Here is a 112736-nt window from a genome sequence, read left to right as displayed (position 1 = left end):
TGTGCTGGCCCAGCGCCCAGGCGGAGCGCGGCGGCCCGGCCCAGACCAGGCGTGGATCGAATTCCCTGGCCGCGGCGCTGAAGCGCGCCGACCAGCCCGCCGTGCCGCCGGGCACGACCTGACCCTGCAGGTTCAGCTGCGAGGCGCCGGAGCGCAGCTCGGCCCGCTCCAGATGCAAGACCTGACCCTCGTGGCGGGCCGAAAGCTGCAGCGCCAGCGGGCGGGCGGTCTTGCCGTCCGGCATGAAGCGGCCGTCCAGCCGGGTCTCGAGCTGCAGCGCCAGCGCGCCGCCCGCGGCCGGCCGGCCGACTAGGTCCAGGCCGCCGCCCAGCTCCAGCTTCGGCAGGCGCTCATCCAGCGCCGCGCTGCGCAGCGCGGCCAGCCGGGCCTGCAGCTTCAGGCCGTTGCCGGAGGCGCTGAGGCGCCCGCCCGGTTCGCGCACGCTGCCCAGCAGCAGTTCCAGGCGCTGCACCTGCAGCTCGGCCAGGCCCTTGGGATCGGCCAGTCCGGCCAGGCGGTCCGGGCGCAGCTGCAGGTCCAGGTCCAGGCGCTGCAGCGGCAGGCGCTGCTGGTCCCAGCGGCCGGCGCGGGCATTGGCGAGCTCGGCCTGCAGCCGCGCGGGGCGGTCCCAGGCGCTGCCGTCCAGCTTTGCGCTGCCGCTCAGCGCGGTGGCGGGCAGGCTGGCGACCAGGGCCTGCAGATCGAAGTTCTCGGTCGTCAGGCGCGCCTGCGCCAGCGGCCAGGGCGCGAAGGGCGCCAGGCCGGCGTCCAGCTTCAGGCGCTGGCCGGCGCGCTCCGGCGCCGCCGGCAGGCTGGCCTCGGCCAGCAGGCGCGGCCCGGCCAGCGGGCCGTCCAGCCTGGCCTCGGCCGACCAGCCGCGCAGCTCGGGCAGGGCGGCGTCGGTCGCCGCGTCCTGGGTCAGCTGCAGCTTCGCCGCGACGCGCATCTCGCCGCGGGTCTGCAGCGTCGCCTGACCGGCGAGGTTCAGGCGCTCCCAGGCCAGCCGGCGCAGCTCGACCCGGTGGCGCGCGCCGCCGTCCTCGCCCAGCCAGACGCCGCCCTGCAGGCCGCGCAGCGGCGTCGCGCTCAGCGGCTTGGCGATCAGTTCGCCGACGGCCAGGCTGGGCAGCTCGAGCGCCAGCGGCAGGGTCAGGTCTTGCGGCGGGCCGGAGGCCGGCTGGTCGCTGCTGCTCCAGTCGAGCAGGGCCTTGTCGACCGCCAGCTCCTTGACGCGCAGCCGGCCCCACAGGGCCGGCGACGAGTCCCAGGCCAGGCTCAGGCCCTGCCAGCGCAGGCCCTGCAGCTCCAGGCTGAAGCCCTCGGCGCGAAAGCTCAGGCGGCGCGCCGAGAATCCGCCCAGCAGATTGCCGCTCGGCGCCTCCAGGCTCAGGCCCGGGATGCGCTCCAGCGCCCAGATGCTGCCGGACTCGGTGCTACTGCCCCAGTAGAGGCCCAGCACGCCCAGCGCCGCCAGTGCTGGCAGGGCCAGGCTGCCGGCCAGCCAGCGGCGCAGCCGGCGCCGGCGTGGCGATGCGGGCTTCTGCTCGGGTGGTGCCTTGTCCGTCACAGCACGATCCCCACACTGAAGTGGAGGCGCCATTTGCCGGTCTCCTGGCCGCGCGCCAGGTCCAGGCGCAGCGGGCCGATCGGGCTGCGCCAGCGCGCGCCGAAGCCCCAGCCGATCGCGGGCTTCAGGCCGCCCCAGCGGTCGGCGGCCTGGCCGGCGTCGATGAAGGCGGCGCCCCAGAAGGCGGGCAGCTTGGCGCTGATCGGTCGGGCCAGCTCAAGGCTGCCGGTGAACAGGGTGCGGCCGCCGGCATCGCCGGGCGGGCCCAGGTCGCGCGGACCGTAGCCGCGCACCGATTCGTCGCCGCCGGCGCGGAACAGCAGCCGGTCCGGCACCCGCACCGCATCGCGCACGATCAGCTGGGCCAGCTCCAGCCGCGCGCTGGCGAACCATTTGTTGTCGGCCAGCGGCTTGTACCAGCCCAGCTTCATGCGCACGCGGCCGAACAGGCCGTTCTCGTCGCTGCTGCTGCTGGCGCGGCCCAGGCCCAGCTCGAGGATGGCGGTGCGGCCGTCGGTGGGCAGCAGCAGGCTGTCGACGCGGCGCCAGATGCGATTCGTGTTGATCGAGACGGCGCCGGCGGTCAGGCGGGTGTTGTCGCTGAAGCGCTCGTGCGAGCGCAGCAGCTCAACGAAGTCCAGGCGCTCGTCGCGCGCGGTCTCGCGCAGCCGGCCCAGGCGGCCGATCAGGCTGGTGATATCGACGCCGTTGCGCAAGTCCTGCTCCACGCCCAGCGAACCGAGGTTCTGGTGCATGTCGGTCTGCGGATGCGAGGTCAGCTCCAGCGAGGCGCTGCGCAGTTCGCGGCTGATGTTGAGCTTGCTGAGGCTGCGCAGCTCCAGGCCGAAGGGGCGGCGGTGCAGGTATTCCAGCGTGACGCGCTGGCCCTTGTCGGTGTCGTAGCCGATGCCGGTGGTAGCCTGCTGCAGCGGCGCCTCGCGCACCACGACGCGCACCGGCGCGGCCTCGGCCTGGTCGGCCTCGGGCTGGATGTCGACGGTGGCGCCGTCGAACAGCTGGGTCTTCAGGATGCGCTCCTGGAAGTCCAGCAGCGCGCGTTCGGTGAAGGGCTGGCCCGGCGTCAGGCCGCTGACGCGGCGGATGCTTTCCTCGTCATGGTGCTTCAGTCCCTCGATCTGCAGCTCGCCCAGGCGGAACAGCGGGCCGCTGTCCAGCAGCAGCTCCAGCTCGGCCTGGTTGCTCTCGGCCTGCACGCGCGCGGCGGTCAGGCTCCAGCGTGCCAGCGGGTAGCCGCCGGCGCGTGCGCGGGCCAGGGTCTCGGTCTTGGCGGCCGACCAGTCGGCCTGGCGAAAGGGCTTGCCGGGCTGCAGGGCGAAGCCATGCTGCAGCTGCAGGCGCAGCGCCTCGGCGACGCGCAGCGCGTCGGCCTGCTGCGGCTCCTGCAGCGCGCCGGTGAAGCCCAGGTCCAGGCGCGCGACCTGCGCGCGCGGGCCCGGCGTGACGCGCAGCCGCACCCGCTCGGCCTCGCCGCTGCTGCGCTCGACCTTGATCTCGGCGTTGAAGTAACCCTCGGTCTCCAGCAGCGTGCGCGCCTGCGCCGGCGCGCCGGCGGCCAGGCGGTCAAGCTCGACGCGGCTGAGCCCCTCGTTCTCGCCGACGCGCTGGAAGCGCGCCAGGTCCAGATGTTCCTGCAGCAGCGCGCGCAGTGTCTCGGGGGCCTCGATCTCCAGCTCATAGGCGACGCGCTGCTGCGGCTGCTGCGGCGCGCTCGTGCCGGTCTTGTCCTCGGCGGGCTGGCGTTCGCCGAACAGGCCGCCCAGGCTGGCGCAGCCCGACAGCAGCAGGCCGGCCAGCAGGGGGAGGAGCAGGGCCGTCGGCCGCCTCATTGGCTCAACAGGCGCATCGCCCCCTCCAGCCCCTGGAGCGAGAGCGGGAACATGCGCTGATGCATCAGCTGCTGGACCAGCGAGATGCTCTGACGGTACTGCCAGACGCCCTGCGGCTCGGGATTGATCCAGGCGTATTTCGGGAAGGCATGGGTGAGGCGCTGCAGCCATTCGGCGCCAGCCTCCTCGTTGTTGTATTCGACGCTGCCGCCGGGTTGCAGGATCTCGTAGGGGCTCATCGTCGCGTCGCCGACGAAGATCAGCTTGTAGTCCTTGTTGTACTTGCGGATCACGTCCCAGGTCGGGAACTTCTCGCTGAAGCGGCGGCGGTTGTTCTTCCACATGAAGTCGTAGACGCAGTTGTGGAAGTAATAGAACTCCAGGTGCTTGAACTCGCTCTTGACCGCGGAGAACAGCTCCTCGACGCGGTGCACATGCTCGTCCATCGTGCCGCCGACATCCATCAGCAGCAGCACCTTCACCTTGTTGTGGCGCTCCGGGATCATGCGGATGTCCAGCATGCCGGCGTTGGCCGCGGTCTTGTGGATGGTGTCGTCCAGGTCCAGCTCGAGCTCGGAGCCCTCGCGCGCGAAGCGGCGCAGGCGGCGCAGCGCGACCTTGATGTTGCGGGTGCCGAGTTCGAGGTTGTCGTCGTAGTCCTTGTAGGCGCGCTGGTCCCAGACCTTGACCGCACTCTTGTTGCGGCCCGCGCCGCCGATGCGCACGCCCTGCGGGTTGTAGCCGCTGTTGCCGAAGGGGCTGGTGCCGCCGGTGCCGATCCAGCGGTTGCCGCCCTCGTGGCGCTCCTTCTGCTCCTCCAGGCGCTGTTTCAGCGTCTGCATCAGCTCGTCCCAGCCCATCTTTTCGATCGCGGCCTTCTGCTCCGGCGTCAGCTCCAGCTCCAGATGCTGGCGCAGCCATTCCAGCGGCAGCTCCTTGGCCAGGTCGGCGGTCAAGAGCTCGACGCCCTTGAAGTAGGCGGCGAAGGCGCGGTCGAACTTGTCGAAATGGGCTTCGTCCTTGACCAGGGTGGTGCGGGCGAGGAAATAGAAGTCGTCCACCTTGGCGGCGCCATCCTCGCCGATCACGCCCAGCTTCAGGGCTTCCAGCAGGGTCAGGAACTCCTTGACCGAGACCGGCAGCTTGGCGGCGCGCAGCGTGTAGAAGAACTGGATCAGCATGGAAGAACAATGACGGGGACCGAGCCAATTATGGCGCCGGACTCCGCGGCATCCTGATGACCGATGCTCGGGCTGGCGGCGGCTGGCCCTCCGGGGCCAGCCACTACCGTGCGCAGGCGGCCTGTCAGGCCTTGCCGGCCTTGCGGCCCTTGGCCACGGGCTTGCCGGCCGGGTCGTGGCGTTTGAGCCAGTCGAAGAACTCGCCGTACCAGAGCTTGCTGTTGCGCGCCTTCAGGATCCAGTGGTTTTCGTCGGGGAACCACAGCAGGCGGGCATCGACGCCCTTGGCCTTCAGCGTGTTGTAGTAGGCCAGGCCCTGGGCATCCGGCACGCGGTAGTCGAGCGCGCCATGGATCACCAGGGTCGGCGTGGCCATGTTCTTGGCGAAGGCATGCGGGCTCTGCGAGGCGACCTTGGCCGGATCGTCCCAGTACCAGGCGCCCAGTTCCTTGGCATGCCAGGTGTAGGCGTCGTCGGCGAACATTGCCTGCCAGTCGAAGCAGCCGGCATGGCAGATATAGGCCTGGTAGCGGCCGGGTTTCAGATGGCCGTTCATCCACGCGACCATATAGCCGCCGTAGCTGCCGCCGGTGGCGAAGACGCGCTTCTTGTCGGCCCAGGGGTTTTTGAGCAGCCAGTCGGTGCCGGCCTCGACGTCCTGCAGCTCCAGCTCGCCCCAGCGCTGGGTGATCGAGTCCAGGAAGGCGTAACCGAAGCTCGAGGAGCCGTGGTAGTTGACGCAGGCCACCACATAGCCCTGCGCGGCCATGGTCTGGGCGTTCCAGCGGAAATGCCAGGCATCGCCGAAGGCGGTGTGCGGGCCGCCGTGGATCAGGTGCAGGATCGGATACTTCTTCTTCGGGTTGAAGCCGGGCGGGTAGATCAGCCACATCTGCACGTCGTCGCCGAGCGCGCCCTGGTAGGTGACGGGCTCGTCGCGGCCGAAGGCGTAGCCGGCCAGCAGGCTGTCGTTGAAGCTCTCGATGCGGCGCGCGCGGCCGCCCTCGTCGGCGCGGCCCTCGGCCTCCAGCACCGACAGGCGCGGTGGATGCTGCACGCCGTCATGCTGCACGACCAGGGTGCCGGCCGCCAGCGCGAAGCCGGTGGCATGGCCGCCCTCGAACAGCACATGGGCCTCGCAGGTCTTGACGTCGAAGCGCCAGAGATGGCGGCGGCCGCGCTCCTCGGCGCAGAACAGCACCCCCAGATCATCCTCGTCCCATTGCAGCGGGGCGGCGACCTCATGGTCCCATTGCTCCGACAGCACGGCCCAATGGCCCTGCTGGTCCAGCACCGCCAGCTGGGCCGGCATCGTGTGCTTCTTGCCCTGGTTGCTGGCCAGGAAGGCCAGGTGCGCGCCGGCATGGCTGTAGCGCGGGGCCTGGAAGTCCCAGGCCTTGTCCTGCAGCAGCACCTGGATCTTGGCGCTGCGGACCTCGATCTCGGCCAGCGCGTAGCAATGGTCCAGCTTCTTCTCGGGCTGGGGGTCGAAGGCGAACACGATGCGCTTGCCGTCGGGCGAGATGTCGAAGCAGTTCGCATCCGGCTCGGCGCGGGTCAGCTCGTAATCGCTGCCCTCGAACAGGTCGCTGACCTTGCCGGTCGCGGTGTCCAGCACATGCAGGTGCGCGACGCGGCCCATCGGGATATGGTGGTCCCAGTAGCGGTAGACGGCCTGGTCGGTGACATAGCCGCTTTCCTTGCGCTCCTTGAATTCCTTCAGCGCCTTGGCCTGCGCGGGCGCGCCCTTCAGCCCGGGCCAGACCCAGGAGATGAAGGCGATGCGGCGGCCGTCCGGGAACCATTTGAAGGCCTCGATGCCGGTGGCCACGGTGGCGGCGCGGCGAGCCTCGCCGCCGTCCGGCGCGATCAGGTAGAGCTGGGCCTCCTCGTCCTTCGCGCCCTCCTGCTCGCGGCGCGCGACGAAGGCGATCCGGTCGCCCTTGGGGCTCCATTGCGGCCCGCCGTCCTTGTCACCGGCGCTGGTTAGCGCGCGCGGCGCGCCGCCCAGGGTGGAGAGCAGCCAGAGCTGGGTCTGGCTCTTGTTTGTCTCCATCGAGTAGCGCGTCAGCGAGGCCACGGCCTGGGCGCCGTCGGGCGACAGGCTGGGCGCGCCCAGGCGCTCGATCTGCCAGAGGGCGTCGACGTCGAAGGTTTTGTTGCCGGGTTTTTTCAACGAGGTTTTGCGAGTTGCCATGAGAGATGGTTCTTGACGGTGGGCCATTCGGCGGCGGTGATGCTGTAGACGGCGGTGTCGCGCAGGGTGCCGTCGGGCATGCGCAGATGCGCGCGCAGCATGCCGTCGAGCTGCGCGCCCAGGCGCTCGATCGCGCGTCGGCTGGCCTGGTTGAAGCGGTGGGTGCGGAACTCGACCGCGATGCAGTCGAGCGCTTCGAAGGCATGCTGCAGCAGCAGCAGCTTGCACTCGGTATTGAGCGGGCTGCGCTGCACCCGTGCGGCATACCAGGTGGAACCGATCTCGACGCGGCGGTTCGCGTTGTCGATGTTCATATAGGTCGTCATGCCGGCGATCCGGCCTTCCGCGTCGAAGACGGTGAAGGGCAGCATGCTGGCCTTGTCCTGCAGGTCCAGACGGCGGCGGATCTCGGCGGCCATGCCCTCGGGTGTCGGCACCGAGGTGTACCAGAGCCGCCAGAGCTCGCCGTCGCGCACGGCGTCCTGCAGGCCGGCCTCATGCTCGGGTGCCAGCGGCTCCAGCCGCACATGCCGGCCGGTCAGGGTGAGGGGCTTGCACAGAGGAGCGTTCATCGCAGGATGATCTTGCGCGCCAGCCAGCGACCGAGGCCGCAGCCGGCGAGGATGAAGAGCAGCCCGATCAGCTGCGGCGTCTGCCACTGCGTCGAGCCGATGAAGTCGAAGCCGAGCCAGCTCCCGAGCTGCCAGCCGGCCAGCGCGCCCAGCACGAAGCCGAGCGCATCGGCCAGTCCCTGCCTGTAGGTGGGGCCGCCGCTCATCGGTTGCGGCTTTGCATGAACACCAGCTTCTCGAACAGGGTCAGGTCTTGTTCGTTCTTCAGCAGGGCGCCGACCAGCGGCGGGACCGCCACCTTGTCGTCGCCGCTGTGCAGGGCCTCGACCGGGATGTCCTCGGCCAGCAGCAGCTTCAGCCAGTCCAGCAGCTCGCTGGTCGAGGGCTTCTTCTTCAGCCCGGGCAGGTTGCGCACGTCGAAGAAGGTCTTCAGCGCGGCGGCCAGCAGCTCCTTCTTCAGGCCCGGGAAATGCACGTCGACGATCTGCTGCATCGTGGCCGCGTCGGGGAACTTGATGAAGTGGAAGAAGCAGCGGCGCAGGAAGGCGTCCGGCAGTTCCTTCTCGTTGTTGGAGGTGATGAAGACCAGCGGGCGGTGCTTGGCCTTGATCAGCTGGCGCGTCTCGTAGCAGTAGAACTCCATGCGGTCGAGCTCGCGCAACAGGTCGTTCGGGAATTCGATGTCCGCCTTGTCGATCTCGTCAATCAGCAAAGCCACCGGGGTGTCCGCCTCGAAGGCCTGCCACAGCACGCCCTTGACGATGTAGTTGTGGATGTCCCTGACCTTTTCCTCGCCGAGCTGTGAGTCGCGCAGCCGGCTCACCGCGTCGTATTCGTACAGGCCCTGCTGGGCCTTGGTGGTGCTCTTCACATGCCACTGCAGCAGCGTCAGACCCAGCGATTGCGCGACTTCCTCGGCCAGCATGGTCTTGCCGGTGCCGGGTTCGCCCTTGACCAGCAGGGGGCGCTTCAAGGTGATGGCGGCATTGACCGCCAGCATCAGATCGGCGGTGGCGACGTACTGCTCGGAGCCTTGAAACTTCATGTCTATTTTGTTGACGAAAGGTGTTGTGGAGCGGCTGCGAACCAGTATAGGGCTCGCCCCGGCGCGCAAAGGTCGGCCCATATAATGCGCGCCGGCATCTGTTTCTGACCCGTAGTACAACATTTGTTCCTGGGGACCATGAAAAAACTTCTGCTGAAGATCTCGCTAGCTCTTTCCGCCATGCCGGGTGTCCTCATGTCGGCGCAGGCCCAGGATGTGGCCGCCGGACAGAAGAAGGTCGCGATGTGCATCGGTTGCCATGGCATCCCCGGCTACCAGTCGAGCTTCCCGGAGGTGCACCGCGTGCCGATGATCTCGGGCCAGAACGCCAAGTACATCGCCGCCTCGCTGAATGCCTATGCCAAGGGCGAGCGCAAGCACCCGACGATGCGCGGCATCGCGCTGAGCCTCACCGAGCAGGACATCGCCGACATCTCGGCCTATTACGAGCAGCATGGCGGCAAGAGCGCCACCGCCGTGCCCGAGGCCGCGGTGCCCGCGTCGAGCCAGGTGACCGAGCTGCTGAACAAGGGCGCCTGCGCGTCCTGCCATGGCGCCAACTTCAACAAGCCGATCGACGGCGCCTACCCGAAGATCGCCGGCCAGCATGCCGACTATCTCTATGCGGCGCTGAAGTCCTACCAGACCGAGGGCAATGCGGTGGTCGGTCGTAGCAACGCGATCATGGCCGGCCAGGTCAAGCAGTTCAGCCATGCCGAGCTGAAGGCGATGGCGGGCTATCTGGCCGCGCTGCCCGGCGAGGTCAAGACCGTGCCCCAATCGCGCCTGCGCTGAGCGCGCTGCGCACAAAAGACGCGAAAGCCGCCTGCGGGCGGCTTTTTTGCGCCCTTTACGGTTGATCGGCCCGCGCGTGCCACCGCATACTTGCCGCAGATCGCCCAGGCAATGCAGCCGCGCCCATGCTCAAGAAAATCCAGACCCGGGACCTGAAGCTCGGCATGTACCTCCAGTCGCTGGAAGGTTCATGGCTGTCCCATCCCTTCTGGAAGACCCGCTTCGTGCTGGACGATCCGGCCGACCTGGCCGCGCTGCTGTCCTGCGGCGTGCCGGCGGTCTGGATCGACACCGCCCGGGGCGCGGATGTGGTGGCTGCTTCAGCGCCGGCCGCTCCGGCGCCTGCCGTCGCGGCCGCGCCACCGATACCGGCGCCGGAGGTGGGCCCGGCGCGCGTCGCCTTCGGCGACGAGCTGGCGCGCGCGGCGCAGCTGGTGAACCGCTCGCGCCAGGCGGTGATGCATCTGTTCGGCGAGGCGCGGCTGGGCCGCGCGATCGACGCCGAGCAATGCCTGCCGCTGGTGCATGAGGTGGCGCAGTCCGTGGCGCGCAACCCCTCGGCCCTGGTCAGCCTGGCGCGGCTCAAGACCAAGGACGACTACACCTATATGCATTCGGTGGCGGTCTGCGCACTGATGGTCGCGCTGGCGCGCCAGCTGGGCCTGGACGAGGCTGAGACGCGCGAGGCCGGCCTGGCCGGGCTGCTGCACGATGTCGGCAAGATGATGATGCCGCTGGAGGTGCTGAACAAGCCCGGCGCGCTGGATGATGCCGAGTTCGCGGTGATGCGCTCGCACCCGGTGCGCGGCTTCGAGGCGCTGAGGGAGGGTGGCCTGGTGCCACTCTCGGCGCTGGACGTCTGCCTGCATCACCACGAGAAGATGGACGGCAGCGGCTATCCCGAGCGGCTGCAGGGCGAGCAGATCTCGCTGCTGGCGCGCATGGGGGCGGTCTGCGATGTCTATGACGCGATCACCTCGAACCGGCCCTACAAGGCGGCCTGGGATCCGGCCGGCTCGATCCAGCGCATGGCGCAATGGCAGGGCCATTTCGATCCGCAGGTGTTCCAGGCCTTCGTCCGCAGCATCGGCATCTTCCCGGTCGGCACCCTGGTGAAGCTGGCCTCGGGCCGGCTGGCGGTGGTGGTAGAGCAGAACGCCAGCAGCTTGGTAACCCCGGTGGTCAGGGTGTTCTATTCCACCAAGTCCAAGCTGCCGGTGCCGGTGCAGATGCTGGACCTGGCGCTGCCCGCCAGCAATGACAAGATCGTCGGTCGCGAGTCGGCGCGGGACTGGGGTTTTACCCATCTCGATGAGGTCTGGATGCGCCACGCATAAAAAGCGGCGGCCCGGCCTGCGGCTCGGTACAAGCCCCATCAGGTGAATCCCCGCCCCCGCGGCGGGAAGCGGCTTCCTACACTCGCGCCACATTGATCAGCGCCTGCGCTGCAGGGGAGTCCCGATGATGAAGACGATGCTGCCGTCCCGTTTCTGCCTGTTTGCGATCGGCCTGATCGCCGCCGCCTGCGCCGCGCAGGCCCAGACCCTGCGCTGGGCCAGCCAGGGCGACCCGCAGACCATGGACCCGCACTCGCAGAACGAGAGCATGACCAATATGGTCAACGGCCAGGTTTACGAAGGGCTGGTCGCCCGTGACAAGCAGTTGGGGCTCGTGCCGGCGCTTGCCACTAGTTGGGAGCAGACCAGCCCGCTGACCTGGCGTTTCAAGCTGCGCCCTGGTGTCAAGTTCCATGATGGCTCGCCTTTCACCGCCGACGATGTGATCTATTCGATCGAGCGCGGTGCGCAACCCACCTCGCAGATCGGCACCTATGCCAATGCGGTTGGCAAGCCGCGCAAGATCGATGACCTGACTGTCGAGTTCCAGCTCAGCGCGCCTAACCCGATCTTCCTGCAGCATATCGCCGTGCCGCTGTGGATCATGAGCAAGAGCTGGAGCGAGAAGCACAAGGTGACCAAGCCGCTGGACTTCAAGAACAAGGAGGAAAGCCATGCCTCCTTCAACGCCAACGGCACCGGCCCCTACATGCTGGTTTCGCGCCAACCGGGTATCAAGACCACCTACAAGCGCAACCCGAACTGGTGGGGCAAGTTCGAGGGCAATGTGCAGGAGATCGTGTTCACGCCGATCAGCAACGACGCGACCCGCCTGGCCGCGCTGGTCTCGGGCGAGATCGACTTCGTGCTCGACCCGGCGCCGCGCGACGTGCCGCGCCTGCGCAACACGCAGGGCGTCAAGGTGATCGAGGGGCCGGAGAACCGGCTGGTGATGGTCGGCATGGACCAGGCGCGCGACAAGCTGCTGTACGGCAATGTGGCCGGTGACAAGAACCCGTTCAAGGACCAGCGCGTGCGCCGAGCCCTGTACCAGGCGATCGATGTCGAGACCATGCGCACCAAGCTGATGAATGGCCTGTCTGTACCCACTGGTGGTCTGACGCCCTCGCCGCTAGGCTCCTACAACGACCCGATCATTGAGCGCCGCTATCCTTTCGACGTCGCGGCCGCGCGCAAGCTGATGGCGGACGCCGGCTATGCCGATGGCTTCGAGGTGACCCTGGATTGTCCGAACAACCGCTACATCAACGACGAGGAGATCTGCCTGGCGCTGGCCACGATGTGGGCGCAGCTGAAGGTCAAGGTCAAGGTCAACGCGATGCCACGGGCGACCTTCTTCCCCAAGGTCGAGAAGCTCGACACCAGCATGTACCTGTACGGCTGGGGCGGCGCGATCACCGACGCCGAGACCATGATGACGCCGGTGCTGCGCAACCGCGCCGAGAAGGGCGTGGGCTTCTACAACTACGGCAACTTCAAGAACGACAAGTTCGATGGCCTGGCCGCGCAGAGCAGCATTGAGGCCGATCCAAACAAGCGCGAGCAGCTGATCAAGGCGGCGCTGACCGAGGTCAAGGAGCAGGTCAACATCATCCCGCTGCACCGCCAGATGATCCCCTGGGCCGCGCGCAGCAATGTCAGTGTGGTGCACCGCGCCGACAACTGGTTCGAGATCGCCTGGGTCAACATCGGCAAGTAGGCGCGCAAGCCGGCGCGGGCGGAGTAGGGCCGGCTTTCCGGCCCTGATGCGCGCTTTCGGCGCGGCGCGGCTGGCCATACTGGGCGGCATTCATCGTCCCGTACCTACGCCCATGTCGTTCCGCCCCGCGCTGCTGTTTCCCGTCCTGTCGTCCGCCCTCGTCCTGGCCGCCTGCGGCGGCGGTGGGGGCGGCGACAAGAACGACGGCGGCACGACGCCCATCGAGGTCGAGTCCACGCTCAGCGGCGTGGCCGCGGTCGGTGCGCCGTTGGGTGGTGCCGCGATCAGCGTGATCGATGCCAAGGGCCAGGCCCTGGGCAGCACGAGCGCCCATCCGGTCGAGGGCAGCTACAGCCTGAAGCTGAGCAGCAAGAGCTTCACGATGCCGCTCTTGGTGCAGGCGCGTGGCATGGACGCCGCTGGCGCCCCGCAGCTGCTGCATTCCAGCGTGCAGGGCACGGCCGCGGCCGCGATGGTGGCCCATGTGACGCCGCTGACGCAGGCCGCGGTGGCGCTGGCGCTGGGCGCCGATCCGGCGCCGCTGTTCGCCAAGGGCAGCGAGAGCGCCACGGCGCTGGCCAGCCTGAGCCAGACGGTGGTGGCCGCCGATTTCCTGAAGACCCTGATCAAGACCCAGCTGACCGACCTGAAGATCAGCGACCCGACCAAGCTGGACCTGCTGGCCGACCCCACGTTCGCGGCCAACAAGGGCAGCCACGACGTGCTGCTGGAAAGCCTGCGCGTCGGCCTGGCGAAGAACGCGCAGGGCGTCGAGCAGCTGCAACTGGCCAACAAGCTGCTGGCCAGCCAGGCCGGCGAGGTGCTGGTCGACCTGCCCACCGCCAAGACCGAACTGGCCAAGACCACTGGCGCGACCCCGGCCAACGCGATCAGCTCGACCCTGAAGGCCACCACCAGCGCCACCGGCGTGCTGCCCAATCTGGGCCAGCTCGACGAGCTGGGCGCGGCGCTGAACAAGCTGATCGCGCAGGGCGCGAACGCGGCGGCGCTGGCGGCCTCGCCGCATCTCTCGGCCTACGACAAGCACAACGGCCGCAGCGGCAGCGAGCTGGCCGCGCTGCTGGCCGGCTACGCGACCAAGAACTGGCAGTTTGGCCGCTTCCTGGTGACCGGCTGCGCCGACGAGGTGGTGACGGCCGGCAATTGCAGTCGCGTGCTGGTGTCCGCGCCGATCAGCGACAGCAGCGGCGCGCTGGTCGACCTGTTCACCGATGCGCTGAGCTTCAACAAGAGCGCCACCACCGGCACGCCCAAGTGGAGCTTCATCGGCAATGGCAAGAAGCTGGAGTTCAGTGTGCACCCCGTCGCCTGGCTGGCGCTGGAGAGCAGCGGCGCGCTCAGCAGCGGCCTGCCGGCCGGCAACCCGGGCGCCGGCGTGCAGCTGCTGCTGCAGGCGCAGAACGGCGCCGGCACCGCGCTGCTGGACAAGGCCACGGTGCAGACGCCCGGCGGCTTCAGCATCCCGCTGGCCTATTGCGCGCAGCGCTGGCTGTGCATCAGCCCGACCTCGGGCGCCAGCTCGGTCGAGCCGACCGGTGCGCTGTCCGACCAGCTGCTGCAGCCCGCCACCGTCGGCTGGCTGGGCGGTGCCGACACCCTGCGCAATGCCAAGTACCTGGCCTCCTACACCCCGAGCGGCGCCACCGCGGCCGAAAGCCGCGTGGCCTGGCTGCGCGCCGAGCTACCGGCCAGCGTGCCGCCCCAGCCGCGCTATCCGGCGCTGGACGGCATCAGCGGCAGCGCGCCGCTGACCGCGGCCGGCCTCGCCGCCGGCCTGAACCTGAACTGGAGCGCCTGGGCCAAGTCCAATCCGGACCTGCGCCTGATGCGGGTGCGGGTCGTGATCCGCAACAGCGGCGCCAGCGTGGTGCAGCGCGACTTCACGCCGGCCTATGGCGTGAGCGCCAGCACCCTGAGCCTGCCGCAAATCGGCGCCGCCGCCGGCGCCCTGGGCCAGGAGCTGTGGCTGCGCGCGCAGGATGGTGCGGGGCGTTTTTACGACACGCGCTACACAGTGCAGCGCTAGGCTGACTCGGCATTCAGAACATTTCACGCGAGCCGAGCTGCGCGGAGTTCGCTGAGCGTTGCGGGCCGGAGGTCCCGCAAGACCTCTTCTTCGCAGACCGCATCGGTACTTGCAGACCCGGCCCTGCCAGTTGGCGGGCGACCTCCGCATCGGAGTCCGGCGGCTGGCGGGGCCGGGTCTGCACTTGCCGGGCGGCGCAGTGCGAGAACGAGGCCTTGCCGAATGAATGTCGATCTAGCTTGGCCTTGCTCACGTCAACGATCGGGAAAGAGAAACTCCAGCTCCTCATCGCCCAGCGCATCGCGCGCGCCGGTCGGGCGCCAGCCCAGGTGGCGATAGAAGCCATGCGAGCGCGAGGTCGGGTCGTCCGAGCAGCCGAGGAACAGGCGCCGGTGACCCCGCTCGCGCAGGGCAATCATGACCCGCTGCAACAGTTCGCGGCCGATGCCGCGGTCTTCATGCGTGGGCAGCAGGGCCAGCACCAGCACCTCGCCGCTGGCCGCATCGCCGTAGCAATAGCCGACGATGCCGGACGCGCCGTCGCTGCAGACGAAGCCCAGGGTTTCGCCGGCCGCGACCGCGGCGCCCCAGGTCTGGGCGGTGATGCCCAGCTCGGCCAGTTGCGCGGCGCTGATCGCGTTCTCGCGCGTGCGGCCGCGGATCTCGATGCAGCGCGGGATGTCGGCCGACTGGGCGGGGCGGTACTGCAGGGTCGATGTTGTCGTCATCAGAGGTCGGCGTCGGCGTAGGTTGCCTGCACGCGCCGCGAGCGGTTCAGGTAGGCGTAGGCGAGGGTGAAGAAGAGCAGGCTCGGGAGCAGCGCGATCTCCAGGCGCGGCAGCAGCCGACCCGCGACCGGGCCTGCGGCCAGCACCTCCAGCAGGGTCAGCACGATGTCGGCCGCCAGCCCGAGCAGCAGCGCGCGCTTGGCGGTGCGCACCGCGCCGGGACGCAGGCGCCACAGTGCCAGGCCGGCATGGATGCCGTAGGCGATGGCGCCGGCCATCAGGGCCAGCGCCAGCCACAGCGCGATCCGCGAGCCAGCCGAAGCGGCCGAAGCGGCAATAGGGGCCAGCTCTTGATAGCTGTGCCACATCAGCCCGAGGCTCAGCAGCGGGCCGATCAGGACAAACATCAGGCACAGCAGCAGCAGCCAGCCGCGCACGCCGCGCGGCGCGAAGGTGGGGTTCAAGGTCTCGGTCATCTGGCGGCCCTGTGGATGGATCGATCCGGGCGATTGTGCCGGCGGCGACCGAGGGCCGGGCGCCTTCACCGACAGGCTGCAGCTCGGGCGGCATGAAACGCCGCCGGCCTGGGCCACTCAGCGTGCCAGATAGGGCTCGGCCGAGCGTTCGTTCTCGTCGATGCTCAGCTGCTTGCCCAGTGGCGGGAAGGCGCGCTGGGCGCAGCCCTCGCGCTCGCAGAGCTTGCATCCGGGGCCGATCGGCGTCGCGCTGTCCGGGCTGGCCAGGTCCAGTCCCTTGGCATAGACCAGCTGCTCGGCATGGCGCAGGTCGCAGCCCAGGCCGATCGCGAACTCGCGCGCCGGCGCGCCATAGCCGCCGGTGGGGCGCAGCTCGCAATGGGCGATCCACAGATAGCTGCGGCCGTCCGGCATGCGCGCCACCTGGGTCAGCACCCGGCCGGGCTGGGCAAAGGCCTCGTAGACATTCCACAGCGGGCAGGTGCCACCGCTGCGCGAGAAATGGAAATCGGTGGCGGACTGGCGCTTGGAGATATTGCCGGCGCGGTCCACCCGCACGAAGAAGAAGGGCAGGCCGCGCGCCTCGCGGCGCTGCAGGGTGGACAGGCGGTGGCACACCGTCTCGAAGCTGACGCCGAAGCGCTTGGCCAGGAGCGCGATGTCGTAGCGCAACTCCTGCGCCGCGGCGAGGAAGCGGCCGTAGGGCAGCAGCAGGGCGCCGGCGAAATAGCTGGCCAGGCCGATGCGGGCCAGCGACGCGGCCTCGGCGCTGAAGGGTGCCGTGCCGACCAGGCGCGCGATCTCCGCGCCGGCCTCCAGATAGGCCAGCTGTGTCGCCAGCTGGAAGGCGGCCTGGCCCGGCGTCAGCGCGTCGGACAGCAGCAGGAGGCGCTGTGCCGGCTCGAAGCGGCGCAGCCGCTCCTCGGGCAGCTGCTGGACCTGGATGCGGTGTGCGGCCAGCAGATGGGCCTCCAGCCGGCGGGTCAGGTCTTGCGCATGGTCGGCCGCGCCCAGGCGCGCCGACAGCGCCTCGGCGGCGCGGTCCAGCGTGTCGATATGGTTGTGCTGGGCATAGAAGAAGTCGCGCACCTCCTCATGCGGCCCCAGGCTGGCGGCGCTGCCCGCGTCGCCGTCGCGCTCACCCAGGCCCAGGCTGGCCAGGCGCTGCTCGGCGCCGCGGGCGCGGCCATGCAGGCGCAGCAGCAGCTGGCTCAGGGCCGGCATCTGCTGCACCAGGGTGCGCAGCTCGGCGTCCGGCACGCGAGCCTCGGGGGCGGCGGGCAGGGCGGTCTCGGCCACGATCTCGTGCAGCTGCGCGAACAGCCGCGCCTCGTCGTCCTCCGAGAAGAACTGCAGGTCCACGCCCAGCGCCGACTGCAGGCGCAGCAGCACCGCGACGCTGAGCGGCCGCTCGTTGTTCTCCAGCTGGTTCACATAGCTGGGCGAGAGCTTCAGCGCCTGGGCCAGCGCGGCCTGGGTCAGGCCGCGCTGCTCGCGCAGGGTCTTCAGCTTGACACCCAGAAAGGTCTTACGCATGGCTTCGCAAACATTGCAAATTGATGGGATCTGCTTCGCAATTCATGGCTAATTCAGTCATTGAACTTCCGGGTGTTGGCTGCAAAGATTGCGAACAGCGCGACTATCCCATGCCACGATGGACTGGATCAAGGCCCTGGCGGCCACCCCACCGAACGAACTGAGCCGGACCGAGCTGGTGCTGCCGCGCCAGGCCAACCATTACGGCACCCTGTTCGGCCCCGAGGCGCTGGCCCTGCTGGGCCGCACCGCCTATCTGGCCGCGGCGCAGTTCAGCCGTCAGGCGGTGGTGATGGCGGCGGCGCGCGGCGTCGAGTTCCTGGCGCCGGTCGGCGTCGGCGCGCTGCTGCACCTGCATGCGCGGGTGGTGCGGCTGGGCCGCAGCTCGATGACGGTGGACGTGCGGGCCGCGCTGGACGCGGCGCCCGGCACCCAGCCGCAGGAGGTGTTGCGCGCCAGCTTCGAGATGGTGGCGGTGGACGAGCAGGGGCGCCCCTGCCCGCTGCAGCCGCGCGGGGTTGGGCAAGGCCTGACCCCGGCCGCGCTGAACGATGCGGCACCCTGAATTCCAAGGAGGAGAACCCCGATGAGCGACACCCTGGCCGCCCCCGCAGGCTTCAAGCCGAAGAAGTCCGTGGCCCTGTCCGGCGTCACCGCCGGCAGCACCGCGCTGTGCACCGTCGGCCGCAGCGGCAACGACCTGCACTACCGCGGCTACGACATCCTGGACCTGGCCGAGGCCTGCGAGTTCGAGGAGGTCGCGCATCTGCTGGTGCATGGCAAGCTGCCCAACGCCGCCGAGCTGCGCGCCTACAAGGCGCGGCTGAAGGCGCTGCGCGGCCTGCCGGCCAGCGTCAAGGAGGCGCTGGAGAAGCTGCCCGCCGGCGCGCACCCGATGGACGTGATGCGCACCGGCGTCTCGGCCCTGGGCTGCGTGCTGCCGGAGAAGGACGACCACAACCTGCCCGGCGCGCGCGACATCGCCGACCGGCTGATGGCCTCGCTCGGCTCGATGCTGCTGTACTGGTACCACTGGGCCGGGCAGGGGCGGCGCATCGAGGTCGAGACCGACGACGACTCGATCGGCGCGCATTTCCTGCACCTGCTGCATGGCCGCAAGCCCGAGCCGGGCTGGGAGCGGGCGATGCACACCTCGCTGATCCTCTACGCCGAGCATGAGTTCAATGCCTCGACCTTCACCGCGCGGGTGATTGCCGGCACCGGCAGCGATATGTACTCCTCGGTAGCCGGCGCCATCGGCGCGCTGCGCGGCCCCAAGCATGGCGGCGCCAACGAGGTGGCCTTCGAGGTGCAGAAGCGCTACGACTCGCCCGAGCAGGCCGAGGCCGACATCCGCCGCCGCGTCGAAGCTAAGGAGGTGGTGATCGGCTTCGGCCACCCGGTCTACACCGTCAGCGATCCGCGCAACGAGGTGATCAAGAAGGTGGCGCGCCAGCTGTCCCGCGAGGCCGGCACGATGAAGATGTTCGACATCGCCGAGCGCCTGGAGCGGGTGATGTGGGACATCAAGAAGATGTTTCCGAATCTGGACTGGTTCAGCGCCGTCAGTTATCACATGATGGGCGTGCCGACCGCGATGTTCACCCCGCTGTTCGTCATCGCCCGCACCAGCGGCTGGGCGGCCCATGTGGTGGAGCAGCGCGAGGACAACAAGATCATCCGCCCCAGCGCCCAGTACACCGGTCCCGAGGACCGCCCCTTCGTGCCCCTGTCCGCCCGACCCTGATGCCCGCTTCCAGCCAGCCTCCCTTGAACCGCCGCCATCGCAAGCCCCTGCCGGGCACCGAGCTGGACTTCTTCGACGCCCGTGCGGCGGTCGAGGAGCTGCGCCCCGGTGCCTGGGCCGGGCTGCCCTACAGCTCGCGCCTGTTTGCCGAGAACCTGCTGCGCCGCTGCGAGCCGGCGCTGCTGGAGGACTGCCTGCTGCAGCTGATCGAGCGCCGGCGCGAGCGCGACTTCCCCTGGTATCCGGCGCGCGTGGTCTGCCACGACATCCTGGGCCAGACCGCGCTGGTCGACCTGGCCGGCCTGCGCGACGCGATCGCGGCGGCGGGCGGCGATCCGGCGCGCGTCAACCCGGTGGTGCCGGTGCAACTGATCGTCGACCATTCGCTGGCGGTCGAATGCGGCGGCTTCGAGCCGGAGGCCTTCGCGAAGAACCGCGCGATCGAGGACCGTCGCAACGAGGACCGCTTCCATTTCATCGAATGGACGCGCCAGGCCTTTCGCAATGTGGACGTGATCCCGCCGGGCAACGGCATCATGCATCAGATCAATCTGGAGCGGATGAGCCCGGTGATCCATGCCCAGCAGGGCCTGGCCTATCCCGACAGCTGCGTCGGCACCGACAGCCACACGCCGCATGTCGACGCGCTGGGTGTGATCGCGGTGGGTGTCGGCGGGCTGGAGGCCGAGAACGTGATGCTGGGCCGCGCCTCCTGGATGCGGCTGCCGGAGATCGTCGGCGTCGAGCTGCGCGGCGCGCGCCGGCCCGGCATCACCGCGACCGACATCGTGCTGGCGCTGACCGAGTTCCTGCGCCAGGCCAAGGTGGTGGGCGCCTATCTGGAGTTCTGCGGCGAGGGCGTGGCCGGCCTGACCCTGGGCGACCGCGCGACCATCTCGAACATGGCGCCCGAGTACGGCGCCACCGCGGCGCTGTTCGCCATCGACGAGCAGACCCTGGCCTATCTGCGCCTGACCGGCCGCAGCCCGGCCCAGCTGCGCCTGGTCGAGACCTATGCGAAGCAGGCCGGCCTGTGGGCCGCTCAGCTGCAAGACGCCGTGTACGAGCGCCGTCTCAGCTTCGACCTCGGCAGCATCACGCGCAACCTGGCCGGCCCCTCGAACCCGCATGCGCGGGTCGCGACCGCGGAGCTGGCGGCCAAGGGCATCGCCGCGCCCTGGGCCATGCCGCCGGCCGAGGCCGGCACGATGCCGGACGGCGCGGTGATCATCGCCGCGATCACCAGCTGCACCAACACCAGCAACCCGCGCAATGTGATCGCCGCCGGCCTGCTGGCGCGCAAGGCCAATGCGCTGGGCCTGAAGCGCAAGCCCTGGGTCAAGAGCTCGCTGGCGCCGGGCTCGAAGACGGTGGAGCTGTACCTGCGCGAGGCCGGCCTGCTGACGGAGCTGGAGCAGTTGGGCTTCGGCATCGTCGCCTTCGCCTGCACCACCTGCAACGGCATGTCCGGCGCGCTGGACCCGGCGATCCAGCGCGAGATCATCGCGCGCGATCTCTATGCCACCGCGGTGCTGTCGGGCAACCGCAACTTCGACGGCCGCATCCATCCGCAGGCGAAGCAGGCCTTCCTGGCCTCGCCGCCGCTGGTGGTGGCCTATGCGCTGGCCGGCACGATCCGCTTCGACATCGAGCGCGAGGTGCTGGGCGTGGTCGACGGCCGCGAGATCCGCCTGGCCGATCTCTGGCCCAGCGATGCGGAGATCGATGCGATCGTCGAGCGCGCGGTGCGGCCCGAGATGTTCGGCCAGGTCTACGAGCCGATGTTCGCGCTGCGGCCGGCCGGCGCCGCGGTGAGCCCGCAGTACGACTGGCGGCCGCGCTCCACCTATATCCGCCGCCCGCCCTACTGGGACCGCGAGGGCGTCGGCGCGCTGGCGGCCAGCCCGCGCGGCCTGCGCGGCCTGCGCGCGCTGGCCCTGCTGCCGGACAACATCACGACCGACCATCTGTCGCCGTCCAACGCGATCCTGGCCGACTCGGCCGCCGGCGAATACCTGGCCAAGATGGGCCTGCCGGAGGAGGACTTCAACTCCTACGCGACGCATCGCGGCGACCACCTGACCGCGCTGCGTGCCACCTTCGCGAACCCGACCCTGAAGAACGAGATGGTGCGCGATGCGCAGGGCCGGGTGCGCGCCGGCTCGCTGGCGCGGCTCGAACCCGAGGGTCGGGTCATGCGCATGTGGGAGGCGATCGAGACCTATCTGGAGCGCCGCCAGCCGCTGATCATCATTGCCGGCGCCGACTACGGCCAGGGCAGCTCGCGCGACTGGGCCGCCAAGGGCGTGCGCCTGGCCGGGGTCGAGGTGGTGGTGGCCGAGGGCTTCGAGCGCATCCACCGCAGCAACCTGATCGGCATGGGCGTGCTGCCGCTGGAGTTCCCGCCCGGCACGAACCGGCTGAGCCTGGACCTGGACGGCAGCGAGACCTACGACGTGCTCGGCGCACGCGCACCGCGCGCCGAGCTGCGCCTGCGCATCACCCGCCGCGGCGGCGAGGTCCTGGAGACGCCGCTGTGCTGCCGGCTGGATACCGCCGAGGAGCTTTCGATCTACGAGGCCGGCGGCGTGCTGCAGCGCTTCGCCCAGGACTTTCTGCTCGCCGAGAATCACGAGACTGCATGAGCCCTTCCTCCTTCTTCCCGCCCCAGATCCGCATTCCCGCGCTGTACATGCGCGGCGGCACCAGCAAGGGCCTGTTCTTCCAGCTCGACCAGCTGCCCGAGGCCGCGCGCCGGCCCGGCGCGGCGCGCGATGCGCTGCTGCTGCGCGCGCTCGGCAGCCCCGATCCCTATGGTAAGCAGATCGACGGCATGGGCGCCGCCAGCTCGTCCACCTCGAAGGCGGTGATCCTGTCGGCCTCGACCCGGCCCGGCCATGACATCGACTATCTGTTCGGCCAGGTGGCGATCGACCGGCCGCTGGTCGACTGGTCGGGCAACTGCGGCAACCTCTCGGCCGCGGTCGGCCCGGCCGCGATCGCGCTGGGCCTGGTCGATCCGGCCCGCCTGCCGGCCGGCGACGGGCTCGTGAGCCTGCGCATCTGGCAGGCCAATATCGGCAAGACCATCGTTGCGCGCGTGCCCATCGTCGCCGGCCAGGTGCAGGAGAGCGGCGGCTTCGAGCTGGACGGCGTCACCTTCCCGGCCGCCGAGGTGCAGCTGGAGTTCCTGGACCCGGCCGACGAGGGCGGGGAGGGCGGCGGCGGCGCGATGTTCCCGACCGGCCGGGTGCTCGACGAGCTGGAGGTGCCGGGCCTCGGCCGCTTCCCCGCGACCCTGATCAACGCGGGCATCCCGACCATCTTCCTGAACGCCGCCGACCTCGGCTACCTAGGCACCGAGCTGCAGGACGAGATCAATGGCGACGCCGCGGCGCTGGCCCGCTTCGAGACCCTGCGCGCCCATGGCGCGCTGCGCATGGGCCTGATCCGCGAGCTCGGCGAGGCCGCGGCGCGCCAGCACACGCCCAAAATCGCCTTCGTCGCGCCGCCGCGCGCCTACACCGCGTCCAGCGGCCGGCCGGTCGCCGCATCGGAGATCGACCTGCTGGTGCGCGCCCTGTCGATGGGCAAGCTGCACCACGCGATGATGGGCACCGCGGCGGTCGCGATCGGCACCGCCGCGGCCATCCCCGGCACCCTGGTGAGCCTGGCGGCCGGCGGCGAGGCGCGCGAGCAAGTGCGCTTCGGCCACCCCAGTGGCACCCTGCGCGTCGGCGCCCAGGCGGCCCGGGTCGACGGCCACTGGGTCGTGACCAAGGCGCTGATGAGCCGCAGCGCGCGCGTGCTGATGGAGGGCAGCATCCGCGTGCCCGCCGGCAGTTTCTGAATCATCCCCATCTTCTTTGGCAATACCGATGACATCTCCCCGCAAGACCCTGCGCGCCCTGATCGAGGCGCGCCGCGGCGTGCTGCTGCCCGGCGCCTTCAATGCCCTGTCGGCCCGAGTGGTCGAGGACCTCGGCTTCGAGGCGCTCTACATCACCGGCGCCGGTGTGACGAATATGAGCCTGGGCCTGCCGGACCAGGGCTTCATGGGCCTGAGCGACATCGCCGAGCACACCGCGCGCATCCGCGACGCGGTGCAGCTGCCGCTGCTGGTCGACGCCGACACCGGCTTCGGCAATGCGCTGAACGTGCGCCACGCGGTGCGGGTGCTGGAGCGCGCCGGCGCCGACTGCATCCAGCTGGAGGACCAGGTGGCGCCCAAGCGCTGCGGGCATTTCAACGGCAAGGAGGTGATCTCCACCGAGGAGGCGGTCGGCAAGATCAAGGCGGCGGTGGACGCAAGACTTGACCCCGAGATGCTGATCATGGCGCGCACCGATGCCTGCGCGACCCAGGGCTTCGAGGCCGCGGTGGAGCGCGCCCAGCGCTTCGCCGAGGCCGGTGCGGACCTGCTCTTCGTCGAGGCCGTCACCAGCGCCGAGCAGATCCGCGCGCTGCCGCAGCGCCTGGGCACGCCGCAGCTGATCAATATGGTGATCGGCGGCAAGACGCCGATCGTCGACGCCGGCGAGCTGGCCGGCCTGGGCTACGGCCTGGTGCTGTATGCCAATGCGGCGCTGCAGGGCGCGCTGGCCGGCATGCAGAAGGCGCTGGGCACCCTGCGCGAGCAGGGCCGCCTGGCCGAGGATCCGGCCCTGGTCGCGCCCTTCGCGGAGCGGCAGCGCCTGGTCGGCAAGCCGGGCTGGGACGAGCTGGAGCGGCGCTATCGCTGAACAGCGGCAGGATCGCTGCTGACAAGACCTGGCACGCGAGGCTCGGCTACGATGGCCGCCCTAAGCTGCAAAGGCCTCGTCAACATGCGCTTCTTCTCATCGATCTCGGCGTTCGCAGGGCTGCTGCTCGCGGCGCTCATCGGTACCGTTCACGCCGCCGCACCGCCCCCCCTGCGTACCAAGCTGACGCTGACCCATGTCGCCGCCGACAAATGGCGCGCCGACTACCTGTTCGCCGAACCCGTCACGGCGATCGACCTGGGCGCGCAGATCGGACCGTACCGCAAGATGGCGTGGCGCCCGCTGACGCCGGGCGCGACGCTGGTCGCAGACAAGGACAGGGAAAGCATCCGCAGCGCCGAGCCCCTGACCCGGCTGAGCGTCGAGATCAGCGCCTACGACGGCTTCGACGTGGGGCACTACGCGCCGATCGACCGCTTCTCCGACGGCGGGTGGGACTTCTATCTCGGTTTCCTGCATGGCGCGCTGTCGCAGGGCGGACGCAAGCGGACGATGGACGTCGCACTGCGATTGAAGGGCTTGAGCGGCGAGACGGTGATCGCGCCGATCAAACCCGGCGGCGATCTGGCGGGCTATGCCTACTTCGGGCCGCAGGAACCGGTTCGCATGGGCAATGTCGACGTCATCATCGATCCGAAGGCGCCGGCCTGGCTGCGCGAAGTGCTCGAAGAGACCACGGCGAAGGTGTCGCGGTTCTATGAGCAGGCGTTTCAACGCAAGCTGTCCGCGACCCCGCTGATCTCGGTCGCCGTGGTCGGCTTCGACGGCGGGCCGAGCAGCTTCAATATCAAAGGTGGCGTGGCCGGCGGCGGCATCGCCTATCGCCTGCAAGGGGGCGGGCTCGTCTATGACCATCCGAAGAAGCGCAGCTACTTCGCGAGCCTGGTCGCGCACGAGATGGCGCATGTGTGGCAGGTCAATCTGGCGCGCGGCGGCATCGGCGAGAACGACTCGTGGATCCACGAAGGCGGCGCCGAGGCGATCATGCTGGATGCCTTGCAGGCGACCGGCATCTTCAGCGCAGAAGCGCGCGACCAGTATGCGCAGAAGCTGCTCAAGGAATGCGAGCAACTCAAGGACGACCTGACGGTCTATCGCGGCTTCTACGCCTGTGGATTCAAGCGCTTCCACGGCTTCGCGATCGCACCGTTGCCGCTGTGGCGCGCCATGATGGACAGCAGCGAGGCCAGCGGCGAGCTCTATTCGGAGCCGATGCTGCGCGCGATTCTCGCCAGGGGCGCGCAGGGCGCTGCTCGCTAGATTTCAGCGAATATGACGAAGAAGCCATCCAGCAGTCGCTGCCCGAGCCTGAGGGCAAGGGCGCTGCCCCAGGACTGAGGGATCCACTCCCATCGAGGACGTATCGAGGGGCCACGCGTTGGTCTCCTCTACGGTGCACGACACCGCGGTGCTGGGTGCATCGCAGACGCCTTCATATATATGGAGCGAGCCCTTGGGTACTGCCTGTTGGCACGGTACGCGCACCTGCACTGAATGCACTCAGCCTTCATGCTCAATCCCTTCTGGGCGGCTGAGTACGTGTTGCTGGCCGTGCTTCGGTTTCGGTTCCAGACGAAAGGCGAAATTGCGGCCGATGCGGCGCTGCACTCGCCGCCCCGGTACTGAGAGCTTGTCAAGCAGATGAACTCGGCCCCAGAGCTTGCTTCTCTGCTCGCTGCAATGCAGAAGTTCGACAGCTACGTTTCCCGGGTGCCGGGGCACGTTAAGGAACGCTACCCGACGGCTGGCGAGACAAAGCAGACGTATGAGAAGAAGCGGCCCAACGTGAAGCTTGGAGATGGAGGAAGCCAGCAGCGTGCCAACCCACCTACTTGCGCGTCTTGCGATGCTCGAGAGCAGAGATCTCTACCTCGAGCAGAACGAGTTTTCCATCGTGTACCCAAACAAGAGGTATCACGGAGAACTGGAGGCAGGCGACATCCTCAAGGCGGGTTGACGGTCTTGATCCAGACGCGGCGTGACGGACGCCGAGGCACGACAGACCTGCGCCGCGAAACGAGGCGGACATCTAGGCGCAGATCGTCGAAGTCCAGGGGCGGTAACCCGCAGCGGGTGGCCGGCCTGAAGCGGGCGCTGCTCGCCACCGAAACTCAATGCGGCGAGGCCTCGCTCGCCCGCGAGCGGCAGGGCCGCATCGACAGGACCGAACGGGAGGTGGCCCGACGGTATGCGTCCGGCCAAGTCATCGTGACGTCCGGCACGAGGCCGCCGCGGGCGCTCAGAAGCCCTGGTTGTCGAAGCGCAGGCCGATCCAGGCCTGGCGACCCAGGTCCTGGTAGTCGCGCACCGGCTCGATGCGGCGGTCGGCGGCGTTCAGCAGCTTGGCCTCCAGGCGCCATTGCGGCAGGAAGCGCCAGCTGGCGCGCAGGTCCAGCACCGCGTAGGCGCCCAGCCTGACATTGCCGTCCGGCCGTGCGCCGACGCCGGTCAGCGAGGCGCCGGCGTTCCAGGCGCCGGCCTCGTAGTCGGCCGACAGGCTTTCCTGGTGCGCGGCGCGGCGCGTCACGCGGTCACCGGTGCGGTCATCCTTGGCGTCGAGGAAGTCCAAGGTCGCGCGCAGGTTCAAGCCGCCCCAGCGCTGGGTGGCGCTCAGGGTCGCGCCCTTCAGGGTCGCGCGGGCCAGGTTCGCGGGGCAGCCGGACTGGCCGGGCGGGCAGATCTTGCCGGTGTTGTCGGGGCTGTAGACGATCAGGTTGCGCGTGCTGTTGCGGTAGACGGTCAGGCCCGCGCTTGCATCGCCGGCGCTCCAGGCCAGGCCCAGCTCGGCGCTGCGGCCCTCCTCGGGGTGCAGGGTGGCGACGCCGTAGCCGGGGTAGTAGAGGTCGTTGAAGGTCGGCGCGCGGAAGGTCTTGCCGGCCAGCGCGCGCAGCTTCAGCTGCGGGCTCAGCGCATAGCTGGCGCCGATATTGCCGGTGTTGGTGTCGCCATAGGCCGAGTTGTCGTCGCGGCGCAGGCTGGCCTCCAGGCCGATCGCGTCGCCGGCGCCGAACTGCCCGGCGTAGCCGGCGATCACGGCCTTGTTGCGGCGCGTCGGTGCGCCCGTGATCACATTGCCGGCCACCTGCTCGCGCAGCTGCTCATAGGCCAGCACCAGCTGCTGGCCGGGGGCGAAGCGCAGCGCGTTCTGCCAGGTCAGCTGTTCGCGCTCGGTCTCGTAGCTGCTGAGCAGATTCGCGCCGCTGACCAGCTCGTCCTTGCCCTTGGCGAGCTGCAGGCTGGTGGTCCATTGTTCGGAGATGCGGCCGCGGTAGTCGAGCGCGAGCAGCCGCGCCTTCAGATGGTTGCGGAAATCCGGCGAGGCATCCTGCTTGAAGTCGGGCGGCGGGCCGTACTCGCTGCCGTCGAACTGCGCGTTCAGCTTGTTCTGGCTGGCCGAGAGGCCCAGGCGATGGCCCGCGAGCGGCGTGAAGCCCAGGCGCAGCTGGGCGCTGTCGCGCTTGAAGCCATCGCGGTCCGGGTTGAAGTTGCCGAACAGGTCGCCGCTCTGGCGGATCGCCGAGATGCCGCGGCTGCTTTCGCGCGCGACGCTGGCGGCATAGTCGAAGCCGCCCAGCATGCCGCTCGCCTCCAGATGGCCCTCGCGCGAGCGCTCGCCACCGATGGCCAGGCGTGCGCCCAGATGGGGCGTGGCGCCCGCCTCGCCGCGACGGGTGATGATGTGGATCACGCCGCCGACCGCGTCGGCGCCGTAGAGGCTGGAGGCCGGGCCGCGCAGCACCTCGATGCGCTCGATCTGTGCCAGGCTCATGTTCTCGAAGTTGGCCTGGCCCAGGGTGGCGGAGCCGACGCGCACGCCGTCGATCAGCACCACGGTGCTGCTGGTGCCGGTGCCGCGCAGGAAGTAGCCGGCGTTCTGGCCCGGGCCGCCGTTGCGTGCCAGCTGCAGGCCGGCATGGCGGCGCAGTGCCTCCTCGACCGAGCTCAGGCCGCCGTCGCGCAACGCCTCGCGGTCGATCAGCACCACGTCGGCCACGCTGGCGCTCAGCGGCTGGGCCTCGCGCGTGCCGGTCACGACGACCGGGGCCAGGTGTTGCTGCGCGCTGGCGGCGAGCGGGGCGAGGGAGAGGAAGGCGGCGACGGCGAGGGCGCGGCGCGGCATACCGGACGGGCAGGACGGATGTGGATACAACATGGTGGGAGGGGGACTGAATGGCAACTGCCGGGACTGCATGTCCGCCGCTTCCCCGCGGCCGCATGCGATATGGAGGCGCCAGGGGCGCCGCCGCTTGTTGGCCGGTATCCGGGCTGGCGGAAGTGGGACCGCTGTTCCCTTCCCAGGCGCCGCGGCACCCAGTGGGTCTCAACAGGGGCGCGGGCGTCGCGGCCGAATCCGCAGTAGCTTCACCCGCCTTCCGCTTACCGTTGCGGGGGCAGCTCAGCTTGGGCCGCTGCGCGGCCCCGCTGATTCCCGTTGAACTGCGCGGGCCGGACGGCCGTTGCGAGCACCAACGCGGGAATGATAGCGAGCGGAGCCGCTCAGCCGGGCAGGGCGTCGCCGAACAGCTCCAGCGCGTGGCCACGATGCAACGCGGCCAGCAGCGCCGCGGGTGGCACCGCCTGGGCCAGCGCCAGCGCACCGCTCGGTTGATGGCCGGCCGCGTGCAGCTGCCGGGCGGCCTCGACCACGATCGGCGCGGTCACCGCGTAGATATCCTGGCCGCGCACGCCGGCCTCGCGGATGCTGCCGTCCGTCATCCGCAGCCGCAGCACCAGTTCGAAGCGCTGGGCCGAGCGCCCGCTGGCATCGACCGCCGCGGGCGGCGGCGTGGTGCTGTCGCGGATGTCTTCCAGTGCCGAGCGGTTCAGCAGCGAGCGGATGCTGCGCGCCTGCAGATGCCGGGCCAGCGTGATGATCTCGCTGAAGGGCAGCTCGACCATGTCCATGCGGCCCAACGGCGCGGCGAAGGACCAGTCCCGCGCCTCGGTCTGCGGCAGCAGCGGCGCCAATGCGCCGTCGCGCAGCACGAGGCGCGGCACCTTGTTGCGCTCGCCGGTCACGCGGGTGCCACTGGTGGGCCACCAGCGATCGAGCCCGATCGCCACGGTGATCTCGTCGATCGCCTGCGCCGGCGCGCCGGCCGCGGCCAGGGCACTGGCCAACAGATCGGCCAGGCCGCCGTAGAAGCCCGCCGCCGGCGTCACGACCCGGCCGGCGGCGCGCGCCGCCGCGTCGAAATCGGCGAACAGGGCCTGGGCGCTGGCCTGTTCCGCGGTTACGTCGAGGTAATGGCTGCCTGCCCGCAGCGCGGCGCGCGCCACCGGCACCGCGGTGTCGAGGAAGGGGCCGGCGCAGTTGATCACCACCGCACAGCCGGCGAAGGCCCGCGCCAGGCCTTCCGGGTCGTCCAGCGCGGCGACGCGCCGCTCGACCTCGGGCGGCAGGCCCTGCTCGAGCCGCGCGGCATCGCGGCCGACCGCCACCACCGGAAGGCCCTGGCGAAGCGCCTCCCGGACGACGAAACGGCCGGTATGACCGGTGGCGCCATAGACGGCGATCGGGGCCGAGGCGGGTGGCTGGGCGGTGAAAGCGTGCTGGGTCATCGAGATCTCCTATGAATGATACAGACCTGTCTGTTCTTTAAAGATTACAGACAGGTCTGTAGCATGTCAAGCATGGTCAGCAAAACCGTTCTTCGATCGCCTTCCTCGCTTCCGTCCGCTGCATCGCCGTCTGCGGCGTCCCGCCCCGCGCCAGTGAAGCGAGCGGCGGCGGGCAAGGCCGCGGCCGAGCCGGCCGCCGAGCTGCGCGAGCGCATCCTCGACACCGCCTCCCGGCTGTTCTACGAGCGCGGCGTGCGCGCGGTCGGGGTGGATCTGGTGGTGCAGGAGGCGGTGATCGCCAAGACCAGCCTGTACCGCTACTTCCCGACCAAGGACGATCTGATCGTCGCCTTCCTGGAGCGCGAGGACCAGGAGTTCTGGGCGCTGTGGGACAGCGTGGCCGAGGCTCATGCGGAGGATCCCGCCGGCGAGCTGGCCGCCCATCTGCGCTGGATCGGCGCGCGCCTGGCCCGCGCCAACTACCGCGGCTGCCCGCAGATCAATGTCGCGGCCGAGTTCGCCGAGCAGGACCATCCGGCGCGCCGGGTGGCGCAGCGCCACATGCTGGCGCTGCGCGGCCGTCTGCAGGACATCGCCCGCCGGCTCGAGGGCGTGCGCCAGCCGGACCGTCTGGCCGCCCAGCTGGCGGTGCTGGTCAACGGCGCCTTCGTCAGCTCGGGCCTGCTCGATGCCGACGAGGCCACCGAGGTGCTGCTGGCGGCGCTGCAGTCGCTGCTGGACGGGGCGCGCGGGCGGCGGGGCTAGTCAGCGGAACATGCGCTGCACCACCTGCCCATTGCTGAGGCCGCCCTCATTGCCCAGGGTCGAGGGCGAGGCGAGGTTCCAGCAGGCCAGATGCGCCAGCGCGTTGACCATGATGGGCGTCAGGTAGAGCTGGGTAACGGTGTCGTAGAGCGGGAAATCGTCGACGCTCTCGATGTCCAGCCAGGCGCGCGTCTCGAAGGGCAGCTGCTGCCACCAGCTGGAGACGTTGTCGTTGTAGACCCACAGCAGTTCGACCGATTCCTGCGCCGGCACGTCGAACCAGCTGTTGGGCAGCACCTTCAGGACCTGGCGCACCATCAGCGCGCCGCCGGCGTTCTTGGCGGCCAGCAGCTTCTGCTGCAGCTCGGCGAAGGCGCTGGTCTCGAAGACCTGGTTGTGGCGGTACAGCCGCGCCGCGCCCTCGCCGGGCTGGTTCGGGCCATAGGGCACATAGCCGACGCCGGCCGCGAAGGGCTGCAGGCCGAACAGCGGCGGGATGTCGTCGGAGAGGATCACGTCGCGCCGGGCCGGGTCGCGGCTGATGCCCTCGTCGGTGTTGACGAATACGATCAGGCGCGGCACGCCGCGCGCCAGCATCGCGTTGACACCCAGGTTCTCCAGGCTGCCGCCATCGGCGAAGCGGTAGTTGAGCGCCGGCTGGCTGGCGCGCGCCTGCAGCGGCCAATAGGGATAGCGCGGCACCAGCCCCTTGAAGTCGGGGTACTGCTCCTCGAACAGCTGGGCGAAGGCGGCGCTGCTGCAGCCGGCGATATCGGACAGCGAGTACAGGCGCGCGGGCCGGCTGGTCGTGACCAGGCCGGGCGCGGCATCGCCCTGATAGGTGCTGCCCATCGCGAAGGATTCCAGCAGCCCGCCGCCGATCGCGCCCGGCTGCTGCTGCGCATTGGCCGGGAAGTTCGCCCGCACGCCCAGCATGAAGTTCGCCTCGAAGGGCATCAGGTCCGCATCGGTGGCGTCGCTGCTGAACAGGCTGGTGTTGAGGATGGGGAAGGGGCGCTGGCGCTGCACCGTGATGAAGTCGCTCACCTTCAGCCCCGGGTTGCGCGCCAGCGGGCCGCCGGCCGTCTTCAGATAGGCCTCGGACCAGCTGAAGCTGCGGCGGTCGAAGCCGTCGGCGCCCGGCAGCCACAGGCCGTAGGGCTTCAGCACCAGCTCGCCGATCAGGCCCTGCCAGAGATCGGAGTTCGCATAGCCGTAGGTTTCCTTGAGCTGATACAGCGTGTCGATGATGTCCAGCGGATCCAGCCGGGTCGGCACCCGGCCGAGGTTGTTCGGCGTCTGCCGCTCCAGCACCGACAGGCTCAGCGCGCGCGGATCGAGGATCACCTCGCCGAGGAAATCGTCATCCGAGATGCCGGCCGGCAGGTAGGTGAACAGGCTGTTGGCCCAGGTGCCGCCGGAGACCGAGGAGCTGGCGAACACCTGATCCAGCAGGCCCAGGTAGCGCAGCGCGCGCAGCTGCCCCATCGCGCAGGACAGGGCGCGGCTGCCGCCGCCGGAGAAGCACAGGCCGACCGAGCGCGGGCCGGCCTGCGGGGCCGGATTGGCGTCTGTGGCATCGGCGATTTGGCCCAGCGGCAGGATGCGCGCGTTGAAGGTAGGGGAAGAAGCATTCATGACCGACTCCCTGAGCAGCCGTCATGACGAGGCCGCCCCGCCGGCCGACGGCGGACCCGCGCGGGACGGGCGGGCCCGGACATGGGCGCGCCTGTCCTATGAAACGCAAACGCGCGGCCGGACCCGACATGGGGGCCGGCCGGGCGCGTCGCGCTCAGGCGCCGATGTAGTCCGCCAGATGCTGGCCGGTCAGGGTCGCGCGGGCCTGCACCAGCGCGGCCGGCGTGCCCTCGAAGACGACGCGGCCGCCGTCATGGCCGGCGCCGGGGCCGAGGTCGATGATCCAGTCGGCATGAGCCATCACCGCCTGATGGTGCTCGATCACGATCACCGACTTGCCGGCATCGACCAGCCGGTCCAGTAGGCCCAGCAGTTGCTCGACATCGGCCAGGTGCAGGCCGGTGGTCGGCTCGTCCAGCACATAGATGCCGCCCTTCTCGGCCATCTGGGTCGCGAGCTTGAGGCGCTGGCGCTCGCCGCCGGACAGGGTGGTCAGCGGCTGACCAAGGCTCAGATAGCCCAAGCCCACATCGGCCAGGCGCTCCAGGATCACATGCGCGGCCGGCGTGCGCGCCGCGCCCTGGCCGAAGAACTCGCGCGCCTGGGCCACCGGCATCGCCAGCACCTCGCTGATGTCGCGGCCGCCCAGCTTGTACTCCAGCACCGAGGCCTGGAAGCGCTTGCCCTCGCATTCCTCGCAGGGGGCCGAGACGCCGGCCATGGTCGCCAGGTCGGTGTAGATCACGCCGGCGCCGTTGCAGGCCGGGCAGGCGCCCTCGGAGTTGGCGCTGAACAGCGCCGGCTTGACGCCGTTGGCCTTGGCGAAGGCGCTGCGGATCGGGTCCAGCAGGCCGGTGTAGGTGGCCGGGTTGCTGCGCCGCGAGCCGCGGATCGCGCTCTGGTCGACCGTGACCACGCCGGGCTGCGGGCTGACCGAGCCGTGGATCAGCGAGCTCTTGCCGGAGCCGGCCACGCCGGTCACCGCGACCAGCACGCCCAGCGGGATGTCGACATCGACCTTGCGCAGATTGTGATTGCAGGCGGCGCGCACCTGCAGCGCGCCGCTGGGCTTGCGTAGCTTGGGCTTGAGGCGGGCGCGGTCGTCCAGGTGCCGGCCGGTCAGGGTGCCGCTGGCGCGCAGGCCGGCGACGCTGCCCTGGAACACCAGCTCGCCGCCGCCGGCCCCGGCGCCGGGGCCGAGGTCGACCACATGGTCGGCGATCGCGATCGTCTCCGGCTTGTGCTCGACCACCAGCACGGTGTTGCCCTTGTCGCGCAGGCGCAGCAGCAGCTCGTTCATGCGCTGGATGTCGTGCGGATGCAGGCCGATGGTCGGCTCGTCGAACACATAGGTGACATCGGTCAGCGAGGAGCCGAGGTGGCGGATCATCTTGACGCGCTGGGCCTCGCCGCCCGACAGGGTGCCGCTGGGGCGGTCCAGCGACAGATAGCCCAGGCCGATCTCGGCGAAGGCGTCCAGCGAATGCCGCAGCGCGGTCAGCAGCGGCGCGACCGCGGGCTGCTTCAGGCCGCGCACCCAGTCGGCCAGGTCGCTGATCTGCATCGCGCAGGCATCGGCGATGCTGAGCTTGCCGATCCTGCAGCCGCGCGCCGCCTCGCTGAGCCGGGTGCCCTGGCATTCGGGGCAGGTCTGGAAGGTGATCGCGCGGTCGACGAAGGCGCGGATATGCGGCTGCAGCGCGTCGACGTCCTTGGACAGCATCGACTTCTGGATCGCCGGGATCAGGCCGGTGTAGGTCAGGTTGATGCCGTCGACCTTGATCTTGGTCGCCTCCTTGTGCAAGAGGTCGTGCAGCTCGCGCTTGGTGTATTTGGCGATCGGCTTGTCGGGGTCGAAGAAACCGCAGCCGCGGAAGATGCGGCCGTACCAGCCCTCCATGCTGTAGCCGGGGATGCTCAGCGCGCCCTCGTTGAGCGACTTGGTCGCGTCGTAGAGCTGGGTCAGGTCGAAATCGCTGACCGAGCCCATGCCCTCGCAGCGCGGGCACATGCCGCCGGTGCGCGAGAAGGTCTGCTTGACCGCCTGGCCGGCGCTGGCGCCTTTCTCCACCGTGATCACGCCGGTGGCCTGCACCGAGGGCACGTTGAAGGCGAAGGCGCTGGGCGGGCCGATCTGCGGCCTGCCCAGGCGGCTGAACAGGATGCGCAGCATCGCGTTGACATCGGTGACCGTGCCGACCGTGGAGCGGGCATGGGCGCCCATGCGCTCCTGGTCGACGATGATGGCGGTCGTGATGCCCTCCAGCAGGTCCACCTCGGGCCGCGCCAGGGTCGGCATGAAACCCTGCACGAAGGCGCTGTAGGTCTCGTTGATCAGGCGCTGCGACTCGGCGGCGATGGTGTCGAACACCAGCGAGCTCTTGCCGGAGCCGGAGACGCCGGTGAACACCGTCAGCCGGCGCTTCGGGATCTCGAGGTCCAGGTCCTTCAGATTGTTCTCGCGCGCGCCGCGCACGCGGATCAGGTCGTGGCTGTCGGCCTGATGCGCTTGCGATTGCGGCGCGGCGGCGGCGCTGCTGCTCTTCTTCTTGCTGGTGCTCATGCTGCTGGGGGCTCCCTGGGGGCTGGTGGCCTCAGGCCTTCTGCTGCTGGATGCGGATCATGTTGCCGGCCGGGTCGCGCACGCCGCAGTCGCGCACGCCATAGGGTTGCTCGGTCGGCTCCTGCACGATCTCGGCATCGCTGGCCTGCAGGCGCTCGAAGGTGGCGTCCAGGTCCGGCGTGGCCAGCAGGATCATCGCGTAGCTGCCCTTGGCCATCATCTCGGCGATGCTGCGGCGCTCGTCCTCGGTCAGACCGGGCGTGGCGGCGGGCGGATACAGCACGATCGAGGTGCCGGGCTGGCCCTTGGGGCCGACCGTGATCCAGCAATTGCCGCCGTACTCCACCTGCTGGCGGACCTCGAAGTCCAGCAGGTCGCGGTAGAAGGCCAGCGCCGCGGCGGCGTCGTTGTGCGGCAGGAAGCTCGAGTGGATGCGGATGTCCATGGGGTTCTCCTTGGAGGTGGTGGGTTGGTGGCGCCAGTCTAGGAGGCCGCTTCGTCGGGCGCTTCTCGATTCCTGATCGGTCGCGTCACCTGCTTGGCGACGCAGGAGGGCAGGCCCGCCGTCTGCTGCTCTACGGCCTGGCTGCGGAAGGCGCTGGGCGACATGCCGACCAGCTCGGTGAAGCGGGTGCTGAAGGTGCCCAGCGAGGCGCAGCCGACCTCGAAGCAGACCTCGGTGACGCTCAGGTCGCCGCGCCGCAGCAGGGCCATCGCGCGTTCGATGCGCCGCGTCATCAGATAGGAATAGGGCGATTCGCCATAGGCCTGGCGGAACTGCCGGCTCAGATGCCCGGCCGACATCGCCGCGCCGCGCGCCAGCGCCTCGACGTCCAGCGGCTGCGCGTAGTCGCGGTCGATGCGGTCGCGCACGCGGCGCAGCCGGGCCAGGTCGCGCAGCTGCTGCGCCGGGGTGGTCTTGTTCGTCACCGGCCGCATCCTGCCATCAGGCCCCGGCCGGCTCAAGCGGCGGGGCGGATGCTTCAGGCGCTGTTGAAACGGTACGACACCAGCGACTCGCGGTCGCTGTCCGCCAGCAGCGGCTTGCCCGCCGGCGGGAAGGCGCGCTGCACGCAGCGCTCGCGCGGGCAGACCCGGCAGCCGGGGCCGATCGGCACCGAGGGCACCGCCTGCGCCGCGCCGCGCAGCGCCAGGCCGTCGGCATAGACCAGCTCATGCGCATGACTCAGCTCGCAGCCCAGGCCGATCGCGAAATGCTTGCGCTGCGCGCGGTAGCCGCCGCCGCCATGGCGCTCGATGGTGCGGGCGATGCCGAAGAAGCGGCTGCCGTCCGGCATCTCGGCCACCTGGCTCAGGATGCGGCCCGGCTGGGCGAAGGCCTCGTGCACATTCCACAGCGGGCAGGCGCCGCCATGGCGGGCGAAGTGGAAGGCGGTCGCGCTCTGGCGCTTGGAAATGTTGCCGGCCTGGTCGACCCGCACGAAATAGAAGGGCACGCCGCGCGCGCCGGCGCGCTGCAGGGTCGACAGGCGGTGGCAGACGGTCTCGAAGCCGACCTGGAAGCGCTGCTGCAGCAGCTCGATGTCGTAGCGGCAGCCGCGCGCGGCGGCCAGGAAGGGACCGTAGGGCAGCAGCACCGCGCCGGCGAAGTAATGCGCTAGGCCCTGGCGCGCCAGCGCGCGGGTGGCCTCGTCGGAGAAACCGGCCTCGCGCACCTCGGCGGCGATCGCCTCGGCCGCGGCCAGCAGCGCGTACTGGGTGGCGAGCTGGAAGGCCTGCTGGGCGTCGGTCAGGTGCGCCGGCAGCAGCAGGCGCCGGCGCCGCGCGTCGTAGTGGCGCAGCAGGCCCGCGCCCTCGTCGTCGGCCGCGTCGCCTCCCTCCTGCACCTCGACCGTGACGCCGCAGCGCTGCAGCAGGGCCTCGCGCAGCGGCGCCGCGCGCTGGTTCGGGCCGAGGGTCAGGTCTTGCGCCAGCGCCTCGGCCAGGCGGTCCAGGCCGTCCAGGTGGTTGTTGCGCCGGTTGAAGAAGTCGCGCACCTCCTCATGCGGCAGCGGCGCGGCGCTCCAGGCGCGTGCGCCGGCCGGGTCAGCGCCCTGCTCGCCATAGAAGCGGTCGATCAGCTGGGCATGCTCGTCCTGCAGGCGCTGATGCCGCTGGTAGAGCGCCAGATAGGCCTCGGCCAGCTCGGGCGCCTGCTCGACGATGCGCGCCAGCTGAGCCGCGGGCAGGGGCTCATGGGCCAGGGTGCGGTCGTGCAGCGCGGCGTCCAGCTCGCCGAGCAGGCGCTTGTCCTGCTCCTCGGAGAACTGCGCCACATCGCCGCCGAACACCTCGGCCAGTTTCAGCAGCACGCCGGCGGTCACCGGCCGCTGGTTGGTCTCGATCTGCGAGACATAGCTGAGCGACAGCGCCAGCCGCGCCGCCAGCTGGCTCTGGTTCCAGCCCTGCTGCTCGCGCAGGCGCCGCAGGCGCGGGCCGACGAACAGCTTGCGGCCGCCGGGCTCCGCCTTGGGATTCACAAAGTTCGCAGATTTCACCGATTGTTTGCGAAGTGATTTGCAAGTTTTCCTTTTCACATCAAGCACTTGTTGAGTGATGTGAAGCGTGTGGATAGATTCTGTGTGAAATCAAACCAGCCGTCCAGGAGACGAAAACGATGAGCCGCGATGTCCTGCCCCAGGTGCCCTTGCTGATCAATGGCGAGTTCGTGCAATCGCGCAGCAGCGAGTGGCGCGAGGTGATCAACCCGGCCACCCAGCAGCGCCTGGCGCGCGTGCCGATGGCCACGCCGGACGAGGTGGCGGCCGCGGTGGCCGCGGCCCAGGCCGCCTTCAAGACCTGGCGCAAGACGCCGATCGGCCAGCGCGCGCGCATCTTCCTGAAGTACCAGCAGCTGATCCGCGACAACCTCAAGTCGCTGGCCGCGACCCTGACCGCCGAGCAGGGCAAGACCCTGGCCGATGCCGAGGGCGATGTGTTCCGCGGGCTGGAGGTGGTCGAGCATGCGGCCAATATCGGCAGCCTGCAGATGGGCGAGCGCGCACACAACGTGGCCGGCGGGGTCGACACCTACACCCTGCTGCAGCCGCTGGGCGTCTGCGCCGGCATCACGCCCTTCAACTTCCCCGCGATGATCCCGCTGTGGATGTTCCCCATGGCGATCGCCAGCGGCAACACCTTCGTGCTGAAGCCCTCCGAGCAGGACCCGCTGGTGACGATGCGCCTGGTCGAGCTGGCGCTGGAGGCCGGCGTGCCGCCGGGCGTGCTGAACGTCGTGCATGGCGGCGAGGCGGTGGTCAACGCGATCTGCGACCACCCGGACATCAAGGCGATCTCCTTCGTCGGCTCGACCAGGGTCGGCACCCATGTCTACCAGCGCGCCAGCCTGGCCGGCAAGCGGGTTCAATGCATGATGGGCGCGAAGAACCATGCCATCGTGCTGCCCGATGCGCACAAGGAGCAGACGCTCAACGCGCTGGCCGGCGCGGCCTTCGGCGCCGCGGGCCAGCGCTGCATGGCGCTGTCGGTGGCGGTGCTGGTCGGCGCGGCGCGCGCCTGGGTGCCGGAGCTGGTCGAGCGCGCCAAGCGCCTGGCCGTCGGTGCCGGCGACTCGGCGACGACCGATGTCGGCCCGCTGATCTCCTGCGCGGCCAAGGAGCGGGTCGAGGCCCTGATCGCGCGCGGCGTGGCCGAGGGCGCCCGGCTGGAGCTGGACGGCCGCCTGCCGCCGCTGCACGGCGCCTTGAAAGACGGCAACTTCGTCGGCCCGACCATCTTCAGCGGCGTCAAACCCGGCATGGTGATCTACGAGCAGGAGGTGTTCGGCCCGGTGCTGGTGATCGTCGAGGCCGAGACCCTGGACGAGGCGATCGCGCTGATCAACGCCAATCCGAACGGCAACGGCACGGCGATCTTCACCCAGTCCGGCGCCGCGGCGCGCCGCTTCGAGGAGGAGATCGACGTCGGCCAGGTCGGCATCAATGTGCCGATCCCGGTGCCGGTGCCGCTGTTCTCCTTCACCGGCTCGCGCGCCTCCAAGCTGGGCGACCTGGGGCCCTACGGCAAGCAGGTGATCATGTTCTACACCCAGACCAAGACGATCACGGCGCGCTGGTTCGATGACGACGCGGTGACCTCCGGCGTCAATACGACGATCACGCTCAAGTAAGGCCGGGCGCGAGCGATGGACTTCGAGCTGAACGAGCAGCAGCGCGCCTTCGCCGACGCGGCACGTGCCTTTGCGCACAGCGAGCTGGCGCCGTTCGCCGCGCAATGGGACCGCGAGCAGACCTTCCCGCGCCAGGCCATCCGCGCGGCGGGCGAGCTGGGCTTTTGCGGGCTCTATGCGCCCGAGCGCATCGGCGGCCTGGCGCTGCCGCGGCTAGACGCGGCGGTGGTGTTCGAGGAGCTGGCCGCGGCCGACCCGTCGACCACCGCCTTCATCACCATCCACAACATGGCGGCCTGGATGCTGGGCACCTGGGGCAGCGACGCGGCCTGCGAGCGCTGGGGCGCCGACCTGGCCAGCGGCCGCAAGCTCGCGTCCTACTGCCTGACCGAGCCCGGCGCCGGCTCCGACGCCGGCGCGCTGAAGACGCGCGCCGAATGGGACGGCGCGCATTGGATCATCCATGGCGGCAAGGCCTTCATCTCCGGCGCCGGCGCCACCGATGTGCTGGTCCTGATGGCGCGCACCGGCGGCGCGGGGCCGGCGGGCATCTCGGCCTTCGTGGTGCCGGCCGATGCGCCGGGCATCGTCTATGGCAAGAAGGAGCACAAGATGGGCTGGAACAGCCAGCCCACGCGCACCATCGCCTTCGACGGCGTGCGCGTCGAGGCCGAGGGCCTGCTGGGCGAGGAGGGCCAGGGCTTCAAGTTCGCGATGAAGGGCCTGGACGGCGGGCGCATCAATATCGCGGCCTGCTCGGTCGGCGCGGCCCAGGGCGCGCTGGATGCGGCGCGCCGCTACCTGCATGAGCGCGAGCAGTTCGGCCGCGCGCTGGCCAATCTGCAGGCCTTGCAGTTCCGCCTGGCCGACATGGCCACCGAGCTGGTGGCCGCGCGCCAGATGGTGCGCCTGGCCGCCGCCAAGCTCGACGCCGGCCATCCCGAGGCCAGCACCTACTGCGCGATGGCCAAGCGCTTCGCGACCGACGCCGGCTTCTCGGTCTGCAACGAGGCGCTGCAGCTGCATGGCGGCTATGGCTATCTGAACGAGTTCCCGCTGGAGCGGCTGGTGCGCGACACGCGCGTGCACCAGATCCTCGAAGGCAGCAACGAAATCATGCGCGTGATCGTCTCGCGGCGCCTGCTACAGGCCGATGCGGCCGACGCGATCCGCTGAACCCATCTTTCTTCCTTCTCTCTACACCCATGAACAACTCCGACTACACCGGCCTCGCGCTGGAGCTGCGCGGCCACACCGCGATCCTGACCCTGGACAACCCGCCGGCCCATACCTGGACCGCCGACAGCCTGGCCGCGCTGGAGCGCCTGGTGGGTGAGCTGAATGCCCGGCGCGATGTCTACGCCCTGGTGATCACCGGCGGCGGCGAGAAGTTCTTCAGCGCCGGTGCCGACCTGAAGCTGTTTGCCGACGGCGACAAGGGCCGCGCCGCGACGATGGCGCGGCGCTTCGGCGCGGCCTTCGAGGCGCTGGCGGGCTTCCGCGGCCTCAGCATCGCGGCGATCAACGGCTATGCGATGGGCGGCGGGCTGGAATGTGCGCTGGCCTGCGATCTGCGCGTGGCCGAGAGCCATGCGGTGATGGCCCTGCCCGAGGCCGCCGTGGGCCTGCTGCCCTGCGCTGGCGGCACGCAATGGCTGGCCTGGACCGTCGGCGAGAGCTGGGCCAAGCGCCTGGTGCTGCTGGGCGAGCGCGTCGATGCCGAGACCGCGCTGCGCATCGGCCTGGTCGACGAACTGGCGCCCAAGGGCCAGGGCCTGGCGCGCGCGCTGCAGCTGGCCGAGCAGGTCGGCCGGCAGAGCCCCAGCAGCGTGGCCGCCTGCAAGAAGCTGATCCAGGGCGCGCGCCACGCCTCGCCGCAGCAGCAGCTGGCGGCGGAACGCGAGGCTTTCATCGCGCTGTTCGACACCGAGGATCAGCGCGAGGGCGTGCAGGCCTTTCTCGGCAAGCGCAGTCCCCAGTGGCGTAACGGCTGAGGGGGCAAGATGTCTGATGCTCCCGTTCTCTTCCGCACCCTGCTCACCGCTTCCGGTCACCGCTTCGGCCATGCGAGCCTGAACGCGCCGGCCAGCCTGAACGCGCTGACCCTGGAGATGGTCGATGCGCTGGATGCGCAGTTGCGCAGCTGGGCCGCCGATCCGCAGATCGCCGGTGTGGTGCTCGACGGCAACAGCGAAAAAGCCTTCTGCGCCGGTGGCGATGTGGTGGGCCTGTACCGTGCGATGCGCGCCGCTGGTGCGGGCCAGGTGCCGGCCGAGGCGGCCGCCTTCTTCGAGCGTGAGTACCGGCTGGACTTCCTGATCCATCGCTACCCGAAGCCGCTGCTGTGCTGGGGCCATGGCATCGTGATGGGTGGCGGCATCGGCCTGATGGCCGGCGCCTCGCACCGCGTGGTCACGCCGCGCAGCCGGCTGGCGATGCCGGAGATCACCCTGGGCCTGTACCCGGACGTCGGGGGCAGCTGGTTCCTGCCGCGCCTGCCGGGGCGCTGCGGCCTGTTCCTGGCGCTGACCGGCGCGCCGCTGAACGCGGCCGATGCGCTGTGGGCCGGCCTGGCCGACCATGCGGCGCGCGCCGAGGACCAGGGCGCGCTGCTGGAGGCGATTGCCGCGACGCGCTGGGCCGGCGCGCGCGGGGCCGATGCCGAGCGGCTGGACGAGCTGCTGCGCGCGCTGCCCGCGCCGGTGCTGCCCGAGTCGCCGCTGCGCCGGCATCGCGAGCGCATCGACGCGCTGATCGGCCCGCACCAGGGCCTGGCCACGCTGGCGCCGCGCCTGCGCGCGCTGGCGGCGGACGAGGATCCCTGGCTGGCCCAGGCCGGCCGGACCTTCCAGCAGGGCTCGCCCAGCTCGGCCGCGCTGGCGCTGGCGCTGCAGCGGCGGCTGAAGCAGGCCTCGCTGGCCGAGGTGTTCCGGCTCGAGTACCAGGCCTCGGTCGGCTGCTGCGTGCAGCCGGACTTCGCCGAGGGCGTGCGTGCGCTGCTGATCGACAAGGACAAGGCGCCGCGCTGGCAGCCGGCGGCGATCGCGGATGATGAGGAGGCGGGGGCCGAGTCCCTGGTGGACGCCTTCCTGCAGCCGCGCTTCGAGGGGCCGCATCCGCTGGCCGATCTGAACTGAAGGAGACCCGAGAACATGAGCTTGAGCATGAGCAACAACAGTCACATCGCCTTCATCGGCCTGGGCCATATGGGCGGCCCGATGGCGGCCAATCTGGTGCGCGGCGGCTTTGCCGTCAGCGCCTTTGATCTCAGCGAGGCGGCGCTGGGCAAGGCCCGCGAGGCCGGCGTGACGATCGCGCCCTCGGCCGCCGCGGCCGCGGAAGGCGCGGCGGTCGTGATCTCGATGCTGCCGGCCAGCCGGCATGTCGAGCGGCTCTATCTGGGCGGGGAGGGGGAAGCGGATGAGGGCCTGCTGGCACGGCTGGCGACCGGCGCCCTGGTGATCGACTGCAGCACCATCGCGCCGGCGGCGGCCCAGCGCGTGGCGCGGGCGGCCGCGGCGCGTGGCCTGGCGATGATCGATGCGCCGGTCTCGGGCGGCACCGCCGGCGCGGCGGCCGGCACCCTCACCTTCATCGTCGGCGGCGCGGCCGAGGCGCTGGAACGCGCGCGGCCGGTGCTGCAGGCGATGGGCAAGAACATCTTCCACATGGGCGAGGCGGGGGCCGGCCAGGTGGCCAAGCTGTGCAACAACATGGCCCTGGGCGTGATCATGGCCGTCACCGGCGAGGCCCTGGCGCTGGGCGTGGCCCATGGGCTGGACGCGCAGGCGCTGTCGCAGATGATGGCGGTCAGCACCGGCCGCAGCTGGGCCACCGAGGTCTGCAATCCCTGGCCCGGCGTGCTGCCGAACGCGCCGGCCTCGCGCGGCTACAGCGGCGGCTTCGGCAACGACCTGATGCTGAAGGACCTGGGCCTGGCGGTGGAGGCGGCGCTGGGCAGCGGCGCCGCGGTGCCGCTGGGCGAGCTGGCGCGCAATCTCTATGCGATCAACAGCCAGGCCGGGCGCGGCGCGCTGGATTTTTCCAGCGTGGTGCAGGTGATCGCGAAGCCGCCGCTAGGCTGATTCTTCAGCGTTCCAGCAGGGGGCTGCTCAGCCCCTCCGCGTGCAATGGTATGTCTGCCAGCTCGGCGAGCCAGGGCATCGCCGAGCTGCCCCACAGCTGCACCGTGGGGCGCAGCTGCGCGCGCTCGTTGATGCAGCCGAGCCGGAAGTTGAGCGTCTGCTTGGCCTCGCCCTCGGGCTCGCTGCCGTAGAGCTGGGTGCCGCATTCGGGGCAGAAGGCCTGGCTGCGCCGCCGGCCGCTGGCGGCGACTTTCACGTACTCCTTCGGCGCGAGGCGCCCGCTCAGGCGGACCTGCGCCGCGGGCACCGCCAGCACGGCCCGCAGGGGTGCGCCGGACAGGACCTGGCAGTCCGCGCAATGGCAGACCAGCACCCGCGTCGGATCGATATCCTCGGCGCTGAAGGCGATCGCGCCGCAATGGCATTGGCCGGTGATGCGCATCGGAGGAGCTCCTGGCGTGATGAGGGAGGGGCTGCGGCGGAGTATGGATGAGCCTGGTGCGCGGCGCCGCTCAGCGCGGCGCGGGATAGGGCTGGCCGAGATCCCAGCGCGACTGCCAATGCGCGAGGTACTGGCGCGCGACCTCGGGCATCTCGCGCAGGACGAGCACGTTCTCCGAGTTGCCCGTCTCGGCGGAGGGCGCGTAGTTGAAGGAGCCGGTCTGCACCGTCTGGCCGTCGACGATGAGGGTCTTGTCGTGATGCAGGTGGAAGCGGTCGTTGGTGCGCAGTTCCACGCCATGCCGGGTCACGAGGTCCATGGCCTTTTTGCTTGGCTTGTTGAGGTTGCGCTTCTTGTCGACCACGATGCGCACCTCCACGCCGCGCCGCTCGGCCTCGACCAGCGCCTGCGCGATGTCCGGCGCCTGGAAGGCATAGGCCAGCATCTGGATGCTGTGTTTGGCGTCGGCGATCGTCTCCAGCAACAGCCGGCGCGCCGAGCCCTCCGGCGAGAAACCGACCTGGACGCCGGGCTCGGCATGGGCGGGGGCGCCGAGGCCGAGCAGGGCGGCTAGCGCGATGCCTTGAAGAATCTTCGTTGCTGCCATACGGATTTGTTGCGTCGAGTCCGGTTCAATTGCCCGGGCGCGACTTGGTCTTGTAGTTGGTGTCCGGCGGCGTCCAGAACACGGCGCCGAAACTGGTCTCGTTCAGATGCGGCGGCAGGCCGCGCGCCTCCAGCTGCTCGCGCAGGCCGGCCAGGCCGGTATCGGAGCTCAGCACATAGCCCTCGTCCAGCACGTCCCCGTAGTTGGCCTCGGTGTTGCCGACCGCGATCTCGACCAGGTCGCTGCCGATCTCGCTGCCGTCCAGGGTCCAGACATGCACGTCCTGGTCGACCGCGTAGGTCTTGATGCGCCACACCGAGCCGTCCGCCGCCGCAAAGAACTGGATCGTGTCGAACTCGTCCTCGGTGGCGGCCTCTTCCATGTTCAGGGCATAGCTGCTCCGGATGGAGAGGCGAAAGAGGATCAGTTGCGTGCTGCTCATGCGGGGAGAAAGAAAAGACTCTTTGTGTGCTGATTGATGATGCCGTGATGGCGAAGGTCTGGGCGCAGGAGGGCCGCGCAAAGCGGCCCGGGGGACACGGAGCAATTGCGCATGCCCGCGTCCCGGCGCCACCCGGCTCTTTGCAGGAGCCGTCAAGACCACGCCAGGAATGTCAAAAGTCAATGAACAAAGAGCCAAGAAAAAGACTACGGGCAGGCATCGTAGCGCTTGCTTGCCTCGTCCGCCCGAGGACCGCCGCGCGCTGCTACACGTTCATGACCTTGCCCAGCTTCCAGGTCAGGAAGATGCCCCAGGCCAGCAGGCCGAGCAGCGGCATGGCCTTGAGCACGCCGGTGGAGCGGAAGCCGTCGAAGTAGGAGAAGCTCGGCTGCAGCAGGCGGGCGTAGTCCGGCGAGCGTCCTTCCAGCTCGCGGCGCAGATGCTCACGATAGGTGCAGGTCCGCGCGATCGAAAGAAAGGTCAGGATCGAGAGGCCCAGGCCGCAGATGGCCATGTAGACGGTTCCGGCCTGGCTGACGGAGGCCTGCGCGATCGCGCCCACCAGGAAGGCGGTGGCGGCGATGAAATAGGCGGTCTTCTGGTTGACGATGGCGTTCTCGCTCATCCACAGCTTCGCAATTTCCTCGGGGCTGACCCGGTGCGCGCTGGAGTTCCTGCCGTCGTCACTCATGATGGGTATGCCTTTAACGAAGAAGCCGGTTGAAGAGGCTTCCATGATCACTGCGCCCAGGCAGCGGTCAATCGTGAAAGCCCGGAGGATCACCGAGACGGGGCATTGCAGGGGGATATCTCAGTCCGTCAACTCCTGGCACTGGCTCTCCAGCGCGATGCGCACCTTGTCGACCTTGGCCGCCGGAATGGTCCAGCCGCCATAGACCGGATTGCGCTTGCCGTCCCAGCGGCAGACATCGAACACGACCTGCTCCAGCGCGCCGCTCGCCGGGCCGATGATGGTCATGTCGCCGCTCGCCAGATGCGCGGTGCGGATCTGCCCGGGGACTCCGGGCTTAATGTAGATACCCAATGCCAACTCCCTCAACTACTTGTCGTCTTCGACCGATTGCTTCTTCGTCGCTCCCGGTGAATCTGCTTTTCTTTGTCTCTTTTTTACTTGATTTCGGGGCGAGGCGCAGCCTAGCGGTAGGCGAAGACTGCGTCGAGATCAGATGGGGAAAAAGCCGGGTGGCGAGGCCTACCTGAAATGAGAGGTGCAGAAGCGCTGTGGCGTGGTAGGCGAGGCCAGAAGAGGTGCAGGAGGCGGAGCACAAGCAAGCAACGACGGGAGACCTGCTCGTTGCTATGAGGGTTTAAACAGTCGAGAGGACCCGCATCTCTTTGATAAAAAGTCTCTTCACGTGCGGGGGGGCTGTGCTCGCCCTGGAAAGAAAGCCAAGGGAGGAACAAATAAATGCGACTACTGGACACGCCAACCCTATGGTTGCTGCTGCTTCTCTTCGTCGGCATGGCCGTACTGCTTGCGCTGATGGGCAAAGGCCGGCGCCGCGCTTCGGGCCGGGTTGCCGGCAGGAAGCCGCTGACCGAGCGTGAGCAGGCGATGTACTTCCGGCTCACACAAAACCTGCCGGACCATGTCGTGCTGGCCCAGGTGGCGTTCTCATCTCTGATCAACACCAAGGACCGCCCCACCAGAGCCACGTTTGATCGCAAGGTGGCCGACTTCGTGGTCTGCACCAAGGACTTCGCCGTTGTCGCCGTCGTGGAGCTGGATGACGCGAGTCACAAGGGGCGAGCGCAGCAGGACGCAGCGAGGGATGCGCTGTTGCAGAAGGCCGGGCACCGGGTGATCCGGTTCCGCAATGTGCCTGACGGCGCGGAGGTCAGGGCGGTGGTTGCGCCGCCAACTCAACGGGCGTCCCAGGATGCAGTCGTGGCTTAGTCGTTGGGCGATGGCTCGCTATGAGCCCTTAGCAAGCTGTTGGAAAACGTCGCGAGGACGGCCGGCTACTACGCACCCGGAGTGCAAAAGCCGGAACATACCTGGGGTACGTGAGGATTACGAGCGCCGCGCAGCGACGCAGATGGTTACTGCAGTAGTTAAGGGGCAATCGCCTATGGCTGCTCCGCAGCCGGAGCAGCCTGCCTGCCCTCGGCCAAGAGCCAACATTAGGTCAAATGCCCCACAAGCTGTCGTTCGGATTGGGCCGACGATCCCTTCAGGTGGCGCGAGCGTGCGTGCGGATTGCCTGAAGTGCTGTGCTGAGCTCAGAAGAATGGACCACCACGGCGCGCCACCGGGCATGCCGGCCGCTGCAGGTATGCTGCTCTCCTGAACCGTAGGAGCGCAACGTGAAGACAATCTCAGTGTTTAACAACAAGGGGGGCGTAGGCAAGACCACCTTGACCTTTCATCTTGCACATGCGCTCGCGGAGCTAGGCCATCGTACGCTCCTAATCGACCTCGACCCCCAATGCAACCTGACCATCTACGGCATGGATCAGGACACGCTGCATGACATCTGGAAGGCGGAAGATTCCTTTGTAGCTGACTTCAAATCTGCCCAACAGAAGTTGATCGCGAACGACTTCAACACACTGATCGGCCAGACGCGTTCTATCCACTTTCTGCTTAAGCCTGTTGAGGATGGCATCGATGACCTTCCCAGTCTTCCCCCGCCTCGCAAGCTTGCGACCAACCTGGACCTGATTCCAGGCCGCCTCACTATGCATCTCTACGAGGATGCTGTCTCTCGCCGCTGGAGTGAGGTCTACCAAGGTGACCCCTTGGCGGTGAGAACGGCAACAAGGCCTCGGGAGTTGGCGATCGCCTACGCGCAGCAGTTCGGCTATGACTTCGTGATCATGGACACGTCGCCTAGCTTAGGCACTCTGAACCGTCTGGTCATCTCGACCACCGATGGCTTTTTGATCCCCTGCATGCCGGATATGTTTTCCCTTTACGGTATCCGCAACATCGGGAACGCGCTGGCGGTCTGGAAGAAGCAGTTCGACACCATTTACCACCTGCTGTCCAACGAGAAGCGGGCTCTATTCCCCGAGAACTTTGTGCGCCTGCTCGGGTTCACCATCTACAACGCCAAGCGGTACACGGGCGCATCTGAGTGGGACCTGGCCCAGGCTCACTTTAACTACGCAACGCAAATCCCCCACGCGATCGCCGAGTTCATCCCTGAGGCGGTGCGTGACCACCTTGACCAGGCAGTGTGGTCTCATCCCATCGGCAACACCGCCATCATGCATACGCACAACACCATGCCTGCTATGGCTCAGAAGTACCAGCGCCCGATGTGGAGGGTGCCTGGTGCACCACTTGAGCAGGAAGACGCTTCAACGGTCGCCGGAAATCGCGGACTCTACCAAGCTACACAAGCGCTCTACCACACCTTCGCGAAGGATCTCTTGAACCGCTTGAACTCCTTGAACTGAAGGTTGGGCTATGTCTGACCAGCACGCTGCCGACCTCGCTCTCGCCGCGTTTGAGGAACGCCGGCATGAGCTCTCGATCTTCATGAAGGGAGTTGAGGGCTGGTTCGCGAGCCACCCGAAGCTGACTGGTGGTTCCACCTCCGCTGTGCACTCGGTCAAGTCGCGGCTTAAGGACTCGGGGCACTTAAAGGAAAAAATCCTCCGTAAGCAGGCGGGCGGGGACCCCATAACAGCCGACAACCTGTTCACCCGCGTCACCGACTTGGCAGGCGTGCGGGTGCTGCATTTGTACCAGGAGCAGGCGCGGGCTATCCATGCCGCGATCATCGACAAAGTGGCGAACCAGCGTGATTGGGTATTTAACGAGCCGCCTAAGGCCTACACCTGGGATCCAGAGGCGCAGGGTTTTTTTGCCAACATGGGACTAGAGGTCCACGTAAAGGACAGCTTCTATACCAGCGTTCATTACTTGGTGCGGCCACGCGCCGAATCGCCGCACTGCTGTGAGATCCAGGTGCGCACACTCTTCGAGGAGATCTGGGGCGAGGTTGATCACACCTTGAACTATCCGAACCCAACTGACAACGTGGCATGCCGCGAGCAACTCCGCGTGCTGACGAAGGTTGTTGGCGCTGGCAGCCGCCTCGTCGACGCGATCTTCCGCACGGCAGCGAGTGATCCCACAAAGTAGTGTCCTGACGCCGATGTATCCAGGTGGTCTGCGGTGTCGCTCGCGGCAGTGTCAGGTTGGGCGATACGGCCGAGATGCACGATCTGCGAACGGCCGCTTAGTGGCCATCCGATTGTCTGCAACGGGTAGAGCCAGCCAGACGAGCTGCATCCAACGAGGGAGCGCCTTCAGCCTTAATTGATAGCCGCAGTAGTGCTCAAGACGGCAAAAAAGATGGCGGAGGCTGTGAGATTCGAACTCACGGACGGTTGCCCGTCGACAGTTTTCAAGACTGTTGGGTTAAACCACTCCCCCAAGCCTCCGGATCGGCCGGCTGTGGCTGCCGGTGCTGCATCGGTCGCTCAACCGCACGCAGGGCCCGCATTCTAGCCTCGTGCGCAGCGCCCTCGCGCCCGCTACTCGCCCGCCCCCGACGCTCGTTCGCAGTCGACCTGGATCAGCTCGCGCCGGCCGCCGTCGACGCGCATCGCGGAGAGGTGGCCGCCCCAGACGCAGCCGGTGTCCAGCGCCAGCAGGTCGCTGCGCTCCAGCAGGCCCAGGGTGGACCAATGGCCGAAGGCCACCGGGGTGCCGGCGCTGCGCCGGCCGGGCACGTCGAACCAGGGCATGTAGCCGGGCGGCGCGGCGGCCACGCCGTCCTTGGTCTTGAAGTCCATGCGGCCCTCGGCGTCGCAAAAGCGCAGCCGGGTCAGCGCGTTGACGATGCAGCGCAGGCGCGCGACGCCGGTGAGCTCGTCGCTCCATTGCTCGGGCTCGTTGCCATACATCTGCGGCAGGAACTCGGCCAGGGCCCGCGGGTCGCGCAGCAGGGTCTCGACCTCGGCGGCCAGCGCCAGGGTCTGCTCGCCGGTCCATTGCGGCAGCACGCCGGCATGCACCATCAGCCAGCCCTGGGCGAAACAGGCCAGGCGCTGCTGACACAGCCACTGCAGCAGGGCCTCGCGGTCCGGCGCGTCCAGGATCTCCTGCACCGTGTCGCCGCGGTGGGGCTTGCGTACGCCGGCGGCGGTGGCCAGCAGGTGCAGGTCATGGTTGCCCAGCAGGCAGGTGGCGGCGTCGCCCAGGCCCTGCAGGCGGCGCAGGGTGGACAAGGAGGCCGGGCCGCGGTTCACCAGGTCGCCCAGCAGGTAGAGACGGTCGCGGGAGGGAGAGAAGTCGAGGCGGGCCAGCAGACGCTCCAGTGCGTCGCAGCAGCCCTGGATGTCGCCGATCAGGTAGTGCATACCGGGATTGTGCTGTCGGATTCGTCACGGGCTTCTGCTACCCTTGCGGCCTTCTGAAAAATTGGCGTGGCCGCGGGTATACCCCGACAACCGGCACGCTCTCAATGGATACTGCGCTTGTCATCTTCCTGATTCTGCTCAACGGCTTGTTTGCCATGTCCGAGATGGCGCTGACCGCCAGCCGCAAGGCGAGGCTTCAGGTGATGGTGGAGGGAGGGGAGTCCGGGGCGCAGGCCGCGATGGACCTGCACGAGAACCCGACCAAGTTCCTGTCGACGGTGCAGATCGGCATCACCTCGATCGGCGTGCTGAACGGCATCGTCGGCGAGGCCGCCTTCTCCGGCCCGCTGGGCGCCTGGCTGGAGGCCATCTTCCACATGCCGCAGCGCGCGGCCGATCTGACGGCCACCGGCCTGGTGGTGATGATCATCACGGTGCTGACCATCATCTTCGGCGAGCTGGTGCCCAAGCGCCTGGGTCAGATCTATCCCGAGACGGTCGCGCGCCTGGTGGCGCCGCCGATGGAATTCCTCTCGCTGGTCGCGCGTCCGCTGGTCAAGCTCTTGAGCTTCTCGACCGACGCGACCCTGGGCCTGCTGGGTCTGCGCGGCAAGGTGCAGCGCGGTGTGACCGAGGAGGAGATCGCGGCCAGCCTGGAGGAGGGCCTGGACGCCGGCGTGATCGAGGAGCAGGAGCACCAGATGGTGCGCAATGTGTTCCGCCTGGACGAGCGCCAGGTCGGCTCGATGATGATCCCGCGCGCCGAGATCGCCTGGCTGGACATCGACGACGACGCCTCGCAGGTGCTGGAGATGCTGAAGGCCCATGGCTACAGTCGTTACCCGGTGTGTCGCGGCGGCCTGTCGGATGTGGTCGGCGTGATGTCGGCGCAGCAGCTGCTGCAGCGCTCGCTGGCCTGCGAGCCGCTGGTGCTGGCCGAGGGGCTGGAGGCGCCGATCTTCGTGCCCGAGACTCTGTCGGGCATGGAGTTGCTGGAACATTTCCGCGGCTCGGATGCGCAGCTGGTGTTCGTCGTCGACGAATACGGCGAGGTGCAGGGCGTGATCTCGGTGCGCGATGTGCTGGAAGCCATCGCCGGCGAGTTCTCGGCCCCGAGCGATGGCGATGCCTGGGCGGTGCAGCGCGAGGACGGAAGCTGGCTGATGGACGGCCTGATCCCGAGCCCCGAGCTGAAGGACCGCCTGGGCCTGAAGGAACTGCCCGAGGAGGATCGTGGGCGCTACAACACCCTGGCGGGCATGGTCATGCTGCTGCTGGGGCGTCTGCCGCGCACGGCCGATGTGGTGGAGTGGAACGCGTGGAGATTCGAGGTCGTGGACCTCGACGGCAAACGTGTGGACAAGGTGCTGGTCTCGCGACTGGCTGATGACGACGGAGAAGACGAGAAATGAGCAACCCCCCGATGTACGGCAGCCTGGTGCCGCTGGACCGTGAACAGCACAAGAACCTGCGCCTGCAGTCCGAGCTGCCGACCCTGGAACGCGCCGCCGAGCTGAACTCGGTGTTCCTGGCCGCCGTTGAGTTCAACGAGGCCTGCAAGGAATTCCCGATCGTGTTCGTGCGCGTCGGCGACGCACCCAAGGACGGTGCCGCGCCGGCCGTGGCCCCGCTGGCGGTGTTCGGCCTGAAGCCCGGCAGCAACCTGTTCATCAAGGACGGCAAGTGGACCGGCAACTACACGCCGGCCTATCTGCGCCGCTACCCCTTCGCGATGGCCCGCATCGACAGCGGCGACCAGATCGCCGTCTGCTTCGACGAGCAGTGGAAGGGCTTCTCGCAGACCGAAGGCACCGCGCTGTTCGGCGCCGACGGCCAGCCCAGCGAGTTCACGACCAACGCGCAGGCCTTCCTGGAGAACTTCGAGCGCGAGGCCGAGCGCACCCGCCTGGTGTGCGAGGAACTGCAGAAGCTCGAGCTGCTGCAGGACATGCGCTTCGAGGCCACCCTGCCCAACGGCGAGAAGATCGACGTCGACGGCTTCCTGGCCATCAACGAAGAGAAGCTGAGCCAGCTGCCCGACGCCAAGGTGCTGGAGCTGTTCCGCAACGGCGTCAGCTCGCTGATCGAGATGCACCGCGTCTCGATGGGCAATATGAGCCGCCTGGCCCAGGGCCACTCGGCCGCGGCCGCACCCGCCGCAGCCTGAGCGCAACACTGCGCACGCTCGCTAACCCGCATCCGCGGGTTAGCCCGCTGCCGACACGCGAGCGCCTCGCTAGCATCGATTGCACTCTGGCTTTTGGTGTTGTGATTCCGTGTTGGTGAGCGAAGTATTTTTGTCCACGCCCGAGATGCTGGCCCTGCTCGACGAGCGGGCGATGGTCCAGGCGATGATGGATTTCGAGGCGGCGCTGGCACGCGCCCAGGCGCGCGTCGGCCTGATCCCGCAGGCCGCGGCCCAAGCGATCGCCAGCCTGTGCCGTGCCGAACTCTACGATGTGCATGCGCTGGTCGCGGCCAGCGCCCGCGCCGGCAGCCCGGCGATCCCGCTGGTCAACAAGCTCACCGAGACGGTGGCGCTGTTCGACCCCGCCGCCGCCGGCTTTGTGCACTGGGGCAGCACCAGCCAGGACGTGATCGACACCGCGCAGGTGCTGCAGACGCGCCGTGCGCTGCGCCTGATCGAGGAAGACCTGCTGGCCCTGGCCGGCCAGTTGCTGGACCGCGCCGAGCGCCATGCCGAGGTGCCGCTGCTGACGCGCACCCTGATGCAGCCGGCCCTGGTCGGCAGCCTGCGCGGCCGCCTGTACAACTGGGTCGCGCCGCTGCTGCGCAGCGCCGAGGCCCTGCGCGCCCATGCCGACAGCGCGCTGCTGCTGCAGCTGGGCGGCGCGGCCGGCACCCTGGCCTCGCTGGGCGCGCAGGCCGAGGCGGTGGCGGCCGAGGTGGCCGCCGAGCTGCGCCTGCCGCTGCCCGCCACGCCCTGGCATACCCAGCGCGACCGCTGGCTGCGCCTGGGCGCCGAGCTGGGCGTGCTGACCGGCTCGCTGGGCAAGCTGGCGCGCGACTGGTCGCTGCTGGCCCAGCCCGAGGTCGGCGAGCTGATGGAGGGCGCCGCCGGCGGCTCCAGCGCGATGCCGCACAAGCGCAACCCGGTCGCTTGCATGCAGGCCCTGGCCGCGGCGAAACGCGCGCCGCAGCGCGTCGCCGCGCTGCTGGCCTGCATGGACCAGGAGCATGAGCGCGGCCTGGGCGGCTGGCAGGCCGAGCAGGCCGAATGGGCCGGCCTGCTGCTGAGCTGCCATGGCGCGGTGCGCGCGCTGAGCCAGGCCGCGGCCGCGCTGCAACTGCATCCGGCGCGCATGCTGGAGAACATCGAGCGCCAGCAGGACCTGGTGTTCGCCGAAGGCCTGGCGCTGCTGCTGGCGCGGGTCTGGGGCAAGGCGCGTGCGCACCAGGCGGTGGAGGCGCTTTCGCAGCAGGTGCTGGCCGAGGGCAAGCCGCTGCGCCTGCTGGCGCGCGGCCTGCACCAGGCCGATGCCGCGCTGCGCGAGCGCATCGAGGCGGCCGAGCTGGAAGCCGTGTTCGACCAGCGCGCCGCGGCCGCACAGGCCGACGCCAGCGTGGCGCGCGGCCTGCGCGAGGCGCGTGCCTGCTGGACCGCGCTGATGGACAATCCCGTCTCATCATGAGGCCCGAGCCGCCGGATCCCGCCGACCAGCGCAGCGACGATTTCGATCGCGGCCTGGCGAACCGGCGCGCGATGCTGGGCGAGGACTGGGTGCAGCGTTCCACCGCCGGCGCCACCGCCTTCAATGCCGAGTTCCAGGACTTCATCACCCGCTATGCCTGGCACGAGATCTGGGGCCGCCCCGGGCTGGACAAGCCGACGCGCCGCCTGCTGGTGCTGGGCATGACGATGGGCCTGGCGCGCTGGGAGGAGTTCGAGCTGCATTGCCGCGCCGCGATCCGCGGCGGCGTGCCGCTGGAGAAAATCCGTGAGACCCTGCTGCAGGGCGCGATCTACTGTGGCGTGCCGGCCGCCAACACCGCCTTCAAGATCACCGGCGAGATCCTCAAGGCCGAGGGGCTGGCGCCGCTGCCCCAGCCGCTGACGCGCCCGCAGCGCCCGCGCCCGCAGCAGACCTTCAGCCAGCCGCAGCTGGCGCTGATGCTGCAGGGCGAGGGCCAGGGCTTGCCCGTGCTGTTCAGCCATGCGCTGGGGCTGGACCTGCATCTGTGGGACGGCGTGGCCGCCGAGCTGGCGGCGGCCGGCCATCCGACCCTGCGCTACGACCAGCGCGGCCATGGCGAATCGGCGCGGCCGGCCGGGCCCTACAGCCTGGAACAGCTGGTCGACGATGCCGCGCGCCTGATCCGCGAATGGGGCCGCGGCCCGGTGCTGTTCGTCGGCCTGTCGATGGGCGGCATGGTGGGGCAAGGCCTGGCCCTGGCCCATCCCGAGCTGCTGCGCGGCCTGGTGCTGGCGCACACGACGGCCCAGTATCCCGAGGCGGCGCAGACGGCCTGGGCCCAGCGCATCGCCGCGGTCGAGGCCGGCGGCATGGCCGCGGTGGCGCCCATGGTGACCGAGCGCTATCTGCATGCCGAGTTCCGCGCCGGCGAGCCGGAGGCGGCGCAGGCGCTGCAGGCCCAGCTGTTGCGCCAGGATCCGGCGGCCTATGTCGCGGCCTGCCACGCGGTGCGCGGCGTCGACTACCTGGCGCGGCTGGCCGCGGTGCGCTGCCCGACCCTGGTGATCGCCGGCGCGCTGGACCAGGGAGCGACCCCGGCGATGGGCCGGGCGATCGCCGAGCGCATTCCCGGCGCGCGCTTCGAGCAACTAGCCGGGGCCTCGCACCTGAGCCCGCTGGAGCAACCCGACGAGTTGCTGCTGTTGTTGCGACGCTTCATCGGGTCAATCAAACCGGTGACAGCCTCCACCTAGAACGAGCGTTGGCGCGTCCGGACCCGGGCGCTACATTGGTCGCGAAACCGTTACCGGAGGTGCGATGGATGCAACCCAATCGCTGATGTTGGTGGGCGTGGGCCTGGCGGGGGCGGGCGCGGCCTGGGTCGGTGCGGTCTGGTGGTTCGGGCGGCGACTGCGCGTCTCGGCGGCCCGCATCGGCCATCTGGAGCAGTCGCGCCAGCAGGTCAGCCAGCAGGTGACGCAGGCGCGGCGCCAGGTCGAGCAGCTGCAGCGCGAGCTGGGCGAGCTGCGCCAGACGGTGTCGCCGGCCGCCGCGAGAGCCGCGGCCGCCACGGCCGCTGCCGCGACCCCGCCGCTCGAGCCCGAGGTCTTCCTGCCGCTGTCGCCGGACAAGCCGGCACCCAAGGACGGCTTCGCGCCGACCCAGATCCTGTCGCGCCGCTGAGCGAGCGCGCTGTCGCGGCAGGGACATCGCCGCGCCCCTTTTGCTGCCTAGAATCGAACGATCGTTCTATTCTTCGCCCGGCGTCGAGAAGCCGACCGCCGGGCCGGGTTGCATCGCTCTGCCAATAAGGGGCCGTCCATGACTGCTAGCTACGAAGTCCGCGGCAATGTCGCCGTGATCACCCTGAACAACCCGCCGGTCAACGGACTGGGCTTCGACACCCGCAAGGCCGCGGCCGAGGGCATCGCGAAGGCCGAGGCCGATGCGACCGTCGCGGCGGTGGTCATCACCGGCGCCGGCAAGGCCTTCTCGGGCGGGGCGGACATCCGCGAGTTCGGCAGCCCGAAGGCGCTGGCCGAGCCGAACCTGCTGAGCCTGATCGCGGTAGTCGAGAACTGCACGAAGCCGGTCATCGCCGCGATCCACACGGTCTGCATGGGCGGGGGCCTGGAGCTGTCGCTGGGCTGCCATTACCGCGTCGCCGCACCGGGCGCCAAGATCGCGCTGCCCGAGGTCAAGCTGGGCCTCTTGCCCGGCGCCGGCGGCACGCAGCGCCTGCCGCGCGCTTTAGGTGTCGAGCCGGCCCTGAACATGATCGTCACCGGCGAGCCGGTCGCCAGCGAGCTGCTGGCCCAGGTGCCGGGCCAGCAGCTGTTCCAGAAGATCATCACGGGCGACCTGCTGGAGGGCGCTATCGCCTTCGCGCGCGAGGTGGCCGACCAGCGCCCCCTGCCCAAGGTGCGCGAGCGCAAGGCCCGCTTCACCAACCCCGAGGCCAGCCCCGAGGCCTATTTCCAGTTCGCCCGCAATATGGTCGGCGGGATGAGCAAGAATTTTCCGGCGCCGCTGCGCTGCCTGGAGGCGGTCGCCGCCGCGGTGACGATGAAGTTCGAGGACGGCCTGCGCGCCGAGCGCGAGGGCTTCGCGCAGCTGATGCTGACGCCGGAATCGAAGGCGCTGCGCCATGCCTTCTTCGCCGAGCGGGCCGCCAGCAAGATCGGCGATGTGCCCGAGGACACGCCGCAGCGCAAGATCGAGAAAGTCGCCGTGATCGGCGCCGGCACCATGGGCGGCGGCATCGCGATGAACTTCCTGAACGCTGGTCTTCCCGTGACGATTCTCGAGACCCGGCAGGACGCGCTGGACCGCGGCCTTGCGACCATCCGCAGGAACTACGAGGCCCAGGTCAAGAAGGGCAAGCTCAAGGAAGACAAGTACCAGCAGCGCATGGCCCTGCTGACGAGCACCCTGAACTACGCCGACATCCGGGACGCGGACCTGGTGATCGAGGCGGTGTTCGAGGAACTCTCGGTCAAGGAAGCGGTGTTCAAGCAGCTGGACGAGGTGATGAAGCCCGGCGCGATCCTGGCCTCCAACACCTCGACGCTCGATGTGAACAGAATAGCTGGCTTCACCCAGCGTCCGCAGGACGTGGTCGGCCTGCATTTCTTCAGCCCCGCCAACGTGATGAAGCTCCTGGAGGTGGTGCGCGGCGCCGCCACGGCCAAGGAGGTGCTGGCCACCGTGATGGCCGTCGCGAAGAAGATCAAGAAGACTGCGGTGGTCTCCGGCGTCTGCGACGGCTTCATCGGCAACCGCATGATCGAGCAGTACAGCCGCCAGGCCGGCTTCCTGCTGGATGAGGGCTGCACACCGCAGCAGGTCGACCGCGCGATCGAGAAGTTCGGCTTCGCGATGGGCCCGTTCCGCATGGGCGATCTGGCCGGCAACGATATCGGCTGGGCGATCCGCAAGCGCCGCTACCAGGAGAAGCCGAACCTGCGCTACTCGAAGAGTGCCGACCTGCTGTGCGAGCTGGGCCGCTTCGGCCAGAAGACGCAGGCCGGCTGGTACGACTACCGGGAAGGCAAGCGCGACGCGATTCCCTCGCCGGTGGTCGAGGCCATGCTGGCCAAGCACCGCGCGACCCTGGGCCATGCCCAGCGCCAGATCGGCGACGAGGAGATCGTGCACCGCCTGGTCTATGCCCTGGTCAACGAGGCCGCGCATCTGCTGGAGGAGGGCATCGCCCAGCGCGCCTCCGACGTCGACATGGTCTACCTGACCGGCTACGGCTTCCCGCTGTGGCGCGGCGGCCCGATGTGCTACGCCGACACCGTGGGCCTGTTCAATGTCGTGCAGACCATGCAGCGCTTCGCGCGCAACCCGGCCGATGACGCCGCCTTCTGGGAGCCGGCGCCGCTGATCCAGCGCCTGGTCGCGCAGGGCAAGTCCTTCTCCTGACCGATGCCGATGCGGCGGGCACTGAAAGTCCTGGGGCTGGCGATGCTGGCGCTGATCCTGGCGGTGGCGGTCAACACCTGGCGCCAGGGGTCGCGCCAGCTGCAGGTCGCGCCGCTGCCGCCGCTGGCGGTCGACGAGGCCGGCCTGGCCGAGCGCCTGGCCGGCGCGGTGCGCGCGCGCACCATCGCCGCGGCGGATGACGCGCGCCTGAATGCCGACCAGTTCCAGCGCCTGCATGCCCATCTGCAGCAGGCCTACCCGCGGCTGCATGCGGCGCTGAAGCGCGAGACCGTCGGCGAGCTGAGCCTGCTCTACACCTGGCCCGGCAGCGACCCCGCCGCCAAGCCGATGCTACTGATGGCGCACCAGGACGTGGTGCCGATCGCGCCCGGCACCGAGAAGGACTGGGCGCAGCCGCCGTTCGATGGCGCGGTGAAGGACGGCTTCGTCTGGGGCCGCGGCGCCTGGGACGACAAGGGCAATCTGGTCGCGCAGCTGGAGGCCATCGAGATGCTGGTGGCCGGCGGCTTCAAGCCGCGCCGCACCGTCTACCTGGCCTTCGGCGCCGACGAGGAGGTCGGCGGTCTGCGCGGCGCCAAGGCGATCGCCGCGCTCCTGCAGCAGCGCGGCGTGCGCCTGGATTTTGTGCTCGACGAGGGCCTCTTGATCACCGAGGGCGTGATGCCCGGCCTGGCCACGCCGGCCGCGCTGGTGGGCATCGCCGAGAAGGGCTATCTGTCGGTGGTGCTGAAGGTGCCGGCCACGCCGGGCCACAGCAGCATGCCGCCGCCCAAGGGAACCAGCGCGATCGCGATGATGGCCGCGGCGATCAAGCGCGTCGATGACGCGCAGCTGCCCGGGGGCATCCGCGGCGTGGCGCGCGAGATGTTCGAGACCCTGGCGCCGGAGATGCCGGGCCTGCAGCGCGTGGCGCTGTCCAACCTCTGGCTGTTTGGCCCGCTGGTGGCGCGGCAGCTGGAGCAGGGCGCCAGCACCCAGGCGATGCTGCGCACCACCACCGCGCCGACCGTCTTCAATGCCGGCAACAAGGACAATGTGCTGCCCGGCTCGGCCGAGGCCACCGTGAACTTCCGCCTGCTGCCGGGCGACAGCCAGGCCGCGGTGCTGGACCATGTCCGACGCCAGGTCGGCAACGATCGCTTCGAGCTCTATTCATTGCCCGGCGCCTCCGAGGCCAGCCGGGTCTCGCCCACCGCGGCCGAGCCCTACCGCCGCATCGAGCGCACGGTGCGCGAGGTCTTCCCTGGCACCCTGGTGGCGCCGGGCCTGATGATCGGTGCCACCGACTCGCGCCATTTCGAGGGCATCGCCGACCATATCTACCGCTTCTCGCCGGTGCGCGCGCGCCCCGAGGACCTGCCGCGTTTTCACGGCACGAACGAGCGGATCTCCACGGCCAACCTGGCCGAACTGACGCGCTTCTACCACCGGCTGGTGGGCGAAGCCGCGAAGTGAATAGCAGCAGCAACACCCAAGTCCTACGGAGCAAGCAGCCATGAGCAAAGCCGTCATCGTGTCCACCGCCCGCACCCCGCTGGCCAAGAGCTGGAAGGGCGCATTCAACATGACCCATGGCGCGACCCTGGGCGGCCATGCGGTGCAAGCCGCGGTGCAACGCGCCGGCATCGAGCCCGGCGCGATCGAGGATGTGCTGATGGGCTGCGCCACGCCCGAGGGCACGACCGGCGGCAATGTCGCGCGCCAGATCGTGCTGCGCGCCGGCCTGCCGATCTCGGTGGCCGGCGTCACGGTGAACCGCTTCTGCTCCTCGGGCCTGCAGACCATCGCGATGGCCGCGCAGCGCGTGATCGCGGGCGAGGGCGATGTCTATGTGGCCGGCGGCGTTGAGAGCATCTCCTGCGTGCAGAACGAGGCGAACCGCCATATGTACGCCGATCCCTGGCTGGTCAAGCACAAGCCCGAGATTTACTGGAGCATGCTGCAGACCGCCGAGCAGGTGGCCAAGCGCTACAAGATCGACAAGGAGCGCATGGACCGCTACGGCGCCGCCAGCCAGCAGAAGGCCTGCGCGGCCCAGGCGGCGGGCCTGTTCGCCGACGAGCTGGTCGCCGTCACGACGACGATGGGCGTGGCCGACAAGACCCTGGGCCTGATCACCAAGGAGGTGACGATCCAGGCCGACGAGGGCCTGCGCGAGGGCACGACCTATGAGGGCATCAAGGACATCCGCACCGCGCTGCCCGGCGGCGTGATCACCGCCGGCAATGCCAGCCAGTTCAGCGACGGCGCGGGCGCCTGCGTGGTGGTGGCCGAGGACTATGCCGAGCGGCATGGCCTGAAGCCGCTGGGGCGCTTCCTCGGCTTCGCGGTGGCCGGCTGCGAACCCGACGAGATGGGCATCGGCCCGGTGTACGCGGTGCCCAAGGTGCTGAAGAAGCTGGGCCTGACGGTGGCCGACATCGACCTGTGGGAGCTCAACGAGGCCTTCGCGGTGCAGGTGCTCTACTGCGCCGACACCCTGGGCATCCCGATGGAGCGCCTGAATGTCAACGGCGGCGCGATCGCGGTGGGTCATCCCTATGGCGTCTCCGGCCAGCGCCTGACCGGCCATGCGCTGATCGAGGGCCGCCGCCGCGGCGCCAAGAAGGTCTGTGTCACGATGTGCATCGGCGGCGGCATGGGCGCGGCCGGCGTCTTTGAGGTGCTGTGAGCTTCGACCTCGAGACCCTGCGCGGCTTCTTCCGCGCCGCGCCCTTCATGGTGGACCTGGGCGTCGAGCCGGTCGCGGCCGGCGAGGGGCGCATCAGCACCGAGCTGCGGCTGGCGCCGCGCCATCTGCAGCATACCGGCGTCGTGCATGCCGGCGTGATGGCCGCGATGGCCGACCACAGCATGGGTGCGGCGGCCCAGACCCTGGCGCCCACCGGGCAATGGATCCTGACCGCCGAGTTCAAGACCAATCTGCTGCGCGGCGCCCGCGGCGAGCGCCTGCTCTGCGAGGCCTGGGTGATCAAGCCCGGCCGCCAGCTGATGTTCACCGAGGCCGAGGTCTATGCGATCGAGGCCGACGGCCAGCGCCGCCTGTGCGTCAAGGCCTCGGGCACGATGGCCGTGACCCCGGCCTAGGAGGCGCCGCATGCGCGAGACCCTGGAGTTCCTGCTGCACGACTGGCTGAAGGCCGAGGCGCTGAGCGCGCGGCCGCGCTTCGCCGAGCATTCGCGCGAGACCTTCGGCGCGGTGCTGGACCTGGCCGAGAAGCTGGCGCGCGAGAAGTTCGCGCCCTTCAACCGCCTGGTCGATACCGAGGAGCCGAGCTTCGACGGCGAGCGGGTGCGGCTGCCGGCCGCCACCGAGGCGGCGCTGGCGGCCTATGCCGAATCGGGCCTGCTGGCCGCGGCGCAGGACTATGAGCTCGGCGGCATGCAGCTGCCCTGCGTGATCGAGATGGCGGCCAAGAGCTTCATCAGCCGGGCCAGCGTCGCGATCGGCGCCTACGCGATGCTGACCCAGGGCAATGCCAATCTGCTGATGGCCCATGGCAGCGAGCGCCAGCGCGAGGTGTTCGCGCAGGCGCAGTTCGCCGGTCGCTGGTTCGGCACCATGTGCCTGTCCGAGCCACAGGCCGGCTCCTCGCTGTCGGACGTGGCGACGCGCGCCGAGCCCGATGGTGATGGAGACGGCAATAGCGATCCGCTCGGGCCGCGCTACCGCCTGCGGGGCCACAAGATGTGGATCTCGGGCGGCGAGCACGAGATGGGCGAGAACATCGTGCATCTGGTGCTGGCCAAGATCCCCGGGCCGGACGGCCAACTGGTGCCGGGCACGCGCGGCCTTTCGCTGTTCATCGTGCCGAAGAAGATGGTCGATGCTTCGGGGCAACTGAGCGGCGAGCGCAACGACGTGGCCCTGGCCGGCCTGAACCACAAGCTTGGCTATCGCGGCACGAGCAACTGCCTCTTGAACTTCGGCGAGGGCCGCTTCCTGCCGGGCGGCAGGGCCGGGGCGGTGGGCTATCTGGTCGGCCGGCCCGGCGATGGCCTCAAGTGCATGTTCCACATGATGAACGAGGCGCGCATCGGCGTCGGCCTGGGCGCGGTGATGCTGGGCTATGCCGGCTACGAGGCCAGCCTCGAGTACGCGCGCCAGCGGCCACAGGGGCGGCCCATCGGCGTCGGCGGCAAGGACGCATCGCAGCCGCAGCGGCCCATCATCGAGCATGCCGACGTGAAGCGCATGCTGCTGGCGCAGAAGAGCTATGTCGAGGGCGGGCTGGCGCTGGAGCTCTATTGCGCGCGCCTGGTCGACGAGCTGCACACCGGCACGCCGCAGGCCGCCGCCGAGGCGCAGCTGCTGCTGGAGGTGCTGACCCCGATCGCCAAGAGCTGGCCCAGCGAATGGGGCCTGGAGGCCAACTCGCTGGCGATCCAGGTGCTGGGCGGCTATGGCTACACGCGCGACTTCCCCGTGGAGCAGCATTGGCGCGACAACCGCCTGAACATGATCCACGAGGGCACGCATGGCATCCAGGCGCTGGACCTGCTGGGCCGCAAGGTGGTCATGGACGGCGGCAAGGCGCTGCTGGCGCTGGCCGCGCGCATCAACGCCACCATCGAGGCGGCGCTGCGGCGGCCCCCGCTGGCGCAGCAGGCCAACGGCCTGGCCGCGGCGCTGGCCCGGCTGGGCCGCGCGACCAAGAACGCCTGGGCCGGCGGTGAGCCCGAGGAGGCGTTGGCCAATGCCACGCCCTATCTGCAGGCCTTCGGCCATGTGGTGCTGGCCTGGATCTGGCTGGAGTTGGCGCTGACGGTGGCCGACAACGATGACGGCGACTTCGCCCAGGGCAAGCGCGCGGCCGCCCGTTACTTCCATGCCTACGAACTCCCTAAGATCGAGGCCTGGCTGGCCGTGGTGTCCAGCCGCGAATCGCTTTGCAGGGAGATGAAGGATGGCTGGTTCTAGTAGCAGTAGCAACACGCGGGTCTGGATCGAACGTCTGGTCTGGATCCTGATCTATGGCGGGCTGCTGGCCGCGAGCCTGGGCCTCTTCATCCTGCGCGGCGGCGACGAGCTGCTGGGCTGGTTCCTGATCGGCAAGGGCGGCATCGCCGCCGCGGCCGGTACCGTGCTGATCTGGGTCCGGTCCCGCATGACCTGACCCCCAAACCTGGAGACGACGATGACGACGCAACGCGTGCAGGATCTGTTCGACCTGAGCGGCCAGGTGGCCCTGGTGACCGGCGGCTCGCGCGGCCTGGGGCTGCAGATGGCCGAGGCGCTGGGCGAGGCGGGCGCCAAGATCATGCTCAGCTCGCGCAAGGCGGCCGACCTGGAGGAGGCGGTCGCGCATCTGCAGGCCCGCGGCATCGACGCGCGCTGGATCGCCGCCGATGCGTCCGACGAGGCGCAGGCGCGCGGCATCGTCGCGCAGACCATGGAGCGGCTGGGCCGGGTCGACATCCTGGTCAACAATGCCGGCGCCAGCTGGGGTGCACCGGCCGAGGAACATCCGGTCGCGGCCTGGGACAAGGTGATGAACCTGAACATCCGCAGCCTCTTCATCGTCGCCCAGGAGGCGGCGCGCCAGAGCATGATCCCGCGCCGCCACGGGCGCATCATCAACATCGCCTCGATCGCCGGCCTGGGCGGCAACCCGCCCGCGATGAAGACCATCGCCTACAACACCAGCAAGGGCGCGGCGGTGAACTTCACCCGCGCGCTGGCCGGCGAATGGGGCCCATACGGCATCACGGTCAATGCGATCGCGCCGGGCTTCTTCCCCAGCAAGATGACCCAGGGCCTGCTGGCCGCCGTCGGCGCCGACGTGATGGCCGCCCATGCGCCGCTGAACCGGCTGGGCGACGATGAGGACCTGAAGGGCGCGGTGCTGCTGTTCGCCAGCCGTGCCGGCAAGCACATCACCGGCCAGATCCTGGCGGTGGACGGCGGCGTCAGCGCGCTGGTTGGAGGCTAGAAATGGAGCCCCTCGCCCAGCCCCGCCGCGCTGGACGCGGGCGGGGCTGGGCGGTCCCCCGATGGGACGACGACGCATGTGGCATCGAGCCACTTGCGTCGCCCGTGGGCCGGCTTGGGGCGGCCCGGCGCTCGGCCCCTAATCCCATGAATCACGGACAAGCGATATGACATTGAAATTCCCGGTCCACATTCCCTTTGTCGAGCAGCTCGGCTTCGAGCTGCATGCGATGGGCGAGGGCGAGGCCGAGCTGCGCCTGGACCTGACCGACGCGCACCTGAATTCCTGGGCGGTCGCGCATGGCGGCGTCGTGATGACCCTGCTGGACGTCGCGATGGCCCATGCCGCGCGCAGCATCCACCGCGACCAGGAGGGCTTCGGCCCCGGCGTCGTGACGATCGAGATGAAGACCTCCTTCATGCGCCCCGGCGAGGGCCGGCTGCGCGCGCTGGGCAAGCTGCTGCACCGCTCGACCACGATGGCCTTCTGCGAGGGCTCGGTCTACGGCGAGGACGGCAAGCTCTGCGCCCATGCCACCGGCACCTTCAAGTACCTGAAGGCGCTGCCGGGGCGCGGGCGCACGGTGAAGCCGCTGCAGCGGCAGGAGTAGCCGCGCCGCCGGCCCGGGCTTAGCGGGCGAGCTTGAAAAAAGCGACGGCTTGAACGAGCTGTTGCGCCTGCATCTTCAGGCTCTCGGCCGCGGCGGCGCTTTCCTCGACCAGGGCGGCGTTCTGCTGGGTCACCTTGTCCATCTGGGTGATGGCCTCGCCGATCTGCGAGACGCCGCTGCTCTGCTCGCTGCTGGCCGAGCTGATCTCGCCGACGATGTCGGTGACGCGGCGGATCGAGTTGACCACCTCGTCCATGGTCTGGCCGGCGCGGTCCACCAGGGCCGTGCCCTGTTCGACCCGCTCGGTGCTGGCGCCGATCAGGGCCTTGATCTCCTTGGCGGCCTCGGCGCTGCGCTGGGCCAGCGAGCGCACCTCGCCGGCCACCACCGCGAAGCCGCGGCCCTGTTCGCCGGCGCGCGCCGCTTCCACGGCCGCGTTCAGCGCCAGGATATTGGTCTGGAAGGCGATGCCGTCGATGGTGCCGATGATGTCGGCGATCTTGCGCGAGCTCTCGTTGATGCCCTGCATGGTCTGCACCACCTCGGCCACCACCGCGCCGCCGCGTGCCGCCACCTGCGAGGCGCCCAGCGCCAGCTGATTGGCCTGCTGCGCGTTGTCGGCGTTGTTGCGCACGGTCGAGCCCAGCTCGTCCATCGTCGCGGCGGTCTGCTCCAGCGCCGCGGCCTGCTCCTCGGTGCGCTGCGAGAGGTCGGCATTGCCCTGGGCGATCTCGGCGCTGGCGGTGGCCACGCTCTCGGAGTTGTCGCGCACGGTCGCGACGATCTGCAGCAGCTGCGCGCGCATGCGTTCCAGCGCCTGCAGCAGCTGGGCCGATTCATCCTTGCCCTCGGCCCGCAGCGCCTGGGTCATGTCGCCCTCGCTCATGCGCTGCGCGCTCTCGACCGCGCTGGCCAGCGGCCGGGTCACATGGCGGCTGATGCCCATGCCCAGCGCGACGCCGGTGGCCATGCCCAGCAGGATCAGCACCAGGGTGGTGTTGCGGGCCGTGCCGTAGAGCGCGTCGTTCGCGTCCGAGGTCTGCTTGGCGTCCTGCTCCTTGCGCTTGGAGAGATCGCCCATCACATTGCCCAGCTTGATGCTCTGTGGCACCAGATGCGCCTTCATATGCTTGAGCGCATCGTTGGAGGTCGCCAGGTCGGCCACGCGGATCATCTTGAGCATGCTCTCGGTGGCCGTCTCGTCGGTGCTCCATTCGCTGGTTAGCTGCGCCAGCGCCTGGCGCGCCTCGGGCTTCTCAAACAGGGTCTCGGCCTGTTTCAGCAGCGCCAGCACCTTGGCGCGGGCGTCGGCCACGCGCTTGATCGCGTCCTCGCGCTCCTGGCCGGTGGTGGCGATCAGCGCGTCGCGCAGCGCGACCACGCCGCGCAGGCGCTCCACATTGGCCTCCTTCATCATCGACAGCCCGACCAGCTCCTGCTCGTAGAGCCAGGTGTCGGCCTCGTTGATGCGGTTCATGTTGTAGATCGCGAAGCCGCCGGTGGCGGCTCCGATCAGGGCCACCAGCACGAAGGCGGTCACCAGCTTGACGGAAGTCTTGAAGTCGGACAGCTGCATGGGCAGTTTCTCCAGCCGGGTGCGCCGGCCGTCGGTGAGGGATCCCTGGGTGCCTCTTTGCGGGCGTTCTTCGGATATCGGCAGTCGCCAGGGGAACTTTCGGGCGATCTGCGACTGATATATGAAATAGAACGCCCGTGCTTTTTTGTCACCCATGGGACGGCCGGGGTCGGGGCGGCCATGCTCCAATCGCCGGCATCGTCGCTGATCGGAGAGACATCGCATGAGCCGTCCCATCAACCGCCAGATCCTGCTGGCCTCGCGCCCGACCGGGGAGCCCTCGGTCGACAACTTCCGGCTGGTCGAGAGCGCCGTGCCCGAGCTGGCCGCGGGCCAGGTGCTGGTGCGCCACCATTTCCTGAGCCTCGACCCCTATATGCGCGGCCGCATGAACGAGGGCAAGAGCTACGCCCAGCCGCAGCCCCTGGACGCGGTGATGATCGGCGGCACGGTGGGCGAGGTGGTCGAGTCGAGGAACGAGCATTTCGCGGTCGGCGACCGGGTCGTCGGCATGGGCGGCTGGCAGGAATACCAGCTGGTCGACGCCCACCAGCGCGGCGTGCTGCAGAAGGTCGACACCCGGCATGTCCCGCTGTCGGCCTATCTGGGCGCGGTCGGCATGCCCGGCGTCACCGCCTGGTATGGCCTGGTCAAGATCATCGACCCGAAGCCGGGCCAGACCGTGGTGGTCAGCGCCGCCAGCGGCGCGGTGGGCGGCGCGGTGGGACAACTGGCCAAGGCGCGCGGCGCGCGTGCGGTGGGCATCGCCGGCGGGCCGGACAAATGCCGCTATGTGGTCGAGGAACTGGGCTTCGACGCCTGCATCGACTACAAGCAGCACGGCGACGTCAAGAGCCTGTCGGGCGCGCTGAAGGCCGCCTGCCCGGACGGCATCGACGGCCATTTCGAGAATGTCGGCGGCCCGATCCTGGACGCGGTGATGCTGCGCGCCAATGCCTTCAGCCGCATCGCGATGTGCGGCATGATCTCCGGCTACAACGGCGAACCGATCCCGCTGGCCGCGCCGCAGCTGATCCTGGTCAACCGCATGAAGGTCGAGGGCTTCATCGTCAGCGAGCATATGGAGCTGTGGCCCGAGGCGCTGAAGGAGCTGGGCGGCCTGGTCGCCACGGGCCAGCTGAAGTACCGCGAGAGCGTGGCCGAGGGCCTGGCCGCGGCGCCCGAGGCCTTCCTGGGCCTGCTGAAGGGCCGCAACTTCGGCAAGCAGCTGGTGAGGCTCGCCTGATGCTCGACTGGCAATGCCGGCCCTTCGCCGAACTGCCGGCGGCCGATCTCTATGCGGCGCTACGCCTGCGCGCCGAGGTCTTCGTGATCGAGCAGCGCTGCGTCTACCTGGACCCCGACGGCTTCGACCCCCAATGCTGGCATCTGCTGGGCCGCGGTGCGGACGGCGCGCTGGCCGCCTATGCGCGCCTGGTGCCGCCGGGCCTGAAGGGGCCGCTGCCGATGATCGGCCGGGTCGTGACCGCGCCGGCCGCGCGCGGCGCGGGGCAGGGCCGCGAGCTGATGCGCGAGGCGCTGGCCGCCTGCGCGCGGCTCTGGCCCGGCTTGGTGGTCGAGATCAGCGCCCAAGCCCATCTGGAGCGCTTTTACGCCGGCCTGGGCTTTCGCACGACCTCGGCGCCCTACGACGACGACGGCATCCCGCATCTCGACATGCAATGGACCCCGCCGGCCTGAGCCCCGGGGCGACGACAGGAGACAGCCGATGAAGCATTACCAGGGCCGCACGGCCGTGATCACCGGCGCCGGCTCGGGCTTCGGCCTGGAGCTGGCGCGCCTGGCCGCGCAGCGCGGCATGAAGCTGGTGCTCTGCGATGTGCAGGCCGATGCGCTGGAGCGCGCCGCGGCCGAGTTCGCCGGGCATGAGCTGATGGCGCGGCGCGTCGACGTGGCCAAGGCAGCCGAGATGCAGGCGCTGGCCGCCGCGGTGCGCGAGCGCTTCGGCGCGCCGCATGTCGTGTTCAACAATGCCGGCGTCGGCAGCGGCGGCCTGATCTGGGAAAACAGCCTGGCCGACTGGGACTGGGTGCTGGGCGTCAACCTGATGGGCGTGGTGCATGGCGTGCGCCTGTTCACGCCGATGATGCTGGAGGCCGCCGCGGCCGACCCGGCCTGGGAGGGGCATATCGTCAACACCGCCTCGATGGCCGGCCTCTTGAACCCGCCGAACATGGGTGTCTACAACGTCAGCAAGCATGCGGTGGTGGCCCTGAGCGAGACGCTCTACCAGGACCTGTCCCTGGTCAGCGAGCAGCTGCATTGCTCGGTGCTGTGCCCCTTCTTCGTGCCGACCGGCATCTCGCAGAGCCACCGCAACCGCCCGGGCGAACTGGCCGGCGGCCGGCCCACGAAGAGCCAGTTGATCTCGCAGGCCCAGACCGACAAGGCGGTCGGCGCCGGCAAGGTCAGCGCGGACTACGTGGCGCGCCTGGTGTTCGAGGCGATGGACCAGCAGCGCTTCTACGTCTTCAGCCATCCGCAGGCGCTGGCCGGCGTCGCGACGCGGATGGAGGATGTGCTGCAGGGGCGCAACCCGAGCGATCCATTTCGGGATAAACCCGAGATCGGGGCCGGTTTGCGGGCCGCGCTGCGCCAATCGTGACATTCTTGCGCTGCCGTTTCGGGCACCCGGGCCCACAATCGGAGTTGTGTCCGTTCGTTTCCTCCCCGTCCTGCTGCTGGTCCTCGCCAACTGGCTGTCCGCCGCCCCGGCGCGGGCGGCGGACTGGCTGACGGCCGAGGAGCGGGCCTGGATCGCGCAGCACCGCCAGCTGCGCGTGGCCGGCGTGGCCAACTACGGCCCCTTCACCTTTACCGACGAGGAGGGCCGGGTGCGCGGGCTGTCGGCCGACTATGCCGAGCGTCTGTCGCGCCTGACCGGGCTGGAGCTGCGCTTCCAGCCGCCGCAGACCTTTGCCCGCAATGTCGAGCTGCTCAAGCAGGGCGAGCTGGACATCAATATGTCGCTGCGCGCCACGCCCGAGCGCCTGCAGTACCTGGGCTTCACCCGCCCTTACATCACGGTGCCGGCGGTGCTGCTGCGCCGCGTCGATGGCGCCGGCGAGAGCCTGGGCACCCTGCGCCCGGGCGAGCCGGTCTCGGTGGGGCGCAGCTATGCGGTCGGCGATTTCCTGCGCGAGCGCTATCCCGGCAACCCGCTGCAGGTCGAGCCGGACGACAAGATGCTGCTGCGCCGCCTGGCCGGCGGCGAGATCGGCGCCGCGGTGGCCGACCTGGCCGTCACCACCTATCTGCTGCGCAGCGAGGGCATCGGCAATGTGCGGGTGGTCGACGATGTCGGCTTCGCCTACGAGCTGGGCATCGGCTACCGGCGCGACTGGCCGATGCTGGGCCGCATCCTGGACAAGGCGCTGGCGCGCATCGCCGCCGACGAGCGCCAGGCTATCGCCGACCGCTGGATGGCGCAGGAAAGCGAGGGCGCGCGCTGGCAGCGCCGCTGGCTGATGGCCGCCGCCGCCGGCCTGGCGCTGGCGCTGCTGGGCGCGGGCCTGCTGCTGGGCTGGAATAGGACCCTGCAGCGCCAGGTGCTGCGTCGCACCGAGCAGCTGAAGAACGAGCTGGCCGAGCGCGAGCGCCTGCAGGATGCCGACCGCGCCCGCGAGCTGGCCGAGCTGGCCAACAAGACCAAGACCGAATTCATGTCCCAGGCCAGCCATGAGCTGCGAACGCCGCTGAACGCGGTGCTGGGCTTTTCGCAGCTGCTGGCCGACGATCCGCAGCGCCCGCTCGACGCCCTGCAGCGCGAGCGCCTGGCCCATATCGAGAACGCGGCGCGCCACCAGCTGGCGCTGATTGACGACATGATGACCCTGTCGCGCCTGGAGGCCGGCTCGCTGGCGGTGCGCACCCTGCCGGTCGAGGCCGGCCCGCTGCTGCGCCGCTGCGTCGCGATGTTCGAGCCGGCCGCGCGCGCCGCCGGCATCGCGCTGCGCCTGGAGGACTGCGAGTCGACGGCGCTGCCGCGCGTGCAGGCCGATCCGGTGCGGCTGGAGCAGGTGCTGCTGAACCTGCTGTCCAACGCGATCAAGTACAACCGGCCCGGCGGCTGGGTGCGGGTGTTCGCCTGCGCCGACGCGGGCTTTCACATCGGCGTCGAGGACGGCGGCCTGGGTCTGAGCCCGGAGCAGCAGGCCCAGCTGTTCCAGCCCTTCAACCGCCTGGGGCGCAGCGAGCAGGAGGGCACCGGCATCGGCCTGGTGATCTGCAAGCAGTTGATGGAACGCATGGGCGGCGCGATCCGCGTGCAGAGCCAGCCGGGGCAGGGCAGCTGCTTCACGCTGGACCTGCGCAACGCGGCCTGAGCGGCATCGGCCGCGCGATCATCTTCTGGCACACTCGCGCCCTTCGTTTTTCCAAGGCCCGCCATGTCCGATCCGACCCCCACCCAGCGCCGCGCCATCGTTATCGGCGGCGGCCCGGCCGGCCTGATGGCGGCCGAGGCGCTGTGCGCGGCCGGCGTCGAGGTCGACCTCTACGACGCGATGGCCTCGGTCGGTCGCAAGTTCCTGCTGGCCGGCAAGGGCGGCCTGAACCTGACCCATTCGGAGGATTTCGCGCCCTTCCTGTCGCGCTTCGGTGCGCGCGCGCCGCAGCTGGAGCCGCTGCTGCGCGGCTTCGACGGCCCGGCGCTGCGCGCCTGGGCCGCGGCGCTGGGCGTCGAGACCTTCGTCGGCACCTCGGGCCGGGTGTTCCCGCGCGACCTGAAGGCCGCGCCGCTGCTGCGCGCCTGGCTGGCGCGGCTGCGCGCGGCCGGCGTGCGCTTTCATATGCGCTCGCGCTGGCTGGGCTGGGATGCCGAGGGCGCGCTGCGCTTCGCGACCGCCGAGGGTGAAGCGCTGGTCCGCGCCGATGCCACCGTGCTGGCCCTGGGTGGCGTGTCCTGGCCGCAGCTGGGTTCGGACGGCGCCTGGGCGTCGCTGCTGGCCGAGCGCGGGCTGCCGGTCGCGCCGCTGCGCGCGGCCAACTGCGGTTTCGATGTCGGCGCCACCGCGGCCCATGCCGGCTCGCCCGGCTGGAGCCCGCTGTTCGCCGAGCGCTTTGCCGGCCAGCCGGTCAAGCCGGTGGCGCTGCATTTCAGCGGGCAGGGCGAAGCGCCGCGCCGCTTTGAGCGCCAGGGCGAGTTTGTGATCACCGCCGCGGGCATCGAGGGCTCGCTGATCTATGCGGCGTCCAGCCTGCTGCGCGAGGAGATCGCCGAGTTCGGCCGCGCGCGCATCGAGCTGGACCTGCTGCCGGGGCGCAGCGCCGAGCAGGTGGCGGCCGAGGTCGCGCATCCGCGCGGCTCGCGCTCGCTCTCCAGCCATCTGAAGAGCCGGCTGGGCATCGAGGGCCTGAAGGCCGGCCTGCTGCACGAGCTGCTGAGCAAGGCCGAGTTCTCCGACGCCAGCACCCTGGCCGCGCGGCTCAAGCGCCTGCCGCTGGCGCTGGTCGCGGCGCGCCCGGTGCAAGAGGCGATCAGCACCGCCGGCGGCCTGCCCTTCGAGGCGCTGGACGCGGCGCTGATGGTCAAGGCCCGGCCGGGCCTGTTCTGCGCCGGCGAGATGCTGGACTGGGAAGCGCCCACCGGCGGCTACCTGCTGACCGCCAGCATGGCCAGCGGCCGCGCCGCGGGGGCGGGGGCGGCGGCCTGGCTGCGGACCCAGGGCGGCTGACGGATCCGCTCAGGCGGCGGGCTCCGGGATGATGGCATACATGTAGTAGTCGGCGGGAAGGCCGGCGACGATGCGGAAGTTGCGCAGCAGACCCTCGCGCCGGTAGCCGCAGCGCTCCAGCACGCGCTGCGAGCCGAGGTTGGCCGGCACCGTCGTGGCCTGGATGCGGTGCCAGCCGCGGACGCGAAAGCCCCAAGCCGTCGCGGCGCGGCAGGCGGCGCTGGCCAGCCCGCGGCCCCAGAACTCGGGGTCGACGTCGTAGCCGATCTCGGCGCTGCCGTTCAATGAAGAGATGGTGTGAAAACCGACGGTGGCGACGATGCGCTCCGTCGCGTCGCCGGCTTGGCGCAGCACGAAACGCAGCGGTGCGTCCGCGCCGCCGGCCAGCACCCGCTCGATCAGCGGCCGCAGGTCATCGGCGCTGCGCGCGGTCGAGCTACTGTGCTGGCGCACCTGCGGCAGACAGGCATAGCGCGCCCAGGCCTCGGCGTCTTCCCGACCGATGGGGCGAACCAGAAAACCGGGTACCTCGGGGCAAGGGCTCATCAGGCGTTCTCGCTGCCGCCGCGCACCAGCGAGAAGCGGTGCAGATCGTCGCGCCGCAGCCAGCCCTGGCTGGCCCAGTAGGCCTGTGCCAGCTCGTTGCTGCGGAACACGTCGACATGGGACTTCTGGATGCCCAGGGCCGCCAGCGCCGCGAGGCAATGCTCGACCAGGCGGTTCGCGATGCCCTGGCGGCGCTGCTCGGGCCGCACCACCAGATGCTGCAGATAGCCGCGCCGGCCATCGTGGCCGCTCATGATGCAGCCGAGCAGGCGGCCGTCCGGCGCGCTGGCCACGAAGCTCAGGCCGGGATTGCGCGCCAGATAGCGTTCGGTGGCCTCGCGCGAATCGGCGTCGCGCACGGAGACGCCCGGGGTCTCCTGCATCAGCCGCAGCACGGCGTCGTAGTCGGTGATGGACATGGTCCGGATGGCGGTGCTCATCGCTGTGTTCCCGGGGTTCAGAATCGTTCGTCGGCGATCGCCGGCAGCACCAGTTCGCGCACGAAGGCGGCGTCGGACAGGCGCAGCAGGCTGCGGGTCAGGGCCACGACATCGTGCAGCGGCACCAGTTGCCCCGCGCCGCGCGCGGCGGCCTGCGCGACGGGGATGCGCAGATCGTCCTCGGTGTTCAGATAGCCGAGCTGCAGGCAGGTCACCGCCAGCCGCTGCGCGCGAAAGCTCTCGCGCAGCGCGTCGGCCATGCCGCTGAGCGCGAACTTGCTGGCGCCGAAGGCCAGCTCGGGCCGGCCGCTTCGGCGCAGGCCCGAGGTCGAGCCGGTCAGGATCAGCTGCGGCTTGCGGCCGGGGGCGGCCAGCAGGCGCTTGAGCAGCAGCAGCGCGCCGGTAATGTTGATGTCGACCAGGCGCATCAGCTCGGCGTCGTCGCTCTCCAGGAAGCGGTAGTCCGGGCCGAAGGCCTGGGTCTCCCAGACGCCGAGGTTGTAGATCAGCGCGTCCAGCCCGGCCGGGGCCTGGCTCTCGATGCGCTGCGCCGCCTCCAGCGGCTGCGCCATGTCGGCCTCGATCCATTGCAGCTCGACCGCCGGCGGCAGGGCCGGCGCCGGCTGCGGCGCGCGGCGCGAGACGCCGACCACCAGATCGCCGGGGTCAGGCAGGCCCTCGACGAAGGCGCGACCCAGGCCCTGGCTCGCGCCGATCACCATCAGCTTCATGATCCCTGTTTCTCCCTGAACGGCTTGGCGCTCGATGGTAGTCGAGCCCCGGCGGCGGACGAGCCGGGTCGGGGCGGGTCTGGGCGCTATGGCAAACTTCTGCGCTTGGTTGTTTTCGTTCCGACGTTTTGGATAACAAGATCCTGCTTCAAATCGCCGCCGAGCTGAAGGTTCGCCCGGCCCAGGTCAATGCAGCCGTGGAGCTGCTCGATGGCGGCGCCACCGTGCCCTTCATCGCCCGCTACCGCAAGGAGGCCACCGACGGCCTGGACGACATCCAGCTGCGCGAGCTGGAGGCGCGCCTGGGCTATCTGCGCGAGCTGGAGGACCGGCGCGCCGCGGTGCTGAAGAGCATCGACGAGCAGGGCAAGCTGACTCCCGAGCTGCGCGCGGCCGTCGAGGCCGCGCCGACCAAGCAGGAGCTGGAAGACCTCTACCTGCCCTACAAGCAAAAGCGCCGCACCAAGGGCATGATCGCCCGCGAGGCCGGCCTGGAGCCGCTGGCGGACAAGCTGTTCGCCGACCCGGCGCTGGACCCGATGGGCGAGGCCGCGGCCTTCCTGAATCCGGATGCCGGCTTTGCCGATGCCTTCGCGGTGCTGGACGGCGTGCGCGACCTGCTCTCCGAGCGCTGGGCGGAAGACGCGGTGCTGATCGGCAAGCTGCGGGAATGGCTGTGGGCCGAGGGCCTGTTCAAGTCCAGGCTGATGGACGGCAAGGACGAGAACAACCCCGATGTCGCGAAGTTCCGCGACTACTTCGATTACGCCGAGACCATCCGCACCGTGCCCTCGCACCGCGCGCTGGCGGTGTTCCGCGGCCGCACGCAGGAATTCCTCGATGCCAAGCTGGTGCTGGACGAGGAAGCCGTCGCCGGACAGCCGGGCCTGGCCGAGGGGCGCATCGCCCGCCACCTGGGCTGGAGCCATGCCAACCGCGCCGGCGACGCGCTGATCCGCAAGACCGTGTCCTGGACCTGGAAGGTCAAGCTCTCGATGAGCCTGGAGCGCGACCTGTTTGCGCGTCTGCGCGACGAGGCCGAGAGCGTGGCGATCAAGGTTTTTGCCGAGAACCTGCGCGACCTGCTGCTGGCGGCACCCGCCGGCAAGCGCGTCGTGATGGGCCTGGATCCGGGCATCCGCACCGGCGTCAAGGTGGCGGTGGTCAGCGACACCGGCCGGGTGCTGGACACGCACACGGTCTATCCGCATGAGCCGCGTAAGGACTGGGAGGGCTCGCTGCATACGCTGGGCCGCCTGGTCGCGACCCATGGCGTGAACCTGATTGCGATCGGCAACGGTACCGCCTCGCGCGAGACCGACAAGCTGGCGGCCGATCTGATCAAGCGTATTCAGCAACTGGCGCCCGGCACGCAGATCGAGAAGGTGGTGGTCAGCGAGGCCGGCGCCTCGGTCTACTCGGCCTCGGAGTTCGCCTCCAAGGAGTTGCCGGAGCTGGATGTGTCCCTGCGCGGCGCGGTCTCGATTGCGCGGCGCCTGCAGGACCCGCTGGCCGAGCTGGTGAAGATCGACCCGAAGAGCATCGGCGTCGGCCAGTACCAGCATGACGTGAATCAGAGCGAGCTGGCCAAGACCCTGGACGCGGTGGTGGAGGACTGCGTGAACTCGGTGGGCGTGGATCTGAACACGGCTTCTGCGCCGCTGCTGTCGCGCGTCTCGGGCCTGTCCGGCACCGTGGCCGCGTCCATCGTGCGCTGGCGCGATGCCAACGGCGCGTTCAGGAACCGCCAGCAGCTGCTGGACGTGACCGGCCTCGGCCCCAAGACCTTTGAGCAGGCGGCGGGCTTCTTGCGCATCCGTGATGGCGACAACCCGCTGGACCTGTCCGGCGTGCACCCCGAGACCTATCCGGTGGTGAAGAAGATCCTCGATGCGGTGCAGCGCCCGGTGGCCGAGGTGATGGGCAAGAGCGATGTGATCCGCGCGCTCAAGCCCGAGGCCTTCGCCGATGACAAGTTCGGCGCGATCACGGTCAAGGACATCCTGGCCGAGCTGGAGAAGCCCGGCCGCGACCCGCGCCCGGACTTCAAGGTGGCGCGCTTCAACGAGGGTGTCGAGGACATCAAGGACCTGGTCGAGGGCATGGTGCTGGAGGGCACGGTCTCCAACGTCGCGCAGTTCGGCGCCTTCGTCGACCTGGGCGTGCACCAGGACGGCCTGGTCCATGTCAGCCAGCTCTCGAACAAGTTTGTCAACGACGCGCGCGAGGTCGTGAAGACCGGTGACATCGTCAAGGTCAAGGTGCTGGAAGTGGACCTGGCGCGCAAGCGCATCTCGCTGACGATGAAGCTGGACGCGGCGCCGGCGCCGCGCGGCGCCGCCAAGTCGGCCGACAACAGCTTCCGCCCGGCGGCGCGCCACGAGCGCCCCGGCCGCGCCGCGCCGGCCCAGGCGCCGGCGGGCAATGCGATGGCCGCGGCCTTCGCGAAGCTGCAAAAGCGGTAATCGTCAGGCTCCATCGGGGTTTTCGGGGCGCTCCTCGCCCAGGTGGGTGTGCCGGCGCGGCTACAGTGCCGCAGCCACGCGCTTGGCGCCCCGCTTCCAGCATTTGATCGCATTCGCTGCGACAGGAGGCCGGCGCGCCCTTATCGTGCCGGCCCGACGCTGACGACTCCATGGAGCCTTTCCCTTGTTGAACCGACATCCCGTAGCCGCCGCTAGCGCCTTTCTGTGCGCCGCGCTGTCGGGTGGCCTGAGCGCCACCGCCGCCCTGGCCCAGGACATGCCGTCCGGCATGGAGGAGCCGCGGCCGAGCTCGGGCAACCGGCTGGAGCGGGTCGAGATCCAGTCGCGCCAGCAGAGCGACACCGAGCTGCGCCGCCGCGCCTCGGTGGCCAAGCAGATCTATGGCCGCGAGGAGCTGGACAAGTACGGTGACACCAATGTCTCCGATGTGCTGAAGCGCCTGCCCGGCGTCAATGTGCAGGGCGGGGCGCCGCGCATGCGCGGCCTGGGCGCCGGCTACACCCAGATCCTGATCAACGGCGAGCCGGCGCCGCCCGGCTTCTCGATGGACAACCTGAACCCGGCGCAGGTCGAGCGCATCGAGGTCAGCAAGGGCCCGACCGCCGAGCACAGCGCCCAGGCCATCGCCGGCACGATCAACATCATCCTGAAGGACGCGCCGCGCCAGAGCCAGCGCGATCTGCGCCTGGGCATGGGCTACAACTACGACGAGCCCCGGCCCTCGTTCACCGCCACCTATGGCGAGCGCTTCGGCAATCTGTCGATGGTGCTGCCGGTCTCGGGCTTCCAGTGGCGGGTGCGCAATGAGAGCGAGGGGGAGCGGGATACGAAGGATGAGCTGAAGCAGCGCCTGCATGTGACCTCGCAGAGTGCGGAGACCGGCTGGGGCGGCGGCGTCAACTTCGGCCCGCGCCTGAACTGGAAGCTGGCCGACGACGAGACCCTGGCCTGGCAGAGTTTTCTGCAGCGCAACGAGTGGAACAACCGGGGCCGCACCGTGACCGACTTGCTGGCCGGCGAGACCCCGCCCAGCCTGGACGACAGCTATCTGAACACGGGCTCCTGGCAGATGCTGCGCAGCAATCTGCATTGGACCAAGCGTTTCGAGGAAGGCCAGCGCCTGGAGCTGAAGCTCGGCGGCCAGACCTCGCGGGCGCGCTACACGACGGATCTGGATGGCCTGGGTGGCAAGAAGCCGCTGCAGCGCCATACCGACGGCGACAACAAGGACCGCGGCCTGACCCAGAGCGGCAAGTACTCGCAGAGCCTGGGCGACTCGCATGGTCTGACCCTGGGTTGGGACCTGGAATACCGCCGCCGCGACGAGGTGCGCAGCGTCACTCAGGACGGGCGCGATCTGCTGCCCGACTTCGAGGGTCGGCCCTTCGAGGCCCAGGTCAAGCGCACGGCCTTCTTTGTGCAGGACGAGTGGGAGATCAGTCCGCAGTGGTCGACCTACTTCGGCTTGCGCACCGAGCGCATCGTCACGACCAGCCAACTCAGCCGCGACGGCCGGACCCAGGACCTGCGCAACAGCAGTCATGTGCTGACGCCGCTCTGGCATCTGAACTACAAGATCGACCCCAAGGGCCGGGACATGATCCGCGCCAGCCTGACGCGCAGCTACAAGGCGCCGGAGCTGCAGGCGTTGATGGCGCGCCCCTCCGTCAACACCACCTATCCGCTGAGCAAGCCCAATCCGGAAACCGCGCCGGATCGCATCGGCAACCCGAATCTGAAGCCGGAGCTGGCGACCGGGCTGGACATCGCCTACGAAAAATACTTCACCGGCGGCGGGCTGTTCAGCGTCAGCCTGTTCCACCGCCGCATCAAGGACCTGATCCGCAACGACGTCTTCCTGGAGGATGTGTCCTGGGCGACGGTGCAGCGCTATGTCTCACGCCCGGTCAATCTTGCCGGCGCCCGCACCAGCGGCATCGAGCTCGAGTTGAAGGGCCGCGCCGGCGAGCTGATGCCGGCCTTGTTCGACCCGAGCACCAACCTGAACCTGCGCGGTTCGCTGAGCTTCTACCGCTCCAAGGTCGAGGGCCTGCCCGGGCCGGACAACCGGCTCGATTCGCAGCATCCCTATGCGGTGAACCTGGGCTTCGACTACAAGCTCAAGAGCCTGCCGCTGACCCTGGGTGCGGGCCTGGTCTACATGCCGGGCTACGGCACGCAGCAGACGCCGACGCAGCTGCAGGAGGTCTCGCGCTCGCGCTCGCTGGATGTCTTCGCGCAGTACATGTTCAGCCGCCAGTATTCGCTGCGGCTCTCGGCCAACAATGTGGCGGCGTTGGATCCTGTCACCGATGTGATCTACAGCGACGGCCAGCGCACCCACAATCAGCGCTTCGGTCGCACCTTCTTCGCGGCCAATCTCGAAATGAAGTTCTGAGAGAGAGTCGGCCGACGATGAAGCTCCACGCGCTGCAGATCCACGCCGGCCCGCGCGCCCGGGCGCGCCTGCGCGAGCGCGGCCTGCGGCCGGAGGATGTGCGCGTGGTGCCGGCCGCGGCCGGCGGGCCCAAGGGCCTGATCCTGAATCCGCTCGACCAGTACCTGTTCGGCCCCTGGCTGGGCCGCAGCACGCAGGAGGTGCATCTGCTTGGGGCTTCGATCGGCGCCTGGCGCATGGCCACCGCCTGCCTGGGGCGCGACGATGCCGAGATGACGCGCGCCTTCGCGCGCATGGCCGACGACTATGTGCACCAGCGCTACGACAGCGAGCCGGGCCGGCGCCCGAGCGCCGCAACGGTGTCGCGCGGCTTCAGCGCCAAGCTGGGCGAGAGCTTCGGCGGCCGCGAGGGCCAGGTCTTGAGCCATCCGCGCTACCGCCTGCATGTGTTCACCTCGCGCGGGCGCCATATCCTGGGCCGGGAAGGGCGGCTGCGCACGCCGCTGGGCTATACCGGCGCCTTCGCGGCCAATCTGCTGGGCCGGCGCGTGATGGGGGCCTGGCTGGAGCGCGTGGTGTTCTCCGACCCGCGCGCGCCGCTGCCGATGCCGCTGGTCGATTACCGCAGCCAGCAGGTGGCGCTGAGCGAGCAGAACCTGCGGCCGGCCGTGCTGGCCAGCTGCTCGATCCCCTTCTGGTTGCAGGCGGTGCACGACATTCCCGGCGGGCCGCGCGGTGCCTACTGGGACGGCGGCATCACCGACTACCACCTGCACCTGAACTACGCGGCGATGGCCGGCGACGGCCTGGTGCTGTATCCGCATTTCCAGCGTCAGGTGATCCCGGGCTGGCTGGACAAGAGCCTGAAGGGCCGGCACGCGGCCACCGCCTTTCTGGACAACGTCGTGCTGCTGTCGCCGAACCCGGCCTGGATCGAGAGCCTGCCGCGCGCCAAGCTGCCGGACCGCGACGACTTCAGGCATTACGGCGATGATGTGCAGGCCCGTGCCAAGGCCTGGCTGCGCGCGATCGCCGAGAGCCAGCGGCTGCGCGACGAGTTCGCGGCCGCGGTGGAAACATCGAGCCTGGACGCGCAAGCGCTGTAAGCGGAGGTAAGCCGGCTCAACGCCGGGTGCCGGGCGGGCGTTTAATGGTCATGTGTCCTTGCAAGGAGATTGACCATGAACACCCACAACAAGCGACTTGCCTGGCATCGCACGGCCCTGCTCGCCACGGCCGCGGCGGCGCTGGCCCTGGGCGGCTGCGCCTCCCACCATGAACCGCGCCAGAACCGCGCGCCGGTCTACGAGCAGGGCGGCTACCCGCCCAGCGGCAGCTACCCCGGCAGCGGCGGCCCGTCGCAGGCGCCGGTGCAATACGGTCATGTGCGCAGCATCGAGCAGATCGAGGGCGGCGGCAGCAGCGGCGGTGGGGCGCTGATCGGCGGCGTGATCGGTGGTGCCCTGGGCAACCAGGTCGGCAAGGGCAGCGGCCGCGCCGCGGCCACGGTGGCCGGCGCCGTCGGCGGCGCGGTGGTCGGCAACGAGATCGAACGCCAGCGCAGCGGCCGCACCCGCTACGAGGTGCTGGTGCAGCTGGAGCGCCGCGGCGCCGAGCAATGGTTCGAGCTGGGCCAGCTCGACGGGCTGAAGGTCGGTGACCGGGTGCGCATCGAAAACGGCCGCCTGTACCGTTGGTAATCGGCTGGCTTACAATCGGAGCATCTGTGACGGACAAGGACCGAGAAAGGCGCCCTGGTTATGACACCGCGAACTACGACCACCACTACCTCTGAGGTTTAGTCGGCCGCGGCTCGTCACGTCTTCTCGTTCATCCCTGATCTCCAAAGCGCGGCTCCCGGCCGCGCTTTTTGTTTTTCCGGAGCTCCTCCACCATGATCTCGATTCAACTGCCCGACGGTTCCAAGCGCGAATTCGATGCGCCCGTCACCGTCGCCCAGGTGGCCGCCTCGATCGGCGCCGGCCTGGCCAAGGCCGCGCTGGCCGGCCGCGTGGACGGCAAGCTGGTCGACACCAGCCATCTGATTGCCGCCGATGCGCAGCTGGCCATCGTCACCGAGAAGGATGCCGACGGCCTGGAGGTGATCCGCCACTCCACCGCCCACCTGCTGGCCTATGCGGTCAAGGAGCTGTTCCCGGATGCCCAGGTCACGATCGGCCCGGTGATCGAGCATGGCTTCTATTACGACTTCTCCTACAAGCGCCCCTTCACGCCGGAGGATCTGGTCGCGATCGAGAAGAAGATGGCCGAGCTGGCCAAGAAGGACGAGAAGGTCGAGCGCTCGGTGCTGCCGCGCGACGCGGCGGTCGAGTACTTCAAGAGCATCGGCGAGGCCTACAAGGCCGAGATCATCGCCAGCATCCCGGCCGACCAGGAGGTCTCGCTGTATGCCGAGGGCAAGTTCACCGACCTGTGCCGCGGCCCCCATGTGCCGTCTACCGGCAAGCTCAAGCATTTCAAGCTGATGAAGGTGGCCGGCGCCTACTGGCGCGGCGACCATCGCAACGAGCAGCTGCAGCGCATCTACGGCACGGCCTGGGCCAGCAAGGACGACCTGCAGCAGTACCTGACGATGCTGGAAGAGGCCGAGAAGCGCGACCACCGCAAGATCGGCAAGGAACTGGACCTGTTCCACATCGACGAGCATTCGCCCGGCACGGTGTTCTGGCATCCCAAGGGCTGGACGGTATGGCAGGAGGTGGAGCAGTACATGCGCCGCGTCTACCGCGACAACGGCTACCTGGAGGTCAAGGGGCCGCAGATCCTGGACCAGGGGCTGTGGGAGAAGACTGGCCACTGGGACAAGTACCGCGAGAACATGTTCACGACGGAGTCGGAGAAGCGCGACTACGCGCTCAAGCCGATGAACTGCCCCGGCCATATCCTGATCTACAAGCAAGGTATCAAGAGCTACCGCGACCTGCCGCTGCGCTTTGGCGAGTTCGGCCAATGCCACCGCAACGAGCCGACCGGCGGCCTGCACGGCATCATGCGCGTGCGCGGCTTCACGCAGGATGATGGCCATATCTTCTGCACCGAGGACATGATCCAGGCCGAGGTGCAGGCCTTCACGACCCTGCTGCAGAAGGTGTACAAGGACTTCGGCTTCACCGAGATCCTCTACAAGCTCTCGACGCGACCGGAGAAGCGCATCGGTAGCGAGGAAAGCTGGGACAAGGCCGAGGCCGCGCTGGCCGAGGGCCTGAAGGCATCGGGCTGCGAGTTCGAATACCTGCCGGGCGAAGGCGCCTTCTACGGCCCCAAGATCGAGTACACGCTGAAGGACGCGCTGGGTCGCCAATGGCAATGCGGCACGATCCAGGTCGACCCGAACATGCCCGAGCGCCTGGACGCCGAGTTCGTCGGCGAGGACGGCTCGCGCCATCGCCCGATCATGCTGCACCGGGCCATCGTCGGCAGCCTGGAGCGCTTCATCGGCATCCTGATCGAACAGCATGCCGGCGCGCTGCCGGTCTGGCTGGCGCCGACCCAGGTGGTGGTGGCCAATATCACCGATGCCCAGGCGGACTATGTCGCCGAGATCGTGAAATCGCTGCAAAAACAAGGGCTTAGGGTGGCAGCCGATTTGCGGAACGAGAAAATCACGTATAAAATCCGCGAGCATTCATTGCAGAAGGTCCCGTACATTCTGGTCGTAGGCGACAAGGAGAAGGCAAACGGGGCCGTTGCGGTGCGCGCCCGTGGCAACCAAGACCTGGGTGTGATGCCCCTGGACAGCTTCATTGGCAAGCTCTCTGGCGACATCGCATCGAAGGCCTAACGTCTGGGCGCGCTTTTGCTTCTTGTGGGCTCCCTGCCTTGGGCTCGTTGAAAGGTATGCACCATCGCTACTTTTGCTGACCGTCGTGCGATTCCCGAGCGCAAGCATCGGCTGAACCGTGAAATCACTGCTCCCGAAGTGCGCCTGAACGGCCCGGAGAACGAGCCTATTGGCGTCGTGAGCATCCAGGAAGCCCTGCGCATGGCGGGCGACATGGATGTCGATCTGGTCGAGATTTCCGCAACCGCCAACCCGCCCGTGTGCCGGTTGATGGATTACGGCAAGTTCAAGTACATCGAGCAGAAGCGCGCAGCCGAGGCGAAAGCCAAGCAGAAGGTCATCGAGATCAAGGAAGTGAAGTTCCGCCCCGGCACCGACGAGGGGGACTACCAGATCAAGATGCGCAATCTGCGCCGCTTCATCGCCGAGGATGGCGACAAGGGCAAGGTCACCTTGCGCTATCGCGGCCGCGAGATCACGCACCAGGACATCGGCATGCGCCTCTTGGAGCGGATCCGCGACGAACTGGCCGATGTGGCGGTGGTCGAGAACATGCCCAAGCTGGAAGGCCGGCAGATGATCATGGTGCTGGCGCCGAAGAAGCGTTGACCCCTGGCCCGCGGAATACGCGGGCCCGCCCCTCGGGGGGCGCAATCTAAAGCGGGCATTGGCCCGCTTTAGATTGCAAGGTGGCCGTCCTTGGGGCGGCCCGGCGGACGGCCCGAATTGGGCAGTTCGTTAAAAGTTCAGGCCCGTCGATCTGGTCGTCGGCGGGCTTATTAGTCTCCTGAGGCCGAGCAAGTGCGGTGAGGAATCACCGCCGCCCCAGGGACGCATTTAGAAGGAGCATCACATGCCCAAAATGAAGACCAAGAGCAGCGCGAAGAAGCGTTTTCGCGTGCGTCCGGGTGGTACCGTCAAGCGCGGTCAGGCGTTCAAGCGCCACATCCTGACCAAGAAGACCACGAAGAACAAGCGCCAGCTGCGCGGCGCGACGAACGTGCATGAGACCAACATGGGCCACATCGCTGCGATGCTGCCTTTTGCTGGTCTGTAATCCGCGAACTGAAGGAGATACAACATGCCTCGCGTCAAACGTGGTGTAACCGCCCGTGCTCGTCACAAGAAGGTCCTGGCTCTGGCCAAGGGCTTCCGTGGTCGTCGTAAGAACGTCTTCCGCATCGCCAAGCAGGCGGTGATGAAGGCGGGCCAGTACGCCTACCGTGACCGCCGTGCCAAGAAGCGCGTGTTCCGCCAGCTGTGGATTGCCCGTATCAACGCGGCAAGCCGTGGCCTGGGTCTGAGCTACAGCAAGTTCGTTGCTGGCCTGAAGAAGGCCCAGATCGACATCGACCGCAAGGTCCTGGCCGATCTCGCCGTCAACGATCCGGCTGGTTTTGCCAGCATCTTTACCAAGGTGAAGGCCGCTCTCGCTTAATTGCCGACACCGCCCGTCAGGGCGGTTGTGGCTGCCTGGTTCGCCAGGCGCGCCTTTTTAGGCCGACACCCTGGTGCTCGGCCTTTTTCATTTTTACGCACCGCAATCCTGATCTTCGCCCCGCGATGAACGACCTCGATCAACTGCTACAGACGGCGACCACTGAGTTCGCCGCCGCCGCCACGCCCGCCGACCTGGAGAACGCCAAGGCCCGATTTATCGGCAAGAGCGGCCAGGTGACCGAGCTGATGAAGGGCCTGGCCGCGCTGTCGGTCGAGGAGAAGAAGACGCGCGGCGCGCAGATCAATCTGCTGAAGCAGGGCATCGAGGCCGCGCTGAACGCGCGCCGCCATGCCCTGGCGGATGCCGAGCTGGAGAAGCAGCTGAAGGCCGAGGCGCTGGACGTGACCCTGCCCGGCCGCAGCCGCGGCACCGGCGGCCTGCACCCGATCACGCGCGCGATGGAGCGCATCGAGGCCATCTTCGGTTCGATGGGCTTCGACGTGGCCGACGGTCCCGAGATCGAGAACGATTGGTTCAACTTCACGGCCCTGAACACGCCCGAGGACCATCCGGCCCGTTCGATGCACGACACCTTCTACATCGAAGGGGGTCATGTCTTGCGCACGCACACCAGCCCGATGCAGATCCGCTATGCGGTCCAACATGTGAAGAAGCATCGCGCGCTGATCGATGCAGGCCAGCCAATGCCCGAGATCCGCGTGATCGCGCCGGGCCGCACCTACCGCGTCGACAGCGACGCCACCCATTCGCCGATGTTCCACCAGGTCGAGGGCCTGTGGGTCGGCGAGAACATCTCCTTCAAGGACCTCAAGTCCGTCTACGTGAACTTCATGCAGCAGTTCTTCGAGACGACGGACATGGAGATCCGTTTTCGCCCCAGCTATTTCCCCTTCACCGAGCCCAGCGCCGAGATCGACATGATGTTCGGCTCCGGCCCGCTGAAGGGCCGCTGGCTGGAGGTCTCGGGCTCGGGCCAGGTGCACCCGCAGGTGATCCGCAATATGGGCCTGGACCCCGAGAAGTACATCGGCTTCGCCTTCGGCTCGGGCATCGACCGCCTGGCCATGCTGCGCTACGGCGTCAACGATCTGCGCCTGTTCTTTGACGGCGATCTGCGCTTCTTGAGTCAATTCAAGTAATGCAGTTCAAGTGAAGAACTGAGCAACGAGACGCTAGAGAAGAGTAAACAACATGCAATTCCCCGAGTCCTGGTTGCGGAGCTTCTGCAACCCCGCGCTGAACACCCAAGAGCTGGCTGAGCTGCTGACGATGAGCGGCCTGGAGGTCGAAGAGCTGCGTCCCGCGGCGCCGCCCTTCAGCGGCATCGTCGTCGCCGAGATCGTGACCGCCGAGCAGCATCCGAACGCCGACAAGCTGCGCGTCTGCACCGTCAACGCCGGTGGTCCCGAGCCGCTGCAGATCGTCTGCGGCGCGCCGAACGCGCGCGCCGGCATCAAGGTGCCGCTGGCCACCATCGGCGCCGAGCTGCCGCCCGGCGAGGATGGCAAGCCCTTCAAGATCGGCAAGGGCAAGCTGCGCGGCGTCGAGAGTTTCGGCATGCTGTGCTCGGCCCGCGAGCTGCAGCTCAGCGACGAGCATGGCGGCCTGCTGGAGTTGGCCGCCGATGCCACCGTCGGCCAGAACATCCGCGAGCACCTGAACCTCGACGACACGCTGTTCACCTTGAAGCTGACGCCGAACCTGGCCCATGCCTTGAGCGTCTACGGCATCGCCCGCGAGGTCTCGGCGCTGACCGGCGCGCCGCTGCAGGCGCCGGCCATCGCATCGGCCGCGGTCAAGCACCAGGACAAGCTGCCGGTGCGCATCGAGGCGGCCGATCTGTGCGGCCGCTTCTCGGGCCGCATCGTGCGCGGCGTCAATACGAAGGCGCAGACGCCCGCCTGGATGGTCGAGCGCCTGGCGCGCTGCGGCCAGCGCTCGGTTTCACCGCTCGTCGACATCTCCAACTACGTGATGTTTGAGCTGGGTCGCCCGAGCCACATCTTCGACCTGGACAAGATCCATGGCGAGCTGGTCGTGCGCTGGGGCAAGCAAGGCGAGCAGCTGAAGCTGCTGAACGGCAACACCATCGAGGTGGATGAGCAGGTCGGCGTGATCGCCGACAAGCAGGCCGTCGAATCGCTGGCCGGCATCATGGGCGGCGACGCTACGGCCGTGTCCGACGACACCAGGAACATCTATGTCGAGGCGGCGTTCTGGTGGCCCAAGGCGGTGATGGGCCGCTCGCGCCGCTACAACTTCTCGACCGACGCCGGCCATCGCTTCGAGCGCGGCGTCGATCCGGCGCTGACCGTCGAGCATATCGAGCGCATCACCCAGCTGATCCTGGAGATCTGCGGTGGCGAGGCCGGCCCGATGGACGACCAGACCACGCAGCTGCCGGCGCACCAACCGGTGACCCTGCGCGTTGCCCGCGCCGCCAAGGTGATCGGCATGCCGCTGACGCAGGCGCAATGCGCCGAGGTGTTCAAGCGCCTGGGCTTGGAATTCGTGGAAGGCGAGGGCACGCTGACCGTCACGCCGCCGAGCTTCCGCTTCGACATCCAGATCGAGGAAGACCTGATCGAGGAAGTGATCCGCGTCGTCGGCTATCCCAAGCTGCCGGCCACGCCGCCGCTGGCGCCGGTGGTCGGCAAGGTGAAGAGCGAGTCCCGTCGCGCCGTGCATGCGCTGCGCCACGCGATGGCCGCGCGCGACTTTTACGAGACGATCAACTTCAGCTTCGTCGAGGCGCGCTGGGAGCAGGAGCTGGCCGGCAATGCCAACCCGATCCAGCTGCTGAACCCGATCGCCGCGCCGCTGGCGGTGATGCGCACGAGCCTGATCGGCAGCCTGGTGCAGGTGCTGCGCCACAACCTGGCGCGCAAGGCGCCGCGCGTGCGCGTGTTCGAGATCGGCCGCGTGTTCCTGCGCGACGCCTCGGTGCTTGAGAGCGACAGCACGATCGCCGGCGTCAATCAGCCGATGCGCCTGGCCGGTCTGGCCTATGGTCCGGCCGAGCAGCAGCAGTGGAGCCAGCGCGACCGCCAGGTCGACTTCTTCGACGTCAAGGGCGATCTGGAAGCGCTGTTCGCGCCGCGCCAGCTGAGCTTCGTCGCGGCCGAGCATCCGGCCCTGCATCCGGGGCGCTCGGCCAAGGTCCTGTTGGACGGCGCCGAGATCGGCGTGGTCGGCGAGCTGCATCCGAAATGGCGCCAGGGCTATGAGCTGCCCTCGGCCCCGGTGCTGTTCGAGCTGGCGCTCGACGCGGTGCTGGCGCGCAGCCTGCCGCAAGGTCAGGGCGTGCCGCGCCAGCAGGCGGCGCAGCGCGACATCGCGGTGATCGTCGGCGAGAGCGTCACGCATGACGCGCTGATGGGCGCGATCGCCGCGGCCAACGAGGGCCTGATCCGCTCGGCCAAGCTGTTCGACGTGTTCAAGCCGGCGCAGCCGACCGCCGAGTTGAAAGCCGATGAGCGCAGCCTGGCCGTGCGCCTGGAGCTGCTGGACGAGGAGGCCACCTTGACCGACGAGCGCATCGAGCAGGTGGTGGGCAGGGTGCTGACGACGCTGGGCGACAAGCTCGGCGCGCGGCTGCGCGGCTGAGGCCACAGGGAGGAAGCGAGCGATGAGCGACGAACAAGAACCGACGGCGGCCGCGACGCGCGTGCTGCTCGGCAGCCTGGAGACGCCGACCCTGACCAAGGCCGAGCTGGCCGAACTGCTGTTCGACAAGCTGGGCCTGAACAAGCGCGAGTCCAAGGACATGGTCGAAGCCTTCTTCGACATCATCCATGGCCAGCTGGTGCAGGGGCGCGATGTGAAGCTGTCCGGCTTCGGCAACTTCAACATCCGCCGCAAGGCGCCGCGCCCGGGCCGCAACCCGCGCACCGGCGAGTCGATCCCGATCAAGGCGCGCAATGTCGTCACCTTCCACGCCAGCCACAAACTCAAGGGGCTGGTTCAAGGCGATACAGCTTCCGAGGAAGACTTCGAGTAGAGTCTGACCTCCCCACCTGAAGCCCTTGATTTCAATGGACAAAGCGCTTCCCGCCATCCCCGCCAAACGTTACTTCACCATCGGTGAGGTGAGCGATCTGTGCGGCGTGAAGCCCTATGTGCTGCGCTACTGGGAGCAGGAGTTCACCCAGCTCAAGCCGATGAAGCGGCGCGGCAACCGGCGCTATTACCAGCATCACGAGGTACTGCTGATCCGCCGCATCCGCGACCTGCTGTATGACCAGGGCTTCACGATCTCCGGCGCACGCAACCAGCTGTCCGAGGCCGGCGGTCTGCGCGTCGATGCGCTGCAGGCCTTTCACGAAGAGGCCCTCGAGGCCGCGCTGCGCGAGGCCGATGCAATGGACTCCGAACTGCCGTCCGATGCGGCCCTCGGCGCGGCCGTGGAAGTCGCTCCGGTGGGCGAGCGCCTGTCGATCGATCAGGTGCGCCGCGAGCTGATCTCGATTCGCGAATCATTGCTTGCGTAACCAATAAAAAGTCGCCTATAATCTGAGGCTCAGTCGGGGCGTAGCGCAGCCTGGTAGCGCACTTGCATGGGGTGCAAGGGGTCGCGAGTTCGAATCCCGCCGCCCCGACCAAAGATAGTCAGAGAAATCAACGGGTTAGCCTTACCAGGGGCTAACCCGTTTCTCCTTTCTGGGGCCGGAAAAGCACCGGGTCTCAACCCGGAAGCCAGGCAGTTTCGGCATCGTGATCAAGCAGTGGCAGGAACGCCCGCCATCCCGATGGTGCGCGCCCGGCCCGCCAGCACGCCGCAGGCGGCCATCAGCAGCGACAGCAGGGCTCCGATCCACAGCACGGTGGACCAGTTGCCCGCCCAGTCGTGCAGCGCTCCCGCCAAGGTCGGGCCGCCGGCGGCCAGCAGGTAGCCGGCGCATTGGGCCATGCCGGACAGCGACGCGGCCTGCTGCGGGCTGGTGGTGCGCAGGCCCATGAACACCAGGGCGAGGATGAACACGCCGCCGGAGGCGAAGCCGAAGCAGGCGGCCCAGAGCGAGGCGGCCATCGGCCAGAGCGCGAAGCCGGCAAGCGAGAGGCCCAGCAGCGCACTCATCGCCGCGGCCACCAGCTTCTGGTCCTTCATCCGGCCCAGCAGCGTGCCGAGCAGCAGGCCCGGCACGGCGGTCGCCAATTGCATGACGCCGTGCAGCGAGCCGGCCATGTCGGCCGGGACGCCGGCCGAGGTCGGCATCGTCGGCAGCCAGGCCACGACGACGTAGTACAGCAGCGAGTTGGTGCCGATAAAGAGCGTCACTTGCCACGCCAGCGCGGAGCGCCATACCGGCCCGCCTTGCGGAGCGGCGGCGACGGCGGCCGGTGCGGTGCGGGACGACAGCTGGCTCAGCCAGGCCGTCCCGGCGACCAGCGGCAGCAGCACCGAAGCACCCAGCGCGGCCTGCCAGCCCGCCGCGACGGCCAGCGGCACCGCGCCGGCGGACATCGCCGCGGCGGCGATGCCCATCGACAGCGCGCAGGCGCCGGTGAGCCGGGCGATGCGGTGCGGGAACTCGCGCTTCAGCAGGCCGGGCAGCAGCACATTGCCCAGCGCGATGCCGGTGCCGAGGATGATCGTGCCGGCGAACAGGCTCCAGGCGGCGCCCGTGGAGCGCAGCACGATGCCGGCCGCGATCAGCAGCAGCGATGCGAACAGCGTGCGCTCCAGCCCGTAGGCCCGGGCCAGCAGCGAGGCAAAGGGCGAGACGATGCCGAAGGCCAGCAGTGGCAGGGTGGTCAGCAGGCCGGCTTGCGCCGGCGTCAAGGCAAAAGCCTCCTGCAGCTGCGTGAGGATCGGGGCCACGCCGGTGATCGGGGCGCGGAAGTTCATGGCGATCAGCAGCAGGCTCGCCAGCAGCATGGCGGACCGGGCGCGGGCCGGGGTGATGGGGGCGGGTCTTGTGCCCATGACAAAGGGTCGACGGAGTGGATGAACCCAGAAGGTATCGGCTCGCGCGCTGGCTGAATTTGGATAATCGGCCAATCAATCTCCAAGAATTGCCAATATGCCCAAGATCTGCGCGCTCGACGCCGTACTCGAGGATTTCGACGAGGGTCGGGTTCGCAGCCTCGTCGCCGGCTGGCGGCTTGACACCGGACAGCAGAAGAGCGAGGTGCCGGTGCATGCGCACCGCCTGGGCCAGCTCGTGTTCGCCCTGACCGGCGGCGTGACCTGCGAAGCGCCCGACGCGATCTGGATGGTGCCGCCGCAGCGCGCGGTCTGGATCCCGTCGCAGACCCTGCACAGCGTGCGCGCCACCGCCAACGCCAGGCTGTGCTATCTGTTCATCCAGCCCGGCGCGGCGCGGCTACCGGATCGCTGCTGCACGCTTGCCATCACGCCGCTGGTGCGCGAGCTGGTGCTCGACATGGCCGCGCAGTCCTGGGACTACGAGCTCGGTGGGCCGCTGGGCCGCAAGGCGCTGGTGCTGCTCGACGAGCTGAGCCGGATGCCGGTCGAGAACCTGCATGTGCCCACCTCGAGTGACCCGCGCATGCAGCGCATCGCGCGCCTGCTCAGCGAGGATCCGTCGGACCGGCGCACCATGGCCGATTGGGGCCGGCTGGTCGCGATGAGCGAGCGCTCCCTGGCCCGCCTGGTGCAGCGCGAGACCGGCCTGCCGTTCGGGCGCTGGCGGCAGCAGCTGCATCTGGTCGCGGCCACGCGCCAACTCTGCGCGGGCGAGTCCGTGCAGCGGGTCTCGGAGCATCTGGGCTACGAGTCAGTCACCGCCTTCATCACCATGTTCAAGAAGGCCCTGGGCAAGCCGCCAGGGCGCTATTTCGCCGAGCTGCAGGACCGGGCCTAGCCCTCAGCGCAGCCGCTCCAGGAAGTTGCGCGTGGCCGGCAGGCTGCTGCGCTCGGTCACGCGATGGTTCTCCAGCGCCTCTCGGGTCTCCAGCTGCTGCTGTTCGGTCTTCCTCAGCGCGCGCAGCGGCTGATCTTTGGTTCGCTCGATCAGGGTCGTGGTGCTGAGGCTGTCCTTGACCTTGCGGATGTCGTAGTTGCCGCTGCTGGTGTCCAGCATGCCGCCGAAGCGCGACTTCAGCGAATGCGCATCGAGCTGCTCGCTGCGCTCCTGGGTGATCGACATCTCGCCCGCGCCGCCCTGGCGCCGCACCGTGGTCTTCTGGCTCAGCGTGTAGTCGGCGCGGCCGATCTCGTTGATGGCGCCGCGCTCGGTGGTCTTCTTGAAGTCGCCGCCGAAACTGGCCTGGAAGTCCTGCAGCCCGCTGTGCAGCGGCTGCAGCTGGCGCGCCAGCGCGGGATCGCCGAGCGCGTCGTCGGCCGCGGCCGGCTGCTCCGGCGGCGCGGCGGCACCATGCATCTGCGCGAAGGCGTCCTTGAACAGCGCGACCAGTCCGGCATCGGCGCGGCTGCGCTGCGCGGCCGCGTCGAACTGGCGCAGATGCTGCTGGATCGCGGCCTGGCGCTGCTGCGGATCCGTGGTGCGCAGCGGCGTGCTCAGGTCCAGGTTCAGCGCCACCTCGCCGGCCCCGCCCTTGAGTGCGAGCGCCTTGCGCTCGGCGCCCAGGCTCAGGCTGAAGGACTCCAGCGCCTGCTGGGGCTTGGGGTTCCTGATCGACAGCTCGAGGCCGGTCAGCGCCTTGCCGTCATAGGCCTTCATCAGGCCGGCCAGGTCCAGCTGAGGCCGCTCGGGATGCCCCAGTCCTTCCAGTGCCCGGTCCAGGCCGTCGGCCAGCTTGGCCAGGGCCTCGCGTTCGTCCTGCTCAAGCGGGCCCGAGCCGGCGATCTCGACCTGCAGGCCTTCGCCGCCGGCGTCGCCCTCCGTCCTGCTCATCGAGATCTTCAGCGCCACCGTCTGCCCGGAGCGGGTCTGGATCTTCAGGCTGACCTGGGTGGCATCGGGCTGGTCGAGGTCGGGCAGTTGCGCGTCGATCGCCTCGGTGCTCGTGCCGGCCGGGCCGCCGGGTGCCTGCGGGGCCTGCGTGTCGACCAGGGTCTGGCGGTAGTTCGCGGGCGTGGCCGCGAAGCGCGCCAGCAACGCGCCGCCCAGGCCGCGCCAGCTGTCGGCCAGGCCGCCCTTGGCGGTCCTGCCGTCGACGTTGCGCGCCATCAGGCCGCCGATCTCGTCGCCCCGCTGCGCCGCTGTGGCCCAGCTCCGGGTGCGAGCGAAGAGGGGGGCGGGCTCGGCCGCCTTGGGCTTGGCGTAGACCAGCTCGTTGGCGGCCGCCGCGCCGCCGTCCAGCGTCACCTGGGTGGTCGCGGGTGAGGGGGCGGGTGGTTGCGGCAGGCGCGGCTCGACCCGCGGCGGGGCCGCTCGGCCGGCGCTGGAAGAGGGCATGGGCAGGCCGGGGGCGCCCATGGAAGAAATGCTGGTCATCGCGTCAGAGCCTCCGCTGGTTTCGTCGACCTGCGGTTCTGACGGACGTTGCAGGCCTGCTGACCTGCTGTATCGGCCGGGCGGCCGGGAAGCTGAAGCGCTGCCGGGCGATTGCCGGCGGATGGCTGGCGATCAGGCCGCGGCGGCGCCCATGCGCTGCAGGCGCTGCTGCAGGAAGTTGTGCGCCAGATCGGATTCGGGCTGGAGGCGCTGGCCGATGTAGAGCTCCTGGCGGCGCTCGGCGATCTGGGTGCGCAGGCGGCTTGCCATCACGCTCAACGGGTCCAGCCCCTTGGCCTCGGCCTGGGTGATGGCGGTCCAGAGCCGGTGCATCGGATGGGTCAGCAGGGCGGCCTGGTGGGCCTGCACGACGCGCAGCCGGCCCTGCACGGCCTGCTCGCTGCGCTGCAGCCATTCCAGCATCACCAGGCTGTTGTTGCCGGTGACGCGCTCCGGCGCCTCGCCGGCGGCCAGCAGGATGTTCTCCAGCCGCGCGCGGTCCTGCGCCTCGTAGGCGCGGTTGACGCTCATCATGTCCTGCTCGCGGCGCTGGCGCTCGGCGGCGCTGCCGGCCAGGTCCGGGTGGCAGCGCATCGCGGCGCGGCGGTACAGCTGCTTCAGGCTCGGCGGGGTCAGGTCTTGCAGCCCGCCCTCGGGCTGGGCCGGTGCCGGTGCGCCGGCGGGCATCTGGGCCAGCAGCGGGGGCAGGGCGCTGGCCTTGGGCGGTTCGGGGCGGCGCGCGGTGGCGACGCCGTTGCGCTGCAGGGCCTCGAACAGATAGCTCAGGGCGGTGTGCAGCTGCGATTCCAGCGCGTCCAGCTCCAGGTACAGCGAGCCGAGCTGGGCGGTGTAGCGTTCAATGAAGGCCTGGACCTGGGCATGCAGGGCGCGATGCGCCTGTTCCTGCGCCGACAGCGAGGCCTGCAGGTCGGCCAGCCTGGCCTGCCGGCGTGCCAATTCATGTCGATCGATGGCCAGGTTCCTCATGCCCTCATGTCCTCGCTGTGATGTTTTGCACATTGTGTGCCGAAGGGTCTGCGCACCAAAGTGAAATGAGCCCGCGATTGCGGGCCCATACCGGTCGATGCGGGTAAGCCCTTAAGGTTGCGAGGCCGCCGCGCTGGCCGGCGCCGGCGTTGCGAGCAAGGCTTCGCTGGCGACGGCGGCCGGTGCACTGGCGGCCGCGGCGGCGGGCGGCTGGACCTCCGGCGCCTTGTGGCTGGCAACCGTCATCGGCAGCAGCGGCACGATCAGCAGCGCGACGATGTTGATGATCTTGATCAGCGGGTTCACCGCCGGGCCGGCCGTGTCCTTGTAGGGGTCGCCCACCGTGTCGCCGGTCACCGCGGCCTTGTGGGCATCGCTGCCCTTGCCGCCATGGTGGCCGTCCTCGATGTACTTCTTGGCGTTGTCCCAGGCGCCGCCGCCGGTGCACATCGAGATCGCGACGAACAGGCCGGTGACGATGGTGCCCATCAGCAGGCCGCCCAGCGCCTCGGCGCCGAGGAACATGCCGACCAGGATCGGCACGATCACCGGCAGCAGCGAGGGCACGATCATTTCCTTGATCGCGGCGCTGGTCAGCATGTCGACCGCGCGGCCGTACTCGGGCTTGCCGCTGCCGTCCATGATGCCCTTGATGTCGCGGAACTGGCGCCGCACCTCCTCGACCACCGAACCGGCGGCGCGGCCGACGGCCTCCATCGCCATGGCGCCGAACAGGTAGGGGATCAGGCCGCCGATGAAGAGGCCGACGATCACCATGTGGTTGCTGAGGTCGAAGCTGACATGCATGCCGCGCGCTTCCAGCGCATGCGTGTAGTCGGCGAACAGCACCAGCGCGGCCAGGCCGGCCGAGCCGATCGCATAGCCCTTGGTGACGGCCTTGGTGGTGTTGCCCACCGCGTCCAGCGGGTCGGTGATCGCGCGCACGCTGTCGGGCAGCTCGGCCATCTCGGCGATGCCGCCGGCGTTGTCGGTGATCGGGCCGTAGGCGTCCAGCGCGACCACGATGCCGGCCATGCTCAGCATCGAGGTGGCGGCGATCGCGATGCCGTACAGGCCGGCCAGCTTGTAGGAGACGACGATCGCGATGCAGACGAACAGCACCGGCCAGGCGGTCGAGCGCATCGACACGCCGAGGCCGGCGATGATGTTGGTGCCATGGCCGGTGGTGGAGGCCTGGGCCACATGCTGCACCGGCTTGTAGTCGGTGCCGGTGTAGTACTCGGTGATCCAGACCATGCCGGCGGTCAGCACCAGGCCGACGATGCAGGCGCCAAACAGGCGCAGCTGCGAGCCGGGATATGCGGCGCCGAGCGCGTCGTCCGGCATCACCGCGCGGGTGATGAAGAAGAAGCCGATCAGCGACAGCACGCCGGCGACGATCAGGCCTTTGTAGAGCGCCGGCATCACGTTCTTCATGCCCGGCGTCGCCTTGACGACGCTGCAGCCGATGATGGAGGCGATGATCGAGAAGCCGCCCAGCACCAGCGGGTAGATCACCGCCTGCAGGGTGGCGCCGGTGATCATCAGCGCGCCCAGCGCCATCGTCGCGATCAGGGTCACCGCATAGGTCTCGAACAGGTCGGCCGCCATGCCGGCGCAGTCGCCGACGTTGTCGCCCACGTTGTCGGCGATCACCGCCGGGTTGCGCGGGTCATCCTCGGGGATGCCGGCTTCGACCTTGCCCACCAGGTCGGCGCCGACATCGGCGCCCTTGGTGAAGATGCCGCCGCCCAGGCGCGCGAAGATCGAGATCAGCGAGGAGCCGAAGGCCAGGCCCAGCAGCGGCTTCAGCGTTGCGGAGTCGGCCTTGACGCCACCCGAGACGTACCAGAAGAACAGGCCCACGCCCAGCAGGCCGAGGCCGACCACCAGCATGCCGGTGATCGCGCCGCCCTTGAAGGCCACGTTCAGCGCCGGGGCCATGCCCTCGGTGGCGGCCTGGGCGGTGCGCACATTGGCGCGCACCGAGACATTCATGCCGATGAAGCCGCAGGCGCCGGAGAGCAGGGCGCCGACCACGAAGCCGATCGCCGTGGTCTTGTCCAGGAACACCGCGATCAGGATCGCGAGCAGCACGCCGACGATCGCGATCGTCTTGTACTGCCGGGCCAGGTAGGCGGCCGCACCCTGCTGGATCGCGGCGGCGATCTCCTGCATGCGCGCGTTGCCCGCGGCCTGGTTCAGGATCCAGCTGCGTTGAATGAAACCGTACAAGACTGCGGCGAGCCCGCAGGCCAGCGCGAAATACAGCGCTACTTCCGTCGACATGAACATGTCTCCTCTGATGTATCTGCCGTTATGAAGGGACGCCTGCGAACAACAAACGCCAATCCCGCATGCAATTCGATCATCCACAGGTCGGTCCGGCGCATGCTAAGGGAGGCCCCGGGCTTGGCGATTGAGCGTTTACCAGTGGGTACAGATGAGGTACGAACGTCAGGCCGCGGCAAGCCCAGCCGCTAGAATCCGGGTTTCCCCTGGCGTTACACAACATCATGAGCCTGCACAACGTGACCCCCGGCGCCAAGGCGCCCGAGCAATTCAACGTCGTCATCGAGATCCCGATGAACGCCGACCCGATCAAGTACGAGGTCGACAAGGAAAGCGGCGCGCTGTTCGTCGACCGCTTCATGACGACCGCGATGCACTACCCCTGCAACTACGGTTACATCCCGCAGACCCTGGCCGACGACGGCGACCCGGTCGACGTGCTGGTGATCACCCCCTTCCCGCTGACCCCGGGCGTGGTGGTGACCTGCCGCGCCATCGGCGTGCTGCAGATGGACGACGAAGCCGGCGGCGACGCCAAGTTGCTGGCCGTGCCGACCAGCAAGATCCTGCCGATCTACGACCACTGGCAAAAGCCCGAGGACATCAACCAGATGCGCCTGAAGGCCATCCAGCATTTCTTCGAGCATTACAAGGACCTGGAAGCCGGCAAGTGGGTCAAGGTCAAGGGCTGGGAAGGCCCGGACGCCGCCAAGGCCGAGATCACCTCGGGCCTGGCCAACTACGCCAAGTCGCAGCAGAAGTAAGCAGGCCGGCAGCGCTTGCTGCCCGCCCCAGCGAGAAAGCGCCCCGCGGGGCGCTTTTCTTTTTGTCAGGGCGCCGCGCGCTTGAAGGGCTGGTGTTCCTCCAGCTCGCCGATGTAGCCGCGCATGACCTGACCCTCGCGGCCGAGGAAATCGGCCACCGCATCGCTGAAGTCCGGATGCGCCAGCCAATGGCTGGAGCCGGTGGCCACCGGCAGCAGGCCGCGCGCCATCTTGTGCTCGCCCTGGGCGCCGCCCTCGAAGGCCTGGTAGCCGTTGGCGATGCACCAGGCCAGCGGCTGGTAGTAGCAGGCGTCGAAATGCAGGCAGGGCACGGCCTCGGTCGCACCCCAGTAGCGGCCGTAGGCGCGGCGCTGCGCCGGGTCCAGCGCGATCAGCGAGGCGGCGATCCGCGTGCCGTCGCCGCGGCGCGCGACGAACAGCAGCCAATGCTCGGGCATGCGCGCCTGCATCGCGGCGAAAAACTCGCGCGTCAGATAGGGCGTGCTGTGATGCGCGCGGTAGGTCAGGCGGTAGCAGCGGTAGAAGAAGTCCCAATCCTGTTCGGTGATTGCATTGCCCTGCAAGGCCTCGAAGACGATGCCGGCCTCGCGCACCTTGCGCTGCTCCTGCTGGATCTTCTTGCGCTTCTCGCGCTGCAGCGAGGCGAGGAAGTCCTCGAAGCCCGCATAGGGCTCGGGCTCGCGATTGCGCCAGTGGAACTGCACGCCGCTGCGCTGCAGCCAGCCGGCGCCCTGTGCCGCGGCGAAATCCGCGGCGTCGCCGAACAGCAGATGGGCCGAGGAGAGCCGCCGGCGCTCGGCCAGCAGCTGCAGGCCCCGCATCAGCAGCGCGCGGGATTCCTCGTCGCGCGCCAGCAGCCGCGTGCCCGGCACCGGCGTGAAGGGCACGGCCACCAGCAGCTTGGGGTAATAGTCCAGGCCATGACGGCGGTAGGCATCGGCCCAGGCCCAGTCGAACACATACTCGCCATAGCTATGGCTCTTCAGATAGGCCGGGCAGGCGGCGCGCAGCGCCTCGCCCTGCCAGACGCTGAGGAACTGCGGCTGCCAGCCGCTGCCGGCCACGGCCGAGCCGCTGGCATGCAGGGCCTGCAGGTACTCCAGTCGCATGAAGGGCGTGGGCCGCGCGGCGGCGGCCAGCAGCGCGTTCCAGGCATCGAGGGGCAGGGCGGCCGGATCGTCGTCGACGCGCAGGCTCAGGTCGTGGTCGCTCATGTGGGGCAAATCTTAGGCGCAGGCGCAAACCCCGCGCTTTGATGGCAGGATTCGGGGCATGCATTTCGACAATCTCTACACGCACGATTTCGCGCGCATCGCGGTGGCCTCGCCCGAATGCCGGGTGGCCGATCCGGCCTTCAACGGCGCGCGCCATGCCGAGCTGCTGGCCGAGGCCGCGGCGCGCGGCGCGGTGCTGGTGGCCTTTCCGGAGCTGGGCCTGTCCAGCTACACCTGCGACGACCTGTTCCACCAGCGCGCGCTGCTGGACGGCTGCGAGGCCGCGCTGGCCGCTCTGCTGGAGGCCTCGCGGACGCAGCCCTGCGCGGCCATCGTCGGCATGCCGCTGCGCTTCGAGCAGCGCCTCTTCAACTGCGCGGTGGTGCTGCAGCGCGGCCGGCTGCTGGGCGTGCTGCCCAAGACCTATCTGCCCAATTACGGCGAGTTCTACGAGGCGCGCCAGTTCAATGCGGCGCTGGATGCGGTGGGCGAGGAGATCGAGCTGCTGGGCCAGCGCGTGCCCTTCGGCAACCGGCTGCTGTTCGCCGCCACCGACCTGCCGCTGCTGCGCTTCCATGTCGAGATCTGCGAGGACGTCTGGACGCCGATCCCGCCCTCGTCCTTCGCGGCGCTGGCCGGGGCGACCGTGCTGGTGAACCTGTCGGCCTCGAACGCCCTGGTCGGCAAGGCCGGCTATCGGCGCCAGCTGGTCGCGCAGCAGGCGGCGCGCTGCCTGGCGGCCTATGCCTACAGCTCGGCCGGCGCCGGCGAGTCGAGCACCGACCTGGCCTGGGACGGCCATGCGCTGATCTGCGAGAACGGCGAGATGCTGGCCGAGTCGGAGCGCTTCGCGCGCGGCTCGCAGCTGCTGACGGCCGACGTCGACCTGGAGCGCCTGTCGCGCGAGCGCATGCGCCAGAACAGCTTCGGCCAGTCGGTGCGCGTGCATGGCGCGGCCTTGAAGGAGTTCCGCCACATCGGGTTCGCGCTGGGCCTGGACCGCGAGCAGCCGCTGCCGCTGCAGCGCCGGGTCGAGCGCTTCCCCTATGTGCCGGCCGATCGCGCGCGGCGCGACGAGCGCTGCCACGAGGTCTACAACATCCAGGTGCAGGCCCTGGTGCAGCGCCTGGCCAGCAGCGGCATCGGCAAGCTGGTGCTGGGCGTCTCCGGTGGGCTGGACTCGACCCATGCGCTGCTGGTAGCGGCGCGTGCAATGGACCAGCTGGGCCTGCCGCGCAGCCATATCCTGGCCTACACCATGCCCGGCTTCGCGACCGGCGAGCGCACGCGCGACCAGGCCTGGCGCCTGATGCGCGCGATCGGCTGCAGCGCGGCCGAGATCGACATCCGGCCCAGCTGCCTGCAGATGCTGAAGGACCTGGACCACCCCTATGCGCGCGGCGAGGCGGTCTATGACGTGACCTTCGAGAACGTGCAGGCCGGCGAGCGCACCAACCATCTGTTCCGCCTGGCCAATCACCAGGGCGCGCTGGTGCTGGGCACCGGAGACCTCAGCGAGCTGGCGCTGGGCTGGTGCACCTATGGCGTGGGCGACCATATGTCGCACTACAACGTCAACGCCAGCGTGCCCAAGACCCTGATCCAGTACCTGGTGCGCTGGGTTGCCGAGACCGGCCAGCTCGGCGCGGTCGACCATCAGGTGCTGCTGGACATCCTGGGCACCGAGATCAGTCCCGAACTGGTGCCGGCCGACGCGGCGGCCGCCAGCGGCAAGCCGCTGCAGAGCACCGAGGCCGCGATCGGCCCCTACGAGCTGCAGGACTTCAACCTGTTCTACACCCTGCGCCATGGCTATGCGCCGGCCAAGATCGCCTTCTTGGCGCGCCATGCCTGGGGCGACCGCGCGGCGGGCGCCTGGCCGGACGCGGCCCATGTGCAGCGCAACGAGTACGCGCTGGCCGAGATCAAGCGCGTGCTGGCCATCTTCGTGCGGCGCTTCTTCCAGGGCAGCCAGTTCAAGCGCAGCTGCGTGCCGAACGCGCCCAAGGTGGGCAGCGGCGGCTCGCTGTCGCCGCGCGGCGACTGGCGTGCGCCCAGCGATTCGCGGGCCGATGTCTGGCTCGCCGATCTGGCGCGCATTCCCGATTGAGGCCGGGGTTCCGTGCTTAAATCACAGGCAGTTCAAAACCCCTATCCGGAGCCCTCGCCATGAAGCAGATCACCGCCATCATCAAGCCCTTCAAGCTGGACGAGGTCCGCGAGGCGCTGGCAGAGGTGGGCGCCTCCGGCCTGACCGTCACCGAGGTCAAGGGCTTCGGCCGCCAGAAGGGGCATACCGAGCTCTACCGCGGCGCTGAATACGTGGTGGACTTCCTGCCCAAGGTCAAGGTCGAGGTGGTCGTCAAGGACGACGAGGTCGACCGCTGCATCGACGCGATCCTGAAGGCCGCCAAGACCGGCAAGATCGGCGACGGCAAGATCTTCGTGACGGCGGTCGAGCAGGTCGTGCGTATCCGCACCGGCGAAACGGACGAAGCCGCCGTCTAATAAGCCCTCAGGCCAGGAATCGGTGGTAGGCGGCGGCGGCCCAGATGCCGCCGGCCAGCAGCAGGGCCAGCAGCACCGCGGCGCTGGCCAGATCCTTGGCGCGCTTGGACAGGTCGTGCAGCTCGAAGCCGACGCGGTCGATCGCCGCCTCGATGCCCGAGTTGAGCAGCTCGACGATCAGCACCAGTAGCAGCGAGCCGACCAGCAGCGCCACCTCCACCCAGCCGCGCCCCAGCCAGAAGGCCAGCGGCGTCGCGAGCGCCATCAGCCAGACCTCCTGGCGGAAGGCGCTCTCGCCGCTGTAGGCGGCGCGCAGCCCGGCCCAGGAATAGCCGGCGGCCCGCAGCACGCGGTCCAGGCCGGTGCGACCCTTGTGCGGGTTGCTGTTGCTCTCGGTCATTTCTTCTTGGCCCGCGGCGGCGGCAGCTGGGTCACCAGCCGGGTGCCGCAGATCGCGTCGTGCAGGAACTGGCGGCGCGGGTGGATCCAGGCCAGCGCGGCATAGGCCACGACGCCGACGCCCAGGCTCGCGAAGATCGCGCCGCTGCTGTGCTGCAGGCCCAGCAGGTAGACGCTGGCCAGCGCCGGCAGGAACCACAGCCAGCTCAGCACATAGCGCGCCAGCGCGCGCAGCTGGCTCAGGCCACGGCCCTGGGCATCGACCACGCGGATATGCCAGGCCTTCATCGCCACCGTCTGGCCGCCGCGCGACCAGAACCAGACGAAGTAGATGCCCAGCACGATGAACAGGAAGGCCTGCAGCCCATGCTGGCCCTGCATCGCGTTGCGCTGCTGTGTCAGGGCCGAGTACAGATAGCCGGCCACGAAGACCACGCCGAACAGCAGCACGCCCTCGTAGATGAAGGCGGCCATGCGGCGGGCCAGGCCCGGCGTCGGGGAAGGGAAGACGGCGCTTACGCCGTCGGACGATTCACTCATGGGGCGGGATTATTGCCGCGCCGGCTGAATGATCGCTTTAGGCAGCAGCGTCTTGTCGTCCAGGCGGCCCATGTCCAGCGCCAGCCGCGGGTTGCCGGTGGGCTGGCGGGCCTGGGCGCGGCCCTGGTTGATCAGCACCGTGGTGGCGCCGGGCTTGGCCTGCAGCACGGTCGGGCCGAGCGGCTGCTCGGCACTGACGACGGGGCGCAGCGGTACCAGCGCCGGCTTCGGGGCGGGCGGGGCCTTGCTGCTGCTGGCCGGGGCGGCGACGCTGACCGGGCGCGCCTTCTGCGCTGCCTTGTCGGCCAGCTGCTGGCGCTTTTCCTCGGGCAGGGCCTGGTAAGCCTCCCATTTGGCCTGGCGCTCGTCCGCCTTCAGCTGGCGCGAGGCCTGGAAGGCGATGCGCGCCTGCTGGCGCTCGGCCGGGCTGAGCTTGGCCCAGTCGCTCATGCGCTGCTGCACGCGCTGCTGCTCATGCTCGGGCAACTGCGGGTAGCGGGCGGCCAGCTCCAGCCATTTGCCGCGGCGCGAGGGGTCCAGCGCATTCCATTCCTTCTCCAGCGGCGCCAGCAGCTGCTTGTGGGCCGGGCTCAGGGCCTGCCATTCGATCGTGGTCGAGGGCGTGGTCGCTGGCAAGGCGGGCAGCGGCGTCAGCGGGGCGGGTGCGGCGACCGGCAGCGGCGCGGCCGAGGCGGCCGGTGCCACCGCGTCGATGGGCGCTGTAGGCGCCGAGGCGGCCGGGTCGGCGGAGGTCGTCTGGGCCAGCGCGGGGCCGGCACAGAGGGCTACCGCCAGCCAGACGGCACAGGCGATGGGCTGGGCGAGGGTACGGCTAGGGTGGGGATCCGCTCGGGTCATGCTGCCGATCGGTCCGTCACTCGGGCTGCTGCTGCGAGTCGGGCGCGGCTTGCTGCTGTTCGTCATCGCTCAGGTATTCGGAGAAGCCGGGGTCGCCATAGGCGGCCGGCGGCAGCTTGTCGGACAGCAGGGCGGCATCGACTTCGGCCGCGGCGGTGATCTGCTGGTACCACTGGCTGTGCTGGATCAGCAGCAGGCCGCCGATCAGCAGCAGCAGCGGCAGCAGGGAGGCCAGCTTGAGCCAGCGGCCGCGGCCGGGACCGCCGCCCAGCGCCAGGCTGCTGCCCTGCGCGATCACGCCGGCGGCGGTTTCCAGCTGAGGGCGGGCGGCGCGGGCCTCGCGCGCCTTGGCCATGGCCTGCTCGCGCGCGAAGCGCAGGCGTTCGCCGATGTCGGGCGCCAGGGTCTCGTTATGCTCGGTCAAGCCCGCAGCGACGCGCAGGCCGTAGCGCGACATGTCCAGGTCGGAGTGCTGATGCTGAGGCTTGTTGCTCATAATGTGATTCCCTTGGCCTTCAGAGATTTTGCAAGCGAATGGACCGCCCGGGAGCAATGCGTTTTCACGCTGCCCTCCGAACAGCCCATCACGGACGCCGTCTCGGCAACGTCCAATTCTTCCCAGTAACGCAGCAGGAACGCTTCGCGTTGACGCGTGGGCAGCTCGGCGACTTCCTTGTCGATGGCTTGCAAGATCTGGGCCCGCGACACCTCGTCGGCGGCGCTCAGCGCGCCCAGGGCGCCGTCCCGCGTCTCCAGCGATTCCAGCAGGTCGAAATCCTCGTCCCCGTCGTTGCCCTCGAAGTCTGACAGGTTCTGCATCACCGAGCGGCGCACCTTCTGGCGCCGGAACCAGTCCATCGTCGCGTTCGACAAGATGCGCTGGAACAACAGCGGCAGCTCGGCCGCCGGGCGGTCGAAGTATTTTTCGGCCAGCCGGATCATGGCGTCCTGCACGATGTCCAGGGCAGCATCGTCGTCGCGCACCAGGTAGGCGCTGCGCTTGAAAGCACGTTTTTCGACGCTGCGGAGGAATTCGTTGAGTTCTTTTTCGGTGGCCAAGAGTCTGCGGGCGGGCCCGGTGCTGGCGAAATCGGCGCGGATTATTGCATTTCGCCCGCCATTCTCGACGAGTTCGCTCGGAATGCCGGGATCGCAGGCATAATGCTGCTTCGCACAAAGAGCTACTTGGGTCTCAAGCTGGCCGCCCGACCGGGGCGCCTCGTTTTTGACCGCGCAGGCTCCGAGTCCGCCTCACAAGGGCGCGAGAAGGAGCACCGATGGTTTTTCGTTAGAGAAATTCACAGAGGTTCGAAATGGACATGTCTAGCGCGGAAGTCAAGCGTGCCGCTGCATTGGAAAGCAGGGCACAACCGCAGTTTTCATCCCCCCCCAGCGAGCTGAACGGCTCGGAAATCCTGGTCCGCTGTCTGCAGGCCGAGGGTGTCAAGCATTTGTGGGGCTACCCAGGCGGCGCCGTCCTCTATATCTACGACGCGCTGTACAAACAGGATTCGATCCAGCATGTGCTGGTGCGCCACGAGCAGGCGGCCATCCATGCGGCCGACGGCTATGCCCGCGCCACCGGCGATGTCGGCGTGGCCCTGGTCACCTCGGGCCCGGGCGTGACGAATGCCGTGACCGGCATCGCGACCGCCTATATGGACTCGATCCCGATGGTGATCATCACCGGGCAGGTGCCCACGGCCGCGATCGGCCTGGATGCCTTCCAGGAATGCGACACCGTCGGCATCACCCGCCCAATCGTCAAGCACAACTTCCTGGTGAAGGACGTGCGCGACCTGGCGACGACCCTGAAGAAGGCCTTCCACATCGCGCGCACCGGCCGTCCGGGCCCGGTGGTGGTGGACATTCCGAAGGATGTCTCGCTGCACAAGACCGCCTTCAGCTATCCCACCCATGTGGAGATGCGCAGCTACAACCCGGTGAAGAAGGGGCATAGCGGCCAGATCCGCAAGGCGGTGCAGCTGCTGCTGCAGGCCAAGCGCCCCTATATCTACACCGGCGGCGGCGTGATCCTGGGCGAGGCCGCGGCCGAGCTGCGCGAGCTGGTTAACCTGCTCGGCTATCCCTGCACCAACACCCTGATGGGCCTCGGTTCGATCCCCGCGTCGGATCCGAAGTTCCTCGGCATGCTGGGCATGCATGGCACCTACGAAGCCAACATGACCATGCAGAACTGCGATGTGCTGCTGGCCGTGGGCGCGCGCTTCGACGACCGGGTGATCGGCAACCCAAAGCATTTCGCCCAGGTCGAGCGCAAGATCATCCATGTGGACATCGACCCCTCGTCAATCTCCAAGCGGGTGCGGGTGGACATTCCGATCGTCGGCGACGTCAAGGACGTGCTGCAGGAGCTGATCCACCAGATCAAGGAAGCGCAGGCGAAGCCGGATTCGAACGCGATCAACGCCTGGTGGAGCCAGATCAACGAGTGGCGCCGCCGCGAGTGCCTGGCCTACAAGCCGTCCAGCGAGGTGATCAAGCCGCAGATGGTGGTCGAGACCCTGTGGAACCTGACCAAGGACCGCGACACCTACATCACCTCGGACGTCGGCCAGCACCAGATGTGGGCCGCGCAGTTCTACCGCTTCGAGCAGCCGCGCCGCTGGATCAACTCCGGCGGCCTGGGCACGATGGGCGTGGGCCTGCCCTATGCGATGGGCATCAAGCTGGCGAAGCCGGAGTCGGATGTGTTCTGCATCACCGGCGAGGGCTCGATCCAGATGTGCATCCAGGAGCTCTCGACCTGCTTCCAGTACAAGACGCCGGTCAAGATCGTGTCGCTGAACAACCGCTACCTGGGCATGGTGCGGCAGTGGCAGGAACTGGACTACGGCAAGCGCTACTCGCACAGCTATATGGAAGCGCTGCCGGACTTCGTCAAGCTGGCCGAGGCCTATGGCCATGTCGGCCTGCTGGTCGAGAAGCCCGGCGATGTCGAAGGGGCGCTGAAGGAGGCGATCCGCCTGAAGGATCGCACCGTGTTCCTCGACATCCGCACCGATCCGACCGAGAACGTCTGGCCGATGGTCCAGGCGGGCAAGGGCATCTCGGAAATGCTGCTGGGGTCCGAAGACCTGTGAGGGCCTGAAGCCGGCCCGACCCGGCGCCGTTACCGCGGCGCGGGGTGTGGTCCGGCGGATGGTCCGCGCAGCGGTACACCCAGGCAGCCTCCCTCAACCCTCGAAGCGCGCGCCAAGGGCCGTCGGTTATCGCCGCCGGCCTGAAGAGCGCGAGGCGAAGAAGGACCCAGACCCATGAGACACATCATTGCTTTGCTCATCGAGAACGAGCCGGGCGCGCTGTCGCGCGTCGTCGCGCTGTTCTCGGCCCGCGGCTACAACATCGAGAGCCTGACGGTGGCGCCGACGGAAGACCCGTCGCTGTCGCGCATGACGATCGTGACAACCGGCTCGGACGAGGTGATCGAGCAGATCACCAAGCACCTGAACCGGCTGATCGAGGTGGTCAAGGTCGTCGACCTGACCGAGGGCAACTACACCGAGCGCGAACTGATGCTGATCAAGGTGCGCGCGGTCGGCAAGGAGCGCGAGGAGATGAAGCGCACCGCCGACATCTTCCGCGGCCGCATCATCGACGTGACCGAGAAGACCTACACGATCGAGCTGACCGGCGACGCCGGCAAGCTCGATGCCTTCATCGACGCGATCGACCGCACCGCGATCCTGGAGACGGTGCGCACCGGCTCCAGCGGCATCGGCCGCGGCGAGCGCATCCTGCGCGTCTGATCCCGGCGCACTCTCTTTATCTTTTTCCTGTACCGAATTTTTCCCTGGAGACCGACATGAACGTTTTCTACGACAAGGACGCTGACCTGAGCCTGATCAAGGGCAAGAACGTCACCATCATCGGCTACGGCTCACAAGGCCACGCCCATGCCCAGAACCTGAACGACAGCGGCGTCAAGGTCACCGTCGGTCTGCGCCGTGGCGGCGCGTCCTGGGCCAAGGCCGAGAACGCCGGCCTGAAGGTCGCCGAGATCGCCGAGGCGGTGAAGGCCGCTGACGTCGTGATGATCCTGTTGCCCGACGAGCAGATCGCCGGCGTCTACCAGAACGAGGTCGAGCCCAACATCAAGCAGGGCGCCTCGCTGGCCTTCGCCCATGGCTTCAACGTGCATTACGGCCAGGTCACGCCGCGTGCCGACCTGGACGTCTGGATGGTCGCACCCAAGGCTCCCGGCCACACCGTGCGCGGCACCTACACGCAGGGTGGCGGCGTGCCGCACCTGATCGCCGTCTACGCCGACAAAAGCGGCAAGGCGCGCGACCTGGCCCTGAGCTACGCTGCGGCCAACGGCGGCGGCAAGGCCGGCATCATCGAGACCAACTTCCGCGAGGAGACCGAGACCGACCTGTTCGGCGAGCAGGCCGTGCTGTGCGGCGGCACCGTCGAGCTGATCAAGGCCGGCTTCGAGACCCTGGTCGAGGCCGGTTACGCGCCCGAGATGGCCTACTTCGAGTGCCTGCACGAGCTGAAGCTGATCGTCGACCTGATCTACGAGGGCGGCATCGCGAACATGAACTACTCGATCTCGAACAACGCCGAATACGGCGAGTACGTCACCGGCCCGCGCGTTGTGACCGAGGCGACCAAGGACGCGATGCGCCAGTGCCTGAAGGACATCCAGACCGGCGAGTACGCGAAGAGCTTCATCCTGGAGAACAAGGCCGGCGCGCCGACGCTGCAATCGCGTCGTCGCCTGACCTCGGAGCACCAGATCGAGCAGGTCGGCGAGAAGCTGCGCGCGATGATGCCCTGGATCAAGAAGAACCGCCTGGTCGACCAGAGCAAGAACTGAGGCCTCATCGTCTCAATCGAAAGCCGCGCTCCGCCGCGGCTTTTTTCATGGATCCCCTCGTGTATCCTCCCGCCCCATGACCGTTTCCGACCACAAGCACGTGGACCCGCTCGACGAGGACGAGGTCCTGGACGAGCCGCTGCGCCCGCGCCGCAAGGGCATCTACATCCTGCCCAATCTCTTCACCCTGGCCGCTCTGTTCAGCGGCTTCTACGCGATCGTGATGGCGATCGGCGGCCGCTTCGAGCAGTCGGCCTACGGCATCTTCGCCGCGATGGTGCTGGACAGCCTGGACGGCCGCGTCGCGCGCATGACCAACACGCAGTCGACCTTCGGCGAGCAGATGGACAGCCTGTCCGACATGGTGTCCTTCGGCGCCGCGCCGGCGCTGATCATGTATGCCTGGGCGCTGCAGGGCCTGGGCAAATGGGGCTGGTTCGCCGCCTTCGTCTACATCGCCGGCGCCGCGCTGCGCCTGGCGCGCTTCAACACCAACCTGGCGGTGGTCGACAAGCGCTTCTTCCAGGGCGTGCCCAGCCCCGCGGCCGCGGCCCTGGTGATCGGCCTGATCTGGGTGCTGGACGATGCCGGCTACAAGCAGGTGTATCAAGACCCGCTGCTCGCCTGGACCGCCTTCGGCTTCACGCTCTACGCGGGCCTGACGATGGTGACGAACGCGCCGTTCTACAGCTTCAAGGACGTCAGCTTCAAGCGCTCGGTGCCCTTCATCGTGATCGTCGCGATCGCGCTGGGCATCGCGCTGATCAACATCCATCCGCCCACCGTGCTGTTCGGCCTGTTCTGCCTCTATGGCGTCTCGGGCTACGGGGTCTACGCCTACAAGCGCATGAAGGGCAAGCCGGTCAGCGTCATTGCAACGTCGACCGACGAGCCCGATGAAAAGGGTCTGCACCACTGAGTGCCGTGCTATATTTCGCCGCATGTCGACGTTGATGTCTCTGACCGCATTGCTACTACTAGGCGACCTCCGGGTTCGCTGAACGATCGCGCGCGCACGTCACCACACCAACGTCCTCTCGATCTCAACGGCCCGTATGCAACCGCAGCGGGCCGTTTGTCTTTCCTGCCCGCTGGTTGTCAAAGTCCCCAACCTCCTGGAGCATCTGATGTTGAAGCAACCGAACGTCAAGTACCGCGCCTTCGCCCCGATCGGCCTGACCGACCGGACCTGGCCCGACGCACAGCTGACGAAGGCACCGACCTGGCTCAGCACCGATCTGCGCGACGGCAACCAGGCGCTGATCGAGCCGATGGACGCGGAACGCAAGCTGCGCATGTTCAAGATGCTGCTGAAGATCGGCTTCAAGGAGATCGAGGTCGGCTTCCCCTCGGCCTCGCAGACGGACTTTGACTTCGTGCGCCTGCTGATCGAGCAGGACCTGATCCCCGAGGACGTGACGATCCAGGTGTTGACCCAGGCCCGCCAGCCGCTGATCGAGCGCACCTTCGAGGCGGTGAAGGGCGCCAAGCGCGTGATCGTGCACCTCTACAACGCCTGCGCGCCGGTGATGCGCCAGGTGGTGCTGGGCCTCAGCGAGGACCAGATAGTCGAGCTGGCGGTCACGCACACGCAGATGATCAAGCGCCTGGCCGCCGAGCAGCCGCAGACGCGCTTCGGCTTCGAGTATTCCCCCGAGATGTTCTCCGGCACCGAGCTGGTTTTCAGCAAGCGTGTGGTCGATGCGGTCGTCGAGGCCTGGGGCGCGACGCCCGAGGACAAGATCATCATCAACCTTCCGGCCACCGTCGAACACTCCACACCCAACATCTTCGCCGACATGGTCGAGTGGATGCACCGAAACGTGGAGCGGCGCGACAGCATCGTGCTCTCCATCCATCCACACAACGACCGTGGTACCGGCACGGCGGCGGCCGAGTTCGCGCTGATGGCCGGCGGCGAGCGCATCGAGGGCTGCCTGTTCGGCAGTGGCGAACGCACCGGCAACGTGGACCTCGTCAACATCGCGCTGAATCTCTACACGCAGGGGATCTCGCCCGAGCTGGACTTCTCCGACATCGATGAGGTGCGCCGCTGCGCCGAGCATTGCACCCAGCTGCCGGTGCATCCGCGACACCCCTATGCGGGCGATCTGGTCTACACCTCCTTCTCCGGCTCGCACCAGGATGCGATCAAGAAGGCCTTCGCCGCGCGCCGCGAGGGGGATGTCTGGAACATGCCCTACCTGCCGATCGATCCGAAGGACCTGGGCCGCAACTACGACGCGGTGATCCGCGTCAACAGTCAATCCGGCAAGGGAGGCATCGCCTATCTGCTGGAGACCGAGTACGGTATCGAGTTGCCGCGCCGGCTGCAGATCGAGTTCAGCCAGGTGGTGCAGGCCGTCATGGACGACAGCGGCAAGGAGCAAACGGCGGCCGACATCTGGACGATCTTCTCGAGCGAATATGAGCTGGATGGCGAGGCCAAGGGTCTGCACCCGGTGACCGAAGAGGTGGGGGCTGGGCGCGTCGGCTTGCGCGTGCAGGCCGAGTTCGGCGAACGCCGGCTGCTGGTGCAGGGCGAGGGCACCGGCCCGATCGACGCCTTCGTCAACGGCCTGAACGCGCAGCTGGTCGCGCCGGTGCGCGTGCTGGACTATCACGAGCATTCGATCGGCAGCGGGGCCGATGCCAAGGCGGTGGCCTATCTCGAGCTGCGCGTCGGCCCGGCGGATGGCGGCGGCCTGACACTCTTCGGCGTCGGTATCGACGCCAACATCGTCTCGGCCTCGCTGAAGGCCATCATCTCCGGATTGCGTCGCGCCGCGCAACGCGGTCAACTCCGCTTCGTGCAGACCATCGCGGCCTGAACCCAGACATCGACAAGGAGCCCTCCATCATGGCTGACAAGCTGATCATCTTCGACACCACCCTGCGCGACGGCGAGCAATCGCCCGGCGCCTCGATGACGAAGGACGAGAAGCTACGCATTGCGCGCCAGCTTGAGCGCCTGCGCGTCGACGTGATCGAGGCCGGCTTCGCCGCCTCCAGCAATGGCGATTTCGAGGCGGTCAAGGCGATCGCCGACGTGATCAAGGACAGCACGATCTGCTCGCTGGCCCGTGCCAACGACCGCGACATCGCTCGCGCCGCCGAGGCGCTGAAGGGCGCGGCCCGCTCGCGCATCCACACCTTCATCGCCACCAGCGAGCTCCATATGGAGAAGAAGCTGCGCATGACGCGCGAGCAGGTGCTGGAGCAGGCCAAGCTGTCGGTGCGCTTCGCCCGCAATCTGTGCGGCGATATCGAGTTCTCGCCCGAGGATGGCTACCGTTCCGACCCGGACTTCCTGGCCCGCGTGGTCGAGGCGGTGATCGCCGAGGGGGCGACCACGATCAACATCCCCGACACCGTCGGCTATGCGATCCCTGAGCTGTACGGCGACTTCATCGCTAGGCTGCGCGAGCGCGTGCCGAACTCGGACAAGGCGATCTGGTCGGTGCATTGCCACAACGACCTGGGCATGGCGGTCGCGAACTCGCTGGCCGGCGTCAAGATCGGTGGCGCGCGCCAGATCGAGTGCACGATCAACGGCCTGGGCGAGCGCGCCGGCAACTGCTCGCTGGAAGAGGTGGTGATGGCGGTCAAGACCCGCCGCGACTACTTCGGCCTGGACGTCGGTATCGAGACCAGCCAGATCGTGCCGGTCTCGCGCCTGGTCAGCCAGACCACCGGTTTCGTCGTGCAGCCCAACAAGGCGGTGGTCGGCGCCAATGCCTTTGCCCATGCCTCGGGCATCCATCAGGACGGCGTGCTGAAGGCGCGCGACACCTACGAGATCATGCGCGCCGAGGACGTGGGCTGGAGCGCCAACAAGATCGTGCTGGGCAAGCTCAGCGGCCGCAACGCCTTCAAGCAGCGCCTGCAGGAGCTGGGCGTCGCGCTGGAGTCCGAGGCCGAGATCAACGCCGCCTTCGTGCGCTTCAAGGACCTGGCCGACCGCAAGAACGAGATCTTCGACGAGGACATCATCGCCCTGGTGATGGACGAGTCGGTGACCGCCGAGCAGGAGCATTACCGCCTGCTGTCGCTGTCGCAGCGCTCGGAAACCGGCGAGCGCCCGCATGCCGCGGTGGTGTTCGCGGCCGGCAGCGTCGAGCACCGGGCGGAGAGCGACGGCAACGGTCCGGTCGACGCCAGCCTGCGCGCGATCGAGTCCACCGTGCAAAGTGGCGCGGAAATGCTGCTTTACTCGGTGAATGCCATCACCAGCGGTAGTACAGAATCGCAGGGCGAGGTCACGGTGCGTTTGCAGCATGCCGGGCGCGTGGTGAACGGCGTTGGTGCCGACCCCGATATCGTCGTGGCGTCCGCCAAGGCATATTTGAGCGCGTTGAACAAGCTGCAAAGCAAGACCGAGCGGGTGGCGGCACAGGGCTGACAGTTGGAAACAAGCGAGGCAGAACTTGAGAAGCCTCGCCTAAGTTTTTGATCTTGCCGGACTTTTGCCTTTCGCCTACACTGGCGAAGACTGTTGTTGGGGGCCGGATTGAAGACTTTTGTGACCATGTTTTCGGGCGCGGTGATGGGCGCTGCCCTGCTGATCGGCGGCACCCTGGCCCCCGTGCAGTCGGCTGAGGCCGCCGCCAAGAAGCCCCAGAAGACCCAGAAGGTTCAGTCCTCGGGCAAGACCGTGCGCAAGGCCAAGCCGGCCGCGCGCTATCCGCGCAAGGCCGCCCTGGCCGCCGCGCCGGTCGTGGCCGCCAAGCCCTCCTTCGCTCAGCTCTACGGCCTGCATGCCACCGAGGATCCGCTGGACCTGAAGTCCGCGGTCGCCTTCGTGATGGATCAGGACACCAACGAGGTGCTGGTGTCCAAGAACCCGCAGGCGGTGCTGCCGATCGCGTCGATCACCAAGCTGATGACCGCCCTGGTGGTGGTCGAGGGCGGCCAGTCGATGGACGAGATGCTGACCATCAGCGACGAGGACCGCGACACCGAGAAGGGCACCGGCTCGCGCCTGGCCATCGGCACCACGCTGAGCCGCGGCGAGATGATGCATCTGGCCCTGATGTCCTCCGAGAACCGCGCCGCCAACGCGCTGGGCCGCCATTACCCGGGCGGCCTGCCGGCCTTCGTCTCGGCGATGAATGCCAAGGCCCAGATGCTGGGCATGAGCGACACCCATTACGTCGAGCCCACCGGCCTGTCCAGCCGCAACCAGAGCAGCGCCAAGGATCTGGCCGCGCTGGTCAAGGTGGCGCATGAATATCCGGTGCTGCGCGAGCTGTCCACCTCCAAGGAACATTCGGTGACCCTGGGCCGCCGTCAGGTCGCCTTCCATAGCACCAATGGCCTGGTGCGCAGCGGCGCCTGGGATATCGGCCTGCAGAAGACCGGCTTCATCAACGAGGCGGGTCGCTGCCTGGTGATGCAGGCCCAGCTGGCCGGCCGCAAGCTGATCTTGGTGTTCCTGGATTCCGCCGGCAAGTACTCGCGTATCGGCGATGCCGAGCGGGTGCGCAAGTGGATCAGCAGCAACCCGAGCATCGGCGCCAAGGTCCTGCACGACCTGCCGGGCTGATCGGCTAAGCTGCAACAGGAAGGCGCCCCGCGGGGCGCCTTTTGCTTTGCTACCTTAGCCGCCGCGGTAGCCCAGCGCCAGCGAGATCTGCGCGGCGGTGTCCTTCAGGCGCGGCAGCCAGCCTTCCTCCAGCCGGTCGGCCGGCGAGGAGATCGACAGGCCGGCGACCAGCTTGCCCTGGTCGTCGTAGATGCCGGCGGCCATGCAGCGCACGCCCAGTTCCAGCTCCTCGTCGTCGCGCGACAGGCCGCGCTGGCGGATCAGCGCCAGCTCGCGCTCCAGCGCATGGATGTCGGTCAGGCTGTTCTTGGTATGGCCGGCCAGGCCGGTGCGGGTGGCGTAGGCGCGCACCCGCGGCGTGTCGTCGCTGGCCAGGAACAGCTTGCCGACCGAGGTCAGGTGCAGCGGCGCGCGGCCGCCGACCGCGCGCACCACCTGCATGCCCGAGCGTTCGCTGTAGGTGCGCTCGATGTAGACGATCTCGTCGCCCTGGCGCACCGAGAGGTTGACCGGCTGGTGGGTGAACTTGTGCAGCTCGCGCATCGGTGCCAGCGCCGCGTCGCGCACATCCAGCCGCGCCTTGACCAGATTGCCCAGCTCCAGCAAGCGCATGCCGAGTCGATAACTGCCGGCTTCGGGCCGGTCGACATAACGGCCGATGGTCAGGTCGTTGAGAATGCGATGCGCGGTGGAGGGGTGCAGGCCGGTGCTCTCGCTGATCTGTTTCAGCGAGACCGGGTCCTGGTGGCTGGCCAGCACGTCAAGCAGCGCGAAGCTGCGTTCCAGCACCTGGATGGCGGGCGTCTGCCCCTCTTTGTTTTTCATGGTTCTGATTGTGCGGGATTTTGTGAATATTTTGCATGGCGAAATGCTGCGGCGCATCATTCTGTTGTGTGCAGGCGCCGCGCTGCTGGGGAGCGCGGCGCTGCCGGCCGCCGCCCAGTCGGGCCCGGGCTGGCTGCGCGTGCCGGCGCCGCAGGGGCGGCTGACGGCGGCCGACATCGCGCTGGTGGTGAACCGCAACGACCCCTATTCGGTCGCGGTGGGCGCCTACTACGCGAAAAAGCGCGGGCTGGATCCGGCGCAGGTGATCACGCTGGAGCTGCCGCGCCAGGCGGTGCTGAGCCCGGCCGAGTTCGAGGCCTTCAAGGCCCAGCTCGACGAGCGCCTCGGCCCGCAGGTGCAGGCGCTGGCGCTGGCCTGGAGTCAGCCCTATGCGGTGGCCTGCAACTCGATCACCGGTGCGCTGGCGCTGGGCTTCCAGGCCGAGCTGTGCAAGCAGAGCTGCGCGGCCTCGAAGCCCTCACCCTATCCGGCCTACACCGGGCGCAAGCCCTTCACGGACCTGGGCCTGCGCCCGGCGATGTTGCTGGCCGCGCGCTCGGTGGAGGGCGCCCGCGCGCTGATCGATCGCGGCATCGCGGCGGACCGCTCGCTGGCCGAGCGCGGCACGCCGCCGGTGCAGGCGGTGTTCGCCGCCACCGAGGACAAGGCACGCAATGTGCGCGCGCCGCTGTTCCCGCCCGAGGCGCGGCTCTGGGCCTATGGCGCGCAGACGCGCCGCGTGGCGCAGGAGAACCTGCCCGAGCTGAGCGAGGTGCTGCTGTTCCAGACCGGGCTGGCGCGGGTCGAGGGCCTGGAGCGCATTCCCTTCCTGCCCGGCGCGCTGGCCGACCACCTGACCTCGGCCGGCGGCCAGCTGGAAAGAACCAGCGGCCCGCAGATGAGCGCGCTGGACTGGATCGAGGCGGGCGCCACCGCCAGCCATGGCGCGGTCAGCGAGCCCTGCAACCATCTGCAGAAGTTCCCGCATCCGCAGCTGCTGCTCCTGAACTATCTGCAGGGGCAGAGCGCGCTGGAGGCCTACTGGCGCAGCGTGCTGTGGCCGGGGCAGAGCGTGTTCGTCGGCGAGCCCTTGGCCGCGCCCTACGGCCGGGAGCCGGCCGCGCCCTGAGCCGCCCCTCGAGCCGCGATCTGACCGGCGCGC

General features: G+C 68.9%; 101 protein-coding genes, 2 tRNA genes, 1 pseudogene and 1 riboswitch (2 of these 105 running past the window's edge). Of the genes and pseudogenes, 64 read left to right on the top strand and 40 right to left on the bottom strand.

The genetic code is table 11. The annotated features are described in order from the left end of the window. From G8A07_RS20340 to G8A07_RS20310, 7 genes are all read right to left on the bottom strand, one after another. Positions 1-1567, bottom strand: the beginning of a protein-coding gene (locus tag G8A07_RS20340; RefSeq protein WP_195793789.1) for a translocation/assembly module TamB domain-containing protein. The gene continues 2594 nt to the left of window position 1, outside the view; 1567 of the gene's 4161 nt are visible here — the first part of the coding sequence; it begins with the start codon at positions 1565-1567; its stop codon lies off the left edge, out of view. Next, a complete protein-coding gene (locus tag G8A07_RS20335) occupies positions 1564-3414 on the bottom strand; it encodes an autotransporter assembly complex family protein (protein ID WP_195793788.1) in 1851 nt (616 codons plus the stop codon). Before G8A07_RS20335 ends, G8A07_RS20340 begins: the two co-directional genes overlap by 4 nt. Then, positions 3411-4595, bottom strand: a complete 1185-nt coding sequence (locus G8A07_RS20330; protein ID WP_195793787.1) for a VWA domain-containing protein — start codon at positions 4593-4595, stop codon at positions 3411-3413. Before G8A07_RS20330 ends, G8A07_RS20335 begins: the two co-directional genes overlap by 4 nt. Before the next feature lie 124 nt (positions 4596-4719). Next, complete coding sequence (locus G8A07_RS20325) at positions 4720-6792, bottom strand: S9 family peptidase (RefSeq protein WP_195793786.1); 2073 nt, start codon at positions 6790-6792, stop codon at positions 4720-4722. Then, positions 6768-7364 carry a GNAT family N-acetyltransferase gene (locus tag G8A07_RS20320; protein WP_195793785.1) on the bottom strand — a complete coding sequence of 199 codons (597 nt, stop codon included), beginning with the start codon at positions 7362-7364 and terminating at the stop codon, positions 6768-6770. The genes G8A07_RS20325 and G8A07_RS20320 overlap by 25 nt, the downstream gene beginning before the upstream one ends. Further along, the gene (locus tag G8A07_RS20315; protein ID WP_195793784.1) at positions 7361-7570 is read right to left on the bottom strand and encodes a hypothetical protein; all 210 of its coding nucleotides are present in this window, start codon (positions 7568-7570) and stop codon (positions 7361-7363) included. Before G8A07_RS20315 ends, G8A07_RS20320 begins: the two co-directional genes overlap by 4 nt. After that, positions 7567-8409 (bottom strand): MoxR family ATPase, encoded by an 843-nt coding sequence (locus G8A07_RS20310; RefSeq protein ID WP_195793783.1) that lies wholly within the window; start codon positions 8407-8409, stop codon positions 7567-7569. The genes G8A07_RS20315 and G8A07_RS20310 overlap by 4 nt, the downstream gene beginning before the upstream one ends. 138 nt (positions 8410-8547) lie before the next feature. Between G8A07_RS20310 and G8A07_RS20305 the strand changes: the two genes are divergently transcribed. From G8A07_RS20305 to G8A07_RS20290, 4 genes are all read left to right on the top strand, one after another. Next, positions 8548-9204, top strand: coding sequence for a cytochrome c (locus G8A07_RS20305; RefSeq protein WP_195793782.1), 657 nt, complete (start codon positions 8548-8550; stop codon positions 9202-9204). Between the two features lie 125 nt (positions 9205-9329). Continuing rightward, positions 9330-10541, top strand: coding sequence for an HD-GYP domain-containing protein (locus G8A07_RS20300; RefSeq protein WP_195793781.1), 1212 nt, complete (start codon positions 9330-9332; stop codon positions 10539-10541). 124 nt (positions 10542-10665) lie between these two features. Further along, a complete protein-coding gene (locus tag G8A07_RS20295) occupies positions 10666-12261 on the top strand; it encodes an ABC transporter substrate-binding protein (RefSeq protein ID WP_371816383.1) in 1596 nt (531 codons plus the stop codon). Between the two features lie 112 nt (positions 12262-12373). After that, positions 12374-14308, top strand: coding sequence for a hypothetical protein (locus G8A07_RS20290; RefSeq protein WP_195793780.1), 1935 nt, complete (start codon positions 12374-12376; stop codon positions 14306-14308). Positions 14309-14562: 254 nt separating this feature from the next. Here G8A07_RS20290 and G8A07_RS20285 read toward each other — a convergent pair whose 3' ends face one another. The 3 genes from G8A07_RS20285 to G8A07_RS20275 form a co-directional block, all read right to left on the bottom strand. After that, on the bottom strand, positions 14563-15036 hold the full coding sequence (locus G8A07_RS20285) for a GNAT family N-acetyltransferase (protein ID WP_195793779.1): 474 nt from the start codon (positions 15034-15036) through the stop codon (positions 14563-14565). Next, complete coding sequence (locus G8A07_RS20280; RefSeq protein WP_195793778.1) at positions 15036-15512, bottom strand: DUF2569 family protein; 477 nt, start codon at positions 15510-15512, stop codon at positions 15036-15038. The genes G8A07_RS20285 and G8A07_RS20280 overlap by 1 nt, the downstream gene beginning before the upstream one ends. A gap of 117 nt (positions 15513-15629) precedes the next feature. Then, positions 15630-17048 (bottom strand): short-chain fatty acyl-CoA regulator family protein, encoded by a 1419-nt coding sequence (locus tag G8A07_RS20275; protein ID WP_195793777.1) that lies wholly within the window; start codon positions 17046-17048, stop codon positions 15630-15632. A 118-nt stretch (positions 17049-17166) separates the two neighbouring features. Between G8A07_RS20275 and G8A07_RS20270 the strand changes: the two genes are divergently transcribed. From G8A07_RS20270 to G8A07_RS28300, 8 genes and pseudogenes are all read left to right on the top strand, one after another. Next, positions 17167-17613 carry an acyl-CoA thioesterase gene (locus G8A07_RS20270; protein WP_195793776.1) on the top strand — a complete coding sequence of 149 codons (447 nt, stop codon included), beginning with the start codon at positions 17167-17169 and terminating at the stop codon, positions 17611-17613. A gap of 21 nt (positions 17614-17634) precedes the next feature. Continuing rightward, a complete protein-coding gene (gene prpC / locus G8A07_RS20265; RefSeq protein ID WP_195793775.1) occupies positions 17635-18795 on the top strand; it encodes a 2-methylcitrate synthase in 1161 nt (386 codons plus the stop codon). 23 nt (positions 18796-18818) lie between these two features. Then, positions 18819-21440 (top strand): Fe/S-dependent 2-methylisocitrate dehydratase AcnD, encoded by a 2622-nt coding sequence (gene acnD / locus G8A07_RS20260; RefSeq protein WP_195797871.1) that lies wholly within the window; start codon positions 18819-18821, stop codon positions 21438-21440. Continuing rightward, positions 21437-22645 carry a 2-methylaconitate cis-trans isomerase PrpF gene (prpF, locus tag G8A07_RS20255; protein ID WP_195793774.1) on the top strand — a complete coding sequence of 403 codons (1209 nt, stop codon included), beginning with the start codon at positions 21437-21439 and terminating at the stop codon, positions 22643-22645. The genes acnD and prpF overlap by 4 nt, the downstream gene beginning before the upstream one ends. A gap of 28 nt (positions 22646-22673) precedes the next feature. Further along, a complete protein-coding gene (locus tag G8A07_RS20250) occupies positions 22674-23537 on the top strand; it encodes an oxaloacetate decarboxylase (protein ID WP_195793773.1) in 864 nt (287 codons plus the stop codon). A gap of 51 nt (positions 23538-23588) precedes the next feature. Next, positions 23589-24818, top strand: coding sequence for a hypothetical protein (locus tag G8A07_RS20245; RefSeq protein ID WP_195793772.1), 1230 nt, complete (start codon positions 23589-23591; stop codon positions 24816-24818). A 538-nt stretch (positions 24819-25356) separates the two neighbouring features. Next, entirely contained in the window at positions 25357-25515 is a 159-nt protein-coding gene (locus G8A07_RS20240) for a hypothetical protein (RefSeq protein ID WP_195797995.1), read from the top strand. Further along, positions 25512-25736: pseudogene (locus tag G8A07_RS28300) on the top strand (DUF1090 family protein); the annotation flags it as partial. The gene G8A07_RS20240 and the pseudogene G8A07_RS28300, both read left to right, overlap by 4 nt. Before the next feature lie 61 nt (positions 25737-25797). Here G8A07_RS28300 and G8A07_RS20235 read toward each other — a convergent pair. Together G8A07_RS20235 and G8A07_RS20230 are read right to left on the bottom strand one after the other, a co-directional pair. Next, complete coding sequence (locus G8A07_RS20235) at positions 25798-27711, bottom strand: TonB-dependent receptor domain-containing protein (protein ID WP_195793771.1); 1914 nt, start codon at positions 27709-27711, stop codon at positions 25798-25800. Positions 27712-27792: 81 nt separating this feature from the next. Then, positions 27793-28044: riboswitch (cobalamin riboswitch) on the bottom strand. An 11-nt stretch (positions 28045-28055) separates the two neighbouring features. Beyond that, complete coding sequence (locus G8A07_RS20230; protein ID WP_195793770.1) at positions 28056-29120, bottom strand: NAD(P)H-binding protein; 1065 nt, start codon at positions 29118-29120, stop codon at positions 28056-28058. A 153-nt stretch (positions 29121-29273) separates the two neighbouring features. Here G8A07_RS20230 and G8A07_RS20225 point away from each other — a divergent pair, with 153 nt between their 5' ends. Then, complete coding sequence (locus G8A07_RS20225; RefSeq protein WP_249937071.1) at positions 29274-29885, top strand: TetR/AcrR family transcriptional regulator; 612 nt, start codon at positions 29274-29276, stop codon at positions 29883-29885. Here G8A07_RS20225 and G8A07_RS20220 read toward each other — a convergent pair whose 3' ends face one another. The 5 genes from G8A07_RS20220 to G8A07_RS20200 form a co-directional block, all read right to left on the bottom strand. Continuing rightward, positions 29886-31523: a hypothetical protein gene (locus G8A07_RS20220; protein WP_195793768.1), complete on the bottom strand. Its 1638-nt coding sequence runs from the start codon at positions 31521-31523 to the stop codon at positions 29886-29888. Positions 31524-31677: 154 nt separating this feature from the next. Beyond that, complete coding sequence (locus G8A07_RS20215) at positions 31678-34086, bottom strand: excinuclease ABC subunit UvrA (RefSeq protein WP_195793767.1); 2409 nt, start codon at positions 34084-34086, stop codon at positions 31678-31680. Between the two features lie 31 nt (positions 34087-34117). Then, on the bottom strand, positions 34118-34531 hold the full coding sequence (locus G8A07_RS20210; protein WP_195793766.1) for a VOC family protein: 414 nt from the start codon (positions 34529-34531) through the stop codon (positions 34118-34120). Between the two features lie 38 nt (positions 34532-34569). After that, on the bottom strand, positions 34570-35016 hold the full coding sequence (locus tag G8A07_RS20205) for a helix-turn-helix transcriptional regulator (protein ID WP_195793765.1): 447 nt from the start codon (positions 35014-35016) through the stop codon (positions 34570-34572). A gap of 53 nt (positions 35017-35069) precedes the next feature. Next, a complete protein-coding gene (locus tag G8A07_RS20200; RefSeq protein ID WP_249937070.1) occupies positions 35070-36584 on the bottom strand; it encodes a short-chain fatty acyl-CoA regulator family protein in 1515 nt (504 codons plus the stop codon). Positions 36585-36703: 119 nt separating this feature from the next. Here G8A07_RS20200 and G8A07_RS20195 point away from each other — a divergent pair, with 119 nt between their 5' ends. The 5 genes from G8A07_RS20195 to mmsB are packed head-to-tail and all read left to right on the top strand — an operon-like array spanning position 36704 to position 42300. Beyond that, a complete protein-coding gene (locus G8A07_RS20195; RefSeq protein WP_195793764.1) occupies positions 36704-38215 on the top strand; it encodes a CoA-acylating methylmalonate-semialdehyde dehydrogenase in 1512 nt (503 codons plus the stop codon). Between the two features lie 15 nt (positions 38216-38230). Then, complete coding sequence (locus G8A07_RS20190) at positions 38231-39391, top strand: acyl-CoA dehydrogenase family protein (RefSeq protein WP_195793763.1); 1161 nt, start codon at positions 38231-38233, stop codon at positions 39389-39391. A 29-nt stretch (positions 39392-39420) separates the two neighbouring features. After that, the gene (locus tag G8A07_RS20185) at positions 39421-40209 is read left to right on the top strand and encodes an enoyl-CoA hydratase (protein WP_195793762.1); all 789 of its coding nucleotides are present in this window, start codon (positions 39421-39423) and stop codon (positions 40207-40209) included. Between the two features lie 9 nt (positions 40210-40218). After that, the gene (locus G8A07_RS20180) at positions 40219-41352 is read left to right on the top strand and encodes an enoyl-CoA hydratase/isomerase family protein (RefSeq protein ID WP_195793761.1); all 1134 of its coding nucleotides are present in this window, start codon (positions 40219-40221) and stop codon (positions 41350-41352) included. A gap of 27 nt (positions 41353-41379) precedes the next feature. Continuing rightward, the gene (gene mmsB / locus G8A07_RS20175) at positions 41380-42300 is read left to right on the top strand and encodes a 3-hydroxyisobutyrate dehydrogenase (RefSeq protein WP_195793760.1); all 921 of its coding nucleotides are present in this window, start codon (positions 41380-41382) and stop codon (positions 42298-42300) included. Positions 42301-42304: 4 nt separating this feature from the next. On the opposite strand, the gene G8A07_RS20170 is transcribed toward mmsB, so the two are convergent. From G8A07_RS20170 to G8A07_RS20150, 5 genes are all read right to left on the bottom strand, one after another. Beyond that, the gene (locus G8A07_RS20170; RefSeq protein WP_195793759.1) at positions 42305-42742 is read right to left on the bottom strand and encodes a GFA family protein; all 438 of its coding nucleotides are present in this window, start codon (positions 42740-42742) and stop codon (positions 42305-42307) included. Positions 42743-42812: 70 nt separating this feature from the next. Next, positions 42813-43349, bottom strand: coding sequence for a phospholipase D family protein (locus G8A07_RS20165; RefSeq protein WP_195793758.1), 537 nt, complete (start codon positions 43347-43349; stop codon positions 42813-42815). 25 nt (positions 43350-43374) lie between these two features. Beyond that, positions 43375-43791, bottom strand: a complete 417-nt coding sequence (locus tag G8A07_RS20160) for a hypothetical protein (protein WP_195793757.1) — start codon at positions 43789-43791, stop codon at positions 43375-43377. Positions 43792-44056: 265 nt separating this feature from the next. Next, positions 44057-44482 carry a hypothetical protein gene (locus tag G8A07_RS20155; protein ID WP_195793756.1) on the bottom strand — a complete coding sequence of 142 codons (426 nt, stop codon included), beginning with the start codon at positions 44480-44482 and terminating at the stop codon, positions 44057-44059. A 120-nt stretch (positions 44483-44602) separates the two neighbouring features. After that, on the bottom strand, positions 44603-44836 hold the full coding sequence (locus G8A07_RS20150; RefSeq protein ID WP_195793755.1) for a hypothetical protein: 234 nt from the start codon (positions 44834-44836) through the stop codon (positions 44603-44605). Positions 44837-45220: 384 nt separating this feature from the next. Between G8A07_RS20150 and G8A07_RS20145 the strand changes: the two genes are divergently transcribed. The 3 genes from G8A07_RS20145 (at position 45221) to G8A07_RS20135 (ending at position 47908) form a co-directional block, all read left to right on the top strand. Then, positions 45221-45709 (top strand): DUF2726 domain-containing protein, encoded by a 489-nt coding sequence (locus G8A07_RS20145; RefSeq protein WP_249937069.1) that lies wholly within the window; start codon positions 45221-45223, stop codon positions 45707-45709. A 410-nt stretch (positions 45710-46119) separates the two neighbouring features. Beyond that, positions 46120-47217 carry a ParA family protein gene (locus G8A07_RS20140; protein WP_195793754.1) on the top strand — a complete coding sequence of 366 codons (1098 nt, stop codon included), beginning with the start codon at positions 46120-46122 and terminating at the stop codon, positions 47215-47217. Between the two features lie 10 nt (positions 47218-47227). Continuing rightward, positions 47228-47908 carry a RelA/SpoT domain-containing protein gene (locus tag G8A07_RS20135; protein WP_195793753.1) on the top strand — a complete coding sequence of 227 codons (681 nt, stop codon included), beginning with the start codon at positions 47228-47230 and terminating at the stop codon, positions 47906-47908. Positions 47909-48122: 214 nt separating this feature from the next. Here G8A07_RS20135 and G8A07_RS20130 read toward each other — a convergent pair. Continuing rightward, positions 48123-48210: transfer RNA gene (locus tag G8A07_RS20130), tRNA-Ser, on the bottom strand. Between the two features lie 93 nt (positions 48211-48303). Further along, a complete protein-coding gene (locus G8A07_RS20125; protein ID WP_195793752.1) occupies positions 48304-49131 on the bottom strand; it encodes a symmetrical bis(5'-nucleosyl)-tetraphosphatase in 828 nt (275 codons plus the stop codon). A 104-nt stretch (positions 49132-49235) separates the two neighbouring features. On the opposite strand from G8A07_RS20125, the gene G8A07_RS20120 reads away from it, so the two are divergent. The 13 genes from G8A07_RS20120 (at position 49236) to G8A07_RS20060 (ending at position 63278) form a co-directional block, all read left to right on the top strand. Further along, positions 49236-50543 carry a hemolysin family protein gene (locus tag G8A07_RS20120; RefSeq protein WP_195793751.1) on the top strand — a complete coding sequence of 436 codons (1308 nt, stop codon included), beginning with the start codon at positions 49236-49238 and terminating at the stop codon, positions 50541-50543. Beyond that, the gene (locus G8A07_RS20115; RefSeq protein ID WP_195793750.1) at positions 50540-51298 is read left to right on the top strand and encodes a SapC family protein; all 759 of its coding nucleotides are present in this window, start codon (positions 50540-50542) and stop codon (positions 51296-51298) included. Before G8A07_RS20120 ends, G8A07_RS20115 begins: the two co-directional genes overlap by 4 nt. A 115-nt stretch (positions 51299-51413) precedes the next feature. Then, positions 51414-52784 carry a 3-carboxy-cis,cis-muconate cycloisomerase gene (gene pcaB / locus G8A07_RS20110; protein ID WP_249937068.1) on the top strand — a complete coding sequence of 457 codons (1371 nt, stop codon included), beginning with the start codon at positions 51414-51416 and terminating at the stop codon, positions 52782-52784. Further along, entirely contained in the window at positions 52781-54040 is a 1260-nt protein-coding gene (locus G8A07_RS20105) for an alpha/beta fold hydrolase (protein ID WP_195793749.1), read from the top strand. Before pcaB ends, G8A07_RS20105 begins: the two co-directional genes overlap by 4 nt. A gap of 64 nt (positions 54041-54104) precedes the next feature. Continuing rightward, complete coding sequence (locus tag G8A07_RS20100) at positions 54105-54470, top strand: hypothetical protein (protein WP_195793748.1); 366 nt, start codon at positions 54105-54107, stop codon at positions 54468-54470. A gap of 138 nt (positions 54471-54608) precedes the next feature. Next, a complete protein-coding gene (locus G8A07_RS20095; RefSeq protein ID WP_195793747.1) occupies positions 54609-56714 on the top strand; it encodes a 3-hydroxyacyl-CoA dehydrogenase NAD-binding domain-containing protein in 2106 nt (701 codons plus the stop codon). Positions 56715-56717: 3 nt separating this feature from the next. Next, positions 56718-58190, top strand: coding sequence for a M20 family peptidase (locus G8A07_RS20090; RefSeq protein WP_195793746.1), 1473 nt, complete (start codon positions 56718-56720; stop codon positions 58188-58190). Positions 58191-58230: 40 nt separating this feature from the next. Beyond that, positions 58231-59406, top strand: a complete 1176-nt coding sequence (locus G8A07_RS20085) for an acetyl-CoA C-acyltransferase (RefSeq protein WP_195793745.1) — start codon at positions 58231-58233, stop codon at positions 59404-59406. Further along, positions 59403-59822 (top strand): PaaI family thioesterase, encoded by a 420-nt coding sequence (locus tag G8A07_RS20080; RefSeq protein ID WP_213086177.1) that lies wholly within the window; start codon positions 59403-59405, stop codon positions 59820-59822. Before G8A07_RS20085 ends, G8A07_RS20080 begins: the two co-directional genes overlap by 4 nt. A 10-nt stretch (positions 59823-59832) precedes the next feature. Beyond that, positions 59833-61656, top strand: coding sequence for an acyl-CoA dehydrogenase (locus tag G8A07_RS20075; RefSeq protein WP_195793744.1), 1824 nt, complete (start codon positions 59833-59835; stop codon positions 61654-61656). Next, positions 61643-61852: a hypothetical protein gene (locus G8A07_RS20070; protein WP_195793743.1), complete on the top strand. Its 210-nt coding sequence runs from the start codon at positions 61643-61645 to the stop codon at positions 61850-61852. Before G8A07_RS20075 ends, G8A07_RS20070 begins: the two co-directional genes overlap by 14 nt. Positions 61853-61873: 21 nt before the next feature. Next, positions 61874-62668 (top strand): SDR family oxidoreductase, encoded by a 795-nt coding sequence (locus G8A07_RS20065; protein ID WP_195793742.1) that lies wholly within the window; start codon positions 61874-61876, stop codon positions 62666-62668. A gap of 166 nt (positions 62669-62834) precedes the next feature. Continuing rightward, on the top strand, positions 62835-63278 hold the full coding sequence (locus G8A07_RS20060; protein WP_195793741.1) for a PaaI family thioesterase: 444 nt from the start codon (positions 62835-62837) through the stop codon (positions 63276-63278). A gap of 19 nt (positions 63279-63297) precedes the next feature. Here the strand turns inward: G8A07_RS20060 and G8A07_RS20055 are convergent, their stop codons facing one another. Continuing rightward, positions 63298-64854: a methyl-accepting chemotaxis protein gene (locus G8A07_RS20055; protein ID WP_249937067.1), complete on the bottom strand. Its 1557-nt coding sequence runs from the start codon at positions 64852-64854 to the stop codon at positions 63298-63300. A gap of 223 nt (positions 64855-65077) precedes the next feature. Here G8A07_RS20055 and G8A07_RS20050 point away from each other — a divergent pair, with 223 nt between their 5' ends. From G8A07_RS20050 to G8A07_RS20030, 5 genes are all read left to right on the top strand, one after another. Continuing rightward, entirely contained in the window at positions 65078-66100 is a 1023-nt protein-coding gene (locus G8A07_RS20050; protein WP_195793740.1) for an NADP-dependent oxidoreductase, read from the top strand. Beyond that, positions 66100-66555 (top strand): GNAT family N-acetyltransferase, encoded by a 456-nt coding sequence (locus G8A07_RS20045; RefSeq protein ID WP_195793739.1) that lies wholly within the window; start codon positions 66100-66102, stop codon positions 66553-66555. Before G8A07_RS20050 ends, G8A07_RS20045 begins: the two co-directional genes overlap by 1 nt. A 28-nt stretch (positions 66556-66583) precedes the next feature. Beyond that, positions 66584-67480 carry an SDR family oxidoreductase gene (locus G8A07_RS20040; protein ID WP_195793738.1) on the top strand — a complete coding sequence of 299 codons (897 nt, stop codon included), beginning with the start codon at positions 66584-66586 and terminating at the stop codon, positions 67478-67480. Positions 67481-67526: 46 nt separating this feature from the next. Beyond that, entirely contained in the window at positions 67527-69200 is a 1674-nt protein-coding gene (locus G8A07_RS20035; protein WP_195793737.1) for an ATP-binding protein, read from the top strand. 63 nt (positions 69201-69263) lie between these two features. Then, positions 69264-70550, top strand: coding sequence for a TIGR03862 family flavoprotein (locus tag G8A07_RS20030; protein WP_195793736.1), 1287 nt, complete (start codon positions 69264-69266; stop codon positions 70548-70550). A 9-nt stretch (positions 70551-70559) separates the two neighbouring features. On the opposite strand, the gene G8A07_RS20025 is transcribed toward G8A07_RS20030, so the two are convergent. Genes G8A07_RS20025 through G8A07_RS20015 form a run of 3 tightly spaced genes read right to left on the bottom strand, consistent with a single transcriptional unit; the run spans position 70560 to position 72267 of the window. Continuing rightward, the gene (locus tag G8A07_RS20025) at positions 70560-71096 is read right to left on the bottom strand and encodes a GNAT family N-acetyltransferase (RefSeq protein WP_195793735.1); all 537 of its coding nucleotides are present in this window, start codon (positions 71094-71096) and stop codon (positions 70560-70562) included. Next, entirely contained in the window at positions 71096-71536 is a 441-nt protein-coding gene (locus G8A07_RS20020; RefSeq protein WP_249937066.1) for a GNAT family N-acetyltransferase, read from the bottom strand. The genes G8A07_RS20025 and G8A07_RS20020 overlap by 1 nt, the downstream gene beginning before the upstream one ends. Before the next feature lie 17 nt (positions 71537-71553). Continuing rightward, entirely contained in the window at positions 71554-72267 is a 714-nt protein-coding gene (locus tag G8A07_RS20015) for an SDR family oxidoreductase (RefSeq protein ID WP_195793734.1), read from the bottom strand. Between the two features lie 128 nt (positions 72268-72395). On the opposite strand from G8A07_RS20015, the gene G8A07_RS20010 reads away from it, so the two are divergent. The 13 genes from G8A07_RS20010 (at position 72396) to G8A07_RS19950 (ending at position 87016) form a co-directional block, all read left to right on the top strand. Next, a complete protein-coding gene (locus G8A07_RS20010) occupies positions 72396-74732 on the top strand; it encodes a Tex family protein (protein ID WP_195793733.1) in 2337 nt (778 codons plus the stop codon). A 187-nt stretch (positions 74733-74919) separates the two neighbouring features. Beyond that, positions 74920-77151, top strand: a complete 2232-nt coding sequence (locus G8A07_RS20005; RefSeq protein ID WP_195793732.1) for a TonB-dependent siderophore receptor — start codon at positions 74920-74922, stop codon at positions 77149-77151. Between the two features lie 17 nt (positions 77152-77168). Next, positions 77169-78257, top strand: a complete 1089-nt coding sequence (locus G8A07_RS20000; protein WP_195793731.1) for a patatin-like phospholipase family protein — start codon at positions 77169-77171, stop codon at positions 78255-78257. A gap of 75 nt (positions 78258-78332) precedes the next feature. Continuing rightward, positions 78333-78851, top strand: coding sequence for a glycine zipper 2TM domain-containing protein (locus G8A07_RS19995; RefSeq protein ID WP_195793730.1), 519 nt, complete (start codon positions 78333-78335; stop codon positions 78849-78851). A 194-nt stretch (positions 78852-79045) separates the two neighbouring features. After that, positions 79046-80953 carry a threonine--tRNA ligase gene (gene thrS, locus G8A07_RS19990; RefSeq protein WP_195793729.1) on the top strand — a complete coding sequence of 636 codons (1908 nt, stop codon included), beginning with the start codon at positions 79046-79048 and terminating at the stop codon, positions 80951-80953. Between the two features lie 63 nt (positions 80954-81016). Then, positions 81017-81562, top strand: coding sequence for a translation initiation factor IF-3 (gene infC, locus G8A07_RS19985; protein ID WP_195797865.1), 546 nt, complete (start codon positions 81017-81019; stop codon positions 81560-81562). Positions 81563-81806: 244 nt separating this feature from the next. Continuing rightward, positions 81807-82010, top strand: a complete 204-nt coding sequence (rpmI, locus tag G8A07_RS19980; protein WP_092946465.1) for a 50S ribosomal protein L35 — start codon at positions 81807-81809, stop codon at positions 82008-82010. A 24-nt stretch (positions 82011-82034) separates the two neighbouring features. Further along, positions 82035-82391 carry a 50S ribosomal protein L20 gene (gene rplT, locus G8A07_RS19975; protein ID WP_195793728.1) on the top strand — a complete coding sequence of 119 codons (357 nt, stop codon included), beginning with the start codon at positions 82035-82037 and terminating at the stop codon, positions 82389-82391. Positions 82392-82516: 125 nt separating this feature from the next. Beyond that, positions 82517-83554, top strand: coding sequence for a phenylalanine--tRNA ligase subunit alpha (locus tag G8A07_RS19970; protein ID WP_195793727.1), 1038 nt, complete (start codon positions 82517-82519; stop codon positions 83552-83554). Positions 83555-83606: 52 nt separating this feature from the next. After that, positions 83607-86021, top strand: coding sequence for a phenylalanine--tRNA ligase subunit beta (pheT, locus tag G8A07_RS19965; RefSeq protein WP_195793726.1), 2415 nt, complete (start codon positions 83607-83609; stop codon positions 86019-86021). 22 nt (positions 86022-86043) lie between these two features. Further along, positions 86044-86415 (top strand): integration host factor subunit alpha, encoded by a 372-nt coding sequence (locus G8A07_RS19960; RefSeq protein WP_195793725.1) that lies wholly within the window; start codon positions 86044-86046, stop codon positions 86413-86415. A 34-nt stretch (positions 86416-86449) separates the two neighbouring features. Beyond that, positions 86450-86905 (top strand): MerR family transcriptional regulator, encoded by a 456-nt coding sequence (locus G8A07_RS19955; RefSeq protein WP_195793724.1) that lies wholly within the window; start codon positions 86450-86452, stop codon positions 86903-86905. Between the two features lie 34 nt (positions 86906-86939). Further along, positions 86940-87016 (top strand) — tRNA-Pro (locus G8A07_RS19950). Between the two features lie 116 nt (positions 87017-87132). Here G8A07_RS19950 and G8A07_RS19945 read toward each other — a convergent pair. Beyond that, entirely contained in the window at positions 87133-88293 is a 1161-nt protein-coding gene (locus tag G8A07_RS19945; protein WP_213086176.1) for an MFS transporter, read from the bottom strand. Between the two features lie 145 nt (positions 88294-88438). Here G8A07_RS19945 and G8A07_RS19940 point away from each other — a divergent pair, with 145 nt between their 5' ends. Further along, positions 88439-89242: a helix-turn-helix domain-containing protein gene (locus tag G8A07_RS19940; protein ID WP_195793722.1), complete on the top strand. Its 804-nt coding sequence runs from the start codon at positions 88439-88441 to the stop codon at positions 89240-89242. Positions 89243-89245: 3 nt separating this feature from the next. Here G8A07_RS19940 and G8A07_RS19935 read toward each other — a convergent pair whose 3' ends face one another. From G8A07_RS19935 to G8A07_RS19925, 3 genes are all read right to left on the bottom strand, one after another. Beyond that, positions 89246-90778 (bottom strand): hypothetical protein, encoded by a 1533-nt coding sequence (locus G8A07_RS19935; RefSeq protein ID WP_195793721.1) that lies wholly within the window; start codon positions 90776-90778, stop codon positions 89246-89248. A gap of 132 nt (positions 90779-90910) precedes the next feature. Beyond that, positions 90911-91765, bottom strand: a complete 855-nt coding sequence (locus G8A07_RS19930) for a J domain-containing protein (protein ID WP_195793720.1) — start codon at positions 91763-91765, stop codon at positions 90911-90913. A gap of 111 nt (positions 91766-91876) precedes the next feature. Further along, the gene (locus G8A07_RS19925; protein WP_195793719.1) at positions 91877-94054 is read right to left on the bottom strand and encodes a sodium-translocating pyrophosphatase; all 2178 of its coding nucleotides are present in this window, start codon (positions 94052-94054) and stop codon (positions 91877-91879) included. 227 nt (positions 94055-94281) lie between these two features. Between G8A07_RS19925 and ppa the strand changes: the two genes are divergently transcribed. Beyond that, positions 94282-94821 (top strand): inorganic diphosphatase, encoded by a 540-nt coding sequence (gene ppa / locus G8A07_RS19920; protein WP_195793718.1) that lies wholly within the window; start codon positions 94282-94284, stop codon positions 94819-94821. Positions 94822-94886: 65 nt separating this feature from the next. On the opposite strand, the gene G8A07_RS19915 is transcribed toward ppa, so the two are convergent. Further along, positions 94887-96056, bottom strand: a complete 1170-nt coding sequence (locus tag G8A07_RS19915; RefSeq protein WP_195793717.1) for a GNAT family N-acetyltransferase — start codon at positions 96054-96056, stop codon at positions 94887-94889. 58 nt (positions 96057-96114) lie between these two features. Here G8A07_RS19915 and G8A07_RS19910 point away from each other — a divergent pair, with 58 nt between their 5' ends. Further along, entirely contained in the window at positions 96115-98166 is a 2052-nt protein-coding gene (locus G8A07_RS19910; protein ID WP_195793716.1) for an NAD(+) synthase, read from the top strand. A 59-nt stretch (positions 98167-98225) separates the two neighbouring features. Continuing rightward, a complete protein-coding gene (locus G8A07_RS19905; protein ID WP_195793715.1) occupies positions 98226-98564 on the top strand; it encodes a P-II family nitrogen regulator in 339 nt (112 codons plus the stop codon). A gap of 7 nt (positions 98565-98571) precedes the next feature. Here G8A07_RS19905 and G8A07_RS19900 read toward each other — a convergent pair whose 3' ends face one another. The 5 genes from G8A07_RS19900 to G8A07_RS19880 are packed head-to-tail and all read right to left on the bottom strand — an operon-like array spanning position 98572 to position 101420. Next, on the bottom strand, positions 98572-98964 hold the full coding sequence (locus G8A07_RS19900) for a diacylglycerol kinase (RefSeq protein WP_195793714.1): 393 nt from the start codon (positions 98962-98964) through the stop codon (positions 98572-98574). Next, positions 98961-99503, bottom strand: coding sequence for an RDD family protein (locus G8A07_RS19895; RefSeq protein ID WP_195793713.1), 543 nt, complete (start codon positions 99501-99503; stop codon positions 98961-98963). Before G8A07_RS19895 ends, G8A07_RS19900 begins: the two co-directional genes overlap by 4 nt. Before the next feature lie 9 nt (positions 99504-99512). Continuing rightward, positions 99513-100361 carry a DUF3106 domain-containing protein gene (locus G8A07_RS19890; protein ID WP_195793712.1) on the bottom strand — a complete coding sequence of 283 codons (849 nt, stop codon included), beginning with the start codon at positions 100359-100361 and terminating at the stop codon, positions 99513-99515. Between the two features lie 16 nt (positions 100362-100377). Further along, positions 100378-100857: a DUF3619 family protein gene (locus tag G8A07_RS19885; RefSeq protein WP_195793711.1), complete on the bottom strand. Its 480-nt coding sequence runs from the start codon at positions 100855-100857 to the stop codon at positions 100378-100380. Further along, a complete protein-coding gene (locus G8A07_RS19880) occupies positions 100854-101420 on the bottom strand; it encodes an RNA polymerase sigma factor (RefSeq protein WP_195793710.1) in 567 nt (188 codons plus the stop codon). Before G8A07_RS19880 ends, G8A07_RS19885 begins: the two co-directional genes overlap by 4 nt. Before the next feature lie 254 nt (positions 101421-101674). Between G8A07_RS19880 and G8A07_RS19875 the strand changes: the two genes are divergently transcribed. The 7 genes from G8A07_RS19875 (at position 101675) to pbpG (ending at position 110749) form a co-directional block, all read left to right on the top strand. Beyond that, positions 101675-103465 carry an acetolactate synthase 3 catalytic subunit gene (locus tag G8A07_RS19875; RefSeq protein WP_195793709.1) on the top strand — a complete coding sequence of 597 codons (1791 nt, stop codon included), beginning with the start codon at positions 101675-101677 and terminating at the stop codon, positions 103463-103465. 174 nt (positions 103466-103639) lie between these two features. After that, entirely contained in the window at positions 103640-104131 is a 492-nt protein-coding gene (gene ilvN, locus G8A07_RS19870; protein WP_195793708.1) for an acetolactate synthase small subunit, read from the top strand. Positions 104132-104187: 56 nt separating this feature from the next. Further along, positions 104188-105204, top strand: a complete 1017-nt coding sequence (ilvC, locus tag G8A07_RS19865) for a ketol-acid reductoisomerase (protein ID WP_195793707.1) — start codon at positions 104188-104190, stop codon at positions 105202-105204. A gap of 76 nt (positions 105205-105280) precedes the next feature. Beyond that, positions 105281-106123 (top strand): CDP-diacylglycerol--serine O-phosphatidyltransferase, encoded by an 843-nt coding sequence (gene pssA, locus G8A07_RS19860; protein ID WP_195793706.1) that lies wholly within the window; start codon positions 105281-105283, stop codon positions 106121-106123. Positions 106124-106331: 208 nt separating this feature from the next. Continuing rightward, positions 106332-108035 (top strand): 2-isopropylmalate synthase, encoded by a 1704-nt coding sequence (leuA, locus tag G8A07_RS19855; protein ID WP_195793705.1) that lies wholly within the window; start codon positions 106332-106334, stop codon positions 108033-108035. A 29-nt stretch (positions 108036-108064) separates the two neighbouring features. Next, positions 108065-109606 carry a 2-isopropylmalate synthase gene (locus tag G8A07_RS19850; RefSeq protein WP_195793704.1) on the top strand — a complete coding sequence of 514 codons (1542 nt, stop codon included), beginning with the start codon at positions 108065-108067 and terminating at the stop codon, positions 109604-109606. A 126-nt stretch (positions 109607-109732) separates the two neighbouring features. Beyond that, the gene (gene pbpG / locus G8A07_RS19845) at positions 109733-110749 is read left to right on the top strand and encodes a D-alanyl-D-alanine endopeptidase (protein ID WP_195797864.1); all 1017 of its coding nucleotides are present in this window, start codon (positions 109733-109735) and stop codon (positions 110747-110749) included. A 54-nt stretch (positions 110750-110803) separates the two neighbouring features. Here pbpG and G8A07_RS19840 read toward each other — a convergent pair whose 3' ends face one another. Then, on the bottom strand, positions 110804-111574 hold the full coding sequence (locus G8A07_RS19840) for an IclR family transcriptional regulator (protein ID WP_195793703.1): 771 nt from the start codon (positions 111572-111574) through the stop codon (positions 110804-110806). A gap of 43 nt (positions 111575-111617) precedes the next feature. On the opposite strand from G8A07_RS19840, the gene G8A07_RS19835 reads away from it, so the two are divergent. Further along, positions 111618-112703 carry a TIGR03790 family protein gene (locus G8A07_RS19835; protein ID WP_195793702.1) on the top strand — a complete coding sequence of 362 codons (1086 nt, stop codon included), beginning with the start codon at positions 111618-111620 and terminating at the stop codon, positions 112701-112703. Here G8A07_RS19835 and hpnE read toward each other — a convergent pair. Further along, positions 112676-112736, bottom strand: the end of a protein-coding gene (hpnE, locus tag G8A07_RS19830) for a hydroxysqualene dehydroxylase HpnE (RefSeq protein WP_195793701.1). 1217 nt of this gene lie beyond the right edge of the window; the window shows 61 of its 1278 coding nt (coding positions 1218-1278); the start codon falls outside the window, past its right edge — the gene reads right to left on this strand; it ends in the stop codon at positions 112676-112678. The genes G8A07_RS19835 and hpnE overlap by 28 nt on opposite strands.

Source organism: Roseateles sp. DAIF2, assembly GCF_015624425.1.
In the GTDB taxonomy this organism is placed as follows: Bacteria; Pseudomonadota; Gammaproteobacteria; order Burkholderiales; family Burkholderiaceae_C; genus Kinneretia.
Note: the sequence above shows the minus strand (reverse complement) of the source record. Positions and strands in the feature narration are given on the sequence as shown.

Excerpts from the sequence above, each read along its gene's own strand:
- G8A07_RS20335 (WP_195793788.1), bottom strand. The coding sequence starts at position 3,414 with ATGAGGCGGCCGACGGCCCTGCTCCTCCCCCTGCTGGCCGGCCTGCTG.
- G8A07_RS20330 (WP_195793787.1), bottom strand. The coding sequence starts at position 4,595 with ATGCTGATCCAGTTCTTCTACACGCTGCGCGCCGCCAAGCTGCCGGTC.
- G8A07_RS20325 (WP_195793786.1), bottom strand. The coding sequence starts at position 6,792 with ATGGCAACTCGCAAAACCTCGTTGAAAAAACCCGGCAACAAAACCTTC.
- G8A07_RS20320 (WP_195793785.1), bottom strand. The coding sequence starts at position 7,364 with ATGAACGCTCCTCTGTGCAAGCCCCTCACCCTGACCGGCCGGCATGTG.
- G8A07_RS20315 (WP_195793784.1), bottom strand. The coding sequence starts at position 7,570 with ATGAGCGGCGGCCCCACCTACAGGCAGGGACTGGCCGATGCGCTCGGC.
- G8A07_RS20310 (WP_195793783.1), bottom strand. The coding sequence starts at position 8,409 with ATGAAGTTTCAAGGCTCCGAGCAGTACGTCGCCACCGCCGATCTGATG.
- G8A07_RS20305 (WP_195793782.1), top strand. The coding sequence starts at position 8,548 with ATGAAAAAACTTCTGCTGAAGATCTCGCTAGCTCTTTCCGCCATGCCG.
- G8A07_RS20300 (WP_195793781.1), top strand. The coding sequence starts at position 9,330 with ATGCTCAAGAAAATCCAGACCCGGGACCTGAAGCTCGGCATGTACCTC.
- G8A07_RS20295 (WP_371816383.1), top strand. The coding sequence starts at position 10,666 with ATGATGAAGACGATGCTGCCGTCCCGTTTCTGCCTGTTTGCGATCGGC.
- G8A07_RS20290 (WP_195793780.1), top strand. The coding sequence starts at position 12,374 with ATGTCGTTCCGCCCCGCGCTGCTGTTTCCCGTCCTGTCGTCCGCCCTC.
- G8A07_RS20285 (WP_195793779.1), bottom strand. The coding sequence starts at position 15,036 with ATGACGACAACATCGACCCTGCAGTACCGCCCCGCCCAGTCGGCCGAC.
- G8A07_RS20280 (WP_195793778.1), bottom strand. The coding sequence starts at position 15,512 with ATGACCGAGACCTTGAACCCCACCTTCGCGCCGCGCGGCGTGCGCGGC.
- G8A07_RS20275 (WP_195793777.1), bottom strand. The coding sequence starts at position 17,048 with ATGCGTAAGACCTTTCTGGGTGTCAAGCTGAAGACCCTGCGCGAGCAG.
- G8A07_RS20270 (WP_195793776.1), top strand. The coding sequence starts at position 17,167 with ATGGACTGGATCAAGGCCCTGGCGGCCACCCCACCGAACGAACTGAGC.
- prpC (WP_195793775.1), top strand. The coding sequence starts at position 17,635 with ATGAGCGACACCCTGGCCGCCCCCGCAGGCTTCAAGCCGAAGAAGTCC.
- prpF (WP_195793774.1), top strand. The coding sequence starts at position 21,437 with ATGAGCCCTTCCTCCTTCTTCCCGCCCCAGATCCGCATTCCCGCGCTG.
- G8A07_RS20250 (WP_195793773.1), top strand. The coding sequence starts at position 22,674 with ATGACATCTCCCCGCAAGACCCTGCGCGCCCTGATCGAGGCGCGCCGC.
- G8A07_RS20245 (WP_195793772.1), top strand. The coding sequence starts at position 23,589 with ATGGCCGCCCTAAGCTGCAAAGGCCTCGTCAACATGCGCTTCTTCTCA.
- G8A07_RS20240 (WP_195797995.1), top strand. The coding sequence starts at position 25,357 with ATGGAGGAAGCCAGCAGCGTGCCAACCCACCTACTTGCGCGTCTTGCG.
- G8A07_RS20235 (WP_195793771.1), bottom strand. The coding sequence starts at position 27,711 with ATGTTGTATCCACATCCGTCCTGCCCGTCCGGTATGCCGCGCCGCGCC.
- G8A07_RS20230 (WP_195793770.1), bottom strand. The coding sequence starts at position 29,120 with ATGACCCAGCACGCTTTCACCGCCCAGCCACCCGCCTCGGCCCCGATC.
- G8A07_RS20220 (WP_195793768.1), bottom strand. The coding sequence starts at position 31,523 with ATGAATGCTTCTTCCCCTACCTTCAACGCGCGCATCCTGCCGCTGGGC.
- G8A07_RS20215 (WP_195793767.1), bottom strand. The coding sequence starts at position 34,086 with ATGAGCACCAGCAAGAAGAAGAGCAGCAGCGCCGCCGCCGCGCCGCAA.
- G8A07_RS20210 (WP_195793766.1), bottom strand. The coding sequence starts at position 34,531 with ATGGACATCCGCATCCACTCGAGCTTCCTGCCGCACAACGACGCCGCC.
- G8A07_RS20195 (WP_195793764.1), top strand. The coding sequence starts at position 36,704 with ATGAGCCGCGATGTCCTGCCCCAGGTGCCCTTGCTGATCAATGGCGAG.
- G8A07_RS20190 (WP_195793763.1), top strand. The coding sequence starts at position 38,231 with ATGGACTTCGAGCTGAACGAGCAGCAGCGCGCCTTCGCCGACGCGGCA.
- G8A07_RS20185 (WP_195793762.1), top strand. The coding sequence starts at position 39,421 with ATGAACAACTCCGACTACACCGGCCTCGCGCTGGAGCTGCGCGGCCAC.
- G8A07_RS20180 (WP_195793761.1), top strand. The coding sequence starts at position 40,219 with ATGTCTGATGCTCCCGTTCTCTTCCGCACCCTGCTCACCGCTTCCGGT.
- mmsB (WP_195793760.1), top strand. The coding sequence starts at position 41,380 with ATGAGCAACAACAGTCACATCGCCTTCATCGGCCTGGGCCATATGGGC.
- G8A07_RS20170 (WP_195793759.1), bottom strand. The coding sequence starts at position 42,742 with ATGCGCATCACCGGCCAATGCCATTGCGGCGCGATCGCCTTCAGCGCC.
- G8A07_RS20165 (WP_195793758.1), bottom strand. The coding sequence starts at position 43,349 with ATGGCAGCAACGAAGATTCTTCAAGGCATCGCGCTAGCCGCCCTGCTC.
- G8A07_RS20160 (WP_195793757.1), bottom strand. The coding sequence starts at position 43,791 with ATGAGCAGCACGCAACTGATCCTCTTTCGCCTCTCCATCCGGAGCAGC.
- G8A07_RS20155 (WP_195793756.1), bottom strand. The coding sequence starts at position 44,482 with ATGAGTGACGACGGCAGGAACTCCAGCGCGCACCGGGTCAGCCCCGAG.
- G8A07_RS20145 (WP_249937069.1), top strand. The coding sequence starts at position 45,221 with ATGCGACTACTGGACACGCCAACCCTATGGTTGCTGCTGCTTCTCTTC.
- G8A07_RS20135 (WP_195793753.1), top strand. The coding sequence starts at position 47,228 with ATGTCTGACCAGCACGCTGCCGACCTCGCTCTCGCCGCGTTTGAGGAA.
- G8A07_RS20125 (WP_195793752.1), bottom strand. The coding sequence starts at position 49,131 with ATGCACTACCTGATCGGCGACATCCAGGGCTGCTGCGACGCACTGGAG.
- G8A07_RS20120 (WP_195793751.1), top strand. The coding sequence starts at position 49,236 with ATGGATACTGCGCTTGTCATCTTCCTGATTCTGCTCAACGGCTTGTTT.
- G8A07_RS20115 (WP_195793750.1), top strand. The coding sequence starts at position 50,540 with ATGAGCAACCCCCCGATGTACGGCAGCCTGGTGCCGCTGGACCGTGAA.
- G8A07_RS20105 (WP_195793749.1), top strand. The coding sequence starts at position 52,781 with ATGAGGCCCGAGCCGCCGGATCCCGCCGACCAGCGCAGCGACGATTTC.
- G8A07_RS20100 (WP_195793748.1), top strand. The coding sequence starts at position 54,105 with ATGGATGCAACCCAATCGCTGATGTTGGTGGGCGTGGGCCTGGCGGGG.
- G8A07_RS20095 (WP_195793747.1), top strand. The coding sequence starts at position 54,609 with ATGACTGCTAGCTACGAAGTCCGCGGCAATGTCGCCGTGATCACCCTG.
- G8A07_RS20090 (WP_195793746.1), top strand. The coding sequence starts at position 56,718 with ATGCCGATGCGGCGGGCACTGAAAGTCCTGGGGCTGGCGATGCTGGCG.
- G8A07_RS20085 (WP_195793745.1), top strand. The coding sequence starts at position 58,231 with ATGAGCAAAGCCGTCATCGTGTCCACCGCCCGCACCCCGCTGGCCAAG.
- G8A07_RS20075 (WP_195793744.1), top strand. The coding sequence starts at position 59,833 with ATGCGCGAGACCCTGGAGTTCCTGCTGCACGACTGGCTGAAGGCCGAG.
- G8A07_RS20070 (WP_195793743.1), top strand. The coding sequence starts at position 61,643 with ATGGCTGGTTCTAGTAGCAGTAGCAACACGCGGGTCTGGATCGAACGT.
- G8A07_RS20065 (WP_195793742.1), top strand. The coding sequence starts at position 61,874 with ATGACGACGCAACGCGTGCAGGATCTGTTCGACCTGAGCGGCCAGGTG.
- G8A07_RS20060 (WP_195793741.1), top strand. The coding sequence starts at position 62,835 with ATGACATTGAAATTCCCGGTCCACATTCCCTTTGTCGAGCAGCTCGGC.
- G8A07_RS20055 (WP_249937067.1), bottom strand. The coding sequence starts at position 64,854 with ATGCAGCTGTCCGACTTCAAGACTTCCGTCAAGCTGGTGACCGCCTTC.
- G8A07_RS20050 (WP_195793740.1), top strand. The coding sequence starts at position 65,078 with ATGAGCCGTCCCATCAACCGCCAGATCCTGCTGGCCTCGCGCCCGACC.
- G8A07_RS20045 (WP_195793739.1), top strand. The coding sequence starts at position 66,100 with ATGCTCGACTGGCAATGCCGGCCCTTCGCCGAACTGCCGGCGGCCGAT.
- G8A07_RS20040 (WP_195793738.1), top strand. The coding sequence starts at position 66,584 with ATGAAGCATTACCAGGGCCGCACGGCCGTGATCACCGGCGCCGGCTCG.
- G8A07_RS20030 (WP_195793736.1), top strand. The coding sequence starts at position 69,264 with ATGTCCGATCCGACCCCCACCCAGCGCCGCGCCATCGTTATCGGCGGC.
- G8A07_RS20025 (WP_195793735.1), bottom strand. The coding sequence starts at position 71,096 with ATGAGCCCTTGCCCCGAGGTACCCGGTTTTCTGGTTCGCCCCATCGGT.
- G8A07_RS20020 (WP_249937066.1), bottom strand. The coding sequence starts at position 71,536 with ATGAGCACCGCCATCCGGACCATGTCCATCACCGACTACGACGCCGTG.
- G8A07_RS20015 (WP_195793734.1), bottom strand. The coding sequence starts at position 72,267 with ATGAAGCTGATGGTGATCGGCGCGAGCCAGGGCCTGGGTCGCGCCTTC.
- G8A07_RS20000 (WP_195793731.1), top strand. The coding sequence starts at position 77,169 with ATGAAGCTCCACGCGCTGCAGATCCACGCCGGCCCGCGCGCCCGGGCG.
- G8A07_RS19995 (WP_195793730.1), top strand. The coding sequence starts at position 78,333 with ATGAACACCCACAACAAGCGACTTGCCTGGCATCGCACGGCCCTGCTC.
- thrS (WP_195793729.1), top strand. The coding sequence starts at position 79,046 with ATGATCTCGATTCAACTGCCCGACGGTTCCAAGCGCGAATTCGATGCG.
- rpmI (WP_092946465.1), top strand. The coding sequence starts at position 81,807 with ATGCCCAAAATGAAGACCAAGAGCAGCGCGAAGAAGCGTTTTCGCGTG.
- rplT (WP_195793728.1), top strand. The coding sequence starts at position 82,035 with ATGCCTCGCGTCAAACGTGGTGTAACCGCCCGTGCTCGTCACAAGAAG.
- G8A07_RS19970 (WP_195793727.1), top strand. The coding sequence starts at position 82,517 with ATGAACGACCTCGATCAACTGCTACAGACGGCGACCACTGAGTTCGCC.
- pheT (WP_195793726.1), top strand. The coding sequence starts at position 83,607 with ATGCAATTCCCCGAGTCCTGGTTGCGGAGCTTCTGCAACCCCGCGCTG.
- G8A07_RS19960 (WP_195793725.1), top strand. The coding sequence starts at position 86,044 with ATGAGCGACGAACAAGAACCGACGGCGGCCGCGACGCGCGTGCTGCTC.
- G8A07_RS19955 (WP_195793724.1), top strand. The coding sequence starts at position 86,450 with ATGGACAAAGCGCTTCCCGCCATCCCCGCCAAACGTTACTTCACCATC.
- G8A07_RS19945 (WP_213086176.1), bottom strand. The coding sequence starts at position 88,293 with ATGCTGCTGGCGAGCCTGCTGCTGATCGCCATGAACTTCCGCGCCCCG.
- G8A07_RS19940 (WP_195793722.1), top strand. The coding sequence starts at position 88,439 with ATGCCCAAGATCTGCGCGCTCGACGCCGTACTCGAGGATTTCGACGAG.
- G8A07_RS19935 (WP_195793721.1), bottom strand. The coding sequence starts at position 90,778 with ATGACCAGCATTTCTTCCATGGGCGCCCCCGGCCTGCCCATGCCCTCT.
- G8A07_RS19930 (WP_195793720.1), bottom strand. The coding sequence starts at position 91,765 with ATGAGGAACCTGGCCATCGATCGACATGAATTGGCACGCCGGCAGGCC.
- G8A07_RS19925 (WP_195793719.1), bottom strand. The coding sequence starts at position 94,054 with ATGTCGACGGAAGTAGCGCTGTATTTCGCGCTGGCCTGCGGGCTCGCC.
- ppa (WP_195793718.1), top strand. The coding sequence starts at position 94,282 with ATGAGCCTGCACAACGTGACCCCCGGCGCCAAGGCGCCCGAGCAATTC.
- G8A07_RS19915 (WP_195793717.1), bottom strand. The coding sequence starts at position 96,056 with ATGAGCGACCACGACCTGAGCCTGCGCGTCGACGACGATCCGGCCGCC.
- G8A07_RS19910 (WP_195793716.1), top strand. The coding sequence starts at position 96,115 with ATGCATTTCGACAATCTCTACACGCACGATTTCGCGCGCATCGCGGTG.
- G8A07_RS19905 (WP_195793715.1), top strand. The coding sequence starts at position 98,226 with ATGAAGCAGATCACCGCCATCATCAAGCCCTTCAAGCTGGACGAGGTC.
- G8A07_RS19900 (WP_195793714.1), bottom strand. The coding sequence starts at position 98,964 with ATGACCGAGAGCAACAGCAACCCGCACAAGGGTCGCACCGGCCTGGAC.
- G8A07_RS19895 (WP_195793713.1), bottom strand. The coding sequence starts at position 99,503 with ATGAGTGAATCGTCCGACGGCGTAAGCGCCGTCTTCCCTTCCCCGACG.
- G8A07_RS19890 (WP_195793712.1), bottom strand. The coding sequence starts at position 100,361 with ATGACCCGAGCGGATCCCCACCCTAGCCGTACCCTCGCCCAGCCCATC.
- G8A07_RS19885 (WP_195793711.1), bottom strand. The coding sequence starts at position 100,857 with ATGAGCAACAAGCCTCAGCATCAGCACTCCGACCTGGACATGTCGCGC.
- G8A07_RS19875 (WP_195793709.1), top strand. The coding sequence starts at position 101,675 with ATGGACATGTCTAGCGCGGAAGTCAAGCGTGCCGCTGCATTGGAAAGC.
- ilvN (WP_195793708.1), top strand. The coding sequence starts at position 103,640 with ATGAGACACATCATTGCTTTGCTCATCGAGAACGAGCCGGGCGCGCTG.
- ilvC (WP_195793707.1), top strand. The coding sequence starts at position 104,188 with ATGAACGTTTTCTACGACAAGGACGCTGACCTGAGCCTGATCAAGGGC.
- pssA (WP_195793706.1), top strand. The coding sequence starts at position 105,281 with ATGACCGTTTCCGACCACAAGCACGTGGACCCGCTCGACGAGGACGAG.
- leuA (WP_195793705.1), top strand. The coding sequence starts at position 106,332 with ATGTTGAAGCAACCGAACGTCAAGTACCGCGCCTTCGCCCCGATCGGC.
- G8A07_RS19850 (WP_195793704.1), top strand. The coding sequence starts at position 108,065 with ATGGCTGACAAGCTGATCATCTTCGACACCACCCTGCGCGACGGCGAG.
- pbpG (WP_195797864.1), top strand. The coding sequence starts at position 109,733 with ATGTTTTCGGGCGCGGTGATGGGCGCTGCCCTGCTGATCGGCGGCACC.
- G8A07_RS19840 (WP_195793703.1), bottom strand. The coding sequence starts at position 111,574 with ATGAAAAACAAAGAGGGGCAGACGCCCGCCATCCAGGTGCTGGAACGC.
- G8A07_RS19835 (WP_195793702.1), top strand. The coding sequence starts at position 111,618 with ATGCTGCGGCGCATCATTCTGTTGTGTGCAGGCGCCGCGCTGCTGGGG.